Source organism: Citrobacter sp. L55, from assembly GCF_002850715.1.
Taxonomy (GTDB): domain Bacteria; phylum Pseudomonadota; class Gammaproteobacteria; order Enterobacterales; family Enterobacteriaceae; genus Citrobacter; species Citrobacter braakii.
The window spans coordinates 746,984-860,564 of sequence record NZ_KZ559399.1 but is presented as its reverse complement, the minus strand read 5'-3'; the positions used below and the strand labels follow the sequence as shown (position 1 = coordinate 860,564).

Below are 113,581 nucleotides of genomic sequence, written 5' to 3'. Positions count from 1 at the left end.
ATAATACCGGAAATAATATTGGCACCGCCGAGCCAGTTCGCGCCAACGGCATAGGCTTCACCCACGCTATATGGCGTTACGGTCATAAACGCGGCGACGGATAACAGCCCGGCAGCCAGTGAGTCGACTTTGCGTTCTTCTGCCAGCGCCATACCGATAAAGAACGGCGCCATCAATGACATGATACCCAGCGTACCGTTATAGACGTTTCCACCAATGCCTTTCAAACTATTCAGCGTTTCAATAGTTGAAGCATCAAGTCGAATGCCCATTGAATAAAAAAACGACCCCTCCCCAAAGCTCAGGAAAACGTTATTGATTAATACAAACATGGCCCCTGCGAGGGTTAACGGCATTAAACGAATAAAACCGTTTTTGATTGCATTAACGTGTGGCTGCTTTCCAATTTTTACAGCAAAAGGAAGGAGTACCTTTTCAAGTGAAGCAATAGCGTTACTCATAGAAAAATACCCTTAAATACCGCAATTAATAATTGCGGTGAATGTTAATGAAATAACTCTTTGACGGGAAAAATTAAAATAAAATAATTAATTTGCTGCGGCCTTTTTAATTGCTGCAACCGCAGCCTTAAGCACGCCTAAACCATCGACTTTGCCATACAGCAGCGAGTCAATCACTTCCACAGGCTTGTTGGGTAACAAACGCTGAATTTCGGGCAACATATAAGCAATTTGTGGACCTAATAATACAACATCGGCCACTGGACCTTTTTCTCCGGCCAGCGTTTCAGGAAACGCTTCAATAATAACCGGTACTTCGTATTTTTCGGCCTGAGCACGCATCTTCGAAACCAACAATGAAGTCGACATGCCCGCAGAACAAAACAGATAAATGTGTTTCTTTTCCATTAAAACGATCCTCATGTGCGATTATCTGTCACCAGACACTCCGCAAGCCCTAACCTGCATCCATGCTCTGGGTAACTTGCGTCAGCTAAATTACTTTTTTAGGTGGCTGAAATGAGTATACGGGATTGCACCGGCGGATGGTATTTCCTTGACCAACTAAATTGTCTCTCCTTGACCTTGCGTTATGACCACCCTCACACTTCAGGCAAATAATTCGCGTCAATAATTAAGATCGTGTGACATAAAAAAACCGGCGCAGTGGCCGGTTTTCCCGAGTGCTCAGGCAATAAACAGTTGCTACTTCTTCGCTGCCTGCGGGTCGGTGTCGTACTCTGCGCAGGTCTGGTAGCCAGAGTTAATCACGTGTCCGGTGTCATCTAAAGCAACAAAATAGGTCTCAGCTTTACCATCTCGTTGACCCAGGATGTAGGTCTGACACGTCCCACGCGCATGGATCATACTGACTTCGGAAGACGGTTTACCGGCAATCTGCGCTACCTGCGCCCGGCTCATCCCTTTCTTCACATCTTTCACCACGGGCTGAACAAATTGGTCTTTCGTACGATCGTAGGCCGTACACCCTGCCAGCATAGTCAAAACAGCCGCTGCGCTCAGAATTCCTGTTAGATTCTTGTTCATATTCCGTCCTCTTGTATTTCAGCGTGTTATATAAGCCTGGAGCACAACAACGCATTTTTCAAGCAATCAGAGGATACTTAGGTGGTTTCGGAAAATTCTATTAAAACAAAATGATGCTATATCAGGCTCGCATCCCTTGTCGTTTGGGCCTCAACGCGTTAGCTTTAACACATCATTTTTTTGATCATTTTATTTTTCGGAGGGGGTTAAATGACTCTGCAGCAAGAGATAATCCAGGCGCTTGGCGCAAAACCACACATCGATGCAGAAGAAGAAATTCGCCGCAGCGTGGATTTCCTGAAATCGTATCTGCAGACCTACCCCTTTCTGAAATCGCTGGTGTTGGGAATTAGCGGCGGACAGGACTCAACGCTCGCGGGAAAACTGTGCCAGATGGCGATCACCGAGCTGCGAAAAGAAACGGGTAATGACGCACTGCAGTTTATTGCCGTACGCCTACCGTATGGCGTTCAGGCCGATGAGCAGGACTGCCAGGATGCCATCGCCTTTATTCAACCGGACCGCGTACTGACCGTCAATATTAAGGGCGCGGTGCTGGCCAGCGAGCAGGCCCTGCGTGAAGCGGGTATTGAACTGAGCGATTTTGTGCGTGGCAATGAAAAAGCCCGTGAACGTATGAAGGCACAATACAGTATCGCCGGCATGACCAGCGGGGTTGTCGTGGGTACCGATCATGCTGCAGAAGCCATCACCGGATTTTTCACTAAGTACGGCGATGGCGGTACCGACATTAACCCACTATTTCGTCTGAACAAGCGCCAGGGCAAACAACTGCTCGCCGCGCTGGGGTGCCCGGAGCACTTATATAAGAAAGCACCAACTGCCGACCTCGAGGACGATCGCCCTTCTCTGCCGGATGAAGCCGCACTCGGCGTCACTTACGACAACATCGACGACTATCTGGAAGGAAAAACGCTGGATGCCGACGTCGCAAAAAAAATTGAAGGCTGGTACGTGAAAACTGAGCATAAACGTCGCACACCGATCACCGTGTTTGATGATTTCTGGAAAAAAGCGTAATCCTTTTCCCTTCAAAATGCCGGGTAGCGCCAGGATTGGCCCTATCTGGCATTAGCCTGCTGAATCTCATGCCGCTTTTTTAATCGCCCTCAAACTGCTACACTGGATGAATAACCAGCATCTGGAGTCAACAGTGGTACAGCGTCAATCAGCCCCTCGTATGACATTTGAGGCAGCGGCAATCTATGAATATCCCGAGCACCTGCGCCCGTTTTTGAGTGCGCTTCCCACCGCGCCAGGCGTCTATCTGTTTCACAGTGATAGCGACACCATGCCGCTTTATATTGGTAAAAGTGTCAATATTCGCAGCCGTGTGCTGGCGCATCTGCGTACCGCAGACGAAGCGAGTATGCTGCGTCAGGCCAGGCGCATTAGCTGGATTTGTACGGCCGGAGAAATTGGCGCCCTGCTGCTGGAAGCGCGGCTTATCAAAGAACAGCAGCCCCTGTTTAACAAACGGCTGCGACGCAATCGCCAGCTGTGTGCCTTGCAGCTTACCGACCGAACGGTTCAGGTGGTTTACGCACGAGATATTGATTTCTCCCACGCCCCCAATCTGTTTGGCCTGTTTGCCAACCGCCGCGCAGCGCTACAGACGCTGCAAAGCCTCGCCGATGAACAACAGCTATGCTACGGCCTGTTGGGGCTGGAACCCCTGAGCCACGGGCGCGCCTGTTTTCGCTCCGCGCTTAAACGCTGCGCCGGAGCCTGCTGTGGGAAAGAAAGCCCTGAAGCGCATCATGTGCGTCTGGTAGAAGCCCTGGAAAGAGTGCGCGTAATCTGCTGGCCGTGGAGCAATGCCATTGCGCTGCAGGAAACCCGCGCTGAAATGACGCAGTACCATATCATCAATAACTGGCTGTGGCTGGGAGCCGTTTCAACGCTGGATGAGGCAGCTACACTGGCGCGAATGCCGGCCGGCTTTGATCAAGATGGCTACAAAATTCTCTGCCGGCCTATTCTGTCTGGTCAATATGACATTATTGAACTGAGTCCGGAGAATGCCCCGGCATCCAGTTGATCTCGCTGAACAGCAGTTTCCCCTCGCGCTCCAGCAGTCGTAACGTGTGTTTACCGTCGTGCCAGCTTGCACCCTGATCGACGGTCAACAACTTATCACCCAGTTGCCAGGCTCCGCTGATAACAAACACTACGCCGCCGCGCGAACCAAAGGTCGTAAAGGTGCGATCGGCAACTCTGACTTTTGCCTGGCAGACATCACGTCGGGTCATGATATTAAAATCCATCGACATCTGCCCTTCCGTCAGCTTCGCTTTTACCACCTTGTCACCGGCAAAGGTAAAAGGCTGATGCTGTTTCAGGGTATGTGTGAAGGTGTTCGGCTCTTCCAGCGTCACTTCTCCACCTTCCAGCAGGGTAATCACGCGTTCTACGCCGGGAAAAAGAGAAAACTCTCCATTCGCTGCGATGGAGGCGATACTCGCCCGCCAGTGAAAATCTCGTGTTGCTGGCGGAAAACAGCAAATCTCACGCGTTTCTCCCGCACCATTTCGCCACAGATTGACCGGCATTTTGCGGATATCAAAGTATTCCATCATCCCTCCAGAAAGGCGCAGCACGGCAGCCCACCGTAAACAGGCAGCCATAAATCATCATTGTTATGTTCACTCTACAGATTATTGTTATCGGCAGCAGAGTTGATTTGCCTTAGCGATGAACCCGGTGTTTTGCAAAAAAGAACAACGCGCCCTCCAGGTGGAATTTTCGCGGGCTTCAGGAGAATAACGTGTCACAAGCGCGGTGCAAGAGGCAGCAAAGAAAAAACCGCCGATCCTGCCCACCTCGTTAAACGTGTTGTGGACAAGAGCGGCGGTCTTGAGTTTGGTTTCACACTGTGCGGCAATCAGCACACACAGCGTGAATGATATAGTGTAGACGCTGAACGATTACTCAGCAGCTTGCGGCATTTTACCCTTCTGCGCGGCACGTTCTGTCAGACGCTTCTCAAAATTGGCATTAAACTGCTTTTTCTGTTCCGGGGTCAGAATGTTGTAAATCTTGTTCTGAGTTTCCATGTGCGCCAGCATGTTGGCTTTGCGCTGTTCTTCCATCTTCGCAATCTGCGCTTCCGCTTTCGCTTTATCGAAGCTATCGCTGGCAATGATGTCGTGCATTGCGCGGCGCTCTTCCAGCGGCGGACGTTTCATCTGATCACGCTGACCTTTCATGATCTCGCGAATCTGCTGTTTCTGCGCATCGGTCAGGTTCAGGTCTTTAAACATCATGTCGTGATGCGGGGCAAACTTACCGTTGTGGTGCATCATTGGTTTGGCATCAGCTGGCGCAGCTGTTGTCGTGTCAGCGGCGTGGGCCAGGTTAGCAGCGCCCAGCGCCAGGGTAGAGGCAACAAACAGAGCAGTCAGTTTACGCATAATTTCTATCCTTTCTTTCAGTTATTTTTACGACACTCATGCGACTCTTATGCAATGTGATGTCGTGTTGACGAGATTAACTTTACCGGCTTAAGCGTCAATTAATCAGAGCAACGGTAAAACAATGAAAGTGTAAAAAACAAACTTTCATCAATTATGGAGAAAAAAAGAATAAATTGCGCAGAGTTGCAATAAAAAATTACAACAGGATGATTTTGAAGGGATTATGAAGAACTATACCTCATCCCTGATTATTAAGAAAGCAATTCACCAGGAATAATCCGTAATAAATAAAAACAGCACGCAAAAATAAGCCCTTAGGGATAAACCAAAAGGGCATATATATTTGTCACAATTTTTCGAGCATCAATCCTGCACGTAAACCACAGGCCACGTTTGGATTTGGAAAAAGAACGTATTCAACATCATGGGTGACGGTAAAACGTTCATCACCGTCCTGCGCCAGCAAGGTGCCCTCTGTAAAAGGGGTAAAGTTGAGCGTCTGGTTATCCATGTGAAGAATGAAATCGTCGCTACGCCGCGTGATTTGCGACACCACGCGGTAACGCAGCGGAGATGTTTCTCCCGGTGACATTCGCTCGCCCTTTAGCAGCTTCGCCAGCGCATCTGCCGTCTGCGCAAACTGAGTCAGATCGTTTTGTCCAAACGGCAGCGCTTTACCCAGTTCCAGCGTGCAGGCCAGCGCGCCAAAATGTTCAGCGCTAAAATGGGTGAACGTGCCGCCAGGTGTCTGATGGAAAACCAGCGCCTCCAGCCCTGCCTCTCCCAGCCATCCCAAAAAATCTTCGTCCCAGGCAACGTTGCGTTGTGGCAACACACCAAAGCGCAGATGCTGCGAGCCGCGAATCGCGGTGTGTAGATCCAGATGCCAGCGTACAGGCTCTTTCGCCCGCGAATAAAAACCCTCCAGACACAGCTCAAGCTGATGGGCTCGGTGCGTTTCTTCACTCGCGGCAAAAATCTGCCAACGGCCGCCAAACATACGGTTCAGGTCGCTATGACAATAACGTTGTCCCGCCGCCAGCGCCTGCGGGTTCCCCAGAATCACCAGCAGCCGCCATGTCAGCGTCAGTTCACCGCTAAACAGCCTGGAGAGAATTGAATCAAGTATCTCTACCGGGGCCGTTTCATTGCCGTGGATCCCCGCAGACAGCACCAGCGAATATTCCGCCGGAGTGTCCGGCGTCAGCTCCAGAATTCCGTGACCAATCCACTGCCAGGAAAAGCCGCGAGCTGTGCCCTCGGTTGTCTCGGGGGTTATCCCTGCCAGCGTCTGGGCCAGAAAATTATCCATGGCTGGTCCTCTCCTGCTGGAAGGGATACACAGAGCCGAGGTTGAGCAATTGCGTCAACGTATCCAGCGCTTCACGCCCCTCACGCAACAGCTGCGGGTCGGCAAGGTCGGCGGCGGTAAGACGATCGCGATAGTAACGGTCGACCCAATTATTCAGCGTGTTAAACAGCGTATCGTTCATGATAACCGCCGGATTTACGGCCTGCAGCTCCTGTGGCGTAAGCACCACTCTCAGGCGCAGACATGCCGGACCGCCGCCGTTGGACATACTTTCACGCAGATCGAATACCTGCAGGTCATCGATCGGATTGTCTTCCTCGAGCAGACGGTTCAAATACCGCCACACGCCCGCATGCTCCCGACACTCCTGCGGCAGGACCAGCATCATCGAACCGTCATCACGGCTCAATAACTGGCTGTTAAACAGATAGGTGGTCACCGCATCCTGCACCGACACTTCCGCAGCCGGGACTTCCAGCGGGGTAAAACCTGCCACCTGACTGCGTAACTGCTCGAACAACGCCTGCTGTCTGGCAAACGCCAGCTGATGACAAAACAGTACCTGGCGATTCGACACCGCAATCACATCGTTATGAAACACGCCAAGATCGATAACGTCCGGGTTTTGCTGGGCAAAAATGCGCTGATGCGGGTTAACCTGATTCAGTCGGGCGACCGCCTCGCTGGCCTCACGGGATTGCCTCGCCGGATAGCGCTTCGGATGGGATGCATTCCCTTCTTCACGACCGTAAACAAACAGCTGTACGCCAGGGTCGCCGTAATCCCCGCCGAGGCGGTTATGGTTTGCCGCACCTTCATCACCGAATAGCGCAACCTGGGGTAACGCACCGTGGACCGTAAAACTATTCTCATCACGGAAAATCGCCCGTAGCAACGCTTCGGTGGTCGGCGCTTCCAGCGAACGGTGAAACTTATTATTCAGATTCGCCACCGTCAGATGCACTTTCCCGTCCAGCGCATCGGCTGAAGGGCAGACCGTTGCCGCATTCGCCACCCACATAGACGATGCGGAGCTGGCGCTGGAGAGCCAGTGAGGCACCTGACGCGCCACGTTCTCCAGTATCTGTTCGTCGCGGCCGGTAAAGCCCAACTGACGCAGCACCGGAATATACGGCCGCTCATGAGGCGGGATCACCGCCTGGGGAAATCCCGCATCCGCCAGCGCTTTCATCTTTAGCAGACCCTGCTTCGCCGCCAGACGCGGGTTCGATACCTGAAAACGATGTTTGGTTGAGGCCTCATTACCAAATGACAGCCCCGCATAGTGGTGGGTCAGCCCCACCAGACCATCAAAATTTACCTCACGGGCTTTCATAGCTTATCCTCGCGAGAAAAATCCAGGCCGGGGCTAAGCGTCGTTGGCAGCGTTAAGGCCGGTGATTCCAGACTTGCCATCGGCCAGGCGCAATAATCTGCGGCATACCACGCGCTGGCGCGATGGTTCCCGGAAGCGCCAACGCCGCCAAACGGCGCTGTACTCGCCGCGCCGGTTAACGGCTTATTCCAGTTGACGATCCCGGCCCGCGCCTCGAGCAGCAGTTGATCAAACTGGTTGCGATCGGGGGAAACCAACCCACACGACAATCCAAAGCGGGTGTTGTTCGCCATACGAATTGCGTCATCAAAGCTGTCATAACGCCAGACGCCAAGCAGCGGTCCAAAGACCTCTTCATCGGGTACGTTCGCCGCCCCGGTCAGTTCTATGATCCCTGGGGTGAGCAGTGACGTTCCGGCTTGCACCAGACGTGGCGCTAACAGCGTCCGGCCCCCTAACGACTCCAGACGCTGCCAGGCATCATAGACATGCCGCGCGGCCTGTTCGGAAATCAGCCCGCCAATAAATGGCTGCGGTTCTGCGTCCCAGTTGCCGGGCATTAAACACTGGCTGACGTCCACCAGGCGCGTCAGGAACGCATCCCCTTGTGCGCCTTTTTTAACTAACAGGCGACGGGCGCAGGTACAACGCTGTCCGGCGGTGACAAACGCGGACTGAATAGTCAGATGCACTGCGGCATCAATATCTTCCGGGTTCTCAATAATCAGCGGGTTGTTGCCCCCCATCTCCAGAGCGAGGATTTTTTCCGGCTGGCCGGATAGCTGTCGATGCAGTTGATAACCAGTATTGGCACTGCCGGTAAACAGCAGACCATCGAGATCGTCCTGCGCGCTCAGCGCCTGTCCCGTATCGCGACCGCCCTGCACCAGGTTCAGCACGCCCGGCGGCAATCCCGCCTGCTCCCACAGCTTTGTCACGGCTTCACCGGTCCACGGCGTCAGCTCGCTGGGTTTGAAAATCAATGTGTTGCCTGCCAGCAGTGCCGGAACAATATGACCATTGGGTAAATGGCCAGGGAAGTTATACGGGCCAAAAACCGCCAGCACGCCGTGCGGGCGATGGCGCAACGTCGCTGCGCCATCCGGTAATTCGCTGTGCTGCTCTCCGGTACGCGCATGCCAGGCTTTCACGGAGATGGCAATTTTATTGATCATCGCCGTCAGTTCTGTAGCGGCTTCCCAACGGGGTTTGCCGGTTTCCCGGGCGATAATCTGTGGAGTTCGGCTTTATTGCTTTCCAGCAATGAGGCAAATTTTTCAACAATGGCCTGGCGTGCGCCAAAGGGCTGTTTAGCCCAACTGGCAAAGGCTGCGCGCGCGGCCCGGCACGCCTGCGCTACCTGGGCTGCATCGGCATCATTGCCCTGCCACAGCACATCACCGCTTACGGGATTGGTTTTCACCCGACGCTCGCCCAGCCCCGTCACCCAGTCGCCGTTTATCCATAATGTCATGCTGTTTTCTCCTCTGCACAAAGACGCACAAAACGTACATGGTCGCCCGCGTGACATTTCAGGGCGTCCAGTTGCGCCGCCGTCAGCACCAGACGCTGAGTATCCGGGTCGGCACGAACCAACATGACGCGGAAGTTTTGATAATTTTCATTGGCAACCAGACAAGCAGGATAGTCGCCTGGCGCAGGCTGCCCTTCAGCCACCTCCACCAGCCTGCTTTTACGGATAGCCCGTACCCGGTCAATATCGCACTCCAGGGTCGGTCCGCCGTCGAAAATATCGACATAGTTGCGGTAGCGAAATCCTTCTTTCTCCAGCACCGCACGCGCAGGAGCCGTTTGCGGATGCACCTGACCAATCACGCTTTGCGCTTCGTCAGACAGGAAATGGGTATAAATCGGATGCTTAGGCATCAGTTCAGCAATAAAGGCTTTTTGCCCGGTTCCGCAGAGAAAATCCGCCCGGCTGAACTCCATTGAGAAAAAACGTTTGCCGAGGCTTTGCCAAAACGGAGAGTAGCCGTGTTCATCGATCACGCCGCGCATCTCGGCCACGACCTTCTCATTGAACCGGTCACGAAAGGCCGCCATAAACATAAAGCGCGACTTCGACAACAAATAGCCGTTGCCTTCTTTACGCCAGTCCGGATCGAGAAACAGAGAACAAAGTTCGCTACTGCCCGTGTGATCGTTACTCAGAAACAGCGTCGGCAGCGCGTTATACACGTTCAGCTCTTTCGAGGCGTGCACCAGTGTACCGACCCGGTAGTTGTACCAGGGATCGTTAAGCCCCACCGCCACCTCAATGGCGCAAATCCCTGCCACGGTTCCGCTGGCGCTGTCTTCAAGCACAAACACATATCCCTGCTCACTTTTGGGCAACTCACCGCGCCAGGTTTGTAGCGAACGTTCGATACGCGCCATCAGCGTAGCTTCATTCGCCGGTAGCGAGGTCAACCCGCCGCCGGTCTTACTGGCAAGCTGCATCAGCGCGGTGATATCAGCGCGTTCAATGGGACGAATCACCATCATGATGAACCTCCTGCTTTAATGCGTTCGCAGGCCAGCGCAAAGCGATCCAGTCCGGTGGCGATTTCTTCTTCGCTGACGTTTAACGCTGGCGCAAACCGCACCACATTAGCGCCAGCAATCAGCACCATCACTCCGGCAACGGCCGCTTCTTGCGAGATGAGTTTTGCTTTCCCGGCAAATTCCGCGTTCAGCACACAGCCAATCAGCAGTCCGAGTCCACGAATTTCACTAAACAGTCCAAAACGTTCGTTAATGGCGTTAATACGCTCCACAAACCAGTCGTGGCGCTGTTTCACTCCGTTAAGCACTTCCGGCGTGTTAACAATTTCCAGCAGTTTTCCCGCCACCGCAGTGGCCAGCGGGTTTCCGCCATAGGTTGTACCGTGCGTACCGACCGTCATCACACTGGCGCAACGCTCTGTCGCCAGCAGTGCGCCGATGGGGAAACCACCGCCCAGCGCTTTTGCTGTCGTCAGCAGGTCCGGCGTAACGCCGTAGTGCATGTAGGCATACAGTTCGCCGGTACGACCAACTCCGGTCTGAACTTCATCAAAAATCAACAGCGCATTATGGCGATCGCATAATTCACGCAGCCCCTGCAAAAAGGCGTTTGTTGCCGGCACTACGCCGCCTTCCCCCTGCACCGGCTCCACAATAACCGCACAGGTGTTGTCATCAATCAGTTGGCTGGCAGAGTCGAGATCGTTATACACGGCATGGCGGATATCCGGCGGCAGCGGCGCGAAGTCCTGTGAATAGGCGGGCTGTCCTCCGGCGCTGACGGTAAACAGCGTGCGACCATGGAAAGCATTTTTAAACGCCACAATGCCGCTCTTCTGGCTACCAAAACGATCGTGGGCATATTTACGTGCCAGTTTTAATGCCGCTTCGTTAGCTTCTGCGCCAGAGTTACAGAAGAAAATGCGCTCGGCAAAAGTGGCATCAATCAGCTTTTTCGCCAGGCGCAGCACCGGCTCGTTGGTGTAGCCATTTCCCGTATGCCAGAATTTGCTCGCCTGGTCGTTTAATGCCTCGCGCAATGCCGGATGTGCATGACCCAGCGCGTTAACCGCAATGCCTCCCGCGAAATCGATATACTCTTTACCCTGCTGATCCCACAGACGTGAACCTTCGCCACGCACCGGAATAAAAGGGGCCGGAGCGTATACGGGCATCATCCATTCATCAAAATTTTCACGCGTAATTGACAGAGACATAGCGACCTCAACGGTAAATAAAAGGTTATTTATATGTTAATAAATATAGTGTTTGCGGTGTAAATGTAGATTGCAGGCTTCGTGCCAGCCAGCGAAAAAAGTGCATAAACGGAGGGCGGTGACGGAATATCAACGAGTTACAACCTGACGATATTCACTGTATGTGCATATAAAGTGAATATGTTTGCGTACCAGATGACTAAACAGAGGAAAAAACGCAATTTTATTCAGTCGCCAAATATAATTCTGGAATTGTGATCGTATACGAAATTTATCGGAAATTATTGCTCTATTCCGACGCGCTACGCGCCAAAACGGTGCAGTTTTTGCTCCATCGTTAACACCATTAGCAATCATTGTTGGAATCAGGTGACAAGAAGCAGTCAGCCTGCAGAAATTCTGCTACCATCCTTGCACTATTCATCTTGCAAAGTGGCAGCGACTATGAAATTTGTCTCTTTTAATATCAACGGCCTGCGTGCCCGTCCCCATCAACTGGCAGCCATTGTCGAAAAACACCAACCGGATGTTATTGGCTTACAGGAGACAAAAGTCCACGACGATATGTTCCCTCTCGAAGAGGTAGCTAAGCTGGGTTATAACGTCTTTTATCACGGTCAGAAAGGCCACTACGGCGTAGCACTATTAACGAAAGAAACGCCGATTGCGGTGCGTCGTGGCTTCCCGGGTGATGACGAAGAAGCGCAGCGTCGTATCATCATGGCGGAAATTCCGTCGCCTCTGGGCAGCATCACGGTGATCAACGGCTATTTCCCGCAGGGCGAAAGCCGTGACCATGAAACCAAGTTCCCGGCCAAAGCCGCGTTTTATCAGAACCTACAAAACTACCTGGAGACTGAACTGAAGCGCGACAATCCGGTATTGATCATGGGCGATATGAATATCAGCCCAACCGACCTCGATATCGGTATTGGCGAAGAGAACCGTAAACGCTGGCTGCGTACCGGCAAATGTTCCTTCCTGCCAGAAGAGCGCGAGTGGATGGAGCGTCTGCTGGGCTGGGGCCTGGTAGATACCTACCGTCACGCCTGGCCTGAAAAGAACGACCAGTTCTCGTGGTTTGATTACCGCTCAAAAGGCTTTGATGATAACCGTGGCCTGCGTATCGATTTGCTACTGGCGAGCAAACCGCTGGCGGAGCGCTGCGAAGAAACCGGTATCGACTATGAAATCCGCAGCATGGAAAAGCCGTCCGACCATGCGCCTGTATGGGCTAAATTCCGCGTCTGATCGTCTGCGTATTTTCACTCTCCGGGCCTTGCCTGGAGAGTCTGTTTATTCTGTGCAAAATCAATAAAGCCACGGTAATACATTGTTGCGGCCGGAAATTTATTATATCTTCCCGCGCACTTTTCGCTGACGAAAACGCTACATTGCATTCGGTTTTACAGGAGAACCCCCATGAAAAAGAAGTTCGCATAACGCAGAATACCGGCTGCTAATTGTTGCGGTATTGTTCTGCGTTCTGGCGGGAGTTTTCCATCATTACGGTCTGACCGATCTGATCACCAATTTCCATCATTTACAAGATGTCATCCGCCAAAGCGGCCTGTTCGGCTATACCCTTTATATCCTGCTGTTTATAGTTGCCGCGCTGTGTCTGATCCCTGGCAGCATTCTGGTGATCGTCGGCGGTGTGCTGTTTGGCCCGGTGACAGGGACGCTTATCTCGTTAGTGGCGGCAACCACGGCTTCGGCGCTGTCGTTTATGCTGGCTCGCTGGCTTGGGCGGGAATTACTGCTGAAATACGTTGGCCACACGGCAACGTTTCAGGCTATCGAAAAAGGCATTGCCCATAGTGGAGTAGACTTTCTGATCCTGACCCGGCTCGTGCCACTGTTCCCCTATAACATTCAAAACTATGCCTATGGGCTAACGGCCATTCCGTTCTGGTCATTTACCGTGATATCTGCGCTAACCACCTTGCCCGGCATCTTTATCTATACGCTGATGTCGCACGAACTGGCCAGCGAAGGGATTAGCTGGGCATTTATCGGTAAGCTCAGCGTTGCGGGGCTGGCGCTATTCGTCCTCGTTCAGGCAGCCAAAGCCTGGGCGCGACATAAACATATCGATCCGGCGCCCGGTCACGAGTACGCGGGTAAATGATCAAGATGAATAAAGCGCGGCGGACACGCTATTACCGTATAAGCTTGCTTGCCCTGCTGCTGCTCGCCCTGATGGCGTGGGCGTGGATACCTGGCGTGAGTGATTTTCTTCACGGCAGTCTGGCGGCATTTACCACGCTCGATCAGCATGCTCTTGAGAACTTCATTCGTTCTTACGGAACCCAGGCGGCGGTCGTGTCGTTCTTCCTGATGATCTTACAGGCCATCGTCGCACCGCTTCCCGCCTTTGTGATCACCTTTGCCAACGCCTCGCTGTTTGGCGCATTTTGGGGCGGCGTACTGTCCTGGAGCAGCGCGATGGCTGGCGCGGCGCTGTGCTTTTTTATTGCCCGCGTTTTAGGTCGCAGCACGGTGGAAAAACTGACCGGAAAAACGGTGCTGAACAACATGGACACTTTTTTCGAGCGCTATGGCAAGCACACAATTCTTGTCTGTCGCCTGTTACCTTTTGTGCCGTTCGACCCGGTAAGTTACGCAGCAGGCCTGACCTCGATTCGTTTTCGCCATTTCTTCATCGCCACCGGCATCGGTCAGTTACCGGCCACTATCGTCTATTCATGGGCTGGTAGCCTGTTAACCGGCGGCACATTTTGGTTTGTTACCGGCCTGTTCATCCTGTTCGCTCTGAGCGTGGTGATTGCCGTGGCCAGAAGCCTTTATCTTGAGCATCAACGGAAAAAGACCTGAGTCTTTCCCCCATTTTTAGCAAGGGAGATATTATGCGTTACTGCTTATTGTGCCTGAGTTTGCTGCTCTCTCCGCTGGCGGCTTTCGCCGAGGACGCCAGTTGGCAGCAAATCAAAAATGACGCCCGCGGTCAGACGGTGTGGTTCAACGCCTGGGGTGGCGACGACGCAGTTAACCAGTATCTCGACTGGGTTAGCGGCGAGATGAAAACACACTATGCCATTAACCTGAAAATCGTACGCCTGGCGGATGCCGCCGACGCCGTAAAACGTATCCAGACGGAAGCGGCATCCGGGCGAAAAACCGGTGGCTCGGTCGATTTACTGTGGGTGAACGGCGAAAATTTCCGCACGCTGAAAGAAGCCGGGCTGCTACAGACCCAGTGGGCGCAAACGCTGCCTAACTGGCGCTATGTTGATACCCAGAAACCGGTGAACGAAGACTTTTCCATTCCAACGGAGGGGGCTGAATCACCGTGGGGCGGCGCACAGCTTACCTTTATTGCCAGGCACGATCTCACCGCGCAGCCGCCGCAATCCCCGCAGGCACTGCTTGAGTTTGCCCAAGCGCACCCTGGCACGGTGACCTATCCGCGTCCGCCAGACTTTACCGGAACGGCTTTTCTTGAGCAGTTGTTAATTTCGCTCACCAACAAGCCGCAGGCGCTGAAAATAGCGCCCAATGCGTCCACATTCGCCGACGTTACCGCTCCATTGTGGCATTACCTTGATACTTTGCATCCTGCCCTGTGGCGCGAAGGTAAAGATTTTCCGCCCACGCCCGCGCGAATGGATGCGCTGCTCAACGGTGGCACCCTGCGTTTATCAATGACCTTTAATCCTGCCCACGCGCAGCAAAAAGTGGCCAGCGGTGAATTACCCAAAAGCAGCTATAGTTTTGGTTTCTCACAGGGCATGCTCGGCAACGTGCATTTTGTCACCATTCCAGCGAATGCGCGTGCCAGCGCCGGAGCGAAAGTCGTGGCAAATTTCCTGCTTTCACCCAAAGCGCAGTTGCGTAAAGCCGACCCGTCTGTCTGGGGAGATCCTTCGGTGCTTGATCCACAAAAATTGCCTGTCGACCAGCGTAATGCGCTGCTGGCGCGGATCCCACAAGGGCTCCCTGCCATGCTGCCAGAACCGCATGCTGCATGGGTAAACGCTCTGGAACAAGAATGGCTACGCCGCTACGGTACACATTAATTCTGCTACTCTGGGCCATCATGGCGGGCGTTTATCTGCCGCTGGCGCCAGCGGCTTTTTCTCTGATAACGCCTGCGCTGAGCACCAGACACTGGCTGGCGCTATTTAGCGATCCTCAACTCCCGCAGGCGTTACTGGCAACGCTGGTTTCCGTAAGCCTCGCGGCTGGCGGCGCGCTGATCATCGCCCTGCTGGCGATCCTCGCCTTATGGCCCGGCGCAGGCTGGGCGCGTCTGTGCACGCGTCTTCCGTGGCTGCTGGCGATTCCACATGTTGCCTTCGCCACCAGCGTGCTGCTGGTTTTTGCCGAAGGCGGCATGCTCTGGCAATGGCTCCCGTTTCACAGCTCCCAGCCTGACCGCTACGGCATTGGGCTTGGCGTGACGCTGGCGGTAAAAGAGAGTGCCTTTTTGTTATGGATCCTCTCAGCTCTGCTGAGTGAAAAACAGCTTTCGCAGCAGCTTATCGTCCTGGATTCGCTGGGTTACAGCCGACTGCAATGCCTGAACTGGCTGGTTCTGCCCTCTCTCGCCCCCGCGTTAGGCAAAGCCATGCTGGCGATCGTCGCCTGGTCGCTCTCGGTAGTGGATGTAGCAATCGTCCTTGGTCCCGGAAACCCACCAACGCTTGCCGTGTTGAGCTGGCAATGGCTCAGTCAGGGCGATGCCGAGCAACAGGCTAAAGGAGCACTCGCCAGCCTGCTGCTGGTACTGCTGCTACTCATCATCGCGCTGGCGGGGTATCTGCTCTGGCGCGCCTGGCAACGCACTATTCCCGCAGTAAACGGGGAACGCCTGCGTTTTTCATCCTGTACAATCGGACGTTCGCTGGTACAACTTTTGCCCTTTGGCGGTGTGGTGTGCGCGCTGGTTCTGGCGCTGATCGCCAGCTATTCGTCGCTAAATAGCGAGGCGCTCAGCACTAGCCTGCAACTGGGGCTTCTCTCCAGCGTGCTGGCGCTGCTGATACTTTTTGCCTGGCTGGAATGGGGTCCACAAACCGGACACCGTTGGGTCTGGCTACCGCTCATTTTGCCTGCGCTGCCGCTGGTGACTGGACAGTATCTGTTGGCGTTATATGCCGGACAGGATGGGCTGATGATAACCATTGTCTGGGGACACCTGCTGTGGGTGATGCCATGGATGCTGTTTGTGCTCAAACCGGCGTGGCAACGCATTGACCCACGATTGATTTTGATTGCGCAAACGCTGGGTTGGACCCGGGGCCGCATATTCTGGCAAGTAAAATGTCCGCAGCTGGCGCGCCCGGCGCTGGTTGCCTTCGCGGTAGGGTTCTCAGTCAGTATCGCCCAGTATATGCCGACACTGTGGTTAGGCGCCGGGCGCTATCCCACGCTGACCACCGAAGCGGTGGTATTAAGCAGCGGCGGTAGCGCCGCCATTCTGGCAACCCAGGCGCTATGGCAGCTTCTGTTACCGCTTATAATTTTCGCACTGGCGGCGTTTCTCGCTGCGTGGATTGGCCGCTTTCGACAAGGACTCCGCTAATGCTCATTGTACAAGGCGTTTCGTTGTACCAGGGTACGACGGCGCTACTGAAGGACGTTAATTTCCAGGTTAATAAAAGTGACATTGTCACCATTATGGGCCCTTCCGGCAGCGGTAAGTCTTCGCTATTTTCGTGGATGATCGGGGCGTTGTCTCCTCAGTTTCAGGCGTCAGGCGAACTGTGGCTCAACGAACAGCGCGTAGACACACTGCCTACCGCGCAGCGCCAGATTGGCATTCTGTTTCAGGATGCGCTGCTGTTTGACCATTTCAGCGTTGGGCAAAATTTACTGCTGGCCTTACCCGCCAGCGTGCAAGGTCCCGCCAGACGCCATGCGGTGGAAAGCGCCCTCGCACGCGCGGGCCTGGCAGGATTTTATTCACGCGATCCGGCTTCGCTCTCCGGCGGGCAACGCTCGCGTGTCGCCCTGCTTCGCGCGCTGCTGGCGCAACCCCAGGCGCTGTTACTCGATGAACCCTTTAGCAGGCTGGATGCGTCGCTGCGCGATACCTTTCGCCAGTGGGTCTTCACCGAGGTACGTAAACTGGGTATTCCGGTGGTCCAGGTTACCCACGATGCGCAGGACGTTCCCCCAGCAGGTCGCGTATTACAGATGGAAAACTGGGCGTGAATGTGGCGATATGCTGCGTTAACGCAAGGTTTTTACTTAACTGGCGGCACAGAATGTCGTCCTCTTTTTCAACGTCGGGCTATTCGATGAAACGTGTTTCTCAAATGACCGCGCTGGCACTGGCTTTAGGGCTCGCTTGCGCTTCTTCCTGGGCTGCTGAAACAGCACAGACGCTCACCCTCAACCAGTTACAGCAAAAGCAAGGCGCGGCGATCGATACCCGTCAGAGCGCTTTTTACAACGGCTGGCCGCAATCGCTTAATGGTCCTTCAGGACACGAGCCTTCCGCACTGAACCTGTCTGCCGCCTGGCTCGACAAGATGAATGATGAACAACTCAGCGCCTGGGTTAAGGCACATCACCTGAAAACCGACGCGCCGGTGGCATTGTATGGCAGCGATACTGACATGCAGGCCGTCAAATCCCGCCTGCAGAAAGTCGGCTTTAACGCTATCTCAACCCTCAGCGATGCGCTTACGGACCCTGCCCGCCTGCAACGTCTGCCGCACTTCGAACAGTTGGTTTACCCGCAGTGGCTGCACGACCTTCAGCAGGGTAAAGAGGTAACCGCCAAACCGGCCGGTGACTGGAAAGTGATTGAAGCCGCCTGGGGCGCGCCGAAGTTGTATCTGCTCAGCCATATCCCTGGCGCGGGCTATATTGATACCAACGAAGTCGAAAGCGAACCGCTGTGGAATAAAGTGTCCGACGCGCAGCTCAAAGCGATGCTGGCGAAACACGGCATCCGCCACGACACCACGGTGATTTTATACGGCCGCGATGTCTACGCCGCCGCGCGCGTGGCGCAAATTATGCTGTATGCAGGTGTGAAAGATGTTCGTCTGCTCGACGGCGGCTGGCAGACCTGGTCTGACTCAGGTTTACCGGTCGAACGCGGTACTGCACCAACGGTGAAGCCTGAACCTGATTTCGGCGTGACGATCCCTGCCCAACCGCAACTGATGCTGGATATGGAACAGGCTCGCGGTCTGCTGCATCGCCAGGATGCGTCTTTGGTGAGCATTCGTTCATGGCCGGAATTTATCGGTACGACCAGCGGCTATAGCTACATTAAGCCAAAAGGTGAGATCGCAGGGGCGCGTTGGGGCCATGCAGGCAGCGACTCCACCCACATGGAAGATTTCCATAATCCGGATGGCACCATGCGCAGCGCCGATGACATCGCCGCCATGTGGAAGCAATGGAATATCCTGCCACAGCAACAGGTCTCATTCTATTGTGGTACCGGCTGGCGTGCTTCGGAAACGTTTATGTATGCCCGCGCAATGGGCTGGAAAAACGTCTCCGTCTACGACGGCGGCTGGTATGAGTGGAGCAGCTCTCCGAAAAACCCGATCGCCAGCGGTGAACGGGGTCCGGACGCCAGCAAGTAAGATTGCCATTGTTGCTGGATGCAGCGAGAACGCTTTACCCAGCCTACATAAACCATCGTTGTAGGCCGAATAAGCGAAGCGCATCCGGCAACGCACTACGTTACGCCTGACGCTGGACCGCTTTCAGCGTCAGATATCCGCTCCAGATCCGGGTGAACGTCGTCATCCAGCACAGCGCGCCAAAGACCCACGCCATTACGGCAAAATATTCCGGGAACAGACATCCCAACACAAACAGCAAAATCGTCTCGGTTCCTTCGGTCAGTCCGCCCAGATAATAAAACGATTTATGCGCATAACCGGGGTTATCAATCTGATGCTTTGCCGCCAGCGCGGCGAAGGCCAGAAAGCTGCTGCCGGTGCCAATAAACGCGAACAACAGCCAACCGCCTGCCAGCGCATTTTGCGCCGGCGCAGCAAGAATAAAACCAAACGGCACTAAGGCGTAAAACAGAAAATCGAGCGAGATATCGAGAAATCCTCCCGCGTCCGTTAGTCCTCTGCGCCGTGCCAGCGCCCCATCCAGCCCGTCAAACAGCCGATTGAGCACAATAGCCACCAGCGCCGCCATATACCAGCCTAACGCCAGAAATGGCAACGCCAGCACGCCAATAGCAAAACCGACCAGCGTAAGTCCGTCCGGGGTAATCGCCGGTTGATCAAGGATGCCCACGCAGCGATGTAAAAGCGGTTTTAATCGCGGATGAAGATGGCGGTCAAGCATGCGGGCGTCCTTTAAAACTGTCGCACAGTCCCTGGGAGGGAATATCGAGAGCGGCATTAAAACGCGCCGAGAGATTTTGAAACGCAATCAGCGCGGTCATTTCAGTAATGGCATCATCGGTAAAATACTGCTTCATCTGCGCTTTCAGCGCATCGTCAACCTGTGGTGGCGTTGCGGTGACCGCATCAGCATAGGCCAGCCCTACACGTTCTTCTGCGCTAAATAGCGTCGATTCTTGCCAGTTGGCAACCTGTAAGACTTTATCCAGCGCGCCGCAGCGTTCAGCCAGCCGTAAACTGTTGGCGTCAACGCAGAAAGCGCAGTGGCACACCTGAGAAACGCGAGTCATCAACAGCGCGCGCATCACCGGCGACAGGCGCGCCTTTTTACGCTCCAGAAACCCGACAAACAGCGCCACCAGCCAGAACAGGAACGGCATCCGCCCCCACCAGCGCGTGGGATGCAGCACATCGCCATAATGTTTTTTCTGTGTAGCAACGAGCGGTTGCAAACTGGAAGGGATACGCGTTAACGGTTTTACCCACGACTGAGGATCGTTCAACGGTGGCTCCTGAATACTTTAGATAAAACAAAGATAACGATAGTATGTCATTTTCTGCCGTTAGATCTTGATGAATATAATGAAAACCCTCGACGTGGTCGCCGCTATCATTGAACGTGATGGCAAAATTTTACTGGCTCAACGCCCGCAGCATGCGGATCAGTCAGGTATGTGGGAGTTTGCTGGCGGTAAGGTTGAGCCGGGGGAAAGTCAGCCAGAGGCGCTGGTCCGTGAACTGCGTGAAGAGTTGGGCATCGAGGCGGTCGTTGGGCGCTACATTGCCAGCCATCAACGCGAGGTTTCAGGCCGACTCATTCACTTACATGCCTGGCATGTACCGTCATATCAGGGGGAGCTGAAAGTGTATGAACATCAGTATATCGTCTGGTGTTCACCCGAAGAGGCGCTGCGTTATCCGCTGGCGCCTGCCGATATCCCGCTATTAGAAGCGTTTATCCTTTTACGCGACGCCAGACCAGCGGATTCGTGCTGATCGTTTTATCATCGCGCTGGCACTGAAGCAAAACGCCATCCGCTTTAATCACCGCCCCTTCTGAGTAGTTTTGATCCTGATAAATGCAGCACTGACTACAGGGTTGCGCCCGCTGACCGCTGGAACTGAACACTTCCGGCGGGACATTCACCTGCACGTCCGGGCGATAGAGCTGATTTGCCAGCGTCGCGCTGGACACCAGTGCCAACGCTCCTGCCATGATTATACGGCGCATATTCTTTCCTTTTTGACTGACAGTTATGCTCAGTATAACGGTATAAACCGGCAGAAACTTTAGCCCTTGCCATCATCGCTTTTGGTTATGACCCACGCCGCAATATTAATTTACTTAGCGCGGTTAATTTTTTCTTGCGTCCCGTCACACTGCTGATGTTATAGTCAAAAACTGCAAAACACTTAACACAAAAATCAAAAATATAACCATATCAATACATAAGAGGTACTTATATCTATGGATCAGACACGTTCTCTGGAGTCATTCCTTAACCATGTGCAAAAGCGCGACCCGAATCAGACCGAGTTCGCGCAAGCCGTTCGTGAGGTAATGACGACACTGTGGCCCTTCCTCGAGCAAAACCCGCGTTATCGTCAGATGTCGTTGCTGGAACGTCTGGTTGAACCGGAGCGCGTGATCCAGTTCCGCGTCGTCTGGCTGGACGATCGCAATCAGGTGCAGGTCAACCGCGCGTGGCGCGTGCAGTTTAGCTCCGCCATTGGCCCATACAAAGGCGGGATGCGTTTCCACCCTTCCGTGAACCTGTCGATCCTGAAATTCCTTGGCTTCGAGCAAACATTTAAAAACGCCCTCACCACGCTGCCAATGGGCGGGGGTAAAGGCGGGAGCGATTTCGATCCTAAAGGTAAAAGCGAAGGCGAAATCATGCGTTTTTGTCAGGCGCTGATGACCGAACTGTTCCGCCATTTAGGACCCGATACCGATGTTCCGGCGGGCGATATCGGCGTAGGCGGTCGTGAAGTCGGCTTTATGGCCGGGATGATGAAAAAACTGTCCAACAACAGCGCCTGTGTCTTTACCGGTAAAGGTCTCTCTTTCGGCGGCAGCCTGATTCGCCCGGAAGCTACCGGCTACGGTCTGGTGTACTTCACCGAAGCGATGCTCAAACGCCATGGCCTGGGCTTTGAAGGCATGCGCGTGGCCGTCTCTGGTTCCGGTAACGTGGCGCAATTCGCCATTGAGAAAGCCATGGAGTTTGGCGCGCGAGTAGTCACCGCCTCCGATTCCAGCGGTACCGTGGTCGACGAAAGCGGATTTACCAAAGAAAAACTGGCGCGTCTGTGCGCGATCAAAGACAGCCGCGACGGCCGCGTGGCGGATTACGCCCGCGAATTTGGCTTGACCTATCTGGAAGGCCAACAGCCGTGGTCGGTTCCGGTGGATATCGCCCTGCCGTGCGCCACCCAGAACGAACTTGATGTCGATGCGGCACGTGTACTGATCGCCAACGGCGTGAAGGCTGTCGCCGAAGGGGCAAACATGCCTACCACCATCGAGGCCACCGATCTGTTCCTGGAAGCCGGTGTATTGTTCGCGCCGGGTAAAGCGGCCAACGCGGGAGGCGTAGCAACATCCGGTCTGGAAATGGCGCAGAACGCCGCACGTCTGGGCTGGAAAGCGGAGAAAGTGGATGCACGCCTGCACCACATCATGCTGGATATTCACCATGCCTGCGTCGAGTACGGCGGCGAAAGCAAGCAAACCAACTACGTACGTGGCGCCAACATCGCGGGATTCGTGAAAGTTGCCGACGCGATGTTGGGCCAGGGTGTGATTTAATTCAGATCTGTTGTTCCCGTAGGCTTGATGCGGCACACATGCCTTATCCAGCCTAAGAGCGCATTACAGGCCCGCCTCTTCAGATGGCGGGCTTTTTTTCGCCGTGCGTTTACGCGGCGCGCTCTTTTTCTTGTCACCACCACTACTACCCGGTGCGGCAATACCACGGAAGCGTCGTACCGGCGTGCTGCGCGCCTGATCGATTAGCTGATACAGCGTCCCCACCAGCGGCTGCATGAAATCCTGATATCGACACTGTTTTTCGCTGATTTGGGTCAGGATAGATTCCCAGTGCGCAGTCATATCCGGACGCGTCGCCATTTCAGGCAGCGAATGAAACAGCGCTTTTCCAGCATCGGTAGAATGAATATAGCGCCCCTTCTTCACCAGGAAACCACGCTTAAACAGCAGCTCGATAATCCCGGCGCGCGTCGCTTCCGTTCCCAGTCCGTCCGTTGCGCGCAGGATCTTTTTCAGATCTTTATCCTGCACAAAGCGCGCGATTCCGGTCATCGCTGACAGCAGCGTGGCATCGGTAAAGTGCCGCGGAGGCTGGGTCTGTCGTTCAACCACTTCGCCTTTTTCGCACAGCAGCTCGTCGTCTTTTGCCACCACCGGCAGCGGCGTCCCGTCGTTATCTTCGTCGCGCTCTTTGTTGCCAAGCAGCGTACGCCATCCGGCCTCCGCCAGAAAACGGGCTTTGGCGACAAACTTACCTTTCGCGATATCCAGCTCAATAACGCACTTCCTGAATACCGCATCCGCGCAAAACTGCATCAGATATTGACGGGCAATTAGATTGTATATCTTCGCTTCATTATCGTTCAGGTTGATAGACGAACTGCGCGCGGTTGGAATGATGGCGTGGTGCGCATCCACTTTTTTATCATCCCAACAGCGGTTTCGCGTATCGGGATTGACCGCCGGTTGCGGAAGCAGATCCGGCGCATGGACGCTAATCGCGTTCAGCACCGCGTGACGTCCGGCAAAGTGTTCTTCCGGCAGATAACGGCTATCCGAACGCGGATAGGTGATCAGTTTATGGGTTTCATACAGCTTCTGGCAGATATCCAGAACGTTTTGCGCACTTAAGCCAAAGCGTTTCGCCGCTTCAATCTGCAACGCCGACAGCGAAAACGGCAGCGGCGCGGATTCTGATTCCCGTTTATCGTTATAGCTGGTGACGATCGCCGGCTGACCGTTAATGCGGTTTACCACGTGTTCAGCCAGCGTGCGGTTTAGCAAGCGCCCTTCTTCATCCTGATACGGCTCACACGCTTCGCTCGGCTGCCAGATAGCGGTAAACCGCTCATCGGCGGGCGTCACGATATGCGCCTTTACCTCGAAGAAGTCTTTGGCAACGAAGTTTTCAATTTCTTCATCGCGACGCACAACCAGTCCGAGCACCGGCGTTTGCACGCGCCCGACCGAAAGTACGCCCTGATAGCCCGCGTTACGCCCCAGAATGGTATAAGCGCGCGTCATGTTGATACCGTACAGCCAGTCCGCCCGCGCTCGCGCCAGTGCCGACACACACAGGGGGATGAACTCACTGTTGGCGCGCAGACGCTCAATCGCCCGCTCGACGGCCTGCGGGTTGAGGTCGTTAATCAGGCAGCGTTGCACCTGCTGGCGCTTTTCAGGGGCCAGTTGCAGGTAATCCAGCACTTCATCCACCAGCAGCTGTCCTTCACGATCGGGGTCACCTGCGTGAATGACTTCACTGGCCTCATGCAAAAATCGCTTAATAACGTTGAGCTGTTTGGTCACCGAGGGACGCGGCTGCAGTTGCCACTTTTCCGGGACAATCGGCAGATCAACCAGACTCCAGCGAGCATAACGACTGTCGTAGGCATCTGGCTGCGCCTGCTCAAGCAGGTGACCAATACACCAGGTCACCACTTGCCCGTTTCCGCACTCGATAAAACCGTCACCTTTGCGATGCGGCTTCGGCAGCACATCGGCGATAGCGCGCGCCAGACTCGGTTTTTCGGCAATAAACAACCGCATCGAGTTAACGGATCTCAACCATGGCGCGACCGCCACGAGCTTCCACTAACTCACCAATCGCAGTGAGGTCGATCCCAAACTGCGCCGCTGCCGCTTTAACTTCGGCTTCAGCTTCCGGCGTTACCGCTAACAGCAGACCACCGGAAGTTTGCGGATCGCAGAGCAAATCGCGAACCGACTGCGGCATTTCACCCATCAGGTGTCCGTAGCTGGCAAAGTTACGCTGGGTACCGCCCGGCACCGCGCCCTGCGCGATGTATTCTTCAACACCTGGCAGCTTAGGAATAGCCTGGTAGACGATCTGCGCCTGAACGCCGGCCCCCTGACACATCTCGCTCAGATGCCCCAGCAGCCCAAAACCGGTAACGTCGGTCATGGCTTTCACGCCGTCGATATCGGCAAATGCCGCCCCGGCAATGTTCATCCGGCACATCACTTCCGTCGCCAGCCCTTTGTGCTCGTCCTTCAGCAGCGATTTTTTCTCTGCGGTGGTCAGGACACCAATACCCAGAGGCTTGGTCAAAAACAGCTTGCATCCCGCCTCGGCGGTGCTGTTTTTCTTCACGCGTTCGGTTGGAACAACGCCGGTTACCGCAAGACCAAAGATAGGCTCAGGGGCATCGATAGAGTGCCCCCCCGCCAGCGCGATACCCGCCTGACGGCAGGCAAAGCGTCCGCCTTCGGTTACTTCGCGGGCTATTTCCGGCGCCAGCTTATCAAGCGGCCAGCCCAGGATAGCAATTGCCATAATCGGTTTGCCGCCCATGGCGAAAATATCGCTGATGGCGTTGGTGGCGGCGATGCGGCCAAAATCAAACGGATTATCGACAATCGGCATAAAGAAATCGGTGGTGCTGATTACGCTGGTGCCGTTCCCCAGATCGTATACAGCCGCGTCGTCGCGGGTTTCATTACCCACCAGTAAGTTTGGATCAACAAACTTCGCCTGCTCGCTGTGCAGGATGGTTTCCAGCACTTTCGGGGAAATTTTACAACCGCAACCGGCTCCGTGGCTGTATTGCGTTAAACGAATAGCTTGCTCGCTCATGGACATCTCCTGTCATTGCAATCCAGATATGGTAGCGCTCATTCCATGATGTGGTAAGAGTGACTGTCTGAATTCGGGTGCCTTTGCTCATAATCCAGACAGTTTTGCCGTTGATATCAGAAATAACGGACGAATGCGCTCGGATCGGCAAGGGTAATCGTCGTGGATGCTTTCAACTGTGGTGTGCCCAGATAGAGAAAACCGACGATTTTATCCTGTGGGCGACAGTCAAACGCTTCGCGGACGACCTCACTTTCGGTTAATGCGCCACTGCGCCAGATACCGCCAAAGCCCTGGGCAATGGCAGCCATCTGCATGGCCATCACCGCACAACCGGCAGACATTTCCTGTTCCCATAGCGGAACCTTGTCGTTTGCTTCACATTTCGCTACCACGGTAATAATCAGCGGTGCGCGAAACGGCGCGCTGCGCGCTTTTTCCTGGGCCTTCTCATCGCTGCCAGATGCAATAGCCCCTTTTTCAAGCACGGCGGCAAAGCGTTCACGCCCTTCGCCCTCAATGACAAAGAATTGCCACGGTTGCAGCGTTTTGTGGTCCGGCGCGCGCATTCCCGCACGCAGAATATTTTGCAGTTGCTCTCCTGCCGGGGCCGGTTCGACGAGACGAGAGGCGCTACGACGGGTCATAAGTAATTCGAGTGCATCCATTTGCTTAACTCCAACAATGAAATTTGTTCACAAAATTAACACGTGAGCGGATTTTGTTACAGCACAGGCGGTGATTCCTGCTGACAAGTGCCTGTCGGGTCATTACGATAGCCTCATCTTATCGCCTTTCTCCGGGATTTCGGGGTGGCGTGTTGTTAATTGGTAGGGAGAATACATGCGAACCCTGTGGCGATTTATTGCCGGATTTTTTAAATGGACATGGCGATTACTCAATTTCGTCCGTGAATTTGTGCTTAACCTGTTCTTCATCTTTCTGGTGCTGGTTGGCGTGGGCATCTGGATGCAGGTCAGCAGCAGCAACACCAGCGAACACGCTGAGCGAGGCGCGCTGCTGCTGGATATCTCCGGGGTGATTGTCGATAAGCCTTCGAGCACCAGTCGTTTAAGCGTTATTGGCCGTCAGCTGTTTGGCGCCAGTTCCGATCGTCTGCAGGAAAACTCCCTGTTCGATATCGTGAATACGATTCGCCAGGCAAAAGATGATCGCAACATCACCGGCATCGTGATGGATCTGAAAAATTTTGCCGGGGCAGACCAGCCTTCCATGCAGTATATCGGCAAAGCACTGCGGGAATTCCGCGACAGCGGTAAACCGGTCTTTGCAGTGGGCGATAACTTCAGCCAGGGGCAGTATTACCTCGCCAGTTTTGCTAACAAAATTTACCTCTCTCCGCAGGGTTCCGTTGATCTGCACGGCTTTGCCACCAACGGTCTGTACTACAAGTCCCTGCTCGATAAGCTGAAAGTCTCCACGCACGTATTCCGCGTCGGGACCTATAAGTCTGCCGTAGAGCCGTTTATCCGCGATGATATGTCTCCTGCCGCGCGTGAAGCCGACAGTCGCTGGATCGGCGAGCTGTGGCAGAACTATCTCGACACGGTCGCCGCCAACCGCCAGATCCCAGCTCAGCAGGTGTTCCCTGGCGCACAGGCGATGCTGGACGGTTTGACGAAGGTCGATGGAGATACGGCGAAATATGCGCTCGACAACAAACTGGTGGATGCACTCGCCTCCAGCGCCGAAGTCGAAAAAATGCTGACCAAACAGTTTGGCTGGAGCAAAGCGGATAAAAACTATCGCGCCGTCAGCTATTACGATTATTCGCTGAAAACACCGGCGGATACCGGAGACAGCATTGGCGTTATCTTCGCGAACGGCGCGATTATGGACGGTGAAGAAACCCCAGGAAATGTGGGGGGCGACACCACTGCCGCACAAATCCGCGAAGCGCGTCTCGATCCGAAAGTGAAAGCTATTGTTCTGCGCGTGAACAGTCCTGGCGGCAGCGTCAGCGCCTCGGAAGTCATTCGTGCTGAGCTGGCTGCGGCAAAAGCGGCGGGTAAACCGGTTGTCGTGTCCATGGGCGGCATGGCGGCCTCCGGTGGCTACTGGATCTCCACCCCAGCCAGTTACATTGTGGCAAACCCCAGCACGTTAACCGGTTCAATCGGGATCTTTGGTGTGATCAACACCGTAGAAAACAGTCTGGATTCCATTGGTGTACATACCGATGGCGTGGCCACTTCCCCGCTGGCGGATATCTCCATCACCAAAGCGTTACCGCCTGAAGTGCAGCAAATGATGCAATTGAGCATTGAAAATGGCTATAAGCGCTTTATCACGCTGGTCGCGGATGCACGTAAGACAACCCCTGAGCAGATTGACAAAATCGCGCAGGGTCACGTCTGGACCGGTCAGGATGCGAAAGCCAACGGACTGGTAGACAGCCTCGGTGATTTTGACGACGCCATCGCGAAAGCGGCTGAGCTTGCCAAGCTGAAACAGTGGCACATTGCGTATTATCAGGATGAACCGACATTCGTCGATATGGTAATGGACAGCATGTCAGGCTCCGTTCGCGCCATGCTGCCCGAAGCTATTCAGGCCATGCTCCCGGCGCCGCTTGCTTCTGCGGCCAGTGCAGTTAAAGCGGAAAGCGATAAGCTGGCCGCGTTTAACGATCCGCAAAACCGATATGCGTTTTGCCTGACCTGCGCCAACGTTCGCTAACAATTGCCCCCTCTTCGGGATGAAGAGGGGTTTTCATTGAGACAGAAGAAAAGTCATGCAAAAGAAATCGATTTACGTTGCCTATACCGGCGGTACCATTGGTATGCAGCGCTCAGAACAGGGTTATATTCCTGTTTCTGGTCATCTCCAGCGTCAACTGGCATTGATGCCTGAATTCCACCGCCCGGAGATGCCAGACTTCACCATCCACGAATACGTCCCGTTGATGGATTCCTCCGACATGACGCCGGAAGACTGGCAGCATATTGCGGAAGACATTAAAGCACACTACGACGATTACGATGGTTTTGTCATTCTGCACGGCACCGACACCATGGCGTTTACGGCTTCGGCGCTCTCTTTTATGTTGGAGAACCTGGGTAAACCGGTCATTGTGACAGGGTCACAAATTCCGCTGGCAGAGCTACGTTCAGACGGGCAAATCAATCTGCTCAACGCGCTGTACGTTGCGGCAAATTATCCGATCAATGAAGTAACCCTGTTTTTCAACAATCGACTGTTTCGTGGCAACCGTACCACTAAAGCGCACGCCGATGGCTTTGACGCCTTTGCCTCACCCAACCTTGCGCCGCTACTGGAAGCCGGGATCCACATCCGTCGACTGGGAACTCCGCCAGCACCGCACGGCGCAGGTGAACTGATTGTTCATCCTATTACTCCACAACCGATTGGCGTAGTCACCATTTACCCTGGTATCTCCGCTGATGTGGTGCGTAACTTCCTGCGCCAGCCGGTGAAAGCGTTAATTTTGCGCTCCTACGGCGTGGGCAATGCACCGCAAAATAAAGAGTTTCTGCAAGAACTTGAAGATGCGAGCTCACGTGGCATTGTGGTGGTGAACCTGACCCAGTGTATGTCCGGCAAGGTAAACATGGGTGGCTACGCGACGGGTAATGCCCTCGCCCACGCTGGCGTGATTGGCGGCGCGGATATGACCGTCGAAGCCACACTCACCAAATTGCACTATTTACTGAGTCAGGGACTGGATGTGCAGAGCATTCGTGAAGCTATGACGCAAAATCTGCGCGGCGAGCTCACCCCGGACGAATAAAGGAGTCTATGCCCATGGCCCGAGCCTTACTGTTGGTCGATTTACAAAATGACTTTTGTGCCGGCGGCGCTCTCGCTGTTCCGCAAGGCGACAGCACAATCGAGATTGCCAACCGTCTGATTGACTGGTGCGCCCTACGCGGCGACACGGTTGTTGCCAGTCTGGACTGGCATCCGGCTACTCACGGTAGTTTTGCCAGCCAGCATCAGGTCGCCCCCTACAGTCAGGGACAACTGGATGGTCTGGCGCAAACGTTCTGGCCCGATCATTGCGTGCAAAACAGCGAAGGAGCGGCCCTGCATCCGCTGCTGAACCAGTGTGCGATAGCGAAAACCTTCACCAAGGGCGAGAACCCGCTGGTCGACAGTTACAGTGCGTTTTTTGATAACGGTCGTCGTCAGGCAACCGCGCTGAACGCCTGGCTGCTCGAACACCGTATTGCTGAGCTTATTATCATGGGTCTGGCTAGCGACTATTGCGTTAAATTCACCGTTCTGGATGCGCTCGATCTTGGTTATACCGTCAGCGTTATTACCGACGGCTGCCGTGGCGTCAATATTCAACCCCAGGACAGTGCAGAGGCGTTTATGGAAATGGCCGCAGCGGGCGCAACGCTGTATACGCTTGATGACTGGCTGGAAACCCATCGCTAATACTTTAAAACGCCTTATCCGGCCTATTGAATTTGTGCATGTATGCAAATCTGTAGGCCAGAAAAGGGACTTGCGTCAACACTCAGTAATGTTTGCCCCAACCGATACAACCTACCAGAAATGGTTTGCCGCTTCGCCAACATGACGTGAACACCTTCGCATTTTTCCTGTTATGAAACTGTTAACCTGCAGGTGCTGTTTTTTTCGCCACGCCATTTCCGTGGCGTGTTTGCTTGTTTAAATGTCAAAGAGGAACACCGATGAAACTATTGCCTTTGTTGGCAGCATTACCCCTGCTTTGCGCCAGCGTTGTTTCCGCCAGTTCACTGATGTCAGTTGGCTACTTCAATGGTGGCGGCGACGTCACTGCCGGTCCTGGTGGTGACATCAATAAACTGGATGTTCGTCAGATAACCCATCTCAACTATTCGTTTGGCCTTGTCTACAACAACGAAAAAGACGAGACCAATGACGCCTTAAAAGACGCCAGTAAGCTGCATCAGATTTGGCTTTCACCGAAAGTGCAGGATGATTTACTGAAAATTCCACAGCTGCGTAAACAGAATCCGAACCTGAAAGTATTGCTTTCCGTCGGTGGTTGGGGGGCTCGTGGATTCTCCGGCGCGGCAGCAACGAAAGAATCGCGCGCGGTGTTTATTCAGTCTGCTCAGGAGATAATTGCGAAATATGGCCTTGATGGCATCGACCTCGACTGGGAATATCCGGTCAACGGCGCCTGGGGACTGGTCGAAAGTCAACCGGCCGACCGAGCTAACTTTACCGCGCTGTTAAAAGAGCTCCGCGCCGCATTGGGGCATAAAAAACTACTGACTATCGCCGTGGGCGCAAATGCGGAAAGCCCGAAAAGCTGGGTGGATGTGAAAGCCATTGCGCCATCGCTCGACTACATAAACCTGATGACCTATGACATGGCTTACGGTACGCAGTATTTCAACTCGAACCTGTACGATTCGACACAATGGCCGACAGTCGCCGCGGCGGATAAGTACAGCGCTGATTTTGTGGTCAACAACTATCTTGCTGCCGGTCTAAAAGCGAGTCAGATGAACCTGGGCATTGGTTTTTATGGTCGCGTACCGAAACGCGCTGTTGAGCCAGGCATTGACTGGAGCAAACCTGACGCACAGAAAAATCCTGTTACCCAGCCCTATTTCGAGCCCGCGCAAATTGAATTGTTCAAATCACTGGGCATCGATCTGAGCAAAGATACCTATGTGAAGTACAACGATATCGTGGCGAAATTGATCAACGATCCGCAGAAGCGCTTTAGCCAGCATTGGGATGATGAAGCAAAAGTACCGTGGCTGTCAGTGCAGTCTGTGGATGGAAAAGCGCTCTTTGCCCTCTCTTATGAAAACCCGCGCTCGGTAGCGATCAAGGCTGACTATATCAAGAGCAAGGGGCTGGGAGGCGCCATGTTCTGGGAATACGGTGCGGATGACCAAAACCAGTTGGCGAAGCAGTTAGCCGATTCGTTAGGCATCAAACACTGATCCCAACGCCTGACACAATAGGTTATGATTATCGCATTCTGCTGCGCCAGCTTTTGGCGCAGCTTTTCATTTTCTACTGGAGGCATGAACTTTATGGCTTTTATCCCTAAAAATTACGCCCGTCTGGAAGTCGGTTACCGGGAAAAGGCGCTTAAACTCTTCCCCTGGGTCTGCGGACGTTGTTCCCGTGAGTTCGTGTATTCAAATTTGCGCGAATTGACGGTACACCATATCGATCACGATCACTCCAATAACCCGGAAGATGGTAGCAACTGGGAAATGTTGTGCCTGTACTGCCACGATCACGAACATTCCAAATATACGGAAGCGGACCAGTATGGTTCAACGGTGGTTGCAGGCGAAGATGCGCAGAAAGCGGTGGGCGAAGCGAAATATAATCCGTTCGCCGATCTGAAGGCGATGATGAACAAGAAATAACTTCAACTGCGGGCCCGACATAGATGTTTGCCGGGCCTGAGTAATCAGGATTTAAACGTCGCAATGGGTTCGGGCGTAATACCAAACTCCACTTTCAACTGCTGCTTACTCTTCATCACCATCTCACCATTGGTATCAATCGTCATATGCTGCGCGTCAATATTGTTTCGCGCCTGCCATAACATCACCAGCTGTAAGCAGTTCTCTTTTTGTTCTGCCGTTAGCGCCACGCCATCCGGCCATTTTCCGAGTTCAACGGCAGTTGATAAGCGCTGATAAACTTCCGGCGTCATGCTGTTGATCATCTCATCAAGATTCATGTTAAATCCACTCTCCGTAGAATAATTTGCTGAATCGTTTCTTCAGCCTTTGGTCTGCTCACCGTTTTCACCATCGGTGAAGTTCAAAGAGGCTGAGTTAACGCAGTAACGTTCACCGGTAGGTTGCGGACCATCCGGGAAGACGTGCCCCAGATGCGCATCACAGTTACCACAGCGGATTTCAATGCGCTGCATACCGTGTGAAGTATCTTTAATGTAACGGATAGCCTCTGCGCTGACAGGCTCGTAAAAGCTGGGCCAGCCGCAGCCAGAGTCATATTTTGTCTCGGAACGAAATAGCGGTTTGTCGCAGACCAAACAGTGGTAGATGCCGTCACGCTTGTTGTGCAGCAAACGCCCGGTAAATGGCGGTTCTGTCCCGTGATTCTGCGTCACGTAGAACTGCATTTCGGTTAAATTTTTTTTTAGTTCTTCTGGAGAAGGTTGATTAGCCATTTGCTCACATCTCGCTTTATCTAAACTCACATCGCGAGACAGATTCTAACAAAACATTAACACCAGAGTGCGAACTTTTGTTCTAAACTTGATCCGTGCGAAATGGCAGCCTGCAATTCGTGATCACAATCACGTTTTTATCTTGATTGCCCTTTAAAATTCGGGCCGCCGACCCCATGTGGTTTCAAGCCCAAAGGAAGAGTGAGGCGAGTCAGTTGCGCAAAGCTTAAGCAGCAGATTGATTTGTCGCAATGATTGACACGATTCCGCTTGACGCTGCGTAAGGTTTTTGTAATTTTACAGGCAACCTTTTATTCACTAACAAATAGCTGGTGGAATATATGACTATCAAAGTAGGTATCAACGGTTTTGGCCGTATCGGTCGCATTGTTTTCCGTGCTGCTCAAGAACGCTCTGACATCGAGATCGTTGCAATCAACGACCTGTTAGACGCTGACTACATGGCTTACATGCTGAAATATGACTCCACTCACGGCCGTTTCAACGGTACCGTTGAAGTGAAAGACGGTCATCTGATCGTAAACGGTAAAAAAATCCGTGTTACCGCTGAACGTGATCCGGCTAACCTGAAATGGGACGAAGTTGGTGTTGACGTAGTAGCTGAAGCTACTGGCCTGTTCCTGACAGATGAAACCGCTCGTAAGCACATCACTGCTGGCGCGAAAAAAGTGGTTCTGACTGGTCCGTCCAAAGATAACACTCCGATGTTTGTTAAAGGCGCTAACTTTGACAAATACGAAGGTCAGGACATCGTTTCTAACGCTTCCTGCACCACTAACTGCCTGGCTCCGCTGGCTAAAGTTATCAACGACAACTTCGGCATCATCGAAGGTCTGATGACTACTGTTCACGCGACCACCGCTACTCAGAAAACCGTTGATGGCCCGTCTCACAAAGACTGGCGCGGCGGCCGCGGCGCATCCCAGAACATCATCCCGTCCTCTACCGGTGCTGCTAAAGCTGTAGGTAAAGTACTGCCAGAACTGAACGGCAAACTGACTGGTATGGCGTTCCGCGTTCCTACCCCGAACGTATCTGTTGTTGACCTGACCGTTCGTCTGGAAAAAGCTGCTTCTTACGAAGAAATTAAGAAAGCAATCAAAGCTGCTTCCGAAGGCCCGATGAAAGGCGTTCTGGGTTACACCGAAGACGACGTAGTATCTACCGATTTCAACGGTGAAGTTTGCACTTCCGTGTTCGATGCTAAAGCTGGTATCGCACTGAACGACAACTTCGTGAAACTGGTATCCTGGTACGACAACGAAACCGGCTACTCCAACAAAGTTCTGGACCTGATTGCTCACATCTCCAAATAAGTTGAGATGAAACAGTAATCTGTAAGAGCGACTCAGGTCGCTCTTTTTTTTGCCTGAAGATACCCGTCATACTTCAAGTTACCGGTGTGTTGGCAATGCTCTCTCACCCGAATCACTTACTTCTGTAAGCTCATCGGGATCGTTCACTTGCCGCCGTCCTGCAACTCGAATTATTTAGGGTAAAAAAAAGGATTGCATAATGATTAATAAAATTTTTGCACTTCCGGTAATCGAACAAATTACCCCGGTCATCTCCCGCCGCCAGCTTGATGAACTTGAGATTCTTGTGGTCGATCATCCACAGGTTAAAGCATCTTTCGCACTGCAGGGCGCACATCTTCTTTCCTGGAAACCCAACGGCGAAGAGGAAGTCCTGTGGCTGAGTAACAATACCCCGTTTAAAACCGGCGTAGCGCTGCGTGGCGGCGTACCAATTTGCTGGCCGTGGTTTGGTCCGGCTGCTCAGCAGGGCCTGCCTTCTCATGGTTTTGCCCGCAACCTGCCATGGACGCTGAAAGCGCACAATGAAGACGACAATGGCGTGGTGCTGACGTTTGAATTGCAAAGCAACGCTGAAACGCGTCAGCTATGGCCGCACGAGTTCTGCCTGCTGGCCCGTTTCAAAGTAGGTGCCACCTGTGAAATGGAACTGGAAGCCCACGGTGAATTTGAAACCACCTCTGCGCTGCATACCTATTTCAACGTCGGTGACATTGCGGCAGTAAAAGTCAGTGGACTTGGCGATCGCCTGATCGACAAAGTGAATGATGCTAAAGAAGATGTGCTGGCTGATGGTATCCAGACCTTCCCGGACCGCACCGATCGTGTCTATCTGAATCCGCAAGCGTGCAGCGTTATCCATGATGATGCGCTCAACCGCAATATCGACGTCGTCCATCACCACCATCTGAATGTCGTGGGCTGGAACCCGGGTCCGGCGCTGTCCGTTAGCATGGGCGACATGCCGGATGACGGCTATAAAACGTTTGTTTGCGTAGAGACGGCTTACGCGACCGCGCCGCAGAAAACCCGCGAAGAAAAACCATCACGCCTGGCACAAACTATCCGCGTTGCTAAACGCTAAAATTGTGTCTGTAGCCTGACGGAACTTGCGCCTTATCCGGCCTACCAAACATTGCGTTGGCCGGATAAGAAGCGTGAGCATCGCCATTCGGCAAATCAGGCCATATCCAGCGCCGTTTTACCCTTTGGCGCTGGATATGCCTTATCTAACTGCTTCAGCTCATCAACAGAGAGCGTTATCTCCAGCGCGGCGGCATTTTGTTCGACATGCGCTACGCTTGCCGCTTTTGGAATCGCCATCACGCCCGGCAGACGGATCACCCATGCCAGCAAAATCTGCGCAGCACTAACATTGTGCGCGTGCGCGATGTCGTTCACCACAGAATGAGAAAGCAAGTCACCGCGCAATCGCCCCGCCTGAGCCAGCGGACTGTAAGCCATGACCGGCATCTGCTGCTGCTGGCACCACGGCAGTAAATCATATTCAATACCGCGCGATGCTAAATGATAAAGCACCTGGTTAGTGGCACATTCCCGCCCACCCGTGACTTGCCATAACGCCTGCATGTCATCGTAATCGAGATTAGAGACGCCCCAGCGGCGGATTTTCCCCTGCGCAATGAGTGCTTCCATGGCATCAACGGTCTCAGCAAATGAAATACTGCCCGTCCAGTGGAGCAAATAGAGATCCAGATAATCGGTTTTTAGTCGACGCAGGCTCGCTTCACAGGCGGCAATGGCTTTCTGACCACCGGCATTCCAGGGGTATACTTTCGAGACTAAAAAAGCGCTATCACGACGCCCGGTTAATGCTTCACCCACTACCTCTTCCGCTGCACCATCTGCATACATTTCGGCGGTATCGATCAGCCGCAGACCGAGATCCAGACCAGCCCGCAGCGCTGAAACCTCTTCCCGACGTCGGCCAGGATCCTCGCCCATGTACCATGTTCCCTGCCCAATAGCAGGCAGCGATACCTGCTTTGTAAACATCACCTGTTTCGCTGTCATCGCACCCTCCTGTGTTAATGCACCACAGTAAAGCAAAACAACTGGCATGTGTCCTGTTAGGGTGCACAAATTGCACCCTCTAAGATTGGAAGTTGACCGCTATGGCAACGGCAATAAAAAACCCGGCAACAAACAATGCTCCCGGGCCGAATGACAGAAAATCTTAACTGCACTGCGGTTATTTTAAGCGACCTAAATATTTCCCCTCTTTCATCGCGTTAATTTTTCCGTTTTTATAGACAATGACGGAAATCAAGCCCGCGCTATAAGACTGAGCGTCTGCATTGTTCTCATCATTTGCCGCAGCTTTGCCATTAATATAAGCAATACCATCAGCGCCACGTTTAAAGTCTACGCCCAGTTTATTCACATGCACGGGTGTGATTTTACTGGCTTGCAGCGGAGCATTAGCATCGCTGACCATCGTTTTATGTTCATGCTGTAACTGCTGACGGTAAGCCTCGCTGATGGCATAGGCTGGTGCAGCCGCAGATGTTGCGACCAGTGCAGCGATAATTATTAATTTCTTCATAAGTTACACCTTAATAATTATTGTGTTTGTGGTGATGACTGGAATTAGTATCATTTGAGTTATATACGTTTTGCGCGTTCTCCATAGCTTGTTTTTCAGCTACGGCATTGATTGTCGCCTGACGGTTTTGCTCAGCGATATAGCAGGCATCGCGGCTCACGCCCTTGCTTTCGCAAGCACTCATGCGTGAAGCCTCGGTGGAACATCCCGTCAGAATCCCACCCATCACTGCTATCATGATTAACTTTTTCATTATCTCTACCAGGTTTATTCGCAAGAAAACCACATGACATTTAATATCTGAGCCATGCAGCGTTACTGTCTTTACTTATTAAGTTGGAGTAATATCTGCAATCGCTTATTTAATGTCAATTTTAATTTTTTCAGATAAATACCTAAAAGATGTAAAATAAAAATTAACTTAATGATTTTATTTTTTCAAATGAAAGTTAACTTTCATCGTCTCACAAAAATAATAAAATAGTTATCTTGCTATTTTTAGTGGCGAGAGTTTCACGATAAAATTATACCGTGATTATAAAATAGAATATTATCAATATATTGCGAAACCAGAAATCACTCTCCCAGAACAATAATTCGTGAAACTGTACAGATACTCTTCCATTCACAAACGAATAGATTTCAGTCTCATCAAACAACAGGTTTAATTTTGGTAATTGCGGCAGGAAAAATACGTTAACTATTTGTTGCGGCCGATGTAATGCCAAAACAGCACAAAAAATCAAATCACATGTTTTGGATCAATATTCATCTCTGATATGCACAAAAAAGCCCGCATCTCTGCGGGCGAGTGTTTGACACACAGTGGTATCAGAACTTGTAGGTAACACCCGTTGAAATCAGACCCGTCCAGGATTTGTCCACCATCGGGCTGTCTGTCACTTCATCAGACAGGCGGGTATAACGCGCAGTACCGTATACGCTCCAGTTGCCCAGGAAGTTATAGTTTGCGCTGAGCTCCAGATACGGGTTCCAGGAGCTTTCAGGATCGTAGCTACGCAAGCCGCTACGGGCAGATTCATGGCGTGAAACACCATAATAGTATTCATTCTGGTTTTCACTGTTCCACTCGACACCAATCCCCGGAGTCAACGTCAAACCGCCATTGGTATAGCGGTATAACCACGCCAGATCCCATACAATACCATTGCTGTTATCCAGCGTATCGCCTGCAAGGCTGGTACGCAGGAAACCGTATTGCGTGTTGTGAATGTAAGAAAGGCCAGCCATCATGGTGCTCTTACGTTTATCCAGACTACGCAGACGGTTGTCGTCGCTGTCACCCGGTTTGAAGTACATTGGCGACCAATAGGCCATCACCGACAGCTTATCGGTATCGTCATTCCACAGGTAGTAACCACCGCCCAGACCACGGAACCAGAAGTTATCGCTTTCATAAGTCACAACCGGGACCGGGTAAACGTCACTATCGTAATCTTTGTAAGGGTGCTCAACCACACCAACGCCTGCGCCCAGCGTCAGGTTGCTCTCTGCCTGTGCGACGTTAGCGGAAGTGGCAATAAGCACGCTAAGTGCCAGAAGTTTGAGTTTGGTCACAGTCAATAATTCCTTATTTAAATGTGTAGCGGTCAAAGTTTAACCGTCAATACGCTTCAGCCCAACTATTTTACGGATTCGCCCCAGAATGTAACCCCCTAATTTCTCAGCGAGTGATGACATTTTGCTTGCAGGACAGTGAACACCGCATGAATCTTGCCCCATAGATTTACAAAAGATATGCTTTTTTTGCTGATGAGTTATTGATATGCCATTGAAATTCATTTGCGCACACAGGCAAGTTTTGCAAATGCCATCTACGCTTAATTTTAGAAGGTGTATCACCGAATACGTTGATCTCCTGACCACCACAATGGCATGAGAGTTGCTTATTTCTTCAGCAGCGACGTCGTTCAGTTTACCTCTTCAGGGGCCTCTACTATTCATATGAACGGCTCTTAACATGTGCTAAAAAAACGAAAGGACGGCATACCATGAATATATTCGATCACTATCGCCAGCGTTATGAAGCTGCCAAGGACGAAGAGTTCACGCTGCAGGAGTTTCTTACCACTTGTCGGCAAGATCGCAGCGCTTATGCCAATGCGGCAGAGCGGCTATTAATGGCTATTGGTGAGCCTGTCATGGTCGACACTGCCCACGAACCTCGTCTTTCTCGACTCTTTTCGAATCGGGTGATTGCACGATACCCTGCTTTTGAAGAGTTTTATGGCATGGAAGAGGCCATTGAGCAGATTGTTTCTTATTTGAAGCATGCGGCTCAGGGTCTGGAAGAGAAGAAGCAGATTCTGTATCTGCTGGGGCCTGTGGGAGGGGGGAAATCATCTCTTGCTGAGCGGCTGAAGTCGCTGATGCAGCGAGTACCGATTTATGTCCTGAGCGCCAACGGCGAGCGTAGCCCGGTAAACGATCATCCGTTATGCCTGTTTAACCCGCAGGAAGACGCCCAGATCCTGGAAAAAGAGTATGGGATCCCACGTCGTTATCTCGGTACGATCATGTCGCCCTGGGCTGCAAAACGTCTGCATGATTTTGGCGGGGACATTACAAAATTCCGCGTTGTCAAAGTCTGGCCGTCTATTCTGGAGCAGATCGCTATTGCCAAAACGGAGCCTGGTGATGAAAACAACCAGGATATCTCTGCGCTGGTCGGGAAAGTGGATATTCGTAAACTCGAACACCACGCCCAGAACGATCCTGATGCCTACGGTTATTCGGGCGCACTGTGCCGCTCAAACCAGGGGATTATGGAGTTCGTTGAGATGTTTAAAGCACCAATTAAAGTGCTGCATCCTCTGCTGACCGCAACCCAGGAAGGAAACTACAACGGGACAGAAGGTATCTCTGCCCTGCCGTTTAACGGAATTATTCTTGCCCACTCGAACGAGTCCGAATGGGTGACGTTCCGTAATAATAAAAACAATGAGGCGTTCCTTGACCGTGTTTACATCGTCAAAGTGCCTTATTGCCTGCGGATCTCCGAAGAGATCAAAATTTACGAAAAACTGCTTAACCACAGTGAGCTGACCCATGCGCCTTGCGCACCGGGCACGCTGGAAACGCTCTCTCGCTTTACCATTCTTTCTCGCCTGAAAGAGCCTGAGAACTCGAGCATTTACTCGAAGATGCGCGTTTACGATGGGGAAAGCCTGAAAGATACCGATCCAAAAGCGAAGTCCTATCAAGAATATCGGGATTACGCCGGGGTCGATGAGGGAATGAACGGTCTTTCCACGCGCTTCGCGTTTAAGATCCTCTCACGCGTCTTTAACTTTGACCACGCCGAAGTGGCAGCTAACCCGGTGCATCTGTTCTACGTACTGGAGCAGCAAATCGAGCGCGAACAGTTCCCGCAGGAGCTGGCAGAACGTTACCTTGAGTTCCTGAAAGGCTATCTGATCCCGAAATATGCTGAGTTCATTGGCAAAGAGATCCAGACGGCTTATCTCGAATCCTATTCCGAATATGGACAAAACATTTTTGACCGTTATGTCACTTATGCGGATTTCTGGATTCAGGATCAGGAGTATCGCGACCCGGATACCGGTCAGCTGTTTGACCGCGAGTCGTTGAACTCAGAACTGGAGAAAATTGAGAAACCGGCGGGTATCAGTAACCCCAAAGATTTCCGTAACGAGATCGTCAACTTTGTTCTGCGTGCCAGAGCGAATAACAGCGGTCGCAATCCAAACTGGACCAGTTACGAAAAACTGCGCACGGTCATTGAGAAGAAAATGTTCTCCAATACCGAGGAGTTGCTGCCGGTCATTTCGTTCAACGCCAAAACCTCAACTGACGAGCAGAAAAAACACGACGATTTTGTCGACCGGATGATGGAAAAAGGCTACACGCGTAAGCAGGTACGTTTACTGTGCGAATGGTATTTGCGCGTACGTAAATCGTCTTAAAATAAGTGCCCGGAGGCGCGTACGCTTGCCGGGCCTACAATACACATCCGTAGGCCGGATATGCTCAGCGCATCCGGCGTTACTGATGTAGCATAAAGTTGGCAAATGCAGTACGGGGGGCTTATGACCTGGTTTATTGACCGGCGTCTTAACGGCAAAAACAAGAGCACGGTAAACCGCCAGCGCTTCTTACGCCGTTATAAATCGCAAATTAAACAGTCGATCTCCGAGGCCATTAACAAGCGTTCGGTGACTGATGTGGATAGCGGCGAATCTGTCTCTATTCCGACTGATGATATTAGCGAACCGATGTTCCATCAGGGGCGTGGCGGCTTGCGCCATCGCGTGCATCCGGGTAACGACCATTTTGTGCAGAACGACCGCATTGAACGCCCGCAGGGCGGCGGCGGTGGTTCAGGAAGCGGACAAGGCCAGGCCAGCCAGGATGGCGAGGGTCAGGATGAGTTCGTCTTCCAGATCTCTAAAGATGAATATCTCGATCTGTTGTTCGAAGATTTAGCACTTCCTAACCTGAAGCAGAATCAGCAGCGTCAGTTAACGGAGTACAAAACGCACCGGGCAGGTTTCACCTCTAACGGCGTGCCTGCCAACATCAGCGTGGTGCGCTCCCTGCAAAACTCACTGGCGCGCCGCACAGCGATGACGGCAGGTAAGCGTCGCGAATTGCATGCGCTCGAAGCGGATCTGGAAACCATCGCAAAAAGTGAACCAGCGCAGTTGCTGGAAGAGGAACGGTTACGCAAAGAGATTGCCGAACTACGGGCAAAAATCGAACGCGTGCCATTTATCGACACCTTTGATTTACGCTACAAGAATTATGAAAAACGGCCCGATCCTTCCAGCCAGGCAGTGATGTTCTGCCTGATGGACGTCTCCGGTTCAATGGATCAGTCGACCAAAGATATGGCCAAGCGTTTTTATATCTTGCTGTATCTGTTCTTGAGTCGGACCTACAAAAACGTGGAAGTGGTTTATATTCGCCACCATACCCAGGCGAAAGAGGTGGATGAGCACGAGTTCTTCACTCTCAGGAAACCGGGGGAACCATTGTCTCCAGCGCGCTGAAGTTAATGGATGAAGTGGTAAAAGACCGTTACGACCCGGCCCAGTGGAACATCTATGCCGCACAGGCCTCGGACGGTGATAACTGGGCGGATGATTCCCCGTTGTGTCATGAGATTCTGGCGAAAAAACTGCTGCCGATGGTGCGATATTATAGCTATATCGAAATCACCCGCCGCGCGCACCAGACCTTGTGGCGTGAATACGAACATCTGCAATCAACGTTTGAAAACTTTGCGATGCAGCATATCCGCGACCAGGATGACATTTATCCGGTCTTTCGCGAACTGTTTCATAAGCAAAGTACAACCAGCAATAGCTAACCACATACATAAATCAGCCAGAGGTTATCTCCTCTGGTTGATTTTTATGACCTCGCGTTTCGACCACATGTTATGTCATTTAGCATTTTGTCTCAGGCTAGCCACTTCCACTTCGAGCGCGGAAATATCGCCAGAAGACAACAGCGGTTGCATTTTCACGAGCGACTCTTCCGGAAGTTGATACAAATTAAGGGCTAGTATTCGTTCAATATCCCCCACCGGCAGGCGATATTTTATTATTTTTGCCGGATTACCGCCGACTACCGCATACGGTGGCACATCTTTAGTCACCACAGCACCTGCTGCGACAACAGCGCCTTCCCCGAGCGTAACGCCTGGCATGATCATGGCGCGCATGCCTAACCAGCAACCATCATGCAACACCGTGTCACCCCGAAACTCGTAGGCATCTTTGATCGACGCCATAAAGGGATAAAGACTGATCCAGTCAAGCCGGTGCGTACTATTTCCCCCCATCAGAATAACGCTCTCAGCGCCAATGCAGACGAAATTCCCAATAATCAACTTATCCAAATGCCCAAGCGGTTCCCAGTCCCGGCTGATCTCATCACCGAGTAAATACCGCACCACCGAACGTTCGAATCCTTGATCCCAGCAGTCACTGTAATAGCTATGCGTACCCTTAATAACTATATTAGGGTTGGTCACTGTCTGATGAAGGTACTCCATTCTCGACCAGTGTTTTTCTGACACTTCGCCATCCTTTTATCATTGTGTTTTAAAACACCCTACATCCTTTCCACCAGCGGATAGAAGTCTTTATTTTCTTTTTGCATACGCTCATACACTTTGCGTAGAACATTGTTGGCATCACGTCTGAATGCCTCATCATTACCTTTTAATTTACTGGCAATATTCCAGCGCCGGGAAAAAACTTCATATTCGCTGACGATATCCGTCATTTCACGTTGAAATTTTGAGCTAACCTGTCTGAGCGTACTATTTCCATCCTGCTCAATATGTGGATAAAGGAACTGATCTTCAGCAAACAAATGTGTTTTTATAATGGCACTCATGCTAACGATCGCAGTTGCAATTTCCTGGGCATTGGATGATACGCCTGCATGGCTCAACGTACGTAGAAATGATATTTTCTCCAGAATTTCAACATGCTGATTTTTCATTTTATCAATATTCATCCGTTTATCCTTTTTATTTTCCCTTTACGGAGCAGCAGGCAATGTAGTTTAGCTGGTGACGTTGCGAACGGAAGAAGCGAAACATTTTCAGGAACCGGCGACGATTTTCGTGTGTGCGTAAGCCGTTAAACACAATTTTAACCGCCCCAGTCAGCCCTTCATCACGAATTAATCCTCGCGGCGACATCAGCGACATATCGCCATTCTGCTGCAAGACCTGTGCAAACCCACCGTTCAGAAATAAATCTCGCCAGCCTTGTCTGGTCATCGGGCTAACGTTTGATTTCACTACCTCTACAAGCTGGCCCTGCTCGCCCGCGACCAGTTTTTGTGCGGTGAACATAATGTCGTGAGTTAACAGACGCCCGCCGGGCTTCAATACGCGATAATACTCGGCAATTAACTTCGCCTTCGCTTTATCGGCATACATTGTCAGCATGGCTTCGTTGATCACAACGTCGAAACTGTTATCCGCAAATGGAAGGGTGTTAGCGTTAGCTGCCATAACGTGAATGTGATTTTCCAGACCATTTGCCGCCACGTTATTTCTGGCGTTTGCCAGTGCGGTTTTATCCATATCAATGGCGTATACCGTACAACCAAAACGTTGAACTAACTCTATCGCCGTCGTGGCCATGTTACACGCCACTTCCAGCACCTGGCTGTCGGGCGTCAGCTGTGACTGGCTGAACAACCACTCTGTTGCTTCAACGCCCCCCGGACGCAGACGGGTTTTGCCCAGGCTGGCTAAGAACGTATGGCCCGCTTTATCAGTCGCGCTCATCTGCTTGTCTCCTTTCTTATAAGTTGCATTATAAATACAACAATAAGAGTTAAAGGTGAAGCACGCGAATGATTTTTATTACAAAATGCCCTTCCCAGTAGCGTTAGAGCGGATGAATGCCGTGTGATAGACTGAAGTATCAGACTTACAGGGCTGTACATCATTATGCAATTGCATCATAAAGCGCTCAGGCTCTTTATCTCCGTCAGCGTAGTTGTTTTGACATTTTCTTTTTTGGTTTATGAGCTCATTGCCAGCGATAAAGCAATGAATGCGTACATGCGCTATATCAATGAGAAAGCCGACTCATCGTTTCTCTATGATAAGTATACTAATCAAAGTATTGCAGCCCATCTGATGCGCACATTTTCATCCCCCCAGGTACCCGCTTCTATCGAGCAACAAAAAGCACTTTGCAACGCTTTCGACAGCGTTAACGGCACTCATGGGCTCAACCTCACCCAGCATAACTACCTACCATTACACGGTACGTTGCAAACCCCCACCACAAAATGTAGCGAGAAACTTGAAGACATATTTCTACTGCCCTCTTTTGACCGGGCGGTAAACGTTAATCGTGAGCAGAAAGATTACGGTCATGGTTTAGGTATGCAGGAGTATAAATTTCGATATTACGTCGATCTCAAAAATAACTACGTCTATTTCTTTGATCTGGTCGACTCGCGGAAATTTGCGATACACAACTGGTCGTTTTTGCAAAAAGGAAACCTGGGTATCAACCAGAATGATATTGACGGTATTTTCACTGGCCGCACGGTAATCTCCCGTATTTATGAAGATAACCTGACCGAGAAAAAAGTGATGAGCTTTTTAACACCGGTCTACTATGCCGGTAAGTTAAAAGGCGTGGTGATGGTGGATATTAACAAAGAGAATTTAAAGAATATTTTCTATACCAGCGACCGCCCTCTCGTCTGGCGCTATCTTAACGTGACGCTTTCGGACATCAACTCAGGTAAAGAGATACTCGTTCACCAAAGTGAGAACAACCTGTTTAGCTATGTTCACTACCAGGAGGACATGCCCGGCGGTATACGCATCACCTTATCGCTTGATTTTATGTACTTTATTGTCTCCTCCTGGAAAGTATTCGCCTTTTATCTGCTGGCGACAATACTGTTGCTGAATATGGTCAGAACGCATTTTCGGCTGTATCACAACGTCACGCGTGAAAATATCAGTGACGCAATGACCGGGCTCTACAACCGCAAAATTTTAACGCCGACGCTCGAACAGCGTTTACAGCAGTTGGTAAACGCGGGCACCCTCGTGACCTTTATCGCCATTGATTGCGATAAACTAAAAGTCATTAATGATACGCTGGGGCATAAGGAAGGCGATCGAATTATCACCATTCTGGCTAGAGCCATTCAAACCTCGATTCGCAAAAACGACTATGCCATACGCCTCGGTGGGGATGAGTTTTGCATTATCCTCATCGATTACCCCGCTGAATTAACGCCTCGTCTGCTGGAGAGGATTCGCTATAACTTACAAATTATTGCGCAAGATAGAGCAATCAGCTTCTCCGCAGGGATTTATAATATGCAGCCAAACGACACCATTGATGATGCCTACAAAGCATCCGATGCACAGCTCTACCTGAACAAACAGAAAAAACGCGCGGATGCGTAATCATTTTTCTGACAGGATTTTCATTGTTGTACCAGGAGTAAGTCATGACGGAAGTGAACAAAGGTAACGCAACGCATCAGCGTTTAATTTCGCTGTTGTCAGAACAAGGCGCGACGTATCGCGTGGTAAGCCATGAAGCGGTCGGCAAATGTGAAGCGGTTTCTGAAATTCGCGGTACCGCACTGGGCCAGGGAGCAAAAGCACTGGTTTGTAAGGTCAAAGGCAACGGCGTTAATCAGCATGTCCTGGCGATTCTTTCTGCCGACCAGCAGGCCGACCTGAGCCTGTTAGCCAGTCATATCGGCGGGTTAAGAGCATCACTTGCCAGCCCGGCGGAAGTCGATGCACTGACAGGTTGCGTATTTGGCGCTATCCCACCGTTTAGCTTCCATCCAAAACTTAAGCTGGTCGCCGATCCGCTATTGTTTGAGCGTTTTAATGAAATTGCGTTCAATGCCGGAGTGCTGGAAAAATCCGTGATCATGGATACCGCAGATTACCTACGTATCGCGCAACCGGAATTACTCCCGTTCCGCCGCGTACAATAGCCGCCCGAGTCAGGTGTAAAAACGTAGCATCGTGCATTAGCCCAAAAAAAATCATAATCATTAAAAAAAGCCTGTTCCATCACGCGTTTACGCGTACAGTAAGCAGGCTTATTTTTTCTTTTGGCAAGGAAACTACGATGTTTGATGTCACTCTGCTGATCCTGCTCGGACTGGCAGCTCTGGGCTTTGTCAGCCACAACACCACTGTCGCTGTTTCAATTCTGGTGCTGATCATTGTTCGTGTTACCCCTCTGAATACTTTCTTTCCATGGATCGAAAAACAGGGGCTGACCGTCGGGATTATAATTCTAACCATTGGCGTCATGGCGCCGATCGCCAGCGGAACGCTCCCCCCCTCCACGCTCATCCACTCCTTTGTGAACTGGAAATCACTGGTCGCTATTGCCATCGGGGTATTCGTCTCCTGGCTTGGCGGGCGCGGTGTCACGCTCATGGGTAGCCAGCCTCAGCTTGTGGCCGGTTTACTGGTGGGTACGGTACTGGGCGTGGCGCTATTTCGCGGTGTGCCGGTGGGACCGCTCATTGCGGCAGGTCTGGTGTCATTGATTGTTGGGAAGCAGTAGCCAGTCCAGCCAGATAACGGCCTGGCGTCTGTCCCAGGCCTTTTTTGAACATGGTGATAAATGCCGTGGTCGAATCGTAACCGAGCATGTGTGCAACCTGTTGCACGTTATGACCATCTATCAGCGCCTGCAGCGCCAGAATCAATTGAAGCTGGTGACGCCAGCGGCGAAAACTCAACCCCGTTTCTTTAACGACCAGACGGGCGAGGTTCCGCTCACTCATCGCAAATACGCTGGCCCACTGTCCCAGCGTCTGCCACTGCGCGGGCTCCCGCGCCATCGTCGCGACCATTCTGCGGATTTTCGGGTGATCGGAAACCGGCAACTGCATTTGCTCCTGCGGCTGCTGCGGGAGTTCATCAAATAACACTTGCGTCAGCCGCTGGGTAGACAGCTCCAGCCGTTGATCATCCGTTTTGGACGCCAGCGCCAGAATGAGCTCCCGACATAACGGGGCGATTTTCAGGGTGCAGCAGCGTTCAGGCATCACTACTGCCTGCGGCTCAATAAACAAAAAGCACAGTTGCGCCCCAACGGTAACGTGGTTGCTGTGTGGAATTTCACCGGGGATCCATACCGCATATTGTGGAGGCACCATCCACATAGCATTTTCAACCTCACAGGTGATCGCGCCATGCAAGGCCAGAATCAACTGCCCCTTACGGTGCTGATGCAGCGGACTGAAGAGTTCATCTTCCCGGGCCTGTATACAAAACGCCACCGCCGCATCGTGGTAAAGGTCGGGCTCATACCCATCCAGCCTCAGTCCTAACATAAAAATGTCCGTTTTTAGCGATAAACTGTCATTTTAGCTTGATTCATCCATTGAGTAAAAACGCTAAAGTATCGCCTCGCCTGACGATATGAGAAAAAAATGACAAATATGCCTTCCTCCCGCGGCAAAAACGCAGCCTGGCTGATCGCGGGGATCCTGATGATTGCCACCACGCTGCGCGTCACCTTTACCGGAGCCGCCCCGTTGCTGGATGCAATTCGCACCGACTACGGCCTGAGTACCGCCCAGACGGGACTTCTGACCACCCTGCCGCTGCTGGCCTTCGCACTGGTATCGCCTCTGGCCGCCGCCGTTGCACGCCGTTGGGGTATCGAACGCAGCCTGTTTGCCGCAATGCTACTGATTTGCGTAGGTATTGCGATACGTTCGCTGCCCACGCCAGGTTTCCTGTTTAACGGTACCGCTATCATTGGTTGCGGAATCGCGCTGGGAAATGTGCTGTTACCTGGGCTGATTAAGCGTGATTTTGCTCAGCATGTGGCAAAACTCACTGGCGCATACTCGCTGACTATGGGCGCAGCGGCGGCACTGGGTTCAGCTATTGTGGTTCCGCTGGCGCTGAACGGGTTTGGCTGGCGCGGTGCGCTGATGGTACTGATGGTCTTTCCGCTGCTGGCGCTGATTATCTGGTTACCCCAATGTCGCCAGACGGCCAATGCCAGTTTGAGCAACTCGCGCGCTTTGCATTCCCGCGCGATCTGGCGCTCGAGCCTCGCCTGGCAGGTGACGCTGTATCTCGGGATCAATTCACTTATCTACTACGTGATCATTGGCTGGCTACCCGCCATTTTAATCAGCCACGGCTACAGCGAAGCGCAGGCCGGTTCGTTGCATGGTTTACTGCAACTGGCAACCGCCGCGCCGGGGTTATTGATCCCTCTCGTCCTGAACAGATTTAAGGATCAGCGCGCCATCGCCGCACTGGTTTCGTTAATGTGCGCCGTCGGCGCAGCGGGATTCGCGGTAATGCCCGGGCAGGCTTTGCTGTGGACCATACTGTTTGGCTTTGGCTCAGGCGCCACGATGATCCTTGGTTTGACCTTTATTGGCCTGCGCGCAAGCTCAGCGCATCAGGCCGCGGCCCTGTCCGGCATGGCACAGTCCGTCGGGTATTTACTGGCCGCCTGTGGGCCACCGCTGATGGGTAAGATTCACGACCTCAATGGTAGCTGGCTGATTCCATTAGCTGGGGTTGCCGTGTTAGCGATACTGATGGCGGTGTTTGGTCTGTGCGCAGGGCGTAATCGGGAGATCGCAAGCGCATAATGCAGCGGGCAGGTTTGGGTACAACCTGCCCGTTTTTTTATCCTCGCGCAGCGCGCAGCATTGCCTGAACTAACAGCACGGGTTTTCCCGCCAGCGCTCCACGTTCATGCTGAAAGAGTGTGCCGACAAAAAAAGGATGCGTCACCAGCTCAATGGCACGGATATCACCCGCCTCATCCCAGCCAGTCACACGAAGATCACCGCTCTCAAGCTCGGCGGCAAAATCTTCCGATACGCCATAGTTACAGTGATACCCCTCGGAGATAACACCCCGTCCGTAGGCTTTGGCAATCAGCGTATTGGCCCTCAGTTCAATATCATCCGTTTTTTCTACCAGCGAGCAGGTCAACGGTGCGATGACCATCCGCCCCGTGGTATCCGTTTCCGCATGGGCAGCATCACTCCAGCCCAGCACGTTGCGGGCATACTCCAGAATCGCATGTTGAAAACCGCCACAGGTCCCGAGGAATGGGATGCTGTTTTCACGCGCGTAGCGGATCGCGATCAGTGCGCCTTCCAGGTGCCGATATGGACTGCCAGGAACGACCCAAATAGCATCATAGCCAATCAGATCTTCACTGCTGCTAATATCAGAGGTGGTTAGCCAGTCATAATCAGCCACTAATTCCAGGACGGCAGCGGCATCATCGATAGCAAGAGGAATGGCCTGATGCGCCACAATATCAGGGCTGTAATCACCCACCAGCGCAATGCGAAGCGTATCTTTAAACGGGGAAATTTCCATTAAGCTTTCCTTATGTCCAGACAATGAGGGACAATATAAGGAGCCTCAGCCTACCGATTTTTTGTTGGTATCACAATCCCTTAAATTGGGAGTCAGGACGGGCAGAATGTTACAATTGTCACCTTTTACGATCTTATTTAACCGTAATAAAGGTGTCGAAATATATCAAAGCAGTGGATTAATGGAGCGGATGAAAAGATGAAAATTCAATGTAAACGCGTATATGACCCAGCAGAAAAAAATGATGGTTATCGCGTACTGGTCGACAGGTTGTGGCCTCGCGGGGTAAAAAAGACCGACCTTATTTTTAACGAATGGAATAAAGCGCTTACGCCGTCATCTGATTTACGCAAGGCGTTCCACGCAGAATTGATTGATTTCACACACTTTTCCGAGCAATATCGCGCTGAACTCGCCCTACAGCAGCAGGAAGGAAAGCGTCTCGCAGAGATTGCCCGACAGCAAACCTTAACGCTACTGTATGCGGCGAAAAACACCCAGCAAAACCACGCGCTGGTGCTGGCGGAATGGATACGTCAATGCTAACCGGATTTCATTTGCCCGTTGTCGGATGATCTCTGCGCCAGAGCGCCCATTCATCAATCACTTCCCCGCCCGGTAATTTGCAGTCCGACCTTACGCCTTGCGTGGTCTGCACCGCAATCAGCGAGCCGCCCTTTTGTTCACAATATACCGATGCCGGATTCGCCAGACCAATCTTCGGCGGTTTGGGGGCTTCGGGCTGAGTGGTACATCCCGCTAACACCAACAAGCCGGGCAAAATAATAGACGCCAGTTTCATATCGACTCCTGTTAAAAACCTTATCCCGGCAGGTTACCCCGACTTTCCATCTATCTCCATGTTTTACTGCCAGCTTTCAATTTAATGTTTAAATTTTGAGCGGGATGGCGTGTTTCATCTTTCATCTTGATGTTCTATCATGCGGGCCACGTTAGCCCAGTCATTACTCAGGAGCATTTACACCTCATGTCGGACATGATCCTTGCCAGAGTCTCACAATCCTTAGCCACGGAGCAGTCAGTTGAGAGCCTGGTTCGGCAACTTCTGGAGATGCTGGAAGTGGTGACTGAGATGGAATCCACCTATTTAACCAAGGTCGATTTAGATGCCCGCCTGCAGCATATTTTGTATGCGCGCAATAGCAAGCAGATGCAGATCCCTGAAGGGCTGTCCGTACCCTGGGATGAGACGCTATGCAAACGCGCCATAGACGAAAACTGTCTGTACAGCGACAACGTTCCCGCTCGCTGGCCGGATTGTACCGCCGCCCGCGCGCTGGAGATAACCACTTTCCTGAGCACGCCGGTTCATCTTCCCGACGGAACGTTTTACGGTACGCTCTGTGCCACCAGTCGCCACCAGCACGCATTAAGCCAACGTGGCGAACAGGTGTTACATCTGTTTGCGGGCCTGATCGCCCAGTCAATTCAAAAAGAGTCGCTGGTTGCTCAGTTACGCGAAGCGAATGCCGCGCTGATTGCGCACTCTTACACCGATGCCCTGACCGGATTACCGAATCGGCGCGCCATTTTTGAAAATGTTGAGACTCTTTTTTCCCTTGCCCGACATCTCAGGCAGAAGATTATTTTTGCCTATATTGATTTGGATGATTTCAAATTGATCAATGACCGCTTTGGCCACGAGGTTGGCGACCAGTTTCTGATCCAGATTGGTCAGCGTCTGCTTCGCGAATGCGGTGACAATGATATCCTTGGCCGACTGGGTGGTGACGAATTTTTAGTCGTGAGCCTGTCACCGGAAGATGACAGGGATCCGCGGGACCGCCTGCAGCAGGTGAAAAATCAGCTACAACAGCAAATTTGCGGTGACTACCACCTGGGTGACATTCATCTATTTTATCCTGGCGCCAGTCTGGGCGTGGTGGAAATTAATCCGTTGGAGACTGATGTAAACTGCGCGCTCCACCTCGCAGACAGCGCAATGTACAAGGATAAAAAGCGTCAGGATAAAACCACTTTTGTCGTACATTAAGCCCTGCTATGCTAACCCGTCTTTAAATAACTCTGGCAGATAATCGTATGCGACTCGGTATTATTTTCCCCGTCATCATTTTCATTTCCGCTGTCGTTTTCTTATCCTGGTTTTTTATTGGCGGCTACGCTGCGCCGGGAGCATAACGATGAAAAAAACAACGCTTATTATGATTGGCGTGGCTATCATCGTCGTTCTGGGAACAGAATTCGGCTGGTGGTGACCTAAGAAAAAGGCCACATATTAGTGGCCTCTATTGTCTATATGTTTACTTAGCTTTTGATTTTTCTGTAGATAAACAACACCACAATCGCACCGATCACCGCCACGGCGAAACTGCCGAAGTTGAAACCATCGACTTTACCAAAACCAAAGAAAGTGCTGATCCAGCCACCCACTACCGCACCGACAACCCCTAAGATAATGGTCATAAAGAATCCGCCGCCATCTTTACCCGGCATAATCCATTTTGCCAAAATCCCAGCAATAAGACCGAAAACCACCCATGAAATAATGCCCATAATTTCCCTCACTTATGTTTTTAAATTAACGATTCACTCGTCGTATAAAAGCATAGCATAGCGCTGAAAAATTAAAATTTGTGATCGCTATCACTTCTGTTTTTCATCTTTTTCCGATGTTTCATAAGGTTACACCTCTGACCGGCAGACTAAATTTTGTCGCGCCTCGTCATTAATGTCGAATCGTCAGTCATTCTGCTTAAGGCTTTGGCCGTCAGCCCCTGCTATTGCTGGGTTTTCACTTCTGGCACACTTTATGCTTAAACAGTCCGTCACTACGACACATCGTAGTCCGCGATGCGTATCGCGTGACTGCGTCTACAATTCGCGCTATTTCAGCATTTAACAGGTCTGTTATTGATGAAAAAAATCACCAGTGTATGCCCATACTGTGGGGCCGGGTGCAAGCTCAAGCTTGTTGTTGAGAATAACAAAATCATCCGCGCTGAGGCCGCAGAGGGTGTAACGAACCAAAATCAGTTATGCCTGAAAGGCTATTATGGTTGGGACTTTCTTAACGACACTCGCCTTCTGACTCCCCGTCTGACCCGCCCGATGATCCGTTATGAAAAAGGTGGAAAATTCACTCCCGTTAGCTGGGATGAAGCCATTCGTTACACCGCAAAACGCTTAACTGAAATCAAAAATACCTATGGCCCTCGTGCCATCATGACCACCGGTTCTTCCCGTGGAACTGGGAATGAGACCAACTACGTGATGCAAAAATTCGCACGTGGCGTGCTCCATACCAACAATGTCGATTGCTGTGCCCGCGTCTGTCACGGCCCTTCCGTGGCCGGGTTACAGGAAACGTTAGGCAATGGCGCGATGAGCAATTCCATCAGCGACATTGAAAACTCAAAATGCCTGCTGATCTTTGGTTATAACTGTGCCGATTCACACCCAATTGTGGCCCGCCGGGTAATTAAAGCTCGCCAGAACGGCGCAAAAATCATTGTCTGCGACCCACGCCGTATTGAAACTGCCCGTATCGCTGACCAACATTTGCAGTTGAAAAACGGTTGCAATATGGCGCTGGTCAACGCGTTTGGCCATGTTCTCATCGAGGAGCAACTCTACGATCGCGAGTATGTACAAAAGCATGCGGAAGGACTGGAAACATACTGGGAAACCGTTAAGGAGTATGCGCCTGAAGACGTTGAACATTTAACCGGTGTTCCCGCACAGCAGGTTCGTCAGGCGATGCGTACATTTGCTGCGGCGCCATCGGCCACCGTGATGTGGGGGATGGGCGTCACCCAGTTTGGTCAGGCCGTTGACGTGGTTCGTGGTTTGTCGAGCCTGGCCTTGCTGACCGGAAATCTGGGACGCCCTAACGTCGGTGTTGGCCCGGTGCGCGGGCAAAATAACGTGCAGGGCGCGTGCGATATGGGGGTGCTGCCTAACCAGTTTCCAGGGTATCAGGACGTAACCGATTTCGCCGTCAGGGAGAAATTTGCCACCGCATGGGGCATTGACGTTAATCAGATGGATGACAAGGTTGGGACCCGCATCACCGAAGTTCCGCATCTGGCTATCGAAGGCAAAATCAAAGCCTACTACATCATGGGAGAAGATCCGCTGCAAACCGAGGCCGATTTGGGTCTGGTCCGCGAAGGATTTAACGCGCTCGATTTTATCGTCGTGCAGGATATCTTCATGACCAAGACGGCGGAAATGGCCGATGTCCTCCTGCCTGCCACCTCATGGGGTGAACACGGTGGCGTCTTTACCTGCGCCGATCGCGGTTTCCAGCGTTTTGAGAAAGCGATTGAACCCACCGGTGATGTAAAGCGTGACTGGGAGATTATCAGCCTGCTGACCAGCGAAATGGGTTATCCAATGCAGTATCAAAATAACCAGCAAATCTGGGATGAGATGCGCGAGCTGTGTCCACTGTTCTACGGCGTGACCTATGAGAAAATGGGTGAGATGGGTCATGTTCAGTGGCCATGTCCCGATCTCGATAGTCCTGGTACGCCCTACCTTTACGCGCACAGCCAGTTCGATACCGCCAATGGCAAAGGCAAACTGTTTGCCGCACCGTGGCGAGCGCCAGCAGAAGTTCCTGATGAACAATATCCGCTGGTGCTGTGTACCGTGCGTGAGGTTGGGCACTACTCCTGCCGTTCGATGACCGGCAACTGCGCAGCGTTGCAAGCGCTGGCAGACGAGCCTGGGTATGTGCAAATCAATACCCATGATGCTGAAAAAATGGGTATTCGTCATCGCGATCTGGTATGGGTCAGCTCGCGCCGCGGTAAGGTCATCAGCCGTGCGGATGTCTCCGAGCGCATCAATGCCGGAACGGTCTATATGACCTATCAATGGTGGATTGGCGCGTGTAACGAGTTAACCCAGGACAATCTCGATCCTATTTCGAAAACGCCGGAAACCAAATATTGCGCCGTAAATATTGAGCACATTACCGATCAGGGTTGGGCAGAAAAATATGCCGCACAAACGTATAGCGACATGAAGTCACGTCTGTGTGAGGCTATTGCGTAAGTCACCGCCATCATCGCCTGAGTCTGGCTTTCCAGACTCAGGCCTTATCTCATGACTTCGCCAGCTGTGGTTCACTGAAGCGGATGGATGCAGCTTCCTCCTGCTTATCCCGCCGCATAAAGCCGAGGTTCATCAGAAACAATCCCGCCATAAACGGTAGTTCGTACAGTTCTTCAATCAGATCGCCATACTGAGCATTGTGCAGAAAGATGGGAGCCAGCAGACGATGATGCTCTACCGTATCGGAGATCAAAAATGCACAGGTGGTGATCGCTAACAGCCACAGAGGTAGCGGTTCATTGCGAAAGCGACGGGCAATATCCTGGCGTAAGCGCTTCGAAATCAGCACTGGCAGAATAATCATGGCAATCAATACCACTGAGATAGCCCGGAACAGGAGTTTAGGATGCTCAGGAAAATAATCGCGGCCCCAACTTGTGCTTCGGCCCAGTAATACCAGCCACCACGCTGCCGCCCAAAGCCAAAATTGCTTCTCGCCTTCGGGACGTGATAAGGGCCTGATGTAACTGAGTGTAAATATGGCACCAAACAGCAGCCATAGCGCCTGGCCATTTTCAATCCAGCTGACGACAGTACCGCTGAGTAGCGGGAGATGCCAGTTCGCGGCGAACGGGATCGCCACGATGGCTAATCCGAGAATGATTGTGGGTAATGTAAGTCGGGTATTGAGTTTCATAAGCGCGATGTTCTGTTTTATATCTGTTTCGCGATCATAACCCCTGTGAATGATCAACTATTAGCAATCAATGCGAATCTCTTAAGGTATTCTTAAGGAATCCTTTCTGGATATTTCCCTGTTTCGCCCACAAAAAAACGCACTGCGCCGTCAAAGCGCAGTGCGGTTTTTAGATTAAAAACTAATATATTCAATCAGTAGCAGTGACTAATGCCTACCACCCGCAGACTTCGTGCTCATTTTCGGTATCGTACGAACGCACGGTATTGACCAGATCTTTGACCACTTCAGCTGCCACATCCGGCACCAGTAATGTCATTGGCGCCTCTGTTTCATAATCAACAGAAACACCGTTGCTGTTATTGGTCACGGTTACGGTATAGGTTGCTTTACCCATGATTTACTCCTTGCCGGTGCGCACGACTTTTCGTTGATTTGCACTCTCCATCAGAACTTCCGGGGCGACGAAAAAATCGATATTAAAGTAAGTGTCGTCGGTCATCACTTCGATGTTATGCCATTTTTCCGGTGGAAAAACGCCAAACTGACCGGCTTCAATAATCATCACCTCTACTGGCTCCGGACTGTGTTCGTCTGCGTATCCGAGATATTTGACCGCCCCCTGCATAACCGAAAGTCGAGGATAAACCCCGGCACGGGTCCCTTTATCAAGGTGGCGTTCGAAAATTCCGGCAGGCGCCGTTTCTTTGTTCCAGAATGGCGTAGAGCGTGTATGGATATGATTCTGTGGAATTTGAAGCATTTTTCTTCCCTTTTCCAGTCGACAACCAGCGAGTCATATTGAACCGCTGCTGTATACAGGGTACGCCTCAAAATATACATTTAAAATACCATTTATTGGTTATAACCCTACGATTATAAATGAAAAGCAGAGCGCAATATTAAAGGCCCGCCGCACTCAGCGGGCCGATGGCATCACGATTGAAGCGTGGCCAGACGGGCGGCAAAACCAACGAAAATCAGGCCGATAAGGGAATTACCCACTTTGGCCAGTTTCTTCTTCGTACGGATATATTGCGTCACAAACGCGCCGGAGAAAATAAGGAAACTCAAATAGAAAAAGCTCACTATCTCAAGCGTAATAGCCAGAATAAAGAATGACAGCCCTGAATGCGGCGCATTGACATCAATAAACTGCACGAAGAACGACACATAAAACAGAATAGCTTTGGGATTGGTCAGGCTCAGGATTAATGCGCGCTTAAAAATAGCGCCAAACGGAACTTCCTCAGGCGCGGCGTCGCTTGCTTTCGATTTCAGTGTTGCATACAGGATCTTCGCGCCAAGATACAGTAAATAGAAAGCGCCAAGATAACGAACGATATTGAACAAAACGGGCGTTGTTTTAATCAATGCAGCAACACCGGCATAGGCCAAAAACATCAACACGGCATCACCAATAAACACACCGCTGGCGGCGAGATAACCCCCCTTTACTCCCCTACCGACGCTGTTTTTCAGCACAAATATCGTATTTGGCCCCGGTACCAGCACGATAAAAATAGCCCCCACCAGATACGTCCAGTAATTCAGAACTCCATACTCTGCGAACACGTTAACCTCTTCCTGAAAAAACACATGCACTTGCTGCGATACAATATGCTAACGAATGCGACAGGTGATGGAAAGAGCAGGTTATTAATTAAAAAACCCGCCACTGGTGGCGGGTGTGTACAGATAAGGTTAGCCCAGATTAATGGTGCAGCATCTCATCCACTACTTCTTCGCCCTTCAGTTGATAAGGGTAGTAGGTAGGCCAGTTTTCCATCTCCTCAAGCAAGGCAGCCTGCGAGGTATTTCCCATAAAGATATGGAAGTGGCTCGATTTACGCGGCGCGATAATATGATCGCTGAATTGCACGTATTTAGGCGCTTTGCTGTCAGCGGCTTTACACTCAAACAGATACCGTACACCTTTCTTGCCTGATTTATAGTGCAAGATTTTATACCCGGCATAATCGTATTTGCACGATGCGACCTGATTACCGGTGTGAAATTCCATCACGCCATCTTCGATGCCGATGGTGTCTACATTGGTTGCATAGCCTGTACGGTAATAAGCTTTAATTTGTTCTGCCGTTTTGCTTTTATCTTTCTCCGCTTTCTTTTTGAAAACCGGATCAAGTTCGCCACTGACCAGATACGGATAGACAGATTGCCACATGCCATCCCAGTCGGACAGCGCCCGGTTCTGCACCTGGTTATCATCAAATACCCCTTCCGACGCCTTTTGTTCTACTTCACTCATCGGCGCACCATGGGAATGATGACCATGCGCCAAAACCTGCCCACTGACTAAAAGCATCCCCAGAGCGATTGTCAGTTTGTTAAAACGAATAGCCAAAATTTCACCCTCAAATCGTTTGCGAGTGAATTGTTATAATATAACATAACAATTTAATCAATAGACATTACTGCACGTTATTGCCTCACGCTTCAATGAGTTTTCTGGAGCAGATCTGATCAAGCAGAGCCTGCTGATGGCTGATAATGAGCATACCTAATGGCCGACGCTGGCACTCTTCAAGCAGCAATACCCAGATATCTTTTTGAATGGAAGGATCGAGCTGGGCGGTAATTTCATCGGCAATAAGAAAACGTGTCCGCGGATCCAGCGCGCGAAGTAAAGCAATTCGCGCCAGTTCACCGCCAGAAAGCTGTCCGGGACGGCGAGTTAACCACTCAGGGTTGATGTGAAGACGGGTAAGCAGTTCAGCATCAGGTCGCCAGGCATCATGAACCGCATCGCCGGTGCTACGCCGCGGGTTAAAGGTTAATTCCGGATGCTGTGGCACCAGTTGCACCGGGCAATACTGGTGCAATGGCAGCGGTTGGTCATCAACCAGAATGTCACCCGAGGTCGGTTTTTGCCAGCCCGCCAGTACGCGTCCCAGCGTTGTTTTGCCGGTTCCGCTGGGTGCACAAACCCCAATGCGTTCTCCGGGGCGCAGAGAGAAGGTCAGATTTTGCCATAGCACCTTTCCTCCCTGACAAATCGTCACCTCACGACAGCACAGCATCGCGCTCTCCAAAAAGTTGATTTCTTTCAGGCAGCGCACGCCATTGGCGTTGCAGATGCTCGCTGATCTCTCCGCGTAACAGCTGTTCCCGGCTGACGTTATCCGACACCCTTCCCTGATGCAGCGCGACAATGCGGTCCGCGTGGCGAGCGGCCAGCGTGAGGTCGTGCGTTACCCATAAAACGCCAGCCCCTTGCTCACATTGCTCACGTAGCTGTTCAAGCAGTTGATTAGCCAGCGGTGCATCAAGCCAGGCGGTAATTTCATCAGCCAGAATATAGCGAGCCTGGCTCAGCGACGCGTGACAGGCCAGAACACGTTTCGCCATCCCCCCCGAAAGCTGGCGTGGGAAGGCATCTAATACGCGACTTTCCAGTTGGCTACGCTGGAGCAATCGTTCAATTTTTCCGGCATTCCAGGCCTGGCCGGAGAGCTGACTTGCCCTGCGCAGATGCTTTTCAATCGAGAGCAGCGGGTTAAGCGCCTGAACACCTTGCGGGACATAGCTGAAAGTATTGCCACGACATTTGCGAATATCATCACTGTCCAGCGTTTTCCCCTCCAGGGTGATGGAGCCGTTGAAACGCAAATTGTCCGGTAAGAGATCAAGCAGACATTGCAGCAACAGGCTTTTACCTTCCCCACTACCCCCAACTAACGCCACCATCTGACCAGGCGCTACGTCGAAAGAGATATCCTGCAACAGCGAAGACCAGTTTCTCGCGCCGTACCAGCGATAACGCGCCACGTCCAGCGAGACCTGTCTTAAACTCAACATGCGTCACCTCGTAACCATAAACGATGCACTGCCCTTGCGAGCTGATCGAATAACATAACCAGACTGAATAGCATCAGCCCGGGAAACAGCACTAACCACCAGTCGCCATGACTGATAAACCTCAGCGCATCAGCCAGCAACAGGCCCAGCGATGGTTCATGCGGCGCCAGCCCAAAACCGAGGAAGCTCAACGCCGCGCTGTGCAACACCGCGTGGGGAAACATCAGCAAGGTTCCCGTTAACCACTGGGGTAACAATGCCGGGAGATAGTGATGCCGCCAGCAGTAAAAATGTCCGTGTCCCAGACGCCAGGTCAATGTTAGATAGTCACTGTGGGCCACGCGCTGCGCTTCGGCACGCAGGATTAGCGCCAGACGCGGCCAGTGGGTCAACGCAACCGCCATAATCACCCCATTTTTTCCGCCGCCCAGCGTGAAACAGATCAATATGAGCAACAGCAGATGCGGCATTGACAGCATGGCATCGGTAATCAGACGCATTAGTACATCCAGACGCGGATGTATACGTGAAACCGCCGCCATCAGTAATGCGATGAAGCCGCTGCAAAACGCTGCGCCAATACCAATTTGCAGACTGGTTAACGCGCCCTGAAAGCAACGAATCCACAGATCGCGACCGAGGTTATCGGTGCCAAACCAATACAGCGCATCAGGCGGTAAATGACGGGCAAGCAGATTAACGCTCAATGGGTTATCCAGCGTCGCGGCGCCATACACCGCAATGCCTAGCAGGCAGCTAAAAGAGAGCAGAAGACGAATCAGCGTCGGCGTCGGATTATAGAGCATCAGGTCGCTCCAGAGCACGGTTCAACACATGGACAAGCCAGGTAGACAGCGAGTTGCCAATGAACACCAGTATGGTACTGAACAACACAATTCCCATCAGTAACGGCAGATCGCCGCGTAATCCGGCATCAATAGTGGCCTGTCCCAGTCCCGGATAAGCAAAAACTTTTTCCGCCAGCAGTGCGCCGCCCAGCAATTCTCCCAGCGAGGCAAACTGCAGGCACAGCGCGGGCGTGATAGCGTGGCGCAGAACCTGATGACGCAGCAGCGACCAGCCTTTATCTCCCTGAGAACGCGCAAAACGGACAAAATCGCTTTTCATCACGCTGGCGATACTTTCCCGCGTATGAAGTGTAATTTGGCCAAGTCCCAATAAACTTAGCGCGCAAACGGGCAGCACTAAATGGCGCAGACGCTCAGCCAGCGTGGCCATATCACCACTGTTGCCCGGCTCCCACGCGCAGCAGACCGGAAATACCGGCCAGCGCACGGCAAATAACGCCAGCAGCAGCATGCCAATCCAGAAGGTCGGCAACGACGAAAGCAGATAGCTGAGTCGACAGATTGCTTTATCCGGCCAGCGATTCAGATAACGACCCGCGACAAACCCCATTGCCGTTCCCAGTATGCCGGAGAGCAGCCACGCGCCGCCAAGCAAGGCAAACGAAGTTGCAAAGCGCTCCTTGATTACGCTGGCAACCGGTGCATTAAACAACATTGAGTAGCCGAGATCGCCCTGCAATACACGTATAAACCAGTGACTAAAACGCTCCCATAACGGCTGGTCTAATCCCCAGCGAGCAGCGATACGCGCATATTGTTCCGGCGGCACGTGCAGGAGATCGTTGCCAATATAGGCGCGAATCGGATCGACAGGAGAAAAGCTTAGCAGCATAAAAGTGCCAGCCGCAACCAGCACTAATAACACTATCAGCCGTAGAAAATGGCCTACAACAGACTTCATCAACGGCAGGTCCAGGTCCATTCATCCAGATTATTGAGCAGGGACCAGCTACCGTGGATCTCCGGCGCGCCTTTGCCTAAGTCAATACACGGATTTGCCAGATAAGTGTGCTGAATGTTCAGCAGCCATGCCCAGGCGGCATCGCCCTGCACCCCAGCCCCTTGCTTGCCATCCCACTCCACCTGTTGCCAGAAAGGCAACGCTTTTTGCCAGTCCGGAGCATCAATGGCCTGTTTAAGATGTTGTTCAACGACGGGATTGCTGTAATAGCCTGGATTGTAGTATTCCACGCCCGCGGCCTGATTGCTGTAGTGATGGAAAAGCTCCATCGGATCCAGGCTTCCCCAGCCAAACAGCGTCGGATTCGCATGCATATGCCGCTCAACGGTTTCCCAGCTTCCGGATTGCAGCGAGACCTGAATACCCACGGGCTCCAGCATCGCACGTACGGCCTCGGCTAAATCCCGGCGCGTACTGTCTCCGCTGGCGTACCATAGAGTCAGGCGAGCCTCTTTACCGTCTTTCACGCGTACGCCGTCTTTCCCCACCTTCCAGCCGGCTTCTTCCAGAATCATCCGCGCTTTTTCGCTGTCGCCATCTTTGAACGCAACTGACTGTCCCTGCCATGGCAGGCCCTGAACCGCGCTATACGCCGGAATCGCATGACCTTCCATGACCTGATCGGCAAGTTGTTTACGATCGATGGCGTAGTTGATGGCGCGTCTGATGGCGATATCAGCCGTGATATCGTTGCCGACCGGATAACCATTGGCGTCTTTTTTACCCGCAGGGACCATTGGGAACACAATGCCACGGTTTTCCACGCTGTCGCGTACCCAAAGCTTCAAATTCTGCTGTTGAGGGGCGACCGCCATCGAAGGCGCAATACGCACGAGTCCCAGTTGACTACTGCGCGCTGCGGCATAAGCGTTATCTTCATCAAGGAAGACAAACACCAGCTTACTAAAATCATTTTTCTTACCGGCATACCAGGGGTTCGCCTCCACGATCAACTGCTGCCCCGGCTGAAAACTCACCAACCGATAGGGGCCTGCGCCAATCGGATTTTTGGCGAATGTTTTTTCGTCATACCGTTTTTCGGGAACAATACCCAAAGAGCCCAGCACGTTCACAAAGGTGCTCTGCGGGCTGCGCAGCGTGATTTCTACCGTGCGGTTATCTTTCAGGCTGGCATGAGTAAAGTTTCCCATGTCGATTTTGCCGCCGCTCTTTGCGGCTTTATTATAGGTGAACACCACATCTTCAGCGGTTAGCGGGGAACCATCGGAGAATTTAAGGTCAGGTTTTAACGTCAACGTCCAGGTTTTGCCGTCAGCACTGGTTTCAACTTTTTCCGTCAGCAGGTTACCCCAGCTCATATCTGCGTTTTGTTTTAATAATGGTGCATGCAAAAGCAAATAGCTGCCATGACTCCAGCCCAGCATCGGGTCAAACCCTTCCGTTGGCTCAGGTCCAATTGCCAGCTTCAACGTCTGCCCCTCGCTCACATTTTGCGCGGCGAGAAGTGGTGAGGTTAATGCGAGAGTCAATGCGCACGTAAGCAGTGCCAGCTTGCCTTTAATCATTATGTTATCCAGATTTGCGTTATTTTTATGCCGTTAAACGGTCTCCTGGGGAAGGGATTATGGCGGACTGAAATGACGAAAAAAATGATGCGGCGCAGAAAAGTATGACGATTCTATAAAATTATCATACTTTTTTCTGATACTCCTAATTGAGTACCCTCTGAATCACAGAAAATAGATTAAATGTTAGCCAGTCAATTAATGGCAAATTAATTACAACCTAATGATTACAAATACTAATTATTGGTCATTTCCGCTATTTACTTAGCTAAAACTAATGACAATTTATGTATATTTATTCAAGAAAAACACCAGAAGTGATAAGTTATGTAAACATATAATGATAATTATTTTTATTATCATTCCCATCAATTATCTTACTTCCTTTGAATTTTTAACAAAGGAAGTTTGACTATGCGCTTAAAACCTGTTGCTTCTGTTGTTCTGTCCTGTTTAGGATTTTCCAGTCCCCTGGCCTTCGCTGAAGATGTTATGGTGGTAACCGCTTCCGGTTACGAAAAGAAAATCACCAACGCTGCCGCCAGCGTCTCCGTTATTTCACAGCAAGAGTTACAAACCAATAAATATAATGATTTAGGCGAAGCCCTGCGTTCTGTTGAAGGGGTGGATGTTGAAAGCAGCACCGGTAAAACCGGTGGCCTGGAGATCAGCATTCGTGGCATGCCCGCCAGTTATACCCTGATCCTGATTGACGGTATTCGTCAAAACGGCAGCAGCGATGTGACGCCAAACGGCTTCTCAGCTATGAATACCAGCTTTATGCCTCCACTGGCGGCAATCGATCATATTGAGGTGATCCGCGGCCCGATGTCGACGCTTTACGGCTCCGACGCAATCGGTGGCGTGGTGAATATCATTACCAAAAAAAGCACCGATAAATGGAGCACCTCCATCAATACCGGCGTTAACCTGCAAGAGAGTAATAAATGGGGTAACAGCACGGTCGCCAACTTCTGGTCAAGCGGCCCGTTAATCGCTGGCGTACTGGATATGCAGGTTCGGGGTAGCACCACCCAACGTCAGGGTTCCAGCGTTACCTCCCTGAGCGATACCTCCTCCACTCGCGTACCTTATCCTACCGAGTCAGAAAACTATAACATCGGCACGCGACTCGACTGGAAGACGAATGAAAGCAATACGCTATGGTTAGATCTCGACTCCGCCAGACAGCGCTATGATAACGATGACGGTCAGTTGGGTAACCTGACGGGGGGTTACGATAAAACGCTGCGCTATGAGCGTAACAAAGTCACCCTCGGCCACGATACCGCCTTAACGTTCGGCACCTGGAAATCCTCCCTCGGCTGGAATGAAACTGAGAACAAAGGACGACAACTGGTCTCCTCCGCACTCACGCCAGAGAACGCAGGCCGGGCCGGTGACGCACGTGAACTGAAGAACACCAACGTCATTCTGGACTCAGTACTGCTGACACCATTAGGTGATTCGCACCTCTTAACCCTCGGCGGGGAATATTGGGATGCGCGCATGAAAGACGGTGTGGTGCTGGCCAATACCGGCGAAACGTTCCATCAAAAAACGTGGGCAGCCTATGTAGAAGATGAATGGCATATTCTCGACTCGTTGGCCTTAACCGCAGGGACACGCTACGAGCATAACGATGTCTTTGGCGGTCATTTCAGCCCACGCGCGTATATGGTTTGGGACGTATCCGACGAATGGACGCTCAAAGGCGGCGTGACGACAGGTTATAAAGCGCCATCACTGAGCCAGTTACATAACGGGATCAGCGGCGTAACCGCGCAAGGAACCGTGAATACGGTCGGTAATCCGGACCTAAAACCTGAGGAAAGTATCAGCTACGAAACCGGGCTGTATTACGAGAACGACACCGGACTGAACGCCAACATTACCGGCTTCTATACAGAATACAAAAATAAAATTGTCTCGTATTCTATCGATGATAATACCAACAGCTATACCAACAGCGGCAAGGCAAGGACCGATGGCGTTGAATTTGCCAGCACCTTCCCTCTGTGGTCGGATGTGCTGACTTTATCCCTCAACTACACCTACACCCAGAGCAAGCAAAAAGATGGTGACAATAAAGGCGCACCGTTAAGCTACACGCCAAAACATATGGCTAACGCTCGCCTGAACTGGCAGGCAACGGAAGATATGAATGCCTGGCTGAGCGCACGTTATCGCGGTAAAGCCCCACGCTTTACCGAAAATTACAACAACCTCAGCGCAGTACAAAAGGCCGTCTATGACGATAAAGGCGCTGATTTAAAAGCCTGGACCGTTCTCGACATGGGGATGTCTTATAAGCTGACCAAAGATCTGACGCTGAATACGGCGGTCAATAACGTGCTGGATAAAGACTTTAGCGAGGTTAAACTTTATCAGGTGGGGCGTAATAGCACCTACGCAGGAGATTACTATCAGACTGCACAATCCACTACCGGATACGTAAACCCGGGCCGTAACTATTGGGTATCATTAAACTACCAGTTCTGATTTAGTTTTTTCCTACCAGACGGGCTGTCAATGATAGCCCGTCTACCACTGGGTTTCATCAAATGCCCGGCACTGTTCTTTTTGCCAGCCAGCGGGGCTCCAATGTTTTTACCAGAGATAAAGCGGCAAGGAATATTTTCGTCCCCGGCAGAGAAAAAATGGCGGAATGAGAGGTAAAGCAGAACTGGGACAGAATAGTCTGGGCGAGACTTTAATCGATAGCTTTAAATAGCCATTATGTTTTATGAGTCACGGAGCAACGGGTGCCCCGTGACAGTCATTAACTTACTTCAAATACTCTCCGCTGCGCAGCGCTTCAATACGTTTATCCAACGGCGGGTGAGTCATAAACAGCTCACTCAACGACTTGGATTTACCGTTGATGCAGAACGCCATCATGCTGGTCGCTTCCTGCGGCTCATAGCTGGTTTTCAGACGCTGCAGCGCGGCGATCATTTTCTCACGCCCCACCAGTTTTGCTGAACCGGCATCCGCATGGAATTCACGATGACGTGAGAACCACATGGTAATAATGCTCGCCAGAATACCAAACACCAGTTCCAGCACCGTCGCCACTGCGAAGTAGATCAATGGGTTGCCGTTACTGCCCTCACCCTCATCGCGGTTTCCGCCCATAAAGCCAGCGGCAATTTGCGCCAGAATACGTGAGATAAAGATAACGAAGGTGTTCACCACACCCTGAATGAGCGTCATGGTAACCATATCGCCATTAGCAATGTGGCTGATTTCATGCGCGATAACGGCTTCGGCTTCGTCCGGGCTCATGTTTTGCAACAGGCCTGTACTCACAGCCACCAGCGAAGCATCCCGGCGCGCACCGGTAGCAAACGCGTTAATATCTGGCGCATGGTAGATTGCAACCTGCGGCATAGCGATCCCAGCCTGGCGAGCCTGATTCGCTACCGTATTCATCAGCCAGCGTTCTCTTTCATTGCGAGGCTGTTCGATCACTTCCCCACCAACGGATTTTAACGCCATCCATTTGGACATCAGCAGCGAAATGAAGGAACCACCAAAACCAAACAGCAGTGCCATGATCAACAAGCCTTGAACGCTGCTTGACTGAATCCCTGTCAGGCTCAATACCAGCCCGAAAACGACCATCACAGCCAGGTTCGTCAGCAGGAAGAGCGCGATTCGCATCATAATTTTCTTTTAACCTCAATTTAACAAAACGCACTATGCGATTACCCATATCGTATGGGTCTTATGGCTATTTTCAAGCATCCATAGGTGCTAAGTCACCAGAAAGACACAACTTTACATTTTATCGTATCACACTGACGTCTTCATGCGTTTGTTAAAAAAACAGGCACAATTTCTTGTGCCTGTTGGAGGTTATTTACTGGTTGCGGGCTGTTCCGCTGGCTTTTCTTTTTCAAGATGCGCCAGGTCAAGCGCAATTTTTACCGTTTCATCCAGGTAGGGATCTGGTTCCTGGTAATCCTTCGGTAAATCGTCCAGTTTTTTCAGCGGCGGCTTACCTTCTCGCTTAAACCGATCGTTGATACGCGCCAGACGCATTGCGTCATCTTCGTTATTCTCTTTCTCGCGCTGAGCGTAATTGAGAGAAGCGATGTTGCGTTTATCCTTCATCGCATTGAAACGCGCAATATCCTTCATGATGTACTGGAACTCAGGATCGTTGGCAATTCGCGCATTGTGCTCTTTTAACAATTCAGGTCCGAACGGCGTCAGATTCTCTGATTTGGTGTAGGTCGCAGCATCAATGCTATCCCACGGCAGCGCGTTATCTTCAAACTTCTCACCGGTTTCCGTTTCTTCATTACCTGTCGGCATGATGATGTCCGGCGTAACGCCCTTACGCTGTGTACTGCCACCGTTTACACGGTAGAATTTCTGGATCGTATACTGAACAGAACCCAGCGCCGGCCATTCCGGACGCAGCATCTGATCATAAATACGGTTCAGAGAGCGATACTGCTGTACAGTGCCTTTCCCGAAAGTCGGTTCACCAACGATCAACGCACGACCATAATCCTGCATTGCCGCAGCAAAAATCTCTGATGCCGAAGCACTGAAGCGATCGACTAACACTACCAGCGGGCCTTTGTAGTACACAACGCCGTCGGTATCGCTGTCTTCACGCACTTTACCGTTATTGTCACGAACCTGAACCACCGGGCCGGAAGGAATGAACAGACCGGAGAGCGAAACGGCTTCGGTCAGCGCGCCGCCACCGTTAGTGCGCAGATCGATAATGATGCTGCTGACGTTCTGTTTTTCCAGCTTCTGCAACTGAACTTTGACATCATCCGTCAGGCCAACATAGAAGCCAGGGATATCCAGTACGCCGACTTTTTCTTTGCCAACGGTTTTCACGGACATTTTCACGGCGCGGTCTTCGAGACGAATACGTTCACGCGTTAACGTGACGGTGCGCGTCTTGGTTCCTTTACCGGCAGGCAGGATTTCAAGGCGAACTTTGCTGCCTTTGGGTCCTTTGATCAGCGCAACAACGTCATCCAGACGCCAGCCAATCACGTCGACCATTCCCTTACCGGTCTGACCCACGCCGACAATACGGTCGCCAACGCTTATTGCTTTGCTCTTGGCTGCCGGGCCGCCCGCCACCATGGAGTTAATGACGGTGTAGTCATCATCCATTTGCAAAACCGCGCCAATACCTTCCAGAGACAGGCTCATTTCAGTATTGAACTGTTCGGTATTGCGTGGAGAGAGATAGTTAGTATGCGGGTCGATCTCACGGGCGAAAGCCGTCATCGCCAGAGAGAACACATCTTCGCTGTTGGTCTGCGCCAGACGGCGAATCGCAAACTTGTAGCGACGCGTCAGCGTTTCACGAATTTCCGCATCGGTTTTGCCGGTCAGCTTCAGGCTGAGTTCGTCAAATTTAACCTTGCCGTCCCACAGCGCGTTAAGCTCTGCTTCGCTCTTCGGCCATGGCGCTTTGCTCCGGTCGAGGTTAAAGGTGTCGGTACCGGTGAAATCCATTGGACGTGCCAGTACGCTTAAAGCGTACTGATAACGTTCAAATCGGCGTTTTTGCGCCAGATTATAGAGATCGTAAAAAACATCCAGCTTGCCGGTACGCAGTTCATCGCCAAGGACCGTTTTCTTTTTTGCATACTGTTCGATATCGCTCGCCAACAGCACGTTGTGGCTGTAGTCGAGCAGATTCAAATAGCGGTCAAAAATTTTTGCCGAAAACGCCTGATCCAGATCGAACTGGCGATAGTGCGAACGCGTAAAACGCGATGTCACACGTTCACTTACCGTCGCATGCTGGGTTTCTTCCTTTAAAACGGGGATTTGATCGGCACGCGTGATATCTTCCACAGCAAGTGCCTGGCCTGCTAATGCAAGCAGACCAGCTAACGCAGTAAGCCTAAAAAAAGTGTTCATGCCAGGCCTGGCCTCCGTTTCAGAACACCAGGTGTTCTGCGCGTACAATCAAAGACATACCCGAATTCAGCTGTACACGGACGCCATCTTTGGTGATTTCTAATACGGTGGCATCCATCGCATTATTACCTGCTTTCACCTTCAGAGACTGCCCTACCGTCAGTACTGAAATATCAGATACCGGGGTATGCTGTTCTTCACGAGGAGCACGCGGTGCTTTTGCTGCTGGTTTCTCAGCGCGAGGTTTACGCTCAGCGCCTTCTTTACGACGCGGTGCAGGACGCGGCTTACGCTCGCGACGCGGTGCGTCTTCTTTTTCACCGGCAGCAGCGGCTGCTTCGCGTTTTTTCGCCTGTTGCTCTGCACGTTGCGCCTGAACGCGGGCTTTAGCTTCTTCCAGCTGTTTGCGAGCATGTTCAACATGCTGCTCATCCAGCTCACCACAAGGGTTGCCGTCGAGATCAACACGCGTTGCGCCCAATTTAACGCCATACAGATAGCGCCAGCTTGAAGTATAGAGACGTAAGGCAGAGCGGAGCTGCGTCTTGCTGAGGTTCATTTCGCCCTCAACACGCTCTACCAGATCCTGAAAAATGCCAATTTTCAGTGGGCGTGCTTCGCCTTCCGCACTAAAACACTGCGGGAAGCGTTCGGCCAGAAACGCGATGACTTCTTTACTGCTATTCAACTTAGGTTGATTTTCCATGAAATTTCCTGATTACAACGGACGTAGCCAACAAGCGCAGGCATGAACAGGCGACATTATAATGACGTCATCAGTAATTGCTACGTTATCCGTTGATTATCCTGCGACGCGCGCAAAGAATTTTTTGTAATCCGTCGTTGCAAGCACGGTTTCAAGCTGTGCCACCAGCGTTCGCAGCCCCTGTTCATCCTCGTCAGTAAAGCGGCCAAACGCCGTGCTATCGATATCCAGCACGCCGATTATCTGATTTTCGACGGTGATTGGCAGGACGATTTCAGCGTTGCTGGCGGCATCACATGCGATGTGTCCGTCAAAAGCATGAACGTCCTCAATGCGCTGAACCTGGTTCTGCGCTACTGCGGTCCCACACACCCCGCGTCCTACCGGGATCCGCACGCAGGCGATTTTTCCCTGGAAAGGTCCCAGCACCAGCGTATCGTTTTCGAGCAGATAAAAACCGGCCCAGTTTACTTCTGCAAGACGTTCATACAACAACGCGCTGGTATTTGCCAGCGTTGCCAGAAAACTGGTTTCACCTGCCATTAATGCCTGAAAGTCACGGTTCAGATCCGTGTATAGCTCTGTTTTGTTCATTATGTAATCACTTAGTTGTCTTACTTAAAGCTGCAGCCTACTAAAATAAACATTAAATGCGTTAATGCTCAAGATCATTCCCGTCATGAGTTAAGATAACATTACTTCAACAATTTGATTCGCGATACATGGCCTTAACGACACCACGCATCACGCCGACTAAAAAAATAGCCATCAGGTCCATTGGTGATGCACTCCCTCGTGCGCATTACCATCGTTGCCCTGAATGTGACCTGATCTTTAGCTTGCCTAAAATGCGTTCGCATCAAAGTGCATTTTGCCCACGCTGTCAGGCAAAAATTCGTGACGGACGCGACTGGTCATTAACACGACTGGCGGCTATGGCTTTCACCATGCTGCTGCTGATGCCCTTTGCCTGGGGAGAACCGCTCCTGCACATCTATTTATTAGGTGTGCGCATTGACGCCAATGTGCTACAAGGCATCTGGCAAATGACCCGACAAGGAGACCCACTCACCGCATCCTTTGTACTCTTTTGCGTTGCCGGCGCGCCCATCATTCTCGTGACCTCAATCGCTTATCTGTGGTTTGGCAATATTCTTGGGATGAACCTGCGCCCTGTGCTGCTGATGCTGGAAAGGCTCAAAGAGTGGGTGATGCTTGATATCTACCTGGTGGGCATTGGCGTCGCATCAATCAAAGTTCAGGACTATGCTTTTTTGCAACCCGGTGTAGGTCTGTTTGCTTTTATTGCGCTGGTGATCCTCAGTGTTTTGACGCTGTCGCACCTTAACGTTGAGCAGCTTTGGGACCGTTTCTACCCGCAAAGACCAGCCCGTCGGCCCGATGAAAAACTTCGCGTCTGCCTCGGTTGCCACTTTACAGGTTATCCGGACGCCCGAGGTCGCTGCCCTCGCTGTCATATCCCGTTGCGCTGGCGCAGGAATCAAAGTATCCAAAAGTGTTGGGCTGCTCTGCTGGCCTCGATCGTCCTGCTTTTGCCTGCTAATCTGCTGCCCATCTCGGTAATTTATGTCAATGGCGGCCGCCAGGAAGACACGATCCTGTCAGGCATAATGTCCCTGGCGAACAGCAACGTTGGCGTAGCGGCGATTGTTTTTATCGCCAGTATTCTGGTGCCATTCACCAAAGTGATTGTGATGTTTACGTTGCTCATCAGCATCCATTTTAGATGTGAGCAAGGATTGCGTACCCGCATCAAACTGCTGCGTATGGTGACCTGGATTGGTCGCTGGTCGATGCTGGATCTCTTTGTTATCGCTTTAACCATGTCGCTGATTAATCGCGATCAGATACTTGCTTTTACTATGGGGCCAGCTGCGTTTTATTTCGGCGCAGCGGTAATATTGACTATTCTTGCTGTGGAATGGCTGGACAGCCGCTTACTTTGGGATGCACATGAGTCAGGAAACGCCCGCTTCGCAGACTGAAGCGCAGATTAAAACTAAACGCCGTATCTCTCCGTTCTGGCTGCTGCCGTTCATCGCGCTGATGATTGCAGGATGGCTTATCTGGGGAAGCTATGAAGATCGCGGCAATACCGTAACCATTGACTTTATGTCTGCTGACGGCATTGTGCCGGGCCGTACTCCCGTTCGCTATCAGGGCGTTGAAGTGGGCACCGTGCAGGATATCAACCTCAGCGAAGATCTACGCAAAATCGAAGTACGCGTCAGCATCAAATCGACCATGAAAGATGCTCTGCGCAAAGATACCCAGTTCTGGTTGGTCACGCCGAAAGCGTCGCTGGCGGGGGTTTCTGGCCTGGATGCGTTGGTTGGCGGCAACTATATCGGCATGATGCCCGGAACCGGCGAGCCGGAAGATCATTTCGTCGCCCTCGATACGCAGCCAAAATATCGTCTGGATAATGGCGATTTGATGCTGCACCTGCGCGCCCCTGACCTCGGGTCGCTCAATAGCGGTTCGCTGGTTTATTTCCGCAAGATTCCGGTGGGCCGGGTATATGACTACACCATCAACCCAAATCATCAGGGCGTAACCATCGACGTGCTGATCGAGCGTCGCTTTACCAACCTGGTGAAAAAAGGCAGCCGTTTCTGGAACGTGTCCGGTGTGAATGCGGATGTCAGCCTCAGCGGAGCGAAGATCAAGCTGGAGAGTCTGGCGGCGCTGGTCAATGGCGCCATTGCTTTTGATTCGCCCGAAGACTCTAAACCCGCGGTGGCCGATGACACGTTTGGTTTGTATCAGGATCTCGCGCACAGCCAGCGGGGAGTGATCGTCAAGCTTGATTTACCCAGCGGCGATGGACTCAAGGCCGGCTCAACGTCGCTGATGTATCAAGGATTAGAAGTCGGGCAACTGACCAAACTGGATTTAAATCCAGGCGGTAAAGTGACCGGCGAAATGACGGTCGATCCCAGCGTCGTAACGCTGCTGCGCGACAATACGCGAATTGAATTACACAGCCCTAAATTATCGTTAAACGATGCCAATATCAGTTCGTTACTGACGGGCAAAACTTTCGAGCTGGTACCTGGCGAGGGCGAGCCGCGTAACCAGTTTGCGGTTATTCCTGCTGAGAAGTCGTTGTTACACGATCCGGGCGTCATGACGCTTACGCTGACCGCGCCGGAGAGTTACGGTATTGATGCCGGTCAGCCACTGATTCTTCACGGCGTACAGGTCGGTCAGGTGATTGATCGCACGCTCTCTGGCAAAGGTGTTTCATTTACCGTTGCCATCGAGCCACAGCATCGCGCCCTGGTGCAAGGTGACAGTAAGTTTGTGGTCAACAGCCGGGTTGACGTCAAGGTCGGGCTTGATGGCGTGGAATTCCTTGGCGCCAGCGCCAGCGAATGGCTCAGCGGCGGCATTCGGATTTTGCCCGGTACCAAGGGTGAAATGAAAAAAAGCTACCCGCTGTATGCCAACCTGGAAAAAGCGATTGAAAACAGCCTGAGCGATCTGCCAACTACCACGCTCAGCCTGAGCGCCGAAACGCTGCCTGATGTGCAGGCCGGTTCGGTGGTGTTATACCGCAAATTCGAGGTCGGTGAAGTGATTAGCGTTCGCCCACGCGCCGATGCGTTTGATATCGATCTGCATATCAAACCGGAATATCGCAACCTGCTGACCAGCAACAGCGTATTCTGGGCCGAAGGCGGGGCAAAGGTTCAGCTTAACGGTAGCGGATTGACCGTACAGGCATCTCCCCTGTCGCGAGCGCTCAAAGGGGCGATTAGCTTCGATAACCTCAGCGGTGCCAGCGCCAGCCAACGCAAAGGCGACAAGCGTATTCTGTATGCTTCCGAAACCGCTGCACGTGCAGTGGGCGGGCAGATAACCCTGCACGCGTTCGATGCCGGTAAACTCGCGGCGGGCATGCCAATTCGCTACCTGGGGATCGATATCGGCCAGATCCAGACGCTTGAGCTGATCACCGCCCGTAACGAAGTTCAGGCAAAAGCGGTTCTGTATCCGGAATACGTGCAGACTTTTGCCCGTAGCGGTACCCGCTTCTCCGTGATCACACCGCAAATCTCAGCGGCAGGCGTCGAGCATCTGGATACGATCTTACAGCCGTATATTAACGTTGAACCAGGACGCGGTAACCCGCGCCGTGATTTTGAACTGCAGGAAGCCACCATTACCGACTCTCGTTACCTCGATGGTCTGAGTATTGTGGTAGAAGCGCCGGAAGCAGGTTCGCTGAATATCGGTACGCCTGTCCTGTTCAGAGGCATTGAAGTGGGGACCGTCACCGGGCTGACGCTGGGCTCGCTTTCTGACCGCGTGATGGTGGCGATGCGCATTAGCCAGCGCTATCAGCATCTGGTGCGGAACAACTCCGTGTTCTGGCTGGCATCCGGATACAACCTCGACTTTGGTTTGACCGGCGGCGTCGTGAAGACCGGTACCTTCAATCAGTTCATTCGCGGAGGAATCGCCTTCGCTACGCCACCGGGTACGCCGCTGGCCCCGAAAGCGCAGGCAGGTAAACACTTCCTGCTGCTCGAAAGCGAACCAAAAGAGTGGCGTGAATGGGGAACCGCCCTGCCACGTTAATCTCTCCCCTTGCTCCGGCGTACATACTCGCGCCGGAGCACTTATGCTACACTGCGCACCTGTTTTTTTGCCGGTGGTACCAAGTGGCTTATTTTCCCGACGCCTTTCTAAACCAAATGCGTGAAGCAATGCCTTCCACGCTCTCATTTGATGATTTTCTCGCTGCCTGCCAGCGTCCGCTTCGTCGCAGCATCCGCGTCAATACGCTGAAAATCTCCGTTGCCGACTTCCTCACTCTGACAGCACCTTACAACTGGTCGCTCACTCCGATACCCTGGTGCGCTGAAGGTTTCTGGATCGAACGCGATGATGAAAAGTCAGTACCACTCGGCAGTACCGCGGAACATTTAAGCGGCCTGTTTTATATTCAGGAAGCCAGCTCAATGCTGCCGGTCGCCGCGCTGTTTGCCGATGGTAACACTCCAGATCGCGTGATGGATGTCGCGGCAGCCCCCGGCTCCAAAACCACGCAAATTGCCGCAAAAATGAAAAATCAGGGCGCGATTCTGGCGAATGAGTTTTCCGCTAGTCGCGTCAAAGTCCTGCATGCCAATATCAGCCGATGCGGGATAGCCAATGTCGCGCTAACCCATTTTGACGGGCGGGTATTTGGCGCAGCGTTGCCAGAAGCCTTCGATGCCATTTTGCTGGACGCGCCGTGTTCCGGTGAAGGCGTGGTGCGTAAAGATCCCGATGCGCTAAAAAACTGGTCGCCAGAAGTAATCTGGAAATTGCCGCAACCCAGCGCGAACTTCTCGACAGCGCCTTTCATGCCTTGCGTACCGGCGGCACGTTGGTTTACTCGACCTGCACGCTGAACCGTGACGAAAATGAAGACATTATGCAGTGGTTGATTGAGACCTACCCGGACGCCGTCGAGTTTTTACCACTGGGCGATTTATTCCCGCAGGCTGAACGCGCCCTGACCCCGGAAGGATTCCTGCATGTGTTCCCGCAGATCTACGATTGTGAAGGTTTTTTCGTCGCACGTCTGCGCAAAACCGCCGCGATCCCTGCACTACCGACGCCAAAATACAAAGTCGGTAACTTCCCGTTCAGCCCGCTTAAAGGACGTGAATCCGCGCTTGTCACTCAGGCCGCTAACGCCTGTGGATTGCAGTGGGAAGACACTCTGCGCCTGTGGCAGCGTGATAAAGAGATTTGGCTGTTCCCAACCGAGATTGAAACCCTGATCGGCAAAGTCCGCTTTTCCCGACTCGGCATCAAACTCGCTGAAACGCACAATAAAGGGTACCGCTGGCAACATGAAGCCATCATTGCTCTCGCCAGCACAAATCACAGCCATGCGTTCGAACTGACCCTTGCCGAAGCCGAAGAGTGGTACCGCGGACGGGATGTCTACCCGCAGACCGCACCGACCACCGACGATGTGCTGGTTACGTTCCAGCATCAGCCGATTGGCCTGGCGAAACGTATTGGATCGCGATTAAAGAATAGCTACCCGCGCGATCTTGTCCGGGATGGCAAACTCTTTACAGGATAACGCACGTTTTTACTGGCGCTTTTGCTAACGTTGACTACGCTGAAAAATGGACGGCCTAACTGGTCGTACCACAACCAGCAAATAAACGGAGAGCACGATGATGAAAACCAGTGTGCGCATTGGCGCTTTTGAAATCGACGACGCCGAGTTACATGGCGAATCGCCAGGGGACCGAACGTTAACCATTCCATGTAAATCCGATCCGGATTTATGCATGCAACTTGATGCCTGGGATGCCGACACCAGCGTCCCGGCCCTTCTTAACGGAGAACATTCAGTTCTATTTCGCGAGCACTACGATCGTAAGTCAGATGCCTGGATCATGCGCCTTGCCTGATTCAAAAAGAACCCGTCGCCAGACGGGTTATTTCTTGGTTAATTTCCCTCATCTATCAACATCTTCTACACTACAGCTATGGCTTTACCATTTGAGGATGGAATGTTCACGCTGGTTCTTTTTGTGTGCTACCTGGGTGGCGGTTGTGAAGATATCGTTGTTGATGTCTACAAAACTGAGCAGCAGTGCCTGATATCGATGGACGATCAGCGTATTCGTAACGGCGGATGTTTACCCGCGGATGACTACATCGACAGCTTCTGGCGTCCGGCCCAGGAATACAGCGATTTTTGATTATTGCAGTTGCACCAGCGTCAACTCGCCACCAAACACCGCACCAGTATCAATATAGTGCAGATTCTCGTGGTCCAGCCGCTGACGCAGAGGCGTATGGCCAAACCAAAAGTGATCCGCGCCGCGAATGCCGTTGCCTTTATTCATCAGCCTTGTGCGATCCCACAGTACCCGCTGTAAATCGACCTCTTTTTGCCACTGATAATTATCATCAGGGTAATCTGCGTGAGCAATAACGTGTATGCCGTTCTGGCAACGCAGCTCCAGAATCCAGGGTAATTGCCGACACGTTTCAAGAGCGGTTGTCGCCGCTGGCTGCTCCGCCTGCGCAAACCACGAACCGCCATTCATAAACCACAGGAATTGCTCCCCGGTTGCCAGCGCGTCCAGCCCCATCTGTTCATGATTCCCTCTGACCGCGATAATCCAGCGTTTACGCAGTAGTTTCAGGCAACGCAGACTGTCTGGTCCGCGGTCGATAACATCCCCCACTGAAACCAGCAGGTCCTGCCACGGATCAAAATGACACAGGCGCAATTTCGCCATCAATAATGAGAAGCAACCGTGGATATCCCCGACCACCCAAACATGTCGCCAGCGCGTCGCTTCCACTCTTTGATAAGCATTGTCAGGCAGTCCCATTTGACCTCCTGTACACAGTTCTCATGCAACTTTAATTTTAGCAAATACATCAGAAAGGCGGGGACGTTTCTATTTATATCCGAGACATAATTATTTATGGATATGTAATCGGGCATCCATTTTAATCCCATTCGCTGTAATAACGACAAGTGGTGTTGGCTTTAAATCGTAACAGTCAAGTATTCGTGAAAGTAAGTCATGAGGAACCTCCGATGAAGCCATAGCTTTCATGACAAACGATTTATCATTAATGGTCCGTAGAAGCAGGCTATTAAAAACTTCTTGTTTATATGCATTGAATTCATAATAACGCTTGGCTTTACAAAAAGCCTTAACTAACGATTCCCAAATTTGTATTTCTTTTTCCGGATCATGGTCTTTCATAAATCCATCATACCAACCCACAAGATCGTTAGGGAACACTTCAGCTAATACAAGCATCAATATTTCGATTCTATCTTTTTGCTCGCTATTTAATTTAGAATTATGTTTTTCTTGCATAAGCATATCTTTCATAGATATCAAAAAGTTAGACTCATGATATTTTTCAATTTCAATAGCGATCTCTTTCTTTTCCACCAATATTATAGGATTAATAAAATTGAAATTAAGTCGTTCATTTATCTTATTACATTCATCTAGAACTACCTTACTGCAAATTTCTATTGGCAGTTCAAAAAACTCTCTCCTATGGTTTAATCTATAAGGTTTTAAGCGAAGATGAATATTCTTTTCTGCTTCCCGATAATTTCCTACTTTACATGCCATAACCACATCAAATGGTAGTGGAACACCGGTCACTCCATTAAACAATTACTTCGCCCGATGCTCAGGCATGTTCTTTGTAAACCCTATTTTAAAAAGATTATCCTGATAGGCATCATTCTTTAAAATATAAACATAACCATCTGAGTCATTCATATATCCATTCCATCTTTAATAATTTTATCGCTATAATCCGCTCATAATAAATCATAATCCTTAGATTATTACCAATTAACTTTATCTGATATCCCCATGACTATGAACAAATTAATATACTGTCATTTTCAATAGTACAACGTTTAAATCATATCCATCTGCCACATTACGAGAACATTTGCATAAAGGGATGCAGATAGCACCGAGTCCAAGACCAAAGTGAAAAATGACAGAAAAGTACTTGGATATGGGGACAAAAATGTTTAGATTGTTGTAGCAGGCATAAAATGCCGCACAAAGAATTTCGTGTATTTTGGCACCGTGCTTTCTAACCTTTTGGTTTATAAAGTACATAAAAAGAGACCGAATACGATTCCTGTTTACAACTCAAAACGCAATAACCTATAAACTTCAATAGGTTAGCATAAAAAGCCCACTAAAAAACACCTCCTGATACTTACTATTGCACCCGTTCAAGATCAATCAGTTGCTATTGGTTTCGTGGCGTCGTCGGGAAAAATTCGGGATCGCTTTCAACGAGCGCCCATCCATTTTTAAGAATTCATCAATTCACAAAACCATCATTTCGATTTACCTTACAAATTCCTTTTAAATCATTACCGGGCGCACCACTTTTTCTTCCTGCCCTATACTTTCAGTCTGACATATGGCTGGAGGTTTCTATGTGTGGCCGTTTTTCACAGTCAATGACACGAGAGGACTATCTTGCCCTGCTCGCTGAAGAAGCCGAACTAGACATTCCATATGACCCGGAACCCATCGGAAGATTCAACGTAGCGCCTGGCACCAAAGTCCTGCTTCTGAGCGAACGTGATGAGCAACTGCACCTTGACCCTGTCATTTGGGGATATGCCCCTGGGTGGTGGGATAAGCCACCGCTAATTAATGCTCGATCTGAAACTGCGGCCACCAGCAGAATGTTTAAACCGCTCTGGCAGCACGGTCGTGCAATTTGCTTTGCTGATGGCTGGTACGAATGGAAAAAGGAAGGTGACACGAAGCAGCCTTACTTCATTCATCGGGCCGACGGACAGCCGATATTTATGGCGGCGATTGGCAGCACGCCATTCGATCGAGGAGATGAAGCAGAAGGTTTCCTGATAGTTACAGCTGCAGCTGACAAAGGACTGGTAGATATTCACGACAGGCGGCCGCTGGTACTGTCACCAGAAGCCGCTCGCGAATGGATGAGGCAGGACATTGGAGGAAAAGAAGCTGCGGAAATTGCGGCTGACGGTTCCGTTCCGGCTGATAAATTTATATGGCATGCCGTAACGAGTGCCGTTGGAAATGTGAAAAATCAAGGTGCCCAGTTAATCCTGCCAATGTAACGCAGCATTACATCGCCACAACTCTCATAACACTATAATAAATATTAAATTATAATGTTTACATTTTGCAAAATGTACCATATCTACCTTTTTCAACTCATTGATTATCCGAGCTATGTTTTTTGTTTTGGGGAGAGTTTTCACCAAGAATCCAAGTTTTTCACGCCGGCACATTCAACACGCTACCATTACTGGCAAACCTCGATGGTACAGATTTTACAGTCGCTGCAATCCACTATGAGCAATTAGCGGAAATTAAAGATTTTGAACATTACATAAATTGTTATTCTGCCCGCTTCTTTTAATCAAATATGATCAATTAACAGTCAGTCGCAATGCTAAATCTTGCGGGTAGGGATCAAAGTAATTCTGCGTCAGCAGATAACCGTCCGGGTATTCCGCCAGATAATGTTTCAGCAGCGTCATAGGAGCCAGTATGGGCAGTAGTCCTGCGCGGTAATTAAGGATCACCTCGCGCAACTCGCCGCGCTGACGCATTGTTAACTGATTACGGAAATATCCCTGAATGTGCATCAGCACGTTAGTGTGGTTTTTACGTGAGGCGGGTTTCTTCAGAAGCGTCATTAATTTATCCCGGTAGACCGCAAAGAAAGCTTCCAGATCCTCCCATTCATGCAGTGATGCGACGAATGGGCCAATTTCCCGGTATCCGGCCTGATGGTGAGCCAGCAATTGCAATTTATAACGGCTATGAAAATCCAGTAGAGCCCGACGCGTCAGGCCATTTTTGCGCAGCATATTTAGCTCATGTAGCGCGAAAACCCTTTCGACGAAGTTTTCGCGCAGGACCGGATCGTGCAGCCGCCCGTCCTCTTCTACCGGTAGCCACGGATATTTCTCCATAAGCGTGGCGGTAAACAGTCCCACCCCGTCTTTGCGCCCGCGATTGCCTTTCTCGTCATATAAGCGCACGCGTTCCATACCACAACTGGGTGATTTGGCGCAGACGATAAACCCGGACAGAGTGTCCAACCCGGCCAGATACCGCTGGCAAAAGTCAGCCATTTTGTCGGTCACGTCTTCGTGAGGTGCGTGGCTAAATCGCATGCGAATATCGCCGACAGCCGTTTGTACCAGGCGCAACGCCGGTCTTGGGACAGGCAAGCCAATCGCCATCTCCGGGCAAATGGGCCGGAATGTCACCCACTGTGCCAGCCTGTCCATCACAAACTGCGCCCGCTTATGCCCGCCGTCAAAGCGGACGGCAGACCCCGTTAAACAGCCGCTGATCCCAACGATGGGTTGCATTTTCATTGCGTCTTCCTCGCTAGTGCGTTTTACGGGAGAAGAAGAGTGTCACCGTGCCGACGGTGACGCCAAATTTCTTCATCTCAGTTTTATTAAACAGATGATTGGCATCCTGCAGGTACATCCAGTCATCAAAATTTAGCAACCAGGTTCTGCCGCTGGCTTTCACATTCATGCTGTAATGCCAGTTGAACGCGTTGCCCGCCGCCTGTCCCTTCGCAACACCTTCAATGTCGCCGGCGGTGCCTTCGTAACGATCGGCGCTGACTTTACGGATATGCCACACACGCTGCTGTTTCTCGCCATCGTCGTACACAAAGCGTTCGTTGAGGGTCAATGTGTCTCCCACCACATCGCCGTTAATGTCGACGTGGAAGCGACGAAGCTGTTTACCGCTGCGGTCCTGAACCATCCCCCATGCTTGCGTTTCTCCCTGAAAATACTGAAAGATATCCAGCGTCGGCTGTTGTTGTCGATAGTCGGCAATTTCAGCGCTACAACCAGCCAGTTGCATCAGCAAGGGCAGGCTCAGGGTCAATAAACGTTTCATTTTTCACCTCCAGTAAGCTGCTGACGCAGCTCAGGATATTGCGTGCGGGAACCCAGCCAGACAGCGAGAAAGTTTTCGCTGAACGCCGCCGACTGCGGTGGGCCAAGCGGGATAAATTGCCTTTGTGTCGCTGACATGCGATACCAGAACTGCCCCTGCTTATCTTGCAATACAAAAGCCAGTTGCGTACCCGGCGCGACGTCTGGCCATAGCTCACCCAACATGCGAAGCCAGGACTCGCTCTGCGCTTCCCGCGCCAGAATCCCCTGCGCTCGCCACTGATCGCGGGTGGCATCCACCAGTTCTTGCCGTTCAATTTTGCGCTGATAGGTGATAATCAGCGCCTGCTCCTCTTTCAGCCCGCGATAACGCCCATCCGGCGTGCGCAGTTGTGAGGTATAGATCGTGAATGGCCCCCAGGTGAGCGTTGCATCGCCGACTTTATGCCAGCTTAACCAGTCTGTAGCCCCTGCAAACGGCGCAATCGCCATGACGCCCAGCAGTATCAGTAAGGCAGGTTTCATTGGCGTTTCCCCATGAAAATATGAAAAAACAGCATCAACACCAGCCAGCCCGCCGCCATTAAACCGACAACGATAAATGCCGGTTCCAGAAAAGTAATAGACCCCAAACGCTCTCCTATCACATAGGCGACCGGGCCACCACCGGTGGCCATGATTGCCAGCAGCCATCCCGGCAAAGTGGTCGAGCAGGTAAGGTGCGTCCACAGGGCGGCGAACATGAGCCAGAGCGCGACCATCCATAACGGTAACAATGCTTCACCGTGAAAATCGATCAACCCCGTCAACGCCCACAGCGCATCCAGACTACTGCCCGCTGCTGCCAGCATTAACGCGTACAGACGTTGTGCAGGCGGCAGCAAGAAGCAGGCCAGAATAGCCAGCCCAAGCCATAACACCAGGCCGCGCTCACGTAATAACACCACCATGAGCCAGTACAAATCGAACCCGACAGCCAGGATAAAGACCTGTAAATGGCGGTTCATAGACGTTCCACCGTCAGTTGCACCACACTGATAGTGCGCGCATTAAAACCGGCTTCGCAGTAGCCGAAGTAATACAGCCACATGCGACGAAAACGCTCATCAAAGCCCAGCTTTTCAATATCATGCCAGGCGTGAACAAATCGTTGTCGCCAGTGCGCAAGCGTCCGGGCGTAGTCAGGCCCCATATCGAACAGATTGCGAACCACAAAGTCGGTGTGCTTTGTCATCAGACCGCTCATCGCGGTGATACTGGGTAAAAAGCCTCCCGGAAAGATATAACGCTGAATAAAATCCACGCCTTTGCTGTAATCGCGATAGCGCTGATCCTGAATGGTAATGGCCTGAATCGCCATTTTCCCTCCAGGGCGCAGGCGCGCCTGACAGGTGCGGAAAAACGTCGGCAGATAACGCTGACCCACCGCCTCGATCATTTCAACCGACACCAGTTTGTCGAATTCCCCGGTCAGGTCGCGGTAGTCGCACAGCAGTACATTGACTCTGTCCTGTAAACCTGCGCGGGCAATGCGCGCGTTCGCCCAGGCGAACTGTTCCTGCGACAGGGTCGTGGTGGTCACCCGGCAGCCGTAATGACGCGCGGCGTATTCCGCCATCGCTCCCCAGCCGGTACCGATTTCCAGCAGATGATCATTCGCGGTGAGCGCCAGCTGTTCGCAAAGCCGCGCCATTTTGGCCTGCTGAGCCTGCGCTAACGACTGCTCGGGGCAGGTGAACAAGGCACTGGAATAGAGTAAATCCTCATCAAGAAAGTGCGCGTAAAACGCATTGCCGAGGTCGTAATGCGCGGCGATGTTTTCTCTCGCCTGTTGCCGATGGTTGCGACGTGTCCAGTGACGCAAACGCTCGACGGGTCGTCCAAGCAGGCGAAATCCGCTTTCCAGCCGTCCCAGCAGGGTGGTGTTAAGCGCAAATATTTGCAATAACGGCGTGAGCTGTTGCGTTTCCCACTCTCCGTCCATCCAGGCTTCAGCCGCCGCAAGACTTCCGCCTTTCAGCACCCGCCAGTACACCGTGGGTGAGAGAATATGTACGTCGGCGCGTAACTCAGCTGAAACATCACCAAAATGAAAAGTCTGCTCCCCTTCCCGCACCGTGATTGCCCCCTGGCGAAGACCGCTCAGCACGCGGAAAAGAAGCCAACGCGCCACACGCAGGTTGCGCGGAATATCAGGTTCAAGCGCAAAGACGGGATCGGTCATGATCGTTCACTCCTGCTCACGGGATGGTTGTAGAGAGGGACTCGCTTGAGCCACAGTCGTAACGCCTGCCAGTAAATCGCTGACACCGTTTTCAGCGTCATCAACGGCAGTCGTAGCAGCAACGTACGTAAATTCGCCTGCGTCAACGGCTCGCGTTTGAGCATCAGGGTGGCATCAAAAATCTTCTCTTCCTGGTGGTTTTCGATATGCATATGCAGCGTTTTAACCGGCGAGTTAAATCGCCAGTGATAGACCATATCCATCGGGTTAAATGGCGATACATGGAACGCTTTTTCCAGCGGACGCTTTTCCTGTGCATCTACGGCGTAGTAATGTCGCTCATTCCATGGCGTATTGCGGACCTCCGCCAGTACCCAGCGCAGGATTTGCGCGTGGTCATAGCAGTAGTAAAAATTGACCGGGTTAAAATGAAAGCCGAAATAGCGCAATTGCGTCAGGAGCATCACGCGACCTTCGGGACGTTCGCCAGTCAGGAGGGCAAGCTGATTCAACACGTTCTCTTTTAACGGTGTCCCCAGCGGGTAATCCGCATCATGAAAAGCCGCCGCGGCAAAGCGATTACGTTTCACGCCGACGCCCGGAAGCTGCGCCAGTTCATCCAGATCGAGCCACGCCATAAACACCTGATAAGTAAACTGGTGCGTTGTAGGCTGAAGGCGGCGATGACGCAATACGCCCTGATACAGGCAACTGTTCATCTTAGCGCCCCTCTCCTGCAGCAATGCCGTACACCACGTCCAGTGCACTGCGTACGCCATCTTCGTGAAAACCGTTGAACCAATAGGCACCGCAGAACCAGCTCCGATGCAGGCCGTTGATCTCAGCGCGGCGAGCCTGCGCCCGCCAGCTTTCAGGGTTAAACAATGGATGCTCGTAAACAAAGCGTCGCCAGACGAATCGATCGTCAATTGGAGTGTCTGGATTGAGGGTCACGCAAAATAGCGGGCTTCCTTCAGGTAAGCCCTGGAGTATATTCATGTTATAGGTGACGCAGGCGCTGGCACGATCTTGTCCACTCAGACGGTAATTCCAGCTTGCCCACGCGCGTTCGCGTACCGGTAACCAGCGGCGATCGCTATGCAACACCACCTCGTTACGCTGCCAGCCAATTGCGCCCAGCACGTCGCGTTCTGCGGGGGTCGCATCTTCAAGCAAAGCCAATGCCTGCGAGGAATGACAGGCGAAGATCACCTGATCAAATGTCTGTACCGATCCTGCCAACTGGATTTTGACGCCGCTGTCGTAGCGAATAACCTGCTGAACAGGGGCATTAAGGTGCAATGTCAGACGATCGCCCAGCTTCGCCAATATGACACGGATGTATTCCCGCGATCCGCCCGGCACCACGTACCACTGCGGGCGATCCCGGATATCCAGCAGGCCATGGTGCTCAAAGAAGCGTAAGAACAGCGGAAGCGGAAAACGGCGCATCTCCTGAAGCGAAGATGACCAGATGGCTGCGCCCATCGGCAGAATGTAATGACGCGCAAAGAACGCGCTGAAGTGGTGCTGGTCGAGGAAGGTCTGTAGCGTCGCGTTCGCATCGACCTCATTTAATGCCTGTTTCGCCAGACGATTAAAACGGACAATCTCTTGCAACATACCCCAAAATGCAGGGTTGAGTAGGTTCCGACGCTGGGCGAACAAAGAAGTCAGCGTATGACCGCTGTACTCCAGACCGCTTTGCGGATTATGCACCGAAAAACTCATCTGCGTTTTTTGCCCCTGGATACCGAGTTCGCTCAGCAAGCCCATAAAACGCGGATAGGTTCGGTCGTTATAGACAATAAAGCCGCTATCAATCACGAAATTCCCCTGCGGGGTCGCCACATCCACCGTCGCAGTATGGCCGCCAGGGGTCGACGCCGCTTCAAACAGCGTCACCTGATGGTGTCCGGCCAGACGCCAGGCGCAGGTTAATCCGGCAATACCACTGCCAATGATAGCAATTTTCATGAACGCACCATCCTGCGCAGCAACGCGCGCTGGAGACTCTCAGGCAGCCCGGCCAACAGACGTAGCAGCACGCCAAAGCCTGTCGGGAAGGCAATATGATTTTTTCCTTTCGCCAGGCCACGGCGAATCGCCTTCACCGCAGAATCAACACTCACCTGACCCGGCATGGCAAAATCGTTTTTACGGGTAAGCGGGGTATCGACAAATCCTGGCGACACGACGGTCACGGAGACACCTTTCGGCTCCCAGTCCAGACGCAAGCTATTAGCAAACCAGGTTAGCGCCGCTTTAGACGCACCATAGGCTTCTGCCCGTGGGAACGGCAGCCAGTGCGCCATCGAACTGACCAGCACCACGCGGCTACCGGAGGTTAACTGCGACTGAAGCGCTTCCAGGCAGTTGATGGGACCCAGATAATTCGTCGCCATCACCCGTTCAACCTTCTCGGCGTCTATCCAGCCCTGGTCGAGATATTCGCAGGTCCCGGCACAGAGAATAACCAGTTCGGGTTTGCAGTCCGCCAACGCCTGGCGACAGGCGTCCCTGTCTGTCATATCGAACAGGCGTACTGTGATGTTGGCATTGGATTGGCGCAGCTGTTCCAGCCTTTCTGGATTGCGACCGCAGGCAATCACCTGACAGCCGTCATCGGCCCATGACTTTGCAAGCCCGGCACCAATCCCGGAGCTTGCACCGGTAATGAGGACAGTCATCATCCGCGCACCCTCCTTTTAACGCCGCGAACGGCCCAGCCCAACAGCGGCAGATGCTCATAAAGCATCTCACCCGCGTCGTAGTAATCTCGCTGGCGAAAAATCTTATCGCCATGCGTCTCTACCATTGAACATCCCGGCAAAGATCGTATTTCTCCGCCAGCAATGCGCGGATGCGACCAGTACATGGTCCACGTCACGGCAAACCGCCCGCTCTCACATAGCGGAGGATCTATGGCAAAACGGCAAGCGTTTACATTTCCCAGGAGGTGCGAAAAATAGCGCTGGATGGCAAACAGCCCGTTATGTTCCCCGAAGGGATCGACAAGTACTGCATGCACGTCGTACAACCCAGCAAGCGCGGGGACGGGCTGGCGATCCAAACTGGCGTAGTAATCCATAAACCTGTCGATAACGGATGGCTGTGCGCGCATAACTCTTACCCTTAAGTGAACCACATGACGTCGCGGCATAATTAAAACTTACACAAACACTTTAATTTGTCCAAGTTTTTGCTGGAGATTTTTATAAACTCATTTAATTCAATAAATTAAAAATTTAATTTTTTGAGTTAAATTATCCAACAGCCACTAATACAGTGGCCAATCGACACACACAGGAAAGGTAATCACAGGGGATTAAAGCGGGATCACATCGAGGAAATTAACCTGCTGTTGCCAGAGGTCTATCTGTTTTTTACGCGCTGCGGTGAGCTTACCAGAGGTCACTAACAACCATTTGCGCTCGGGGAAAATCTCAGGAGCAAGCGTCGCGGGCGGTACGGGAAGCACATCAATGCGATGCCCCTGTCCCGTGCGGCAAAGCGCTTCAAGCCAGATCTCGCAGGGGTCCGTAAGATGCCAGCCGGTAATCAGGTAGTTATCGCCCGGCGCACGCTTATCCCCTTCCAGGCAAAACGAGGTGTAAGAAATAATAATACCATCGAGGATTTCACGCAGCGTCATTATAGCCGGCACATTAGCTGAGACTTGGCTTCGCAGAGGGCGCAAAACCTCACTCACCAATTCAGGGCGAGGATACTCGCGGCCTGCGTCATAAATAAGCTGGCGCAGGGTTTCAATTTTCCCTTCGTTCAGCCGCTGCAGCATACTCTCCTGCAGGGCGAGCCAGTTATTTGTTCGCTTGGCTCCAGGGCGGGCCAGCAGCGGTTTTACCTGGCTTATCGGTACGCCTTTTTTCACCCAATCGAGAATTTTAAGCGCCTGCTGAATATCGTCATCGTTATACAACCGGTGCCCACCATCCGTACGCTGTGGTTTGAGAAGTCCATAACGACGTTGCCAGGCGCGCAACGTCGTGGCGGTTATTCCACAAAGCCGCGCAAATTCACCGATGGAATAGGACATACAGAACACCTGATAACAAAGAATACCCTTAATATACTACGAACTACGTTGGATTAGATAAGTGAAAACTACTTACCTTACGATTGCTAAATACCATACAACCACCTTCAGGGAGACGTTAAGAAAAAATATCTGAGAATAGTACGCAATTTGTTGATCAATTCTAACTAATTGATATGTTTTAACTATTAACCTTACGGTTTCTTGCAAGCTATTGTTCCGAACATATTTTTACTTTTTGAAGATTTTCCCCTGCGTTCCGGCATCCGTATCCCGCCAGACATCCTCACCTTTCACCCGACGATCTCCCTGGATAGTATAAATCACCATCCCCTGCTTGAACTGCAGCACACCGTCTGATTTTGTGGCATGTACGCTCTTTCCATTGACGATGACTTTGTCATTTTTATCAATACTGATGTTTGCAACCGTAACACCGCTATCACTCAAAGCTAACCACTTACCTGCATAAGGACTGGTTGCTGATGTTGTGGTATCGCTGCTTTCATTAACAAAACCAGCTTTTGCATTTTCATCTTTAGATTTGTTGATATCACAACCCTGCGCTTCAGAAACCTGAGTACAACCAGACTGCTCAAGTTTGTGCCGATAATCTTTATTGATAGCCCATGTAGTGGATGTGAACAGTACAGAAGCTACTGACAGGCAAATAATTACCCTTTTTGTACACATAGTGCGACCTTACGATGATAAGCCCAGATGAGAAGCAGCGCATAGCTGCCCTTCTAAAATCTTAGTCAAGATCGTAGATACCTGTTATAAAAAGAGTGTCACCATTCGATTTTTTGATAAATTTTTAAGCAGTAAGGGGCGATGAGCAAGATAGTTATTCAAATACCGGCTGCTGTCGCTACGGTACAATGTAGAAAACTAATCAAGGCCGAATAGCAACCCTCTTTTATGCGTAAAAAGACGAAAAGATAATGCGATGTTAAAAATGAAAGAAAACAACGTTAATATCAACCGAATTCACTTCCTTTATGAGGCGTTGGCCAAGAGACATGCTTCTCCTGAAGATAAATACCTGGCTATTCTGAATGAAGGATTAAAAGCCTTTGACCTGTCTCTTGGTATTATTAGTCAGATAGAGGGTGAGCGTTACTCTCTACTTGCGGTTTCACCAACAAGTGGAGACATTTCAGCTGGTATGGTGTTTGAACTGAAAAACACTTATTGTCAACAAGTGGTCAGAGAAAGAAGAATAATAAGCGTTGAACATGCAGGAACACATCCTGACTTTAATTCCCATCCGGTCTACATTGGTATGAGGCTGGAGAGTTATATCTCAGCGCCAATATGGGTGAGGGAAAAATTGTGGGGTACAATTAATTTCTCATCCACTCAGATAAGATCCATATCATTCTCTGAGGATGACTATGAATTCATTAGTTTAATGGCTGAGGGTATTGGTTCGTTAATCGAGATCAATTTATTAATCAGTGAAAATGAAATTGTTATTTCAGCACTACAAAAAAACAATGACATACTCGAATCTATTTTTAAAAATTCAACTATCGGGATGGCGTTGGTAGCCTCTTCTGGCCAATGGAAAAAAGTCAACAATTCACTGACCCGTATGCTGGGATATACTGAAGACCATCTGCTTTCTATCAATTTTCAAAATATAACCCACCCCGATGATTTAAGCACTGATTTAAAACAATTAGATGCTCTTTCTCGAGGAGAAATTCCCTTCTACCAACTAGAAAAGAGATATCTGACAGCAACAGGGAATTATATCTGGATACTTCTGAGTGTTTCTTTGGTACGCGAAGATAATGGTGAAGTCAAATATTATATTGCTCAGATACAAAGTATTAATGAGCGTAAAACGATGGAAATTGAGCTCAAAAAGCAAAAGGAAGAATTACACAAAATTAATACTATGCTTGAGCGAATGGCTACTGAAGACAGCCTGACAGAGATTGCGAATCGCCGAAAGTTTATGCGTTGGTTTGAGAATGAAATGACCAGAATTGCGCGAGATCCCGCACCTGTGTCAATTGCCATTGCCGATATCGATTTTTTTAAATCATATAATGATTCCTATGGCCACCAGGAAGGTGACTATGCACTTAAGAATATCGCCAAAGAACTTAGCCATAACCTACGAAGCCAAGATAAGGTCGCACGATTTGGCGGTGAGGAATTTATCATGCTTTTCCCTGAAACGGATGAAAAAGACTGTTTTTTGGCTTGTGAAAGATTAAGGAAAAGCATTGAGAAACTGAGTTCGCTCAGAAGATCGGTCACGATCAGTATTGGTGCAGTGACATACCATCCGAGAGAAGGGAAGCTTATTACCTTTGATGATTTATTGAAAGTGGCAGACACCAAACTCTATGATGCTAAAAGGTCTGGGCGAAATAAGGTAAAATTAGTCAATTTAGCAGACCATCAGGACTAATCTAGTGGTCTTTCTTGCTATCAGTAAGTGTGCTTACTAGGCATGGAGCAGCATTCACAAACTCGCTACAGGAGTATTTTGATGAAGGTAGAACTTAAGAACGTTAATGGAGAAAACCAGCCTATGGAAGTGGCATCTCTAATTATCACACTGAGTAATGGTGAAACAATAGAAATCAGTGAAGAGAAACAAGGCCGCCCCGCGCACCTGTCGGAAGGCATAACCATCTGGGGCGGCCGTATGCCCCAGGAGAACGCTAGCCTTGAAGAACTGAAGGAGTCAACCCGAATGCTGGGGATATACCCGTTGGCAGCTAATACCCTGCATCTTTTTCCATTGAAAAAATAATCTGGTGATGGCGTAAGAACCTGTGCTGCTGTTTCCAAAAGTATAATTAGCACTCAAGGTCCGCTTGGCACAAAGCAGACGCCCATCCTCACGCGAATGCTTTGCCCTTTCCTTATCAACAACCCAATAGCTTGCCCCACAACCATGGTTTTTTTATTAGAATTGTTGCCATATTATAAATCAAAATAAATTGACTTTATTAAATATCTATCAGATATCTATATGGTCACCGTGAATTCTTTCTGCATTTCCTCGGGTTGCGGTCGGAATAAATAAATGCTGCCTTCCATGACAGCATGTGGATATTAACGAACTAGGTGCAGGAAGTGCAGATGTTTTTCATACTGGTCGAGTATGTCATTAATAAGCTGTTCCTGATTCCAGCCCATCACATCATAATTTTGACCACCTTCTTTGAGATAGACCTCAGCGCGATAATATCGATGTTGTTCAGCATGATGCTCATCATTATCCATCGCAGCTAGGGCGAATGTCGGTGAGTTATACCCGCGAAGCCTCACTTCATAAATATAATTCAGCTCGTTGCCCAAATCGACTTCAAGTCGAATACGATCATCGGCAGCGTCACTGATATGGCTTATCGTCCCCTGCTTGTTCAGTTCTTCCTGAACGAGCGTCATGGCGGGTTGGATAACGTCGTCCATAAAGCGTTTCACAAGAGAACGCTTCGGCAGATAAGCTATATTGCGCAACCTTCTCTGCCACGGAATTGGGTTACGTGCAGCCGTCGGAGCAATAGTCGCCATGCTCAGGCTTTCACGCTTAGTCAAATCCCGACGCAGGGCTTTTAACAGTCCGTATATGGATATCAATAAGATAGCTGAGAAGGGTAATGCACTTGCTATTGTCACCGTTTGCAGCGCGCTTAGCCCTCCTGCAAGGAGAAGCGCAATAGCAACAATTCCCATGAGCGAGGCCCAGAAGATTCTCTGCCAGACGGGTGTGTTTGCCACCCCACCTGATGCCAGAGTATCTACAACCATTGCCCCCGAATCAGCAGATGTGACAAAGAAGACAATGACCATCGCCATTGCAATGAATGACAGTACGGAGGAGAACGGGAAATGCTCCAGGAAATTGAACAGGGCCAGAGCAACATCCTGCTGAACGGTATTGGCGAGGTCAGTCGCCCCCTGGTTCATAATAAGATAGATCGCGCTGTTACCAAATACCGTCATCCACATGAGCGTAAAGCCGGCAGGAACAAACAGCACACCGGTGACAAACTCGCGAATGGTTCGGCCGCGGGATACCCGTGCGATGAACATCCCCACAAACGGCGACCATGAAAGCCACCATCCCCAATACAATAATGTCCAGCCTCCCAGCCAGTTGCTCGACTTAGGTTCATACGCGTAAAGGTTGAACGTTTTACTCACCAGTTCTGAAAGATAACCGCCCGTATTTTCCACAAATGACTTCAGCAGAAGCACGGTTGGTCCCAGACACAGGACCAGCGCCAGCAACAACAACGCCAGGCCCAGATTGAGCTCAGACAGGATGCGTATTCCCTTGTCCAGGCCCGACACCACTGAAATCGTCGCTAACCCCGTGATGACCACGATCAGAATGACCTGCACAGTTTCATTAATGGGTATCCCGAAAAGATGGTTCAAACCGGCATTCACCTGCAAAACACCGTAACCCAACGATGTAGCAACGCCAAAGACCGTGCCTATAACAGCGAAAATATCAACCGCATGGCCTACAGGCCCGTATATGCGATCGCCAATAATGGGATAGAGTGCGGAGCGCAGCGTTAAAGGCAAACCGTGACGGTAACTGAAGAACGCCAGAATCAGCGCCACAATGGCATAGATTGCCCATGCGTGCAGGCCCCAGTGGAAGAAGGTCAGACGCATTGCTTCCTTCGCTGCCGCAACGGTCTCTGGAGTGCCGACGGGGGGCGAAAGATAATGCATCACAGGTTCGGCAACGCCAAAGAACATCAGGCCGATCCCCATCCCTGCCGAAAAAAGCATCGCAAACCAGGAGTGGTAGCTGAAATCAGGCTGCGCATGGTCCGGGCCCAGCTTGATATCGCCGTAGCGTGAGAGTCCCAGGAACGTGACACTCAGTAAAATCAGGGCCACAGCCAGGATGTAGAACCAGCTGGCATTCGTGAAGATTTGTTGTTGAAGTAGTTTAAAATTTTTGTCGGCAACATCCGGGAATACGGCGGCAAAGGCGACAAGAAGGAAAATTAACAAAGCAGATGTAAAGAATACTGCTTTGTTAATCTGGCTTTTAGACTTCTTTGGGATTATATCATTTTCACTCATAATCATTTATTCCATTAATTTAAATCCGCATTGGATAAAGGGTACTACCACTCATAGAGTAGCAAAGTTCAACTGACAATGCGGCATTAATCGGAACGCATGGTGCAACGAGGTTCGATACAAATCATCTTATATATTCATATTTTTAAAGGGCTCCTTAGCTAGTCAGCCTTCCACTTCTTGGGGCATTAAATTTGCATAATCTGCATCAGACTTGGGATATACGTTAATTGAAGCAATATTGATTACGAATGACCAGCGTCTGCTTCTGGGCACATAGCAGCCCTTAAGACGGCGGCTCGTCGTCATGGGGAGATCGGAGATTCAAATCCTCTCGTGCCGACCAAAAATCATCTAAGAACCAGCCTGTTACGGCTTTTTTATGTCTGTTTTCTGAGCGGGGGATACTCCGGGGAATAACTGGGGAGAAACACAACCATAACTTTTAAATTTGCCTGGCAGTACAGTGACTGTGTAGTTGATGATGAAAAACCGGGTGTCTGCTGACATCAACAGACCCCGTAATTACACAGCAGTGCATATTGGATACGCTATATCCTTAGCGAGTGGGTAAATTTATAGTCATTACAAAGATGGTTGTCATTAAATCTTTGTGATTGATATCTAATATTTTTAACTAAAATCTTACCAAGATCATAAATGGTCAAATAACCACCAATTGAGCATAATTATTCTTTCCCATGATGTGTTTCTATCTACATCACCGGGCAGTCATCAAACTCCGCATTGCTGGCATCATTAATGATGTAAGTAATCACCCCGAATATAGCGGGTGCAGAACCGTAACCGTCATCATCTACTGGTAGCGCCTCCCTTCTCCCGCTCTCCAGATTAATCAGATGGGGTTGAGGATGAGTCCGATATCGCTTGATCCTGAACTCCCCGTCGATTGCACATATCAGCAGTGAACCATCGCAGGCAGTAAGTGACGCATCTACCACAAGCAGCGCTCCCTGGAGTATCCCTTCCCTGAAATGTGAACGCGATGCCCGCATGAAGTAAGTCGCTGCTGGCTGGCTGATAAGCTGCTGATCGAGTGAGATCCTCGTTTCAACGTAATCGCTGGCCGGTGAAGGGAACCCCATGGCTATAGTCCTCCGTTTGGATTGAACAGCTGAAAGGTTCGGTTCTCGCCTTCCTGCGTGGAGACATCGCGGAATGTTGTCACATAACATTCTATCCAATCGTTGGCCTGCTTCGGCGTCCAGTGCCAGTTAACCTTACCCAGTTCCTGGACAAACCGCTGTGTGGTGACAGTCTTCCGACCATTCGGTTCTCGCTGTATCGAAGCATGCCAGGCTATTTCAATATCGCTACGTCGTGGCATCATTAACCCCTTCTTGAATACTGGATAAAAAAACAGTATAAATACTGTGTATCCATCCAGTAAAGAGGCAATAAGCAATGTTCGTGGAACTCGTTTATGACAAAAGGAATTTTGATGGTCTGCCCGGTGCAAAAGATATCATTCTGGGCGAGTTGACCAAGAGGGTTCACCGGATTTTCCCCGATGCTGATGTCCGGGTTAAACCGATGATGACGCTGCCGGCGATCAACACTGACGCCAGCAAGCATGAGAAGGAACAGATAAGCCGTACTGTTCAGGAAATGTTTGAAGAGGCTGATATGTGGCTGGTTTCAGATTAAACGCCTTGAACCATCATATCGCTTGAGTTGTATTAGCTCAGACCTGAGCTGGCAGTCTTATGGCACAGAGCCAAACCTAACCTGACAGTCCACTCTGTGCCAAAAGCGGAAGTTGCTCACACTTAGTTGCTTTAATAAGCGACGGGCAGGTCATTGCTGTCAACCTACCTATTATCAGTGACATTAACAAATTTTCATAGCATTTATCTGTGGTTAAGAGTTATATTATTGGGCGTCTCTTGTCGAATTTCATAACTTTCTAATTGAAAATTTAGGATTTCTGATGAAAATATCTCTTATTTTTGCCTTTCTCCCTATAGCTATCTCATTTTTTTCATTATGGGTGAGTTTTATTCATGGTAATAATAGGAATAAAACTGGCATTGTTGATACTCTTTCTAAAGAACTAAGTAATAAGAGAACAACTCCTTATATAATCCAAGTGTGTGTATCTAGAATACATAACAGCAGACCTATCCCATTCAATATTTTAAAAAAACTACTCCATTATAATAATGCATTGGAAATCATCCAGCTTTTTTCATTTGGTAGAAAATTACTTGATATTCTTAAATTCTCAGAGAGTAACAATCGTATTGTAGTGGGGTATTCAGACACATATAACACATTAACTAGTAGGTTAATTAGCATGCTCATTTGTTTTTCGTCTTTATCTATATGCTACTTTACATCTGTTTATCTTATGCTTGAAATGATGAAATCAATTGATAGGGCAAGTTCGATGGGAGGCGTAGGATTTATTGAATTCGGTGAGATAATTTTTAAAACAATAGGATTGATCTTTTTTATGTTTATGACATTTATATTTTCTTGGCAATTTATGATCATTTTTAGATCTGGAAAAAGAATAAGTAAAATCCAAAAATTAATTAATGACAACTATTCCATGCGCAATCATTGTAGAAACGGGTAGGCCGTAAATTATAAAATAGGCCAATATAGCTGTTAAGACCATTAAGTCCGCTTCCGCTCTACAGCTGACCTTTGGCCTAGTTAGCACGTCAGCTCTGTGCCAGGAGCGGACGTTGCTAACAGCGTAGTGTGTTAATCTATAGGGCGCAGGTCAGCTGATCTCTAATCAACTGTTTGAATTCTTGAGGAGCAGTAATATGGCAGTAGTTCCTAGACAAAACGCACCAAGTAAAAAAAAGATCTGGCAGTACTGGATTGACAATGGAATTCAAAGAGGTTTGGATGATACGCGCTATGATAATGCGTGTGATTTCAATGTATGTGTCTGCTGTGGCCGCGNTCAACTGTTTGAATTCTTGAGGAGCAGTAATATGGCAGTAGTTCCTAGACAAAACGCACCAAGTAAAAAAAAGATCTGGCAGTACTGGATTGACAATGGAATTCAAAGAGGTTTGGATGATACGCGCTATGATAATGCGTGTGATTTCAATGTATGTGTCTGCTGTGGCCGCGAATCCTCAAAATTGGAGAGGGCGCATATTATCCCTCACTCACTAGGCGGAAGTAATGATGTCTCAAATTATATTCTGCTATGCAATAAATGCCATAGAGAAAGCCCAGATATTGCTAATGAATCTGCGCTTATTGAATGGATGAATGAGCAACCTACTGAAATGGAAAGCATGTTAAGACTAATCCAACAGGAAATGGATAAATATAATAAAGAAACTCAAATNGTCTCAAATTATATTCTGCTATGCAATAAATGCCATAGAGAAAGCCCAGATATTGCTAATGAATCTGCGCTTATTGAATGGATGAATGAGCAACCTACTGAAATGGAAAGCATGTTAAGACTAATCCAACAGGAAATGGATAAATATAATAAAGAAACTCAAATGGCAGTTAATGAAATTCTTATCAAAGAAATTTTCAGTGAGTTGTTCAAAAAGGCAGGAGCACATGGTGGTAGAATTTCTGATGCAACCAAGGTGTATATTGTTAGGGAAGCTTTGAAAAAAATATTTAGTCAGGCCACTTTATAAATTAAAATAATTATAGTCATTCAGNGCAGTTAATGAAATTCTTATCAAAGAAATTTTCAGTGAGTTGTTCAAAAAGGCAGGAGCACATGGTGGTAGAATTTCTGATGCAACCAAGGTGTATATTGTTAGGGAAGCTTTGAAAAAAATATTTAGTCAGGCCACTTTATAAATTAAAATAATTATAGTCATTCAGTTTGACCGGTCTATTTAATGTTAAGTTTTACTTTACATTAGATTTAAATTTTCTTTTAAGGAAATGCCCGATCTTCGCTCAAAACTGCCTTTCAGGAAAGCTTAATGCGAGATTTTACCTGGCCCTAAGAGCGCTACTTTACAAAATGAAGTAAAACAAAGCCTTCATCTTTTGTTAACATCTGTTTTCCTGCGGGTATCAATCATCCTGACATACATCTCCCTAAATTCCTTATTCTGCTTGATTACCATTTCCTTGGGCAAGGATGCACGCTCATTATTCCATTCATTAACGATATCCTCGCACTCCTTATAAGCATCATTAACAATATTCTCAGCAGGAATCGTCGTGTTGATATAGGGAATAGTATGTTTGTTCAAGCATCTAGAGATGGGAGGACCATAATCATGGTCTTCGGCATGGAGGGGAAGAGCGAAAAGTAATGTAAACAGTGTTATAAATCTCATTTTCAGTTTTTCCTTGTAGAGACAATGTGGCCAGAAACGCCTGTCCTCTACAATAATATCGATTTTATGATGAATAGTTAGTCGCTGAAGAAAGTTATTATGCATATTCTATGACGGCATTACACAATGCCAGCCAAGTGAAAGCCATCCTATCTCAAAATCAGCTTGCGAAAGTTACAATGTCTGCTCCTCGCTCAAAGCGGACTGGCAATCATTCAATACTCGCACTATCGAACGTTCGCCAGTTCGCCGCCGCCCGTTCTTGCATACGACGACGCGTGGCGTCTTCTCAACACCGCGCAGGAAATTTTTTGTATAGCGTGGACACCCCGACATCATAAATTATAGCCACACGTTTTCTTGACTCACCTGCAGCAATCAACCTTCCAGCCTGAGCCTACTCTTCTGCGCTTAACTTTGGCCGTCTGCCGCCGATCCGACCATCTTCGCGCGCAGCAGCTAAGCCAACCCGTGTTCGCTCAACAATAAGCTCTCTCTCCATCTCCGCCAACGCCCCATGACATGAAAGAAGAATCTCCCCATGACTGTCCACGCGCGCCTATCCATCAGGGCGCACACCGTTTTTGCCCAGCACACTGCCAAGTGAGGCAGCGAACCCGGAGTATTGCTTAGAATGACGTGAATGTCATACATGCTGATGTGCCTCCTTATCAGAAGAGTAATCACGGAACACTCTGGCAACACGTATTCTGTAGAATAAAAAAATTGACTGTTTACCTTCTTTCTGTGCTGCCAAGTGCATAACATTTTGCTTCCATCCTGCTACAGATTCCTCATCTTCCCACCATGACAAAGAAAGAATTTTTCCGGGCGCGCTCAGGCTCTGGTAGCGCTCAATAGAAATAAAACCCGGCGTGTCTGACAGTAAAGGCTTCAGTTCGGCAGCAAGCTGAAGATATCTTTCCTGTGCCTCTGGCAGGGCGTCAGCTTCAAAAAGTACCGCAATCATGATTTAGCTCCGTCGTTAATTTCCGATCAGTTTATTACCGACGAAAGTATGACGCTTCGGCCAGCACCGAAGTATGTATGCTGCGTAAGAAGTGGAGGAAACGGATAAAAGCTAACTGAACGATGAACAGGAGATGAATCGCCACGGATTTAACAGACACCTCAGAGTCATTTTTGGACTGACCCCGCCCCGGTAGTGTCATAGACATCCAGCAGATTGGCCCTGATATGTTCGTCGGAAAAGTGGAATAGATACTGATCGGGTTGGATTTTAGCTATTACTGTTCCCGCACCTGGCTGCGTAACGTGCCGGAACAGTAAGCTCATCAAGGCGCGCCGCCAGTTTAGTGCTGACAGAGCGCTGATAAGCAGCTTCAAAAATAAGGCATTCTGTATAACGCAGCCCGAGGCGTATCCCTGCTGACTTTCGAACCGGAATCATCACTGTCTCTTCCACTTCTTCAATCTCTGGCACGAACTCATCATTAACAAGCTTGTACTGAAGCGCGTCTTCTACTCTACGCTCGACCGTAACTTCTACGCCGTCAACAATACCGGACTCCCTGATAACTCCCGGCCCACGCTTCTGACGTGAAACAGTCCTGATTTGAGGTTCGAATACTTCTTCGAATATTTCGTCTTCACAGAACAACGCGTAACGGCGCGGATCCAGCCCCTCAGATTCAAACGCCGTAGCAACATCCTGTGCAATCAGCCCTGCATGTAGCCGCGCGTCCTCACCTTTTTCATTCAGTGACTCCAGTATCTGATAAATTGTCGGCGGCACTTTAGCCCATGCCCGCACCAATACAACGAATGAGCGCTGCTGAAATAGCAGGTGACACCGTCACAACCACGCAGAGCGCGCAGGAGTCGTCGGTAAATATCGACTCACTGGCTGATGATTTCCGCGAGCGTATAGATGCCGCACAGGATGTTGATAGCGCCAAAGCGCTGCGCGCTGATATCGAAAGCGCGAAGGTTACGCTGGGTTCAGCCCTGTTCACTGAGCTGAAGAACAAGGCGGTGAAACGTTATTACCTGGTTGATTCACGTAACAAGGTTGAGGCAGCGATCAACTCCCTACCGTCTCCGGACGAACCGGATGCAGCTGAACGGTTTGGGGAAGTTGAGCGAGTTCTTGCAACGGTGAAACGTCATCTGGGCGACGAGCTGCACGATCAGTTCAGCATCACCCTGGCGGATATGAAACCGGAATACGTGGCCTAAGGGAGGCGGGAGGCTTCGCCCTCCCACTGAGGAGATGTAATGCGACTGATTAACCGAGCCAATCAGCAATCCCCATTAGCGCGTCAGGCATGCGACATAGCACTGGCCACTCATGCAGAACGTTACGGCGACTATGGCCGCAGCAAGATGAAAGAGACGTACACGGTGAGAGTTGAAGGCGTAAAAGTCTGGGTTGAGGTAGTTAACCGTAAGGCGAGCTACGTGGCCACGGCAATGACAGGTATGCGCCGGTTGCGCGCGCTGCCAGGTCAGGTGAGTTGATAACGATATTTCATTAACAGTTTTCCGGCAGCTCTATAATAAGTTGCCGGAAGCCGGAGGTAGTATGGCCAAGCTTCTTAATCTGCTGGAATGGGCGAATTCAACTTATTCAACCCCTCCGTCTCTTTCAACACTTCGCCGCTGGGCGCGGGAGGGGCGCATTTTCCCTGCCCCGGAGCTTCACGGCAAAGAATATAAGGTTCAGCCTGACGCCATCTATGTGGATCCGAGCAAAAAGAACCTTCGTCACAAAGCAAAACACCTAGCGCTGCCAACTGGCGGCACTCTACTGGAGAGACTGACTCATGGCGAAAAGGCCAGTTCGTTACGACGCTAACCTGCCCCGTAACCTGACCTATCGTAAAAGAGACAGGCTTTATAGCTGGCGAAACCCGATTACCGGTCAAGAGTTATCTCTTGGCCGGATCGACAGAAAGGACGCCATTTCTCAGGCCATCGAAGCCAATAACTACATCGAACAGAATTACCTTCCGTCAGCGCTGCTGGACCGCATAAAGGAAACACCCACATTTACGGTGAAAGCGTGGCTTGAGCGTTACGAAGTAATTCTTGAGCGAAGAGAATTGAAGCCCAACACGATGAAGGTCAGGCGTAACCAGATCGCCACTATCAGTGATGAATTCGGACGTATGCCGCTATCTGCTGTCAGCACGAAGGACGTATCTTCTTTTCTTGAGAGTTACATACTCTGTGACAAGAAGAGCATGGCCTCCGGACTGCGTTCGGTGTTGTTGGATATTTTCAGGGAAGCGATTGTCGAAGGGCATATTGAAAGGAACCCGGCAGAGCCGACAAGAACGCCGACACCAAAAGTGAAGCGTGAGCGTCTTTTGCTTGAACAGTTTGAGATAATAAGAGATGCCGCAACAACCCATTCCGAATGGGCTGCAAATGCATGTGACCTTGCACTTGTCACCGGACAAAGAAGAGAGGACGTATCGTTGTTCAGATTCAGCGATATCAGGGATGGAAGGTTGTTTGTCACGCAGGAAAAGACAGGTCACAAATTGGCGTTGCCACTTGATTTGCGACTGGACTCTGCTGATTTGGTACTGCAGGATGTTATCGACCGTTGTCGTAAAAACAACCCGTCAGACTTCATGATTTATTCTTCGGTAAGGCGTGGCGGTAGGAAGCCAGGTCCGTTAACTCCGGACGGAATCACTCAAGCGTTTTCCGATATCAGGGATTCTACAGAGTTAAAGTTTGGCCCCAACCCTCCTCCGTTCCATGAAATCAGGAGTTTGGCGAGTAGACTCTATGAAAGGGAGCGCGGAGAGGATTTCGCACAGAGGCTGCTGGGGCATAAAAATTTAACAATGACCAAAAAATACCTGGACGCACGTGGTGCAGAATATGTTATGGTTTAGACAGGATATGGAAATTTCGAGTAATTTTCGTGGGATTTCGTGAAAGCACCGAAAAAACCCAACGAAAACAAGAATATAAAAAGAGACCGAATACGATTCCTGTATTCGGTCCAGGGAAATGGCTCTTGGGAGAGAGCCGTGCGCTAAAAGTTGGCATTAATGCAGGCTAAGTTACCCTGCCATTTAAGAATAGATGACAGCGCCAGGTTTTCCAGTCCGCGACTAAAGTGGCCTGAAAAAAAGGACGATTGTCACACATCTAAACGTAAAAACCGCAAGTTCTCCTGAGCGAGCCTTGCGGTTTTTTATTGGAAATCAGAACGCTACATCTGACAATTAGCAGAGCTTTTCTGCACGCTCCACAAACGGGGCGAGGCTCATTTTTTCGCCCGGTTTCGCCGGGTCGTCAATCTGGATAATCTCGATCGGCTTCGCCGTAGTTTTCCCACTCTCTACCTGCTGTCTGGCAACATCATTCAATGGGTATTGCACCAGCGTACTGGGATTGATGACATACAGCGCGTTACCCGGACGGCAGGTCAGCATCACCTCTTCCCGATTAAACGCCCACTTATCTTTGCCAACCTCAAAACGGCTGACGGTGATGACCTGTGGCGCAGCCAGCGCGGCCCCTGAACTTGCCAGTAGTAATAACGAGATAATGATTTTTTTCATGCGTTTTGCCAATCCATCAATCAGAAAGGTTCGAGGGTTGCAAACAGGCTGACAATCGCCAGCACAACGGCCCCAATTCCCCATTCCAGCTTAGTCATCCAAACAAAATAGAGTGTCATACTGCGGTTATCCTGCCGCATACGTGGTACCAGAACATACCGATTCACCAGCGCAATCGCCACCATTAGCATCACCAGAGCACCTTTTAACAAAAGCAGTTGCCCGTAAGCCATGTGCCAGGGAACAGAAAAACCAACAATAAACAGCGCATTCATGATACCGGTAAGTAAAACTCCGATAACGAAAAGATGCCCGTAGCGGGAGAAACGCATCATAGTATTGATGGCCTGTTCCCGCCAGCGGCCTTGCGCCATTTGCATACAGTAAAGTACGGGCAGCAAACCACCGAACCAGGCGGCAGCGCATACCAAATGCAAGGCGTGGTTAACCTGCTGGATTGCCCCTGCGATACCGCTATGCAGCGTCGCGTGTCCGACGCCAGCCAGCAAAATAAACTGCGCAATCGTCAGCATTAACAGCAGTCGCGGCATGCTGCGCGGTACTATAATTACCACCACCAGCGTGACCAGTGCGAGGATAATCTGCCATAACCACACGCCGCCAAACTGCGTTTGCAACACGGCGCCCCATATGTCACTAGAAATAACATCCCACCAGCCTGAGCCCATTAAACCACCCTGGATCGCCAGCATCAGCGTCGCGCTAATAAAGCTCCACGCTGCGGCATGTCGTTGTAGACGCAAAAAACGACGCATCATTAAACGACGAACCGAAACGGGAGCCAGCCATGCGCCGTAGAGCGCACAGCCAAACACCAGCATCAACGTGGTAAAATGGATAAACCGTAGTGCAACCCAGGTAAATTCCAGCATCGGTTATTTCACGCTAAAGGTATATTGCCCCTTTGTCTTATGGCCATCCACGGAGACGACGTGCCAGTCGACAGTATATTTTCCGGCCTCAAGCGTTTGAGCAAGCGGAATAATCAGTTGTGTTTTGTCCTGTTCACTGCGCGATGCCTTACCCGTTTTGATCCGTTCTTTGTTTGGGCCTGTCAGCGTTGCGCCGCTGAATCCCGGCTCGACACCTTCAGAGAAATTCAGCGTCAACGCCTGAGGAGATACCGCAACATCGGCATTAGCCGCCGGGCTTTGTTTTGTCAGGTGAGCATGAGCCAGGGCGGCGGGAGTTGCCAGAAGGCTGGCGAGTACGATGAGAGCGTTGCGAAGCTTAGATGCAGATGAAGCCATTTCAACTATTCCTTTTTGTTATGTCTAATCTATAGAGAATAACCTTCTACAATGATCGAGTCGAGAATCATCATTTCGGTCTTGCCATTAATGCACACTCTTAGTAACTTTGCGCGCCGAAAGACAGAGAAAAGGAGAAGCCCATGAACATCAATCTGGCCAAACTTGAGCAAGCTGAAATGGATAAGGTCAATGTTGACCTGGCCGCGGCGGGTGTCGCATTTAAGGAGCGATACAACATGCCGGTTGTTGCCGAAGTCGTTGAGCGTGAACAGCCCGAACATTTACGCGACTGGTTTCGGGAAAGACTGATCGCGCACCGTCTGGCATCCGTTTCCCTTTCACGTTTACCCTACGAGCCTAAAGTTAAATAAAACTTATATTACGTTACGATTCCTTACATGATGCCTGCTACAGTATAAGTATATTCTTAATCTATACTTTAAAGATGGTTGTAGACACTATGAAAAGGAAATCATTATGTCACACTGGAAAATCGCAGCAGCACAGTACGAACCTCTTCAGACCTCAGTTACCGAACATGTCGCGCATCACCTGCAATTCATTCAGGCAGCCGCTCAATGCCAATGTGAATTGCTGGTTTTCCCCTCCCTTTCCCTGTTGGGTTGTGTTGATGAGAATGACGCGCTCCCTGCCCCACCCGATGAAGCGTTGTTAGAACCTCTCGCGCATGCTGCCGTGACTTATCGCATGACGATTATTGCGGGGCTATCGGTAGAACATAACAATCGGTTCGTAAAAGGTATCGCGCTTTTCTCTCCCTGGATGACCTCCCCCTTAACGTTTCACCAGAGCCACGGGGCCTGTATCGCCAGACAGCAAAATGCCATCAGCGTTGTGGATAGCCAGCCGGAAGGTATCGATATCGACCCGGCGTACTCGCTATTCACCAGCAGTCAGTCTGTCAGTGAGCCCGAATTGCTCTCCTCCACATCTCGTCTACAGAGTTTCTCGCATAAATTTGCCATCGCGGTATTAATGGCCAATGCGCGTGGCAGCAGCGCGTTATGGGATGAGCAAGGTCGATTGATTGTTCGCGCAGACAGCGGTTCCTTACTCTTAACCGGTCAACGCACGCCACGGGGTTGGCAAGGTGATATCATTCCTTTACGCTAATCGTTTTGGGTCAGGAGCATGGCATGTTGCGCATAATAGATACAGAAACCTGTGGTCTGCAGGGAGGCATTGTTGAGATTGCTTCTGTCGATGTGGTTGACGGAAAAATAGTCAATCCCATGAGCCACCTGGTGCGTCCTGACCGCCCCATCAGCCCTCAGGCGATGGCAATTCATCGCATTACGGAAGCGATGGTGGCCGATAAGCCGTGGATTGAAGATGTCATCCCACAATATTACGGCAGCGAATGGTACGTGGCGCACAATGCAAGTTTTGATCGCCGCGTATTACCCGACATGCCCGGGGAGTGGATTTGCACCATGAAACTCTCCCGTCGTTTGTGGCCAGGAATCAAATACAGCAACATGGCGCTGTATAAATCGCGCAAGCTGAGCGTGCAGACGCCAGCTGGCCTGCATCATCACCGTGCCCTGTACGACTGCTACATCACCGCGGCACTGCTGATCGACATCATACAAACGTCAGGCTGGTCAGCAGAACAGATGGTCGATATTACCGGCCGTCCTGCGTTACTTACTACTTTCACTTTCGGCAAGTACCGCGGAAAACCTGTATCAGAAGTGGCTGAACGCGATCCGGGCTATCTGCGCTGGTTATTTAATAACCTCGACAGTATGAGCCCGGAGCTGCGCTTAACGCTGAAGCACTATCTGGATAACGCCTGAGCAGATGCCTGCCCAGGCAGAGTCCCCTGCGCCAGTCCGATCAAAAACGCGTATTCCAGGGCCACGCCTTCGTATGATTTAAAACGCCCGGATTTTCCGCCATGCCCGGAATCCATATCCGTGCAGAGTAACAGCAGATGATCGTCCGTTTTCAGCTCGCGCAGTTTTGCCACCCATTTTGCCGGTTCCCAGTATTGCACCTGGGAGTCGTGTAATCCCGTCGTAACCAGCAGATGAGGATAATCTTGCGCTGTAACATTGTCATACGGGCTGTAGCTTTTCATGTAGGTGTAATACTCTTCGTCCTGCGGATTCCCCCACTCTTCAAACTCACCGGTCGTCAGGGGAATGGACTCATCCAGCATCGTGGTCACCACATCGACAAAAGGCACCTGCGCAATGACGCCATGGAAGAGTTCCGGGCGCTCATTAATGGCAACACCCATTAACATTCCTCCGGCGCTTCCCCCCATGCCGTAACACAGCGAAGGCGCGCCATAACCCATTTTTAGCAGCGCGTCGCAGACGTCAAGGTAGTCATTGAAGGTATTTTTCTTGAGCAGAAACTTACCGTCTTCGTACCACTGCTGTCCTAACTCGCCGCCGCCACGCACATGAGCAATGGCATAAACAAAGCCGCGATCCAGTAAGCTCAAGCGGCTGCTGCTGAAATCGGCGTCCATGCTGGCGCCATACGAACCATAGCCGTAGACCAGTAAAGGGTTTTTCCCTTTCAGGAAATACTTTTGATGGTAAACCAGCGAAACCGGAACCTCGGTGCCATCACGCGCGGTGATCCAGACGTGTTCGCTACGGTAGTTCGCCGCATCAAATCCTGGGACCTCCGTCTGTTTGAGTACGCGACGCTCTCCGGTGTCCATATCCAGTTCAAACAGCGTGTCCGGTGTGGTCATGGAGGAATAGCCATAACGCAGGCGCGATGTCTCAGGTTCTGGATTATAGGCAAGCCATGTCACATACGCCGGATCATCAAAAGCGATACCGACCACTTCGCGCGTTTTACGATTAATCTGTCGCAGGCTGGTTAAGCCCCGCTGACGCTCTTCCACCACCAGCCAGTCTGTGAACAGCGTAAAGCCCTCCAACATGATGCTGTCGCGCGGCGGGATCAGCGTCTCCCAGGCTTGTTCATCACGCACACGGGTACGGTACAGGCCGAAATTTTTACCCTGACGGTTGGAACGCAGATAAAACGTATGCTGATAGTGATCGAGACTATACTCGTGATCTTTGCGTCGCGCTAAAAAGACTAACGGCTCGGCATCCGCCAGTTCTGCGTCAAGCAGCAAAACCTCACTGGTGGTCGCGCTGGCGATATGAATAACCACATAATGTAACGAGGTGGTTTTATGCAGACTGACATAAAACATGTCATCGGCTTCTTCATACACTAGCTCATCCAGTGATGACGGCGAGCCGACGGTATGCCGCCACACTTGATACGGGAGCAGCGTCGTTGCGTGTTTGCGCACGTAATAGAAGGTTTGCGAGTCATTCGCCCAGACCAGATCCGCTTCAACGTTTTCCAGCACTTCCGGATACCAGTTGCCGCTTTGCAGATTGCGAAAACGCACGCCATATTGCCGACGAGAAAGATAATCTTCGGCCAACGCCATGATGGTGTTATCCGGAGATATCGCCAGTCCCCCCAGCGTATAAAACTCACTGTGGGCCGCGCGCTGGTTACCATCCAGCAAGGTGTCCCATTCATCCCACTCTTCACTGAAGGCAGACTGACGCTGATAAATGGCATATTCGCACCCCGGTTCATAAATATGCCGGTAGCGATAACCATTCTTCACATAGGGGGCGGAAGCATCCTGAGGCGGGATACGGTCGATAATCTCTTTCAGGACGCGATCCTGCAATGCCTGCTGCGAGGCCATAATCTGGCGGCCATACGCATTTTCTTGTTGCAGATAATCCAGCACTTCTGGCTGCGAGCGGGTATCATCTCGCAGCCAGTAATAATTATCAACACGGATATCGCCATGATTCGTCATGGCGTGGGGAATACGAGAAGCTTTTGGTAGCATGTCATTGTTCTTTTGCTTAAACATCCTATAAGGGTGGCAAAAGACAGCAATGATGCAAGCGAAACATGCGCCTTAACGGTAAGTAATTAACCCGGTAAAGCCTGTTTTTGTTCCTTGAGATCCTGTTCAATGCCTTCACGAACATCCTGCGGGATCTTCAACGCATCGCCCAGCGCGTTCAGATAGCTACGCTCCATAAAGTGGTCGATATCAATCGCCGCACAGCTCAGGAAGTATATTTCCAGCGCCTCTTCTTCGTTGCGGATCCCTTGTGCCAGGCGCTGAGGATCTAACGGTTGTTCAATGGCGCGTTCGATCAGAACACGGCCCTGCTCTTCCACGCCTGCTTCACGAAGTTGCTGCTCAATGGCGGTACGTTCTTTGGCATCAATATGACCATCGCTTTTCGCCGCAAAAACCAGCGCCAGGATCAGTCGTTCGGTTCGCTCATCCAGCGGCGAGCTTTGTGCACCGAACTGCGGCTCACCCTGATGCGCCGCGCGAACCTTATCCTTGTATTTGTTCCATAACACGGTACCGGCAACCGCACCGCCGCCCACCAGAAGCGCGCTGGTGCCGTATTTACTCAGTAACTTACGTGAAGATTTGTTGGCAACCAGTAATCCTGCCAGACCGCCTAACGCGCCGGGAACCAGAAGTTTACTCAGCCCTTGCTCACCAGAAGATGACGCGGAAGATCCTTTTTGCCCAAGAAGAGATTGAAGTTGATTCAGCCAGTTAGCCATGTTGCCCCTCAAGTACAGACGAATAATCATCAAAGCGTACCCGAGGGGATGTCAGGAAGTGTTCAGGTCATCAAAAGAAGTGCAAATACCTTCTACCTTCGTTACTGCGACTGATACTCCGCCGTTCCGGCTTTGCAGTCGACTTTTACCTGGTAGTGAATATCCGCGCTTTTACCGCGAACCGTGAGGGGAACTGACCATTTCCCATCTTTGCCCGTAATATCGGGCGTGTTGACCCAGGCGACAGGATCGGCTTGCCCGACGCGTTTTTGATCGTCAGCCCAGCGCGCGATGCGATTTTGCTGATAATCACGTTTCACGCTCGCCGCGATACCGTCAGCATTCAGTCCTTCGCACTTGGGGAACTGAACATTCTTGCTTTCCATATTTGCCGCAAATACAGATACGCTGGCAGATAACAACAGCAGGCTCAGCAACGCTCTTTTTTTATACATTCTTTTCTCCTTAATCTCCCCTTCGTCCTTCAGGTTGCCTGTTGAACGTGAAAAGACGTCAGGGATTGCACAATGATTCAGGGAAAAGCATGGTACAAAACGTCAGGAGCGCAAGTCGTTTCAGGCAGCCTGAGTATCATCCTCAGCGTGCGCATCGTTTTCGACCGCCTGCGGAGAGGGCAGCTTGCCGTTTTTCAGAATGGCGCTCAGCACATCTTTCTGCTCAGCCAGCCACAGGGAAAGCGCTTCGCGCTGCTCGTCTTCGAGCGCTACCGGCGATTGCTCCAGCCATGTGTCGAGCAAATCTGCTGTATCAAGCATTTTGTCATACGCATCGGCTTCCTTTTTGCTGGTAAACGACATTTTTTCCTCACCTTCCCGAATGACTACGTATTTAACTTCAACCGCCATTTTTGCAGCCTCTTAAATTACCTGTATTTATGTACAGTATATTCTTTTTGCGCCTTGAAATCAACCTGGTAATAAAGACAGACGCAAACGTTTTCGTATATACTGCGCCCAGATAAAACAGGGGATTAATTTATGACGTTATTAGGCACAGCGCTGCGTCCCGCAGCAACGCGAGTGATGTTATTAGGTTCAGGTGAACTGGGTAAAGAGGTGGCGATTGAATGCCAACGCCTGGGTGTGGAAGTCATTGCCGTGGATCGTTACCCCGACGCGCCAGCCATGCACGTTGCCCATCGCTCATACGTAATCAACATGCTGGATGGCGATGCTTTACGCCAGCTCGTCGAGCGTGAAAAACCACATTATATCGTGCCGGAAATAGAGGCGATTGCCACGGATATGCTGGTAAAACTGGAACAGGACGGTCAAAACATCGTGCCGTGCGCCCGGGCGACGCAGTTGACCATGAACCGCGAAGGAATCCGTCGTCTCGCCGCCGAAGAATTATCTCTACCGACCTCTTCTTACCGCTTTGCTGACAGCGAAGCCCGATTTCGCGAGGCCGTTGCCGAAATCGGCTATCCCTGCATCGTGAAGCCGGTAATGAGTTCCTCCGGTAAGGGACAGAGCTTTATTCGTTCCGCCGATCGACTCACTGAAGCCTGGAATTATGCTCAACAAGGCGGCCGAGCAGGTGCCGGACGCGTTATCGTCGAAGGCGTAGTGAATTTTGATTTTGAAATCACCCTGCTTACCGTCAGCGCCGTTGATGGCGTACATTTCTGCGCACCGGTAGGACATCGTCAGGAAGATGGCGATTATCGCGAATCCTGGCAGCCGCAGCAGATGAGTGAACTGGCGCTGGCTCGAGCGCAGGAGATTGCCCGTAAGGTGGTGCTGGCGCTGGGCGGCCACGGTCTGTTTGGGGTAGAGCTATTTGTCTGCGGGGATGAGGTCATTTTCAGCGAAGTTTCCCCTCGCCCTCACGACACGGGTATGGTGACCTTGATTTCGCAGGATCTGTCTGAGTTTGCCCTGCATGTACGCGCATTTCTCGGTCTGCCGGTTGGCGCAATCCGTCAGTATGGGCCTTCTGCTTCCGCCGTTATTCTGCCGCAGCTTACCAGCCAGAATGTCACGTTTGATAACGTACAGGCCGCTGTGGGCACAGGTATGCAAGTCAGATTCTTCGGCAAGCCAGACATCGACGGGAGCCGTCGTATGGGCGTTGTGCTGGCAACAGCGCAGAGTATTGAAGACGCGGTGACACGCGCGAAAGACGCGGCGGCACAGGTGAAAGTCGCAGGATAAAAAACGGGCCAGATGGCCCGTTTCAGACTCGCAGGCCCGGTAATGATTACCGGGCATTTTGCGTTATTACAGCTTCGCGCCTTCTACTGCTTCACGAGCCAGCTTGGTAATGCGTGCGTAATCGCCAGCTTCCAGGGCATCTGCCGGAACCAGCCAGGAACCACCGATGCACAGCACACTTTTCAGTGCCAGGTAATCACGGTAGTTCGCCGGCGAAATACCGCCGGTTGGGCAGAAACGGACCTGAGAGAACGGACCCGCAATTGCCTGCAGCGCTTTAGTACCGCCGTTGGCTTCCGCCGGGAAGAATTTGAACTCTTTCAAACCGTAGTCCATACCCAGCATCAGTTCAGACACGGTGCTGATGCCTGGGATCAGCGGAATAGTGCCTTCAGTTGCAGCTTTCAGCAGCGGCTCGGTCAGGCCCGGGCTGATAGCAAACTGAGCACCCGCTTCAGTGACTTCAGCCAGTTGTTGTGGATTCAGTACGGTACCCGCACCCACGATAGCGTCGGGAACTTCTTTTGCGATCGCGCGAATGGCATCCATCGCACATGCGGTACGTAAGGTCACTTCCAGAACGCGCACGCCCCCTGCAACCAGCGCTTTTGCCATTGGCACCGCGTGTTCCAGTTTATTAACCACGATAACCGGTACAACCGGGCCAGTGGTCAGGATTGCTTCTGCACTTGTCTTCCAGTTTTTCATCAGAGTTTTCTCTCGCCTGATTACAAAATAAGTCTTAAAAAGTGATACAGGTTGCGCCCTGCTCCGCACCGGACAGCTTTTCACGCAACGCGCTGAACATTTCACGTCCCGTACCCACGCGCGATGCGCTGAGATCAGGAATGTGTGGCTGACGGGAGGCAAGTTCCTCTTCATCCACCAGCAGCGTCAATTCACCTGTCTGTCCATTCACACGAATGATGTCGCCATCGCGTACTTTTGCCAGCAGCCCGCCATCATAGGCTTCCGGGGTTACATGGATTGCTGAAGGCACTTTACCTGAAGCACCTGAAAGTCGTCCATCGGTAACTAACGCAATTTTGAAACAACGGTCCAATAATACACCAAGTGGCGGCATGAGTTTATGTAATTCTGGCATTCCGTTCGCTTTTGGTCCCTGATGGCGCACAACCACCACGCAATCCCGATCAAGCAGACCCGCATCGAACGCGGGTAACACATCATGCTGACTTTCAAAGACGACTGCCGGCGCTTCAATAATCTGGTTTTCTACCGGTACCGCCGACGTTTTCATCACCGCACGCCCGAGGTTACCGCTCAGCACTTTGGTGCCACCGTGGTGGGAGAATGGTTGGTCAAAGGTGGCGATCACGTTGCTGTCCAGAGACTTCGCTGCCCCTTCGCGCCAGTCCAGTTCACCCTCGTTAAGCCACGGTTCCATGGTGTAGCGGGATAAACCGAATCCGGCAACGGTGTTCACATCTTCATGTAGCAGACCCGCATTGAGCAGTTCACGCATTAACACCGGCACGCCACCCGCCGCCTGGAAGTGGTTAATATCTGCCGGACCATTCGGGTACAGACGCGCCATCAGCGGCACGATATCGGACAGATCGGAGAAATCATCCCAGTTAATCAGAATCCCGGCCGCACGCGCCATAGCCACCAGGTGCATCGTATGGTTGGTAGAGCCCCCGGTCGCCAGCAGCGCCACAATACCGTTCACTACCACTTTTTCATCGATCATTTTACCGATCGGCATCCATTCATTGCCATTGCCGGTCAGGCGTGTTACCTGACGGGCTGCAGCCGCGGTCAGCGCTTCACGCAGCGGCGCATCAGGATGTACAAATGAGGAGCCAGGCAGTTGCATACCCATAAACTCCACTACCATCTGGTTAGTGTTCGCTGTGCCGTAGAACGTACAGGTACCCGGAGCGTGATAAGACGCCGCTTCGGATTCAAGAAGCGCCATGCGATCGACTTTACCTTCAGCATACAGCTGACGGATACGCACTTTTTCTTTGTTCGCCAGACCGCTCGCCATCGGACCGGAAGGAATAAAGATTGACGGCAGATGACCAAATGACAGCGCAGCCATTACCAGGCCCGGGACAATTTTGTCGCACACGCCGAGGAACAACGCGCCGTCGAACATGTTGTGGGAAAGGCCCACAGCAGCAGACATCGCAATCACTTCACGACTGAGCAGCGAAAGCTCCATCCCATCCTGTCCCTGGGTCACACCGTCGCACATTGCAGGTACACCGCCAGCAACCTGGCCTACTGCATTGGCTTCATGCAGTGCTTTACGAATGATGGCCGGATAGTGTTCATACGGCTGATGCGCGGAAAGCATGTCGTTATAGGAGGTAATGATCGCGATATTGTTACGCAGCATGCTTTTCAGCGAGGCCTTATCGTCCGGCTGACACGCAGCAAAACCATGCGCCAGGTTACCGCATGCCAGTTGCGAGCGATGAACGGTAGTTGATTTCGCTTGTTCAATACGGGCGAGATAGGCGGAACGTGTGTCACGAGAACGTTCGACGATACGTTGTGTTACGCGTAACAAATTCGGATTCATAGAGGCTCCTAAAATTTATCTGTCAGAGCGTTGGATCAACAATGTGTTTCAGTTGGGTAAAAATAGCTGAATCGCTTGTTGGCCGTAGCTCAGGGGCAAAATCGTTTCAGGCAGTGTAATAAAAAAAGCCCCGCGGGTGAATCCACGCGGAGCTTAAAAGTGCAAAAATTATTCTACAATCTGTGTTAGATCATGTTACCGGTAAAATAACACCTATGGGCTAGATGATATTTTACTCGAATTCGTTCCAGGAACGACCATCTCGGGTAATCATCGCCACAGAAGCAACCGGGCCCCAGGTCCCTGCCTGATACGGCTTCGGCGCGTCGTTGTCCATCGCCCAGGCTTCGGTAATTGAGTCGACCCACTTCCATGCTTCTTCAACTTCATCACGACGCACAAACAGCGCCTGAATTCCGCGCATTGTTTCGAGCAGCAGGCGCTCATAGGCGTCGGCAAGGTGCGTCTGGTTGAAGGTTTCGGAATAGCTCAGATCAAGCTTGGTAATTTGCAGATTATGCTTGTGATCCAGACCCGGCACTTTGTTCAGTACCTGGATATCGACACCTTCATCAGGCTGCAAACGGATGGTCAACTTGTTCTGCGGCAGATCCTGCCAGGATTCTCTGAACAGATTCAGCTCAGGCGTTTTGAAGTAAACCACCACTTCAGAGCACTTCGTCGGTAAACGTTTACCGGTACGCAGGTAGAACGGAACTCCCGCCCAGCGCCAGTTATCGATATCCACACGGATCGCCACAAACGTTTCCGTGTTGCTGCTCTTGTTTGCGCCTTCTTCTTCCAGATACCCCGGCACTTTTTTGCCCTGGGCAAAACCCGCGGTGTACTGACCGCGAACCGTTTTTTCACGTACGTTCGAACGATCGATACGACGCAGCGATTTCAGTACCTTCACTTTTTCATCACGAATGCTGTCGGCGCTCAGATCGGACGGCGGAGACATCGCAATCATGCACAGGATCTGCAGCAGGTGGTTCTGAATCATGTCGCGCATTTGACCTGCCTGGTCAAAATAGCCCCAGCGGCCTTCAATACCCACTTCTTCCGCCACGGTAATTTCTACGTGATCGATAGTGCGGTTATCCCAGTTGTTCACAAACAGGGAGTTGGCAAAACGCAGTGCCAGCAGGTTCAGGACCGTCTCTTTGCCAAGATAGTGGTCGATACGATAAACCTGACACTCTTCGAAATACTCGCCGACCTGATCGTTGATTTCACGGGATGTTGCCAGCGATGTACCCAGCGGTTTTTCCATCACAACACGGGCTGGTTTAGCATTCAGCTTTGCTTCACCCAAGCCTTTGCAGATCGCGCCAAAGGTGCTTGGCGGCATCGCGAAATAGTTAATGGTGGTACGTGATTTTTGATCCAGCATTTCGCCCAGACGGCTAAACGCGGCGGTGTCATTGACGTCCAGATTACAAAACTCCAGACGACCGCTGAGAGTCTCCCACAAACCTTCGTCGATTTTTTCTTTCATGAAGGTTTCGAGCGCTTCACGCACAACCTTGGTATAGGCTGCTTTGTCCCAGTCGGCACGCCCTACCCCAATGATACGGGTTTCCGGGTTAATCTGGCCGGCCTTTTCCAGTTGATACAGGGAAGGCAGCAATTTCCGCCGCGCCAGGTCGCCCTTCGCGCCGAAAATGACCAGATCACATGCCTGGGCTGTTTGCGTTACCGCCATGTCATTCTCCTCAATTAAGTGCCTGGTGCTTTTGCCAGACACTGGTTGTAATTTTATTACAGTGCACTGTACTGCTTTTACGTGAATCCGGAAACCGTAAACGCTTATCCAGCCGTGCTGTTACCGCGAACAGTCGCTTTATGGGCGTTTGCCGTCGCAAATTGGACAAAAAAGTCGTCTTTTTTCGTACCCCTGAAGACGTAAGAAAACCCGACTCCGATCATGTAATGAAAAAAAACAACAACTATTCTGTCCATTTTGCCCCGTTGCTGCATTAGCAGGGGTAATATCTATACACGAAATTATGCCCCGATTTCTCCGTATCATTGAAATCGTTTTTGCCCATGACCCATGAGTCTACCTACATCATGAATATGCTGGAAAAAATCCAGTTAAAACTGGAACAGTTGAGCAAGTCAGAGCGTAAAGTCGCCGACATTATTCTTGCCTCTCCCGAGCGGGCAATCCATTCAAGCATCGCCACACTTGCTGTGGAAGCCAATGTCAGCGAACCGACGGTGAACCGTTTCTGTC

Annotated in this window: 115 protein-coding genes and 9 pseudogenes (2 of these 124 cut by a window edge); 52 read left to right on the top strand and 72 right to left on the bottom strand. The window is 51.0% G+C overall.

The features are described 5' to 3' along the window. The 3 genes from chbC to osmE all read right to left on the bottom strand — a co-directional run. Positions 1–461, bottom strand: the 5' portion of a protein-coding gene (chbC, locus tag B9P82_RS04395) for a PTS N,N'-diacetylchitobiose transporter subunit IIC (RefSeq protein ID WP_003030619.1). The gene continues 898 nt to the left of window position 1, outside the view; the window shows 461 of its 1,359 coding nt (coding positions 1–461); its start codon is at positions 459–461; the stop codon falls past the left edge of the window. Between the two features lie 87 nt (positions 462–548). After that, a complete protein-coding gene (gene chbB / locus B9P82_RS04390; RefSeq protein WP_003832547.1) occupies positions 549–869 on the bottom strand; it encodes a PTS N,N'-diacetylchitobiose transporter subunit IIB in 321 nt (106 codons plus the stop codon). 297 nt (positions 870–1,166) lie between these two features. Beyond that, positions 1,167–1,508 carry an osmotically-inducible lipoprotein OsmE gene (gene osmE / locus B9P82_RS04380; protein WP_003030621.1) on the bottom strand — a complete coding sequence of 114 codons (342 nt, stop codon included), beginning with the start codon at positions 1,506–1,508 and terminating at the stop codon, positions 1,167–1,169. Positions 1,509–1,718: 210 nt separating this feature from the next. Between osmE and nadE the strand changes: the two genes are divergently transcribed. Together nadE and cho are read left to right on the top strand one after the other, a co-directional pair. After that, a complete protein-coding gene (gene nadE, locus B9P82_RS04375; RefSeq protein ID WP_047498859.1) occupies positions 1,719–2,549 on the top strand; it encodes an ammonia-dependent NAD(+) synthetase in 831 nt (276 codons plus the stop codon). Positions 2,550–2,655: 106 nt separating this feature from the next. Next, positions 2,656–3,570, top strand: coding sequence for an excinuclease Cho (cho, locus tag B9P82_RS04370; protein WP_101699996.1), 915 nt, complete (start codon positions 2,656–2,658; stop codon positions 3,568–3,570). On the opposite strand, the gene ves is transcribed toward cho, so the two are convergent. The 7 genes and pseudogenes from ves to B9P82_RS04335 all read right to left on the bottom strand — a co-directional run bounded on the left by ves (position 3,530) and on the right by B9P82_RS04335 (position 11,315). Further along, the gene (gene ves / locus B9P82_RS04365) at positions 3,530–4,105 is read right to left on the bottom strand and encodes an environmental stress-induced protein Ves (RefSeq protein WP_016152850.1); all 576 of its coding nucleotides are present in this window, start codon (positions 4,103–4,105) and stop codon (positions 3,530–3,532) included. The two genes, cho and ves, sit on opposite strands and share 41 nt — an antisense overlap. A gap of 351 nt (positions 4,106–4,456) precedes the next feature. Further along, the gene (gene spy / locus B9P82_RS04360) at positions 4,457–4,942 is read right to left on the bottom strand and encodes an ATP-independent periplasmic protein-refolding chaperone Spy (protein WP_003030629.1); all 486 of its coding nucleotides are present in this window, start codon (positions 4,940–4,942) and stop codon (positions 4,457–4,459) included. A 349-nt stretch (positions 4,943–5,291) separates the two neighbouring features. Further along, the gene (gene astE / locus B9P82_RS04355) at positions 5,292–6,257 is read right to left on the bottom strand and encodes a succinylglutamate desuccinylase (protein ID WP_075847321.1); all 966 of its coding nucleotides are present in this window, start codon (positions 6,255–6,257) and stop codon (positions 5,292–5,294) included. After that, complete coding sequence (gene astB, locus B9P82_RS04350) at positions 6,250–7,593, bottom strand: N-succinylarginine dihydrolase (RefSeq protein WP_101699995.1); 1,344 nt, start codon at positions 7,591–7,593, stop codon at positions 6,250–6,252. The genes astE and astB overlap by 8 nt, the downstream gene beginning before the upstream one ends. Continuing rightward, positions 7,590–9,067 (bottom strand): annotated as a pseudogene (astD, locus tag B9P82_RS04345) (succinylglutamate-semialdehyde dehydrogenase). Before astD ends, astB begins: the two are co-directional and overlap by 4 nt. Next, entirely contained in the window at positions 9,064–10,098 is a 1,035-nt protein-coding gene (gene astA, locus B9P82_RS04340) for an arginine N-succinyltransferase (protein WP_016152846.1), read from the bottom strand. Before astA ends, astD begins: the two are co-directional and overlap by 4 nt. After that, positions 10,095–11,315 (bottom strand): succinylornithine/acetylornithine transaminase, encoded by a 1,221-nt coding sequence (locus B9P82_RS04335; RefSeq protein WP_047358612.1) that lies wholly within the window; start codon positions 11,313–11,315, stop codon positions 10,095–10,097. Before B9P82_RS04335 ends, astA begins: the two co-directional genes overlap by 4 nt. Before the next feature lie 444 nt (positions 11,316–11,759). Between B9P82_RS04335 and xthA the strand changes: the two genes are divergently transcribed. The 7 genes from xthA to B9P82_RS04290 all read left to right on the top strand — a co-directional run bounded on the left by xthA (position 11,760) and on the right by B9P82_RS04290 (position 18,889). Then, positions 11,760–12,566, top strand: a complete 807-nt coding sequence (gene xthA, locus B9P82_RS04320; RefSeq protein WP_016152844.1) for an exodeoxyribonuclease III — start codon at positions 11,760–11,762, stop codon at positions 12,564–12,566. A gap of 223 nt (positions 12,567–12,789) precedes the next feature. After that, the gene (locus B9P82_RS04315; protein ID WP_168188433.1) at positions 12,790–13,446 is read left to right on the top strand and encodes a TVP38/TMEM64 family protein; all 657 of its coding nucleotides are present in this window, start codon (positions 12,790–12,792) and stop codon (positions 13,444–13,446) included. Further along, positions 13,443–14,153: a TVP38/TMEM64 family protein gene (locus tag B9P82_RS04310; protein WP_101699994.1), complete on the top strand. Its 711-nt coding sequence runs from the start codon at positions 13,443–13,445 to the stop codon at positions 14,151–14,153. Before B9P82_RS04315 ends, B9P82_RS04310 begins: the two co-directional genes overlap by 4 nt. Before the next feature lie 32 nt (positions 14,154–14,185). Then, positions 14,186–15,355 (top strand): ABC transporter substrate-binding protein, encoded by a 1,170-nt coding sequence (locus tag B9P82_RS04305; RefSeq protein WP_101699993.1) that lies wholly within the window; start codon positions 14,186–14,188, stop codon positions 15,353–15,355. Continuing rightward, on the top strand, positions 15,328–16,863 hold the full coding sequence (locus tag B9P82_RS04300) for an ABC transporter permease family protein (protein ID WP_049271259.1): 1,536 nt from the start codon (positions 15,328–15,330) through the stop codon (positions 16,861–16,863). Before B9P82_RS04305 ends, B9P82_RS04300 begins: the two co-directional genes overlap by 28 nt. Further along, on the top strand, positions 16,863–17,495 hold the full coding sequence (locus B9P82_RS04295; protein ID WP_049271258.1) for an ATP-binding cassette domain-containing protein: 633 nt from the start codon (positions 16,863–16,865) through the stop codon (positions 17,493–17,495). Before B9P82_RS04300 ends, B9P82_RS04295 begins: the two co-directional genes overlap by 1 nt. A gap of 86 nt (positions 17,496–17,581) precedes the next feature. Next, positions 17,582–18,889, top strand: a complete 1,308-nt coding sequence (locus B9P82_RS04290) for a sulfurtransferase (protein WP_049040435.1) — start codon at positions 17,582–17,584, stop codon at positions 18,887–18,889. A gap of 100 nt (positions 18,890–18,989) precedes the next feature. On the opposite strand, the gene B9P82_RS04285 is transcribed toward B9P82_RS04290, so the two are convergent. Together B9P82_RS04285 and B9P82_RS04280 are read right to left on the bottom strand one after the other, a co-directional pair. Beyond that, entirely contained in the window at positions 18,990–19,613 is a 624-nt protein-coding gene (locus B9P82_RS04285) for a CDP-alcohol phosphatidyltransferase family protein (RefSeq protein WP_016156316.1), read from the bottom strand. Continuing rightward, positions 19,606–20,175, bottom strand: coding sequence for a carboxymuconolactone decarboxylase family protein (locus B9P82_RS04280; RefSeq protein WP_016156315.1), 570 nt, complete (start codon positions 20,173–20,175; stop codon positions 19,606–19,608). The genes B9P82_RS04285 and B9P82_RS04280 overlap by 8 nt, the downstream gene beginning before the upstream one ends. Positions 20,176–20,254: 79 nt before the next feature. Between B9P82_RS04280 and B9P82_RS04275 the strand changes: the two genes are divergently transcribed. Then, on the top strand, positions 20,255–20,668 hold the full coding sequence (locus B9P82_RS04275) for a pyrimidine (deoxy)nucleoside triphosphate diphosphatase (protein ID WP_101699992.1): 414 nt from the start codon (positions 20,255–20,257) through the stop codon (positions 20,666–20,668). On the opposite strand, the gene B9P82_RS04270 is transcribed toward B9P82_RS04275, so the two are convergent. Further along, positions 20,628–20,903: a YnjH family protein gene (locus tag B9P82_RS04270; RefSeq protein ID WP_016152834.1), complete on the bottom strand. Its 276-nt coding sequence runs from the start codon at positions 20,901–20,903 to the stop codon at positions 20,628–20,630. The two genes, B9P82_RS04275 and B9P82_RS04270, sit on opposite strands and share 41 nt — an antisense overlap. Before the next feature lie 237 nt (positions 20,904–21,140). On the opposite strand from B9P82_RS04270, the gene gdhA reads away from it, so the two are divergent. Further along, positions 21,141–22,484 (top strand): NADP-specific glutamate dehydrogenase, encoded by a 1,344-nt coding sequence (gdhA, locus tag B9P82_RS04265; RefSeq protein ID WP_016152833.1) that lies wholly within the window; start codon positions 21,141–21,143, stop codon positions 22,482–22,484. Positions 22,485–22,547: 63 nt separating this feature from the next. Here gdhA and topB read toward each other — a convergent pair whose 3' ends face one another. From topB to B9P82_RS04250, 3 genes are all read right to left on the bottom strand, one after another. After that, positions 22,548–24,494 carry a DNA topoisomerase III gene (topB, locus tag B9P82_RS04260; protein WP_019076618.1) on the bottom strand — a complete coding sequence of 649 codons (1,947 nt, stop codon included), beginning with the start codon at positions 24,492–24,494 and terminating at the stop codon, positions 22,548–22,550. A gap of 4 nt (positions 24,495–24,498) precedes the next feature. Next, the gene (selD, locus tag B9P82_RS04255; protein WP_016152831.1) at positions 24,499–25,542 is read right to left on the bottom strand and encodes a selenide, water dikinase SelD; all 1,044 of its coding nucleotides are present in this window, start codon (positions 25,540–25,542) and stop codon (positions 24,499–24,501) included. A 116-nt stretch (positions 25,543–25,658) separates the two neighbouring features. After that, entirely contained in the window at positions 25,659–26,210 is a 552-nt protein-coding gene (locus B9P82_RS04250; protein WP_016152830.1) for an NAD(P)H nitroreductase, read from the bottom strand. A gap of 175 nt (positions 26,211–26,385) precedes the next feature. Here B9P82_RS04250 and sppA point away from each other — a divergent pair, with 175 nt between their 5' ends. The 5 genes from sppA (at position 26,386) to yajD (ending at position 31,919) form a co-directional block, all read left to right on the top strand. Next, complete coding sequence (gene sppA / locus B9P82_RS04245; protein ID WP_016156312.1) at positions 26,386–28,242, top strand: signal peptide peptidase SppA; 1,857 nt, start codon at positions 26,386–26,388, stop codon at positions 28,240–28,242. A 55-nt stretch (positions 28,243–28,297) separates the two neighbouring features. Then, on the top strand, positions 28,298–29,314 hold the full coding sequence (ansA, locus tag B9P82_RS04240) for an asparaginase (protein ID WP_016156311.1): 1,017 nt from the start codon (positions 28,298–28,300) through the stop codon (positions 29,312–29,314). Between the two features lie 14 nt (positions 29,315–29,328). Further along, on the top strand, positions 29,329–29,967 hold the full coding sequence (gene pncA / locus B9P82_RS04235) for a bifunctional nicotinamidase/pyrazinamidase (RefSeq protein WP_101699991.1): 639 nt from the start codon (positions 29,329–29,331) through the stop codon (positions 29,965–29,967). Between the two features lie 260 nt (positions 29,968–30,227). Then, positions 30,228–31,481, top strand: a complete 1,254-nt coding sequence (locus B9P82_RS04230; RefSeq protein ID WP_101699990.1) for a chitinase ChiD — start codon at positions 30,228–30,230, stop codon at positions 31,479–31,481. Positions 31,482–31,574: 93 nt separating this feature from the next. Then, positions 31,575–31,919: an HNH nuclease YajD gene (gene yajD, locus B9P82_RS04225; RefSeq protein WP_003832478.1), complete on the top strand. Its 345-nt coding sequence runs from the start codon at positions 31,575–31,577 to the stop codon at positions 31,917–31,919. Between the two features lie 44 nt (positions 31,920–31,963). Here the strand turns inward: yajD and B9P82_RS04220 are convergent, their stop codons facing one another. Beyond that, on the bottom strand, positions 31,964–32,239 hold the full coding sequence (locus B9P82_RS04220; protein WP_016152817.1) for a YeaC family protein: 276 nt from the start codon (positions 32,237–32,239) through the stop codon (positions 31,964–31,966). Positions 32,240–32,281: 42 nt separating this feature from the next. Then, a complete protein-coding gene (gene msrB / locus B9P82_RS04215) occupies positions 32,282–32,695 on the bottom strand; it encodes a peptide-methionine (R)-S-oxide reductase MsrB (RefSeq protein ID WP_016152816.1) in 414 nt (137 codons plus the stop codon). 341 nt (positions 32,696–33,036) lie between these two features. Here msrB and gapA point away from each other — a divergent pair, with 341 nt between their 5' ends. Both gapA and B9P82_RS04205 read left to right on the top strand, forming a co-directional pair. Beyond that, the gene (gapA, locus tag B9P82_RS04210; protein ID WP_003030697.1) at positions 33,037–34,032 is read left to right on the top strand and encodes a glyceraldehyde-3-phosphate dehydrogenase; all 996 of its coding nucleotides are present in this window, start codon (positions 33,037–33,039) and stop codon (positions 34,030–34,032) included. A 199-nt stretch (positions 34,033–34,231) separates the two neighbouring features. Beyond that, positions 34,232–35,116 (top strand): D-hexose-6-phosphate mutarotase, encoded by an 885-nt coding sequence (locus tag B9P82_RS04205; RefSeq protein ID WP_101699989.1) that lies wholly within the window; start codon positions 34,232–34,234, stop codon positions 35,114–35,116. 95 nt (positions 35,117–35,211) lie between these two features. Here B9P82_RS04205 and B9P82_RS04200 read toward each other — a convergent pair whose 3' ends face one another. The 4 genes from B9P82_RS04200 to B9P82_RS04185 all read right to left on the bottom strand — a co-directional run bounded on the left by B9P82_RS04200 (position 35,212) and on the right by B9P82_RS04185 (position 38,176). Continuing rightward, positions 35,212–36,066 carry an aldo/keto reductase gene (locus tag B9P82_RS04200; RefSeq protein ID WP_101699988.1) on the bottom strand — a complete coding sequence of 285 codons (855 nt, stop codon included), beginning with the start codon at positions 36,064–36,066 and terminating at the stop codon, positions 35,212–35,214. Positions 36,067–36,244: 178 nt separating this feature from the next. Then, positions 36,245–36,598, bottom strand: a complete 354-nt coding sequence (locus B9P82_RS04195) for a hypothetical protein (RefSeq protein WP_101699987.1) — start codon at positions 36,596–36,598, stop codon at positions 36,245–36,247. A 10-nt stretch (positions 36,599–36,608) separates the two neighbouring features. Further along, positions 36,609–36,851, bottom strand: coding sequence for a hypothetical protein (locus tag B9P82_RS04190; protein WP_019076610.1), 243 nt, complete (start codon positions 36,849–36,851; stop codon positions 36,609–36,611). A gap of 578 nt (positions 36,852–37,429) precedes the next feature. Beyond that, positions 37,430–38,176, bottom strand: coding sequence for a MipA/OmpV family protein (locus tag B9P82_RS04185; RefSeq protein WP_016152811.1), 747 nt, complete (start codon positions 38,174–38,176; stop codon positions 37,430–37,432). A gap of 434 nt (positions 38,177–38,610) precedes the next feature. Here B9P82_RS04185 and yeaG point away from each other — a divergent pair, with 434 nt between their 5' ends. Together yeaG and B9P82_RS04175 are read left to right on the top strand one after the other, a co-directional pair. Further along, positions 38,611–40,545, top strand: coding sequence for a protein kinase YeaG (gene yeaG, locus B9P82_RS04180; protein WP_016152810.1), 1,935 nt, complete (start codon positions 38,611–38,613; stop codon positions 40,543–40,545). Between the two features lie 105 nt (positions 40,546–40,650). Then, a pseudogene (locus tag B9P82_RS04175) lies at positions 40,651–41,951 on the top strand (YeaH/YhbH family protein). 75 nt (positions 41,952–42,026) lie between these two features. Here the strand turns inward: B9P82_RS04175 and B9P82_RS04170 are convergent. The 3 genes from B9P82_RS04170 to B9P82_RS04160 are packed head-to-tail and all read right to left on the bottom strand — an operon-like array spanning position 42,027 to position 43,895. Next, on the bottom strand, positions 42,027–42,665 hold the full coding sequence (locus tag B9P82_RS04170) for a CatB-related O-acetyltransferase (protein WP_170973730.1): 639 nt from the start codon (positions 42,663–42,665) through the stop codon (positions 42,027–42,029). Positions 42,666–42,700: 35 nt separating this feature from the next. After that, positions 42,701–43,111: a hemerythrin domain-containing protein gene (locus B9P82_RS04165; protein WP_016156304.1), complete on the bottom strand. Its 411-nt coding sequence runs from the start codon at positions 43,109–43,111 to the stop codon at positions 42,701–42,703. A gap of 13 nt (positions 43,112–43,124) precedes the next feature. Continuing rightward, a complete protein-coding gene (locus B9P82_RS04160; protein WP_046275393.1) occupies positions 43,125–43,895 on the bottom strand; it encodes a class I SAM-dependent methyltransferase in 771 nt (256 codons plus the stop codon). Between the two features lie 165 nt (positions 43,896–44,060). Here B9P82_RS04160 and dgcJ point away from each other — a divergent pair, with 165 nt between their 5' ends. The 3 genes from dgcJ (at position 44,061) to B9P82_RS04145 (ending at position 46,683) form a co-directional block, all read left to right on the top strand. Next, a complete protein-coding gene (dgcJ, locus tag B9P82_RS04155) occupies positions 44,061–45,551 on the top strand; it encodes a diguanylate cyclase DgcJ (protein WP_016156302.1) in 1,491 nt (496 codons plus the stop codon). A gap of 44 nt (positions 45,552–45,595) precedes the next feature. Further along, positions 45,596–46,099 carry a YbaK/prolyl-tRNA synthetase associated domain-containing protein gene (locus tag B9P82_RS04150; RefSeq protein ID WP_046275927.1) on the top strand — a complete coding sequence of 168 codons (504 nt, stop codon included), beginning with the start codon at positions 45,596–45,598 and terminating at the stop codon, positions 46,097–46,099. A gap of 137 nt (positions 46,100–46,236) precedes the next feature. Next, positions 46,237–46,683 carry a DUF441 domain-containing protein gene (locus B9P82_RS04145; RefSeq protein WP_016152803.1) on the top strand — a complete coding sequence of 149 codons (447 nt, stop codon included), beginning with the start codon at positions 46,237–46,239 and terminating at the stop codon, positions 46,681–46,683. On the opposite strand, the pseudogene B9P82_RS04140 reads toward B9P82_RS04145, so the two are convergent. Then, positions 46,660–47,458 (bottom strand): annotated as a pseudogene (locus tag B9P82_RS04140) (helix-turn-helix transcriptional regulator). The gene B9P82_RS04145 and the pseudogene B9P82_RS04140 sit on opposite strands and share 24 nt — an antisense overlap. A gap of 99 nt (positions 47,459–47,557) precedes the next feature. On the opposite strand from B9P82_RS04140, the gene B9P82_RS04135 reads away from it, so the two are divergent. Then, positions 47,558–48,745, top strand: a complete 1,188-nt coding sequence (locus B9P82_RS04135; RefSeq protein WP_101699985.1) for a CynX/NimT family MFS transporter — start codon at positions 47,558–47,560, stop codon at positions 48,743–48,745. Between the two features lie 37 nt (positions 48,746–48,782). Here the strand turns inward: B9P82_RS04135 and B9P82_RS04130 are convergent, their stop codons facing one another. Further along, on the bottom strand, positions 48,783–49,490 hold the full coding sequence (locus B9P82_RS04130) for a CTP synthase C-terminal region-related (seleno)protein (RefSeq protein WP_046275924.1): 708 nt from the start codon (positions 49,488–49,490) through the stop codon (positions 48,783–48,785). A 198-nt stretch (positions 49,491–49,688) separates the two neighbouring features. Between B9P82_RS04130 and B9P82_RS04125 the strand changes: the two genes are divergently transcribed. Further along, positions 49,689–50,036: a DUF488 domain-containing protein gene (locus B9P82_RS04125; protein ID WP_016152799.1), complete on the top strand. Its 348-nt coding sequence runs from the start codon at positions 49,689–49,691 to the stop codon at positions 50,034–50,036. 7 nt (positions 50,037–50,043) lie between these two features. On the opposite strand, the gene B9P82_RS04120 is transcribed toward B9P82_RS04125, so the two are convergent. Beyond that, a complete protein-coding gene (locus tag B9P82_RS04120) occupies positions 50,044–50,292 on the bottom strand; it encodes a putative hemolysin (protein WP_046275923.1) in 249 nt (82 codons plus the stop codon). A gap of 186 nt (positions 50,293–50,478) precedes the next feature. Here B9P82_RS04120 and B9P82_RS04115 point away from each other — a divergent pair, with 186 nt between their 5' ends. From B9P82_RS04115 to yoaJ, 3 genes are read left to right on the top strand one after another with little or no spacing between them, the layout of a single operon-like run. After that, positions 50,479–51,504, top strand: a complete 1,026-nt coding sequence (locus B9P82_RS04115; RefSeq protein ID WP_046275922.1) for a sensor domain-containing diguanylate cyclase — start codon at positions 50,479–50,481, stop codon at positions 51,502–51,504. A 47-nt stretch (positions 51,505–51,551) separates the two neighbouring features. Next, a complete protein-coding gene (locus B9P82_RS04110; RefSeq protein WP_032941789.1) occupies positions 51,552–51,650 on the top strand; it encodes a YoaK family small membrane protein in 99 nt (32 codons plus the stop codon). Positions 51,651–51,652: 2 nt separating this feature from the next. Then, entirely contained in the window at positions 51,653–51,727 is a 75-nt protein-coding gene (gene yoaJ / locus B9P82_RS04105; RefSeq protein ID WP_101700011.1) for a protein YoaJ, read from the top strand. 49 nt (positions 51,728–51,776) lie between these two features. On the opposite strand, the gene B9P82_RS04100 is transcribed toward yoaJ, so the two are convergent. Continuing rightward, complete coding sequence (locus B9P82_RS04100; protein WP_016152796.1) at positions 51,777–52,025, bottom strand: GlsB/YeaQ/YmgE family stress response membrane protein; 249 nt, start codon at positions 52,023–52,025, stop codon at positions 51,777–51,779. A gap of 360 nt (positions 52,026–52,385) precedes the next feature. On the opposite strand from B9P82_RS04100, the gene fdhF reads away from it, so the two are divergent. Then, positions 52,386–54,533 carry a formate dehydrogenase subunit alpha gene (gene fdhF, locus B9P82_RS04095; RefSeq protein WP_101699984.1) on the top strand — a complete coding sequence of 716 codons (2,148 nt, stop codon included), beginning with the start codon at positions 52,386–52,388 and terminating at the stop codon, positions 54,531–54,533. 49 nt (positions 54,534–54,582) lie between these two features. Here fdhF and B9P82_RS04090 read toward each other — a convergent pair whose 3' ends face one another. From B9P82_RS04090 to B9P82_RS04045, 10 genes are all read right to left on the bottom strand, one after another. Next, positions 54,583–55,230, bottom strand: a complete 648-nt coding sequence (locus tag B9P82_RS04090; protein ID WP_101699983.1) for a hypothetical protein — start codon at positions 55,228–55,230, stop codon at positions 54,583–54,585. Positions 55,231–55,444: 214 nt separating this feature from the next. After that, a complete protein-coding gene (locus tag B9P82_RS04085) occupies positions 55,445–55,627 on the bottom strand; it encodes a DUF1869 domain-containing protein (RefSeq protein WP_003832433.1) in 183 nt (60 codons plus the stop codon). 3 nt (positions 55,628–55,630) lie between these two features. Next, positions 55,631–55,993, bottom strand: coding sequence for a DUF1971 domain-containing protein YeaR (gene yeaR, locus B9P82_RS04080; RefSeq protein WP_005120376.1), 363 nt, complete (start codon positions 55,991–55,993; stop codon positions 55,631–55,633). A gap of 173 nt (positions 55,994–56,166) precedes the next feature. Next, on the bottom strand, positions 56,167–56,805 hold the full coding sequence (gene leuE, locus B9P82_RS04075; RefSeq protein WP_016152793.1) for a leucine efflux protein LeuE: 639 nt from the start codon (positions 56,803–56,805) through the stop codon (positions 56,167–56,169). Between the two features lie 139 nt (positions 56,806–56,944). After that, on the bottom strand, positions 56,945–57,595 hold the full coding sequence (zinT, locus tag B9P82_RS04070) for a metal-binding protein ZinT (protein WP_053389825.1): 651 nt from the start codon (positions 57,593–57,595) through the stop codon (positions 56,945–56,947). Between the two features lie 85 nt (positions 57,596–57,680). Beyond that, on the bottom strand, positions 57,681–58,271 hold the full coding sequence (locus B9P82_RS04065) for an ATP-binding cassette domain-containing protein (RefSeq protein ID WP_101699982.1): 591 nt from the start codon (positions 58,269–58,271) through the stop codon (positions 57,681–57,683). Then, positions 58,255–59,049, bottom strand: coding sequence for an ATP-binding cassette domain-containing protein (locus B9P82_RS04060; RefSeq protein WP_016152790.1), 795 nt, complete (start codon positions 59,047–59,049; stop codon positions 58,255–58,257). Before B9P82_RS04060 ends, B9P82_RS04065 begins: the two co-directional genes overlap by 17 nt. Further along, the gene (locus tag B9P82_RS04055) at positions 59,043–59,855 is read right to left on the bottom strand and encodes an ABC transporter permease (RefSeq protein ID WP_016156290.1); all 813 of its coding nucleotides are present in this window, start codon (positions 59,853–59,855) and stop codon (positions 59,043–59,045) included. The genes B9P82_RS04060 and B9P82_RS04055 overlap by 7 nt, the downstream gene beginning before the upstream one ends. Continuing rightward, positions 59,845–60,819, bottom strand: coding sequence for an ABC transporter permease (locus B9P82_RS04050; protein ID WP_101700010.1), 975 nt, complete (start codon positions 60,817–60,819; stop codon positions 59,845–59,847). The genes B9P82_RS04055 and B9P82_RS04050 overlap by 11 nt, the downstream gene beginning before the upstream one ends. Further along, positions 60,819–62,405, bottom strand: coding sequence for an ABC transporter substrate-binding protein (locus tag B9P82_RS04045; protein WP_101699981.1), 1,587 nt, complete (start codon positions 62,403–62,405; stop codon positions 60,819–60,821). The genes B9P82_RS04050 and B9P82_RS04045 overlap by 1 nt, the downstream gene beginning before the upstream one ends. 414 nt (positions 62,406–62,819) lie before the next feature. Between B9P82_RS04045 and B9P82_RS04040 the strand changes: the two genes are divergently transcribed. After that, complete coding sequence (locus B9P82_RS04040; protein ID WP_049271218.1) at positions 62,820–64,907, top strand: TonB-dependent receptor; 2,088 nt, start codon at positions 62,820–62,822, stop codon at positions 64,905–64,907. Positions 64,908–65,192: 285 nt separating this feature from the next. On the opposite strand, the gene htpX is transcribed toward B9P82_RS04040, so the two are convergent. The 4 genes from htpX to B9P82_RS04020 all read right to left on the bottom strand — a co-directional run bounded on the left by htpX (position 65,193) and on the right by B9P82_RS04020 (position 69,615). Continuing rightward, positions 65,193–66,074 carry a protease HtpX gene (htpX, locus tag B9P82_RS04035; protein WP_003034964.1) on the bottom strand — a complete coding sequence of 294 codons (882 nt, stop codon included), beginning with the start codon at positions 66,072–66,074 and terminating at the stop codon, positions 65,193–65,195. Between the two features lie 192 nt (positions 66,075–66,266). After that, positions 66,267–68,315 carry a carboxy terminal-processing peptidase gene (gene prc / locus B9P82_RS04030; protein ID WP_029139508.1) on the bottom strand — a complete coding sequence of 683 codons (2,049 nt, stop codon included), beginning with the start codon at positions 68,313–68,315 and terminating at the stop codon, positions 66,267–66,269. A gap of 19 nt (positions 68,316–68,334) precedes the next feature. Next, complete coding sequence (proQ, locus tag B9P82_RS04025) at positions 68,335–69,021, bottom strand: RNA chaperone ProQ (protein WP_003833781.1); 687 nt, start codon at positions 69,019–69,021, stop codon at positions 68,335–68,337. Between the two features lie 96 nt (positions 69,022–69,117). Continuing rightward, positions 69,118–69,615 carry a GAF domain-containing protein gene (locus tag B9P82_RS04020; protein WP_016152783.1) on the bottom strand — a complete coding sequence of 166 codons (498 nt, stop codon included), beginning with the start codon at positions 69,613–69,615 and terminating at the stop codon, positions 69,118–69,120. A 128-nt stretch (positions 69,616–69,743) separates the two neighbouring features. Here B9P82_RS04020 and yebS point away from each other — a divergent pair, with 128 nt between their 5' ends. The 6 genes and pseudogenes from yebS (at position 69,744) to B9P82_RS03995 (ending at position 75,764) form a co-directional block, all read left to right on the top strand. After that, on the top strand, positions 69,744–71,027 hold the full coding sequence (yebS, locus tag B9P82_RS04015) for a membrane integrity lipid transport subunit YebS (RefSeq protein ID WP_016152782.1): 1,284 nt from the start codon (positions 69,744–69,746) through the stop codon (positions 71,025–71,027). Further along, positions 70,996–73,629, top strand: a complete 2,634-nt coding sequence (locus B9P82_RS04010) for a PqiB family protein (RefSeq protein ID WP_019076590.1) — start codon at positions 70,996–70,998, stop codon at positions 73,627–73,629. The genes yebS and B9P82_RS04010 overlap by 32 nt, the downstream gene beginning before the upstream one ends. Next, a pseudogene (locus B9P82_RS29365) lies at positions 73,605–74,566 on the top strand (NOL1/NOP2/sun family putative RNA methylase); the annotation flags it as partial. The gene B9P82_RS04010 and the pseudogene B9P82_RS29365, both read left to right, overlap by 25 nt. A 9-nt stretch (positions 74,567–74,575) precedes the next feature. After that, positions 74,576–75,133, top strand: coding sequence for a methyltransferase RsmF C-terminal domain-like protein (locus B9P82_RS29360; RefSeq protein ID WP_371412079.1), 558 nt, complete (start codon positions 74,576–74,578; stop codon positions 75,131–75,133). Positions 75,134–75,233: 100 nt separating this feature from the next. Next, positions 75,234–75,470 (top strand): YebV family protein, encoded by a 237-nt coding sequence (locus B9P82_RS04000; RefSeq protein WP_029139506.1) that lies wholly within the window; start codon positions 75,234–75,236, stop codon positions 75,468–75,470. Between the two features lie 102 nt (positions 75,471–75,572). Next, positions 75,573–75,764 (top strand): YdfD/YebW family protein, encoded by a 192-nt coding sequence (locus tag B9P82_RS03995; protein WP_016152779.1) that lies wholly within the window; start codon positions 75,573–75,575, stop codon positions 75,762–75,764. Here the strand turns inward: B9P82_RS03995 and pphA are convergent, their stop codons facing one another. After that, a complete protein-coding gene (gene pphA, locus B9P82_RS03990; RefSeq protein WP_047358581.1) occupies positions 75,765–76,406 on the bottom strand; it encodes a protein-serine/threonine phosphatase in 642 nt (213 codons plus the stop codon). A gap of 90 nt (positions 76,407–76,496) precedes the next feature. Continuing rightward, positions 76,497–77,327 (bottom strand): annotated as a pseudogene (locus tag B9P82_RS03985) (GIY-YIG nuclease family protein). Positions 77,328–78,010: 683 nt separating this feature from the next. Between B9P82_RS03985 and B9P82_RS03975 the strand changes: the two are divergent. After that, complete coding sequence (locus B9P82_RS03975) at positions 78,011–78,679, top strand: SOS response-associated peptidase (protein ID WP_101699978.1); 669 nt, start codon at positions 78,011–78,013, stop codon at positions 78,677–78,679. 315 nt (positions 78,680–78,994) lie between these two features. Here the strand turns inward: B9P82_RS03975 and B9P82_RS03970 are convergent, their stop codons facing one another. The 11 genes from B9P82_RS03970 to B9P82_RS03920 form a co-directional block, all read right to left on the bottom strand. Then, positions 78,995–79,954: a YbgA family protein gene (locus tag B9P82_RS03970; protein WP_101699977.1), complete on the bottom strand. Its 960-nt coding sequence runs from the start codon at positions 79,952–79,954 to the stop codon at positions 78,995–78,997. A 13-nt stretch (positions 79,955–79,967) separates the two neighbouring features. Beyond that, on the bottom strand, positions 79,968–80,498 hold the full coding sequence (locus B9P82_RS03965; RefSeq protein ID WP_101699976.1) for a DUF3833 domain-containing protein: 531 nt from the start codon (positions 80,496–80,498) through the stop codon (positions 79,968–79,970). Beyond that, a complete protein-coding gene (locus B9P82_RS03960) occupies positions 80,495–81,022 on the bottom strand; it encodes a hypothetical protein (RefSeq protein ID WP_101699975.1) in 528 nt (175 codons plus the stop codon). Before B9P82_RS03960 ends, B9P82_RS03965 begins: the two co-directional genes overlap by 4 nt. Beyond that, positions 81,019–81,504 (bottom strand): DUF2878 domain-containing protein, encoded by a 486-nt coding sequence (locus tag B9P82_RS03955; RefSeq protein WP_101699974.1) that lies wholly within the window; start codon positions 81,502–81,504, stop codon positions 81,019–81,021. Before B9P82_RS03955 ends, B9P82_RS03960 begins: the two co-directional genes overlap by 4 nt. Next, positions 81,501–82,721, bottom strand: coding sequence for an SAM-dependent methyltransferase (locus B9P82_RS03950; protein ID WP_101699973.1), 1,221 nt, complete (start codon positions 82,719–82,721; stop codon positions 81,501–81,503). The genes B9P82_RS03955 and B9P82_RS03950 overlap by 4 nt, the downstream gene beginning before the upstream one ends. After that, on the bottom strand, positions 82,718–83,440 hold the full coding sequence (locus B9P82_RS03945; protein ID WP_049281531.1) for a DUF1365 domain-containing protein: 723 nt from the start codon (positions 83,438–83,440) through the stop codon (positions 82,718–82,720). Before B9P82_RS03945 ends, B9P82_RS03950 begins: the two co-directional genes overlap by 4 nt. Before the next feature lies 1 nt (position 83,441). Beyond that, positions 83,442–84,698, bottom strand: a complete 1,257-nt coding sequence (locus tag B9P82_RS03940; RefSeq protein ID WP_101699972.1) for an NAD(P)/FAD-dependent oxidoreductase — start codon at positions 84,696–84,698, stop codon at positions 83,442–83,444. After that, positions 84,695–85,414: an SDR family NAD(P)-dependent oxidoreductase gene (locus tag B9P82_RS03935; protein WP_047417980.1), complete on the bottom strand. Its 720-nt coding sequence runs from the start codon at positions 85,412–85,414 to the stop codon at positions 84,695–84,697. The genes B9P82_RS03940 and B9P82_RS03935 overlap by 4 nt, the downstream gene beginning before the upstream one ends. Continuing rightward, positions 85,411–85,845, bottom strand: a complete 435-nt coding sequence (locus tag B9P82_RS03930) for a nuclear transport factor 2 family protein (RefSeq protein WP_101699971.1) — start codon at positions 85,843–85,845, stop codon at positions 85,411–85,413. Before B9P82_RS03930 ends, B9P82_RS03935 begins: the two co-directional genes overlap by 4 nt. A gap of 204 nt (positions 85,846–86,049) precedes the next feature. After that, positions 86,050–86,778: a MerR family transcriptional regulator gene (locus B9P82_RS03925; protein ID WP_047417986.1), complete on the bottom strand. Its 729-nt coding sequence runs from the start codon at positions 86,776–86,778 to the stop codon at positions 86,050–86,052. A 231-nt stretch (positions 86,779–87,009) separates the two neighbouring features. Then, on the bottom strand, positions 87,010–87,471 hold the full coding sequence (locus B9P82_RS03920; RefSeq protein ID WP_047417989.1) for a hypothetical protein: 462 nt from the start codon (positions 87,469–87,471) through the stop codon (positions 87,010–87,012). 256 nt (positions 87,472–87,727) lie between these two features. Between B9P82_RS03920 and B9P82_RS03915 the strand changes: the two genes are divergently transcribed. Both B9P82_RS03915 and B9P82_RS03910 read left to right on the top strand, forming a co-directional pair. Continuing rightward, positions 87,728–89,206 carry a sensor domain-containing diguanylate cyclase gene (locus B9P82_RS03915; protein WP_228522529.1) on the top strand — a complete coding sequence of 493 codons (1,479 nt, stop codon included), beginning with the start codon at positions 87,728–87,730 and terminating at the stop codon, positions 89,204–89,206. Between the two features lie 81 nt (positions 89,207–89,287). Further along, positions 89,288–89,554: a hypothetical protein gene (locus B9P82_RS03910; RefSeq protein WP_047417991.1), complete on the top strand. Its 267-nt coding sequence runs from the start codon at positions 89,288–89,290 to the stop codon at positions 89,552–89,554. 305 nt (positions 89,555–89,859) lie between these two features. On the opposite strand, the gene B9P82_RS03905 is transcribed toward B9P82_RS03910, so the two are convergent. Together B9P82_RS03905 and B9P82_RS03900 are read right to left on the bottom strand one after the other, a co-directional pair. Next, a complete protein-coding gene (locus B9P82_RS03905) occupies positions 89,860–91,857 on the bottom strand; it encodes a BCCT family transporter (protein WP_047418455.1) in 1,998 nt (665 codons plus the stop codon). 716 nt (positions 91,858–92,573) lie between these two features. Continuing rightward, positions 92,574–93,106: pseudogene (locus tag B9P82_RS03900) on the bottom strand (S24 family peptidase). Here B9P82_RS03900 and B9P82_RS03895 point away from each other — a divergent pair. The 4 genes and pseudogenes from B9P82_RS03895 to B9P82_RS03880 form a co-directional block, all read left to right on the top strand. Continuing rightward, a pseudogene (locus B9P82_RS03895) lies at positions 93,086–93,187 on the top strand (hypothetical protein); the annotation flags it as partial. The pseudogenes B9P82_RS03900 and B9P82_RS03895 sit on opposite strands and share 21 nt — an antisense overlap. Positions 93,188–93,282: 95 nt before the next feature. Further along, complete coding sequence (locus tag B9P82_RS03890) at positions 93,283–93,525, top strand: DinI family protein (RefSeq protein WP_003840850.1); 243 nt, start codon at positions 93,283–93,285, stop codon at positions 93,523–93,525. Between the two features lie 283 nt (positions 93,526–93,808). Continuing rightward, positions 93,809–94,459 (top strand): hypothetical protein, encoded by a 651-nt coding sequence (locus B9P82_RS03885; RefSeq protein ID WP_101699969.1) that lies wholly within the window; start codon positions 93,809–93,811, stop codon positions 94,457–94,459. 196 nt (positions 94,460–94,655) lie between these two features. Next, complete coding sequence (locus B9P82_RS03880; RefSeq protein ID WP_101699968.1) at positions 94,656–95,504, top strand: HNH endonuclease; 849 nt, start codon at positions 94,656–94,658, stop codon at positions 95,502–95,504. A 357-nt stretch (positions 95,505–95,861) separates the two neighbouring features. On the opposite strand, the gene B9P82_RS03875 is transcribed toward B9P82_RS03880, so the two are convergent. The 4 genes and pseudogenes from B9P82_RS03875 to B9P82_RS03855 all read right to left on the bottom strand — a co-directional run bounded on the left by B9P82_RS03875 (position 95,862) and on the right by B9P82_RS03855 (position 97,920). Next, positions 95,862–96,164, bottom strand: coding sequence for a hypothetical protein (locus B9P82_RS03875; protein ID WP_052134162.1), 303 nt, complete (start codon positions 96,162–96,164; stop codon positions 95,862–95,864). A 289-nt stretch (positions 96,165–96,453) separates the two neighbouring features. After that, positions 96,454–96,713, bottom strand: a pseudogene (locus B9P82_RS28660) (helix-turn-helix domain-containing protein); the annotation flags it as partial. A 97-nt stretch (positions 96,714–96,810) separates the two neighbouring features. Then, entirely contained in the window at positions 96,811–97,134 is a 324-nt protein-coding gene (locus B9P82_RS03860) for an antibiotic biosynthesis monooxygenase family protein (protein ID WP_047418003.1), read from the bottom strand. 270 nt (positions 97,135–97,404) lie between these two features. After that, positions 97,405–97,920 carry a tail fiber domain-containing protein gene (locus B9P82_RS03855; protein WP_210404992.1) on the bottom strand — a complete coding sequence of 172 codons (516 nt, stop codon included), beginning with the start codon at positions 97,918–97,920 and terminating at the stop codon, positions 97,405–97,407. Positions 97,921–97,931: 11 nt separating this feature from the next. Here B9P82_RS03855 and B9P82_RS03850 point away from each other — a divergent pair. From B9P82_RS03850 to B9P82_RS03835, 4 genes and pseudogenes are all read left to right on the top strand, one after another. Then, positions 97,932–98,363: pseudogene (locus B9P82_RS03850) on the top strand (enterohemolysin); the annotation flags it as partial. A 39-nt stretch (positions 98,364–98,402) separates the two neighbouring features. Continuing rightward, complete coding sequence (locus B9P82_RS03845) at positions 98,403–98,645, top strand: DUF4060 family protein (protein ID WP_047415379.1); 243 nt, start codon at positions 98,403–98,405, stop codon at positions 98,643–98,645. Between the two features lie 64 nt (positions 98,646–98,709). Then, positions 98,710–98,982: an excisionase gene (locus tag B9P82_RS03840; protein WP_072034353.1), complete on the top strand. Its 273-nt coding sequence runs from the start codon at positions 98,710–98,712 to the stop codon at positions 98,980–98,982. After that, positions 98,951–100,036, top strand: coding sequence for a tyrosine-type recombinase/integrase (locus B9P82_RS03835; protein WP_047415377.1), 1,086 nt, complete (start codon positions 98,951–98,953; stop codon positions 100,034–100,036). The genes B9P82_RS03840 and B9P82_RS03835 overlap by 32 nt, the downstream gene beginning before the upstream one ends. 336 nt (positions 100,037–100,372) lie before the next feature. Here B9P82_RS03835 and B9P82_RS03830 read toward each other — a convergent pair whose 3' ends face one another. From B9P82_RS03830 to yobA, 3 genes are read right to left on the bottom strand one after another with little or no spacing between them, the layout of a single operon-like run. Continuing rightward, a complete protein-coding gene (locus B9P82_RS03830; RefSeq protein WP_003833793.1) occupies positions 100,373–100,711 on the bottom strand; it encodes a YebY family protein in 339 nt (112 codons plus the stop codon). 20 nt (positions 100,712–100,731) lie between these two features. Beyond that, the gene (gene copD / locus B9P82_RS03825; protein ID WP_101699964.1) at positions 100,732–101,604 is read right to left on the bottom strand and encodes a copper homeostasis membrane protein CopD; all 873 of its coding nucleotides are present in this window, start codon (positions 101,602–101,604) and stop codon (positions 100,732–100,734) included. A 3-nt stretch (positions 101,605–101,607) separates the two neighbouring features. Beyond that, positions 101,608–101,982, bottom strand: coding sequence for a CopC domain-containing protein YobA (yobA, locus tag B9P82_RS03820; protein ID WP_101699963.1), 375 nt, complete (start codon positions 101,980–101,982; stop codon positions 101,608–101,610). 143 nt (positions 101,983–102,125) lie between these two features. On the opposite strand from yobA, the gene B9P82_RS03815 reads away from it, so the two are divergent. The 3 genes from B9P82_RS03815 to exoX all read left to right on the top strand — a co-directional run bounded on the left by B9P82_RS03815 (position 102,126) and on the right by exoX (position 103,805). Beyond that, complete coding sequence (locus B9P82_RS03815; protein WP_003034925.1) at positions 102,126–102,356, top strand: DNA polymerase III subunit theta; 231 nt, start codon at positions 102,126–102,128, stop codon at positions 102,354–102,356. A 106-nt stretch (positions 102,357–102,462) separates the two neighbouring features. Continuing rightward, on the top strand, positions 102,463–103,119 hold the full coding sequence (locus tag B9P82_RS03810) for a carbon-nitrogen hydrolase family protein (protein ID WP_016156222.1): 657 nt from the start codon (positions 102,463–102,465) through the stop codon (positions 103,117–103,119). A gap of 23 nt (positions 103,120–103,142) precedes the next feature. After that, positions 103,143–103,805 carry an exodeoxyribonuclease X gene (gene exoX / locus B9P82_RS03805; RefSeq protein WP_016152773.1) on the top strand — a complete coding sequence of 221 codons (663 nt, stop codon included), beginning with the start codon at positions 103,143–103,145 and terminating at the stop codon, positions 103,803–103,805. Here the strand turns inward: exoX and ptrB are convergent. The 4 genes from ptrB to yebG all read right to left on the bottom strand — a co-directional run bounded on the left by ptrB (position 103,787) and on the right by yebG (position 107,474). Beyond that, positions 103,787–105,862: an oligopeptidase B gene (ptrB, locus tag B9P82_RS03800; protein WP_210404991.1), complete on the bottom strand. Its 2,076-nt coding sequence runs from the start codon at positions 105,860–105,862 to the stop codon at positions 103,787–103,789. The genes exoX and ptrB overlap by 19 nt on opposite strands. Positions 105,863–105,948: 86 nt before the next feature. Beyond that, positions 105,949–106,608 (bottom strand): tellurite resistance TerB family protein, encoded by a 660-nt coding sequence (locus tag B9P82_RS03795; RefSeq protein ID WP_016156220.1) that lies wholly within the window; start codon positions 106,606–106,608, stop codon positions 105,949–105,951. Between the two features lie 101 nt (positions 106,609–106,709). After that, positions 106,710–107,063 carry a protein YebF gene (gene yebF / locus B9P82_RS03790; RefSeq protein ID WP_094761903.1) on the bottom strand — a complete coding sequence of 118 codons (354 nt, stop codon included), beginning with the start codon at positions 107,061–107,063 and terminating at the stop codon, positions 106,710–106,712. Positions 107,064–107,183: 120 nt separating this feature from the next. Beyond that, positions 107,184–107,474 carry a DNA damage-inducible protein YebG gene (gene yebG / locus B9P82_RS03785; RefSeq protein ID WP_003833810.1) on the bottom strand — a complete coding sequence of 97 codons (291 nt, stop codon included), beginning with the start codon at positions 107,472–107,474 and terminating at the stop codon, positions 107,184–107,186. Positions 107,475–107,606: 132 nt separating this feature from the next. Between yebG and purT the strand changes: the two genes are divergently transcribed. Further along, the gene (purT, locus tag B9P82_RS03780; protein ID WP_047501996.1) at positions 107,607–108,785 is read left to right on the top strand and encodes a formate-dependent phosphoribosylglycinamide formyltransferase; all 1,179 of its coding nucleotides are present in this window, start codon (positions 107,607–107,609) and stop codon (positions 108,783–108,785) included. Between the two features lie 66 nt (positions 108,786–108,851). On the opposite strand, the gene kdgA is transcribed toward purT, so the two are convergent. The 3 genes from kdgA to zwf form a co-directional block, all read right to left on the bottom strand. Next, positions 108,852–109,493 (bottom strand): bifunctional 4-hydroxy-2-oxoglutarate aldolase/2-dehydro-3-deoxy-phosphogluconate aldolase, encoded by a 642-nt coding sequence (gene kdgA / locus B9P82_RS03775; protein ID WP_016152768.1) that lies wholly within the window; start codon positions 109,491–109,493, stop codon positions 108,852–108,854. Positions 109,494–109,527: 34 nt separating this feature from the next. Continuing rightward, positions 109,528–111,339, bottom strand: a complete 1,812-nt coding sequence (gene edd / locus B9P82_RS03770; RefSeq protein WP_049271196.1) for a phosphogluconate dehydratase — start codon at positions 111,337–111,339, stop codon at positions 109,528–109,530. Positions 111,340–111,571: 232 nt separating this feature from the next. After that, entirely contained in the window at positions 111,572–113,047 is a 1,476-nt protein-coding gene (zwf, locus tag B9P82_RS03765) for a glucose-6-phosphate dehydrogenase (protein WP_003034896.1), read from the bottom strand. 368 nt (positions 113,048–113,415) lie between these two features. On the opposite strand from zwf, the gene B9P82_RS03755 reads away from it, so the two are divergent. Continuing rightward, positions 113,416–113,581, top strand: the beginning of a protein-coding gene (locus tag B9P82_RS03755; protein ID WP_019076523.1) for a MurR/RpiR family transcriptional regulator. 704 nt of this gene lie beyond the right edge of the window; only the first 166 of its 870 coding nucleotides appear in the window; its start codon is at positions 113,416–113,418; its stop codon lies beyond the right edge, outside the window.

Excerpts from the sequence above, each read along its gene's own strand:
- chbB (WP_003832547.1), bottom strand. The coding sequence starts at position 869 with ATGGAAAAGAAACACATTTATCTGTTTTGTTCTGCGGGCATGTCGACT.
- osmE (WP_003030621.1), bottom strand. The coding sequence starts at position 1,508 with ATGAACAAGAATCTAACAGGAATTCTGAGCGCAGCGGCTGTTTTGACT.
- nadE (WP_047498859.1), top strand. The coding sequence starts at position 1,719 with ATGACTCTGCAGCAAGAGATAATCCAGGCGCTTGGCGCAAAACCACAC.
- cho (WP_101699996.1), top strand. The coding sequence starts at position 2,656 with ATGAATAACCAGCATCTGGAGTCAACAGTGGTACAGCGTCAATCAGCC.
- ves (WP_016152850.1), bottom strand. The coding sequence starts at position 4,105 with ATGGAATACTTTGATATCCGCAAAATGCCGGTCAATCTGTGGCGAAAT.
- spy (WP_003030629.1), bottom strand. The coding sequence starts at position 4,942 with ATGCGTAAACTGACTGCTCTGTTTGTTGCCTCTACCCTGGCGCTGGGC.
- astE (WP_075847321.1), bottom strand. The coding sequence starts at position 6,257 with ATGGATAATTTTCTGGCCCAGACGCTGGCAGGGATAACCCCCGAGACA.
- astB (WP_101699995.1), bottom strand. The coding sequence starts at position 7,593 with ATGAAAGCCCGTGAGGTAAATTTTGATGGTCTGGTGGGGCTGACCCAC.
- astA (WP_016152846.1), bottom strand. The coding sequence starts at position 10,098 with ATGATGGTGATTCGTCCCATTGAACGCGCTGATATCACCGCGCTGATG.
- B9P82_RS04335 (WP_047358612.1), bottom strand. The coding sequence starts at position 11,315 with ATGTCTCTGTCAATTACGCGTGAAAATTTTGATGAATGGATGATGCCC.
- xthA (WP_016152844.1), top strand. The coding sequence starts at position 11,760 with ATGAAATTTGTCTCTTTTAATATCAACGGCCTGCGTGCCCGTCCCCAT.
- B9P82_RS04310 (WP_101699994.1), top strand. The coding sequence starts at position 13,443 with ATGATCAAGATGAATAAAGCGCGGCGGACACGCTATTACCGTATAAGC.
- B9P82_RS04305 (WP_101699993.1), top strand. The coding sequence starts at position 14,186 with ATGCGTTACTGCTTATTGTGCCTGAGTTTGCTGCTCTCTCCGCTGGCG.
- B9P82_RS04300 (WP_049271259.1), top strand. The coding sequence starts at position 15,328 with ATGGCTACGCCGCTACGGTACACATTAATTCTGCTACTCTGGGCCATC.
- B9P82_RS04295 (WP_049271258.1), top strand. The coding sequence starts at position 16,863 with ATGCTCATTGTACAAGGCGTTTCGTTGTACCAGGGTACGACGGCGCTA.
- B9P82_RS04290 (WP_049040435.1), top strand. The coding sequence starts at position 17,582 with ATGAAACGTGTTTCTCAAATGACCGCGCTGGCACTGGCTTTAGGGCTC.
- B9P82_RS04285 (WP_016156316.1), bottom strand. The coding sequence starts at position 19,613 with ATGCTTGACCGCCATCTTCATCCGCGATTAAAACCGCTTTTACATCGC.
- B9P82_RS04275 (WP_101699992.1), top strand. The coding sequence starts at position 20,255 with ATGAAAACCCTCGACGTGGTCGCCGCTATCATTGAACGTGATGGCAAA.
- B9P82_RS04270 (WP_016152834.1), bottom strand. The coding sequence starts at position 20,903 with ATGCGCCGTATAATCATGGCAGGAGCGTTGGCACTGGTGTCCAGCGCG.
- gdhA (WP_016152833.1), top strand. The coding sequence starts at position 21,141 with ATGGATCAGACACGTTCTCTGGAGTCATTCCTTAACCATGTGCAAAAG.
- topB (WP_019076618.1), bottom strand. The coding sequence starts at position 24,494 with ATGCGGTTGTTTATTGCCGAAAAACCGAGTCTGGCGCGCGCTATCGCC.
- selD (WP_016152831.1), bottom strand. The coding sequence starts at position 25,542 with ATGAGCGAGCAAGCTATTCGTTTAACGCAATACAGCCACGGAGCCGGT.
- B9P82_RS04250 (WP_016152830.1), bottom strand. The coding sequence starts at position 26,210 with ATGGATGCACTCGAATTACTTATGACCCGTCGTAGCGCCTCTCGTCTC.
- sppA (WP_016156312.1), top strand. The coding sequence starts at position 26,386 with ATGCGAACCCTGTGGCGATTTATTGCCGGATTTTTTAAATGGACATGG.
- ansA (WP_016156311.1), top strand. The coding sequence starts at position 28,298 with ATGCAAAAGAAATCGATTTACGTTGCCTATACCGGCGGTACCATTGGT.
- pncA (WP_101699991.1), top strand. The coding sequence starts at position 29,329 with ATGGCCCGAGCCTTACTGTTGGTCGATTTACAAAATGACTTTTGTGCC.
- B9P82_RS04230 (WP_101699990.1), top strand. The coding sequence starts at position 30,228 with ATGAAACTATTGCCTTTGTTGGCAGCATTACCCCTGCTTTGCGCCAGC.
- yajD (WP_003832478.1), top strand. The coding sequence starts at position 31,575 with ATGGCTTTTATCCCTAAAAATTACGCCCGTCTGGAAGTCGGTTACCGG.
- B9P82_RS04220 (WP_016152817.1), bottom strand. The coding sequence starts at position 32,239 with ATGAATCTTGATGAGATGATCAACAGCATGACGCCGGAAGTTTATCAG.
- msrB (WP_016152816.1), bottom strand. The coding sequence starts at position 32,695 with ATGGCTAATCAACCTTCTCCAGAAGAACTAAAAAAAAATTTAACCGAA.
- gapA (WP_003030697.1), top strand. The coding sequence starts at position 33,037 with ATGACTATCAAAGTAGGTATCAACGGTTTTGGCCGTATCGGTCGCATT.
- B9P82_RS04205 (WP_101699989.1), top strand. The coding sequence starts at position 34,232 with ATGATTAATAAAATTTTTGCACTTCCGGTAATCGAACAAATTACCCCG.
- B9P82_RS04200 (WP_101699988.1), bottom strand. The coding sequence starts at position 36,066 with ATGACAGCGAAACAGGTGATGTTTACAAAGCAGGTATCGCTGCCTGCT.
- B9P82_RS04195 (WP_101699987.1), bottom strand. The coding sequence starts at position 36,598 with ATGAAGAAATTAATAATTATCGCTGCACTGGTCGCAACATCTGCGGCT.
- B9P82_RS04190 (WP_019076610.1), bottom strand. The coding sequence starts at position 36,851 with ATGAAAAAGTTAATCATGATAGCAGTGATGGGTGGGATTCTGACGGGA.
- yeaG (WP_016152810.1), top strand. The coding sequence starts at position 38,611 with ATGAATATATTCGATCACTATCGCCAGCGTTATGAAGCTGCCAAGGAC.
- B9P82_RS04165 (WP_016156304.1), bottom strand. The coding sequence starts at position 43,111 with ATGAATATTGATAAAATGAAAAATCAGCATGTTGAAATTCTGGAGAAA.
- B9P82_RS04160 (WP_046275393.1), bottom strand. The coding sequence starts at position 43,895 with ATGAGCGCGACTGATAAAGCGGGCCATACGTTCTTAGCCAGCCTGGGC.
- dgcJ (WP_016156302.1), top strand. The coding sequence starts at position 44,061 with ATGCAATTGCATCATAAAGCGCTCAGGCTCTTTATCTCCGTCAGCGTA.
- B9P82_RS04150 (WP_046275927.1), top strand. The coding sequence starts at position 45,596 with ATGACGGAAGTGAACAAAGGTAACGCAACGCATCAGCGTTTAATTTCG.
- B9P82_RS04145 (WP_016152803.1), top strand. The coding sequence starts at position 46,237 with ATGTTTGATGTCACTCTGCTGATCCTGCTCGGACTGGCAGCTCTGGGC.
- B9P82_RS04135 (WP_101699985.1), top strand. The coding sequence starts at position 47,558 with ATGACAAATATGCCTTCCTCCCGCGGCAAAAACGCAGCCTGGCTGATC.
- B9P82_RS04130 (WP_046275924.1), bottom strand. The coding sequence starts at position 49,490 with ATGGAAATTTCCCCGTTTAAAGATACGCTTCGCATTGCGCTGGTGGGT.
- B9P82_RS04125 (WP_016152799.1), top strand. The coding sequence starts at position 49,689 with ATGAAAATTCAATGTAAACGCGTATATGACCCAGCAGAAAAAAATGAT.
- B9P82_RS04120 (WP_046275923.1), bottom strand. The coding sequence starts at position 50,292 with ATGAAACTGGCGTCTATTATTTTGCCCGGCTTGTTGGTGTTAGCGGGA.
- B9P82_RS04115 (WP_046275922.1), top strand. The coding sequence starts at position 50,479 with ATGTCGGACATGATCCTTGCCAGAGTCTCACAATCCTTAGCCACGGAG.
- B9P82_RS04110 (WP_032941789.1), top strand. The coding sequence starts at position 51,552 with ATGCGACTCGGTATTATTTTCCCCGTCATCATTTTCATTTCCGCTGTC.
- B9P82_RS04100 (WP_016152796.1), bottom strand. The coding sequence starts at position 52,025 with ATGGGCATTATTTCATGGGTGGTTTTCGGTCTTATTGCTGGGATTTTG.
- fdhF (WP_101699984.1), top strand. The coding sequence starts at position 52,386 with ATGAAAAAAATCACCAGTGTATGCCCATACTGTGGGGCCGGGTGCAAG.
- B9P82_RS04090 (WP_101699983.1), bottom strand. The coding sequence starts at position 55,230 with ATGAAACTCAATACCCGACTTACATTACCCACAATCATTCTCGGATTA.
- B9P82_RS04085 (WP_003832433.1), bottom strand. The coding sequence starts at position 55,627 with ATGGGTAAAGCAACCTATACCGTAACCGTGACCAATAACAGCAACGGT.
- yeaR (WP_005120376.1), bottom strand. The coding sequence starts at position 55,993 with ATGCTTCAAATTCCACAGAATCATATCCATACACGCTCTACGCCATTC.
- B9P82_RS04065 (WP_101699982.1), bottom strand. The coding sequence starts at position 58,271 with ATGCTGTGCTGTCGTGAGGTGACGATTTGTCAGGGAGGAAAGGTGCTA.
- B9P82_RS04060 (WP_016152790.1), bottom strand. The coding sequence starts at position 59,049 with ATGTTGAGTTTAAGACAGGTCTCGCTGGACGTGGCGCGTTATCGCTGG.
- B9P82_RS04055 (WP_016156290.1), bottom strand. The coding sequence starts at position 59,855 with ATGCTCTATAATCCGACGCCGACGCTGATTCGTCTTCTGCTCTCTTTT.
- B9P82_RS04050 (WP_101700010.1), bottom strand. The coding sequence starts at position 60,819 with ATGAAGTCTGTTGTAGGCCATTTTCTACGGCTGATAGTGTTATTAGTG.
- B9P82_RS04045 (WP_101699981.1), bottom strand. The coding sequence starts at position 62,405 with ATGATTAAAGGCAAGCTGGCACTGCTTACGTGCGCATTGACTCTCGCA.
- B9P82_RS04040 (WP_049271218.1), top strand. The coding sequence starts at position 62,820 with ATGCGCTTAAAACCTGTTGCTTCTGTTGTTCTGTCCTGTTTAGGATTT.
- htpX (WP_003034964.1), bottom strand. The coding sequence starts at position 66,074 with ATGATGCGAATCGCGCTCTTCCTGCTGACGAACCTGGCTGTGATGGTC.
- prc (WP_029139508.1), bottom strand. The coding sequence starts at position 68,315 with ATGAACACTTTTTTTAGGCTTACTGCGTTAGCTGGTCTGCTTGCATTA.
- proQ (WP_003833781.1), bottom strand. The coding sequence starts at position 69,021 with ATGGAAAATCAACCTAAGTTGAATAGCAGTAAAGAAGTCATCGCGTTT.
- B9P82_RS04020 (WP_016152783.1), bottom strand. The coding sequence starts at position 69,615 with ATGAACAAAACAGAGCTATACACGGATCTGAACCGTGACTTTCAGGCA.
- yebS (WP_016152782.1), top strand. The coding sequence starts at position 69,744 with ATGGCCTTAACGACACCACGCATCACGCCGACTAAAAAAATAGCCATC.
- B9P82_RS04010 (WP_019076590.1), top strand. The coding sequence starts at position 70,996 with ATGAGTCAGGAAACGCCCGCTTCGCAGACTGAAGCGCAGATTAAAACT.
- B9P82_RS04000 (WP_029139506.1), top strand. The coding sequence starts at position 75,234 with ATGAAAACCAGTGTGCGCATTGGCGCTTTTGAAATCGACGACGCCGAG.
- B9P82_RS03995 (WP_016152779.1), top strand. The coding sequence starts at position 75,573 with ATGTTCACGCTGGTTCTTTTTGTGTGCTACCTGGGTGGCGGTTGTGAA.
- pphA (WP_047358581.1), bottom strand. The coding sequence starts at position 76,406 with ATGGGACTGCCTGACAATGCTTATCAAAGAGTGGAAGCGACGCGCTGG.
- B9P82_RS03975 (WP_101699978.1), top strand. The coding sequence starts at position 78,011 with ATGTGTGGCCGTTTTTCACAGTCAATGACACGAGAGGACTATCTTGCC.
- B9P82_RS03970 (WP_101699977.1), bottom strand. The coding sequence starts at position 79,954 with ATGAAAATGCAACCCATCGTTGGGATCAGCGGCTGTTTAACGGGGTCT.
- B9P82_RS03965 (WP_101699976.1), bottom strand. The coding sequence starts at position 80,498 with ATGAAACGTTTATTGACCCTGAGCCTGCCCTTGCTGATGCAACTGGCT.
- B9P82_RS03960 (WP_101699975.1), bottom strand. The coding sequence starts at position 81,022 with ATGAAACCTGCCTTACTGATACTGCTGGGCGTCATGGCGATTGCGCCG.
- B9P82_RS03955 (WP_101699974.1), bottom strand. The coding sequence starts at position 81,504 with ATGAACCGCCATTTACAGGTCTTTATCCTGGCTGTCGGGTTCGATTTG.
- B9P82_RS03950 (WP_101699973.1), bottom strand. The coding sequence starts at position 82,721 with ATGACCGATCCCGTCTTTGCGCTTGAACCTGATATTCCGCGCAACCTG.
- B9P82_RS03945 (WP_049281531.1), bottom strand. The coding sequence starts at position 83,440 with ATGAACAGTTGCCTGTATCAGGGCGTATTGCGTCATCGCCGCCTTCAG.
- B9P82_RS03940 (WP_101699972.1), bottom strand. The coding sequence starts at position 84,698 with ATGAAAATTGCTATCATTGGCAGTGGTATTGCCGGATTAACCTGCGCC.
- B9P82_RS03935 (WP_047417980.1), bottom strand. The coding sequence starts at position 85,414 with ATGATGACTGTCCTCATTACCGGTGCAAGCTCCGGGATTGGTGCCGGG.
- B9P82_RS03930 (WP_101699971.1), bottom strand. The coding sequence starts at position 85,845 with ATGCGCGCACAGCCATCCGTTATCGACAGGTTTATGGATTACTACGCC.
- B9P82_RS03925 (WP_047417986.1), bottom strand. The coding sequence starts at position 86,778 with ATGTCCTATTCCATCGGTGAATTTGCGCGGCTTTGTGGAATAACCGCC.
- B9P82_RS03920 (WP_047417989.1), bottom strand. The coding sequence starts at position 87,471 with ATGTGTACAAAAAGGGTAATTATTTGCCTGTCAGTAGCTTCTGTACTG.
- B9P82_RS03915 (WP_228522529.1), top strand. The coding sequence starts at position 87,728 with ATGTTAAAAATGAAAGAAAACAACGTTAATATCAACCGAATTCACTTC.
- B9P82_RS03910 (WP_047417991.1), top strand. The coding sequence starts at position 89,288 with ATGAAGGTAGAACTTAAGAACGTTAATGGAGAAAACCAGCCTATGGAA.
- B9P82_RS03905 (WP_047418455.1), bottom strand. The coding sequence starts at position 91,857 with ATGAGTGAAAATGATATAATCCCAAAGAAGTCTAAAAGCCAGATTAAC.
- B9P82_RS03890 (WP_003840850.1), top strand. The coding sequence starts at position 93,283 with ATGTTCGTGGAACTCGTTTATGACAAAAGGAATTTTGATGGTCTGCCC.
- B9P82_RS03885 (WP_101699969.1), top strand. The coding sequence starts at position 93,809 with ATGAAAATATCTCTTATTTTTGCCTTTCTCCCTATAGCTATCTCATTT.
- B9P82_RS03875 (WP_052134162.1), bottom strand. The coding sequence starts at position 96,164 with ATGAGATTTATAACACTGTTTACATTACTTTTCGCTCTTCCCCTCCAT.
- B9P82_RS03860 (WP_047418003.1), bottom strand. The coding sequence starts at position 97,134 with ATGATTGCGGTACTTTTTGAAGCTGACGCCCTGCCAGAGGCACAGGAA.
- B9P82_RS03845 (WP_047415379.1), top strand. The coding sequence starts at position 98,403 with ATGCGACTGATTAACCGAGCCAATCAGCAATCCCCATTAGCGCGTCAG.
- B9P82_RS03840 (WP_072034353.1), top strand. The coding sequence starts at position 98,710 with ATGGCCAAGCTTCTTAATCTGCTGGAATGGGCGAATTCAACTTATTCA.
- B9P82_RS03835 (WP_047415377.1), top strand. The coding sequence starts at position 98,951 with ATGGCGAAAAGGCCAGTTCGTTACGACGCTAACCTGCCCCGTAACCTG.
- B9P82_RS03830 (WP_003833793.1), bottom strand. The coding sequence starts at position 100,711 with ATGAAAAAAATCATTATCTCGTTATTACTACTGGCAAGTTCAGGGGCC.
- copD (WP_101699964.1), bottom strand. The coding sequence starts at position 101,604 with ATGCTGGAATTTACCTGGGTTGCACTACGGTTTATCCATTTTACCACG.
- yobA (WP_101699963.1), bottom strand. The coding sequence starts at position 101,982 with ATGGCTTCATCTGCATCTAAGCTTCGCAACGCTCTCATCGTACTCGCC.
- B9P82_RS03815 (WP_003034925.1), top strand. The coding sequence starts at position 102,126 with ATGAACATCAATCTGGCCAAACTTGAGCAAGCTGAAATGGATAAGGTC.
- B9P82_RS03810 (WP_016156222.1), top strand. The coding sequence starts at position 102,463 with ATGTCACACTGGAAAATCGCAGCAGCACAGTACGAACCTCTTCAGACC.
- exoX (WP_016152773.1), top strand. The coding sequence starts at position 103,143 with ATGTTGCGCATAATAGATACAGAAACCTGTGGTCTGCAGGGAGGCATT.
- ptrB (WP_210404991.1), bottom strand. The coding sequence starts at position 105,862 with ATGCTACCAAAAGCTTCTCGTATTCCCCACGCCATGACGAATCATGGC.
- B9P82_RS03795 (WP_016156220.1), bottom strand. The coding sequence starts at position 106,608 with ATGGCTAACTGGCTGAATCAACTTCAATCTCTTCTTGGGCAAAAAGGA.
- yebF (WP_094761903.1), bottom strand. The coding sequence starts at position 107,063 with ATGTATAAAAAAAGAGCGTTGCTGAGCCTGCTGTTGTTATCTGCCAGC.
- yebG (WP_003833810.1), bottom strand. The coding sequence starts at position 107,474 with ATGGCGGTTGAAGTTAAATACGTAGTCATTCGGGAAGGTGAGGAAAAA.
- purT (WP_047501996.1), top strand. The coding sequence starts at position 107,607 with ATGACGTTATTAGGCACAGCGCTGCGTCCCGCAGCAACGCGAGTGATG.
- kdgA (WP_016152768.1), bottom strand. The coding sequence starts at position 109,493 with ATGAAAAACTGGAAGACAAGTGCAGAAGCAATCCTGACCACTGGCCCG.
- edd (WP_049271196.1), bottom strand. The coding sequence starts at position 111,339 with ATGAATCCGAATTTGTTACGCGTAACACAACGTATCGTCGAACGTTCT.
- zwf (WP_003034896.1), bottom strand. The coding sequence starts at position 113,047 with ATGGCGGTAACGCAAACAGCCCAGGCATGTGATCTGGTCATTTTCGGC.